At 67.7% G+C, this 113,471-nt stretch carries 103 protein-coding genes (2 of these 103 running past the window's edge); 66 read left to right on the forward strand and 37 right to left on the reverse strand.

Annotated elements, in window-relative coordinates; genetic code table 11:
- A protein-coding gene (locus tag HNQ73_RS01450) for an ABC transporter ATP-binding protein (protein ID WP_183331524.1) crosses the window boundary here: on the forward strand, positions 1-181 show its 3' portion. The gene continues 1,517 nt to the left of window position 1, outside the view; only the last 181 of its 1,698 coding nucleotides appear in the window; its start codon lies beyond the left edge, outside the window; the stop codon is at positions 179-181.
- 18 nt (positions 182-199) lie between these two features.
- Here the strand turns inward: HNQ73_RS01450 and purU are convergent, their stop codons facing one another.
- On the reverse strand, positions 200-1,063 hold the full coding sequence (purU, locus tag HNQ73_RS01455; RefSeq protein WP_183331526.1) for a formyltetrahydrofolate deformylase: 864 nt from the start codon (positions 1,061-1,063) through the stop codon (positions 200-202).
- A 227-nt stretch (positions 1,064-1,290) separates the two neighbouring features.
- Between purU and HNQ73_RS01460 the strand changes: the two genes are divergently transcribed.
- Both HNQ73_RS01460 and HNQ73_RS01465 read left to right on the forward strand, forming a co-directional pair.
- Positions 1,291-2,997, forward strand: coding sequence for an ethylbenzene dehydrogenase-related protein (locus HNQ73_RS01460; protein ID WP_244649814.1), 1,707 nt, complete (start codon positions 1,291-1,293; stop codon positions 2,995-2,997).
- 56 nt (positions 2,998-3,053) lie between these two features.
- Positions 3,054-4,199, forward strand: coding sequence for a 2Fe-2S iron-sulfur cluster-binding protein (locus tag HNQ73_RS01465; protein ID WP_183331530.1), 1,146 nt, complete (start codon positions 3,054-3,056; stop codon positions 4,197-4,199).
- A 100-nt stretch (positions 4,200-4,299) separates the two neighbouring features.
- Here HNQ73_RS01465 and HNQ73_RS01470 read toward each other — a convergent pair whose 3' ends face one another.
- The 3 genes from HNQ73_RS01470 to HNQ73_RS01480 all read right to left on the reverse strand — a co-directional run bounded on the left by HNQ73_RS01470 (position 4,300) and on the right by HNQ73_RS01480 (position 7,992).
- Entirely contained in the window at positions 4,300-6,339 is a 2,040-nt protein-coding gene (locus HNQ73_RS01470; protein WP_183331532.1) for a methyl-accepting chemotaxis protein, read from the reverse strand.
- Positions 6,340-6,346: 7 nt separating this feature from the next.
- Complete coding sequence (locus tag HNQ73_RS01475; protein WP_183331534.1) at positions 6,347-7,144, reverse strand: PstS family phosphate ABC transporter substrate-binding protein; 798 nt, start codon at positions 7,142-7,144, stop codon at positions 6,347-6,349.
- Between the two features lie 191 nt (positions 7,145-7,335).
- Positions 7,336-7,992, reverse strand: coding sequence for a GntR family transcriptional regulator (locus tag HNQ73_RS01480; RefSeq protein WP_183331536.1), 657 nt, complete (start codon positions 7,990-7,992; stop codon positions 7,336-7,338).
- A 137-nt stretch (positions 7,993-8,129) separates the two neighbouring features.
- Between HNQ73_RS01480 and HNQ73_RS01485 the strand changes: the two genes are divergently transcribed.
- The 5 genes from HNQ73_RS01485 (at position 8,130) to HNQ73_RS01505 (ending at position 14,123) form a co-directional block, all read left to right on the forward strand.
- Positions 8,130-9,128: a TRAP transporter substrate-binding protein gene (locus HNQ73_RS01485; protein ID WP_183331538.1), complete on the forward strand. Its 999-nt coding sequence runs from the start codon at positions 8,130-8,132 to the stop codon at positions 9,126-9,128.
- 228 nt (positions 9,129-9,356) lie between these two features.
- Positions 9,357-9,884, forward strand: coding sequence for a TRAP transporter small permease subunit (locus HNQ73_RS01490; protein WP_183331540.1), 528 nt, complete (start codon positions 9,357-9,359; stop codon positions 9,882-9,884).
- Entirely contained in the window at positions 9,881-11,200 is a 1,320-nt protein-coding gene (locus HNQ73_RS01495; RefSeq protein WP_183331542.1) for a TRAP transporter large permease, read from the forward strand. The genes HNQ73_RS01490 and HNQ73_RS01495 overlap by 4 nt, the downstream gene beginning before the upstream one ends.
- A 19-nt stretch (positions 11,201-11,219) precedes the next feature.
- Positions 11,220-12,578, forward strand: coding sequence for a malonyl-CoA decarboxylase (locus HNQ73_RS01500; RefSeq protein ID WP_183331544.1), 1,359 nt, complete (start codon positions 11,220-11,222; stop codon positions 12,576-12,578).
- Positions 12,579-12,608: 30 nt separating this feature from the next.
- A complete protein-coding gene (locus tag HNQ73_RS01505) occupies positions 12,609-14,123 on the forward strand; it encodes a malonate--CoA ligase (protein WP_183331545.1) in 1,515 nt (504 codons plus the stop codon).
- Between the two features lie 30 nt (positions 14,124-14,153).
- On the opposite strand, the gene HNQ73_RS01510 is transcribed toward HNQ73_RS01505, so the two are convergent.
- Entirely contained in the window at positions 14,154-15,554 is a 1,401-nt protein-coding gene (locus tag HNQ73_RS01510; RefSeq protein ID WP_183331547.1) for a peptidoglycan-binding domain-containing protein, read from the reverse strand.
- A 176-nt stretch (positions 15,555-15,730) separates the two neighbouring features.
- On the opposite strand from HNQ73_RS01510, the gene HNQ73_RS01515 reads away from it, so the two are divergent.
- Entirely contained in the window at positions 15,731-20,953 is a 5,223-nt protein-coding gene (locus HNQ73_RS01515; RefSeq protein WP_183331549.1) for an alpha-2-macroglobulin family protein, read from the forward strand.
- Positions 20,954-20,983: 30 nt separating this feature from the next.
- On the forward strand, positions 20,984-23,092 hold the full coding sequence (gene pbpC / locus HNQ73_RS01520) for a penicillin-binding protein 1C (protein ID WP_244649811.1): 2,109 nt from the start codon (positions 20,984-20,986) through the stop codon (positions 23,090-23,092).
- Positions 23,093-23,185: 93 nt separating this feature from the next.
- Here pbpC and HNQ73_RS01525 read toward each other — a convergent pair whose 3' ends face one another.
- Together HNQ73_RS01525 and arfB are read right to left on the reverse strand one after the other, a co-directional pair.
- Positions 23,186-24,628 carry an aldehyde dehydrogenase family protein gene (locus HNQ73_RS01525; protein WP_183331551.1) on the reverse strand — a complete coding sequence of 481 codons (1,443 nt, stop codon included), beginning with the start codon at positions 24,626-24,628 and terminating at the stop codon, positions 23,186-23,188.
- A 135-nt stretch (positions 24,629-24,763) separates the two neighbouring features.
- A complete protein-coding gene (gene arfB, locus HNQ73_RS01530; protein ID WP_183331553.1) occupies positions 24,764-25,186 on the reverse strand; it encodes an alternative ribosome rescue aminoacyl-tRNA hydrolase ArfB in 423 nt (140 codons plus the stop codon).
- Between the two features lie 153 nt (positions 25,187-25,339).
- Here arfB and ettA point away from each other — a divergent pair, with 153 nt between their 5' ends.
- Entirely contained in the window at positions 25,340-26,995 is a 1,656-nt protein-coding gene (gene ettA, locus HNQ73_RS01535; RefSeq protein WP_183331555.1) for an energy-dependent translational throttle protein EttA, read from the forward strand.
- 48 nt (positions 26,996-27,043) lie between these two features.
- On the opposite strand, the gene trhA is transcribed toward ettA, so the two are convergent.
- On the reverse strand, positions 27,044-27,742 hold the full coding sequence (trhA, locus tag HNQ73_RS01540) for a PAQR family membrane homeostasis protein TrhA (protein ID WP_244649809.1): 699 nt from the start codon (positions 27,740-27,742) through the stop codon (positions 27,044-27,046).
- 116 nt (positions 27,743-27,858) lie between these two features.
- Entirely contained in the window at positions 27,859-29,364 is a 1,506-nt protein-coding gene (locus tag HNQ73_RS01545) for a DEAD/DEAH box helicase (RefSeq protein WP_183331557.1), read from the reverse strand.
- A gap of 364 nt (positions 29,365-29,728) precedes the next feature.
- Between HNQ73_RS01545 and HNQ73_RS01550 the strand changes: the two genes are divergently transcribed.
- The 4 genes from HNQ73_RS01550 (at position 29,729) to HNQ73_RS01565 (ending at position 33,177) form a co-directional block, all read left to right on the forward strand.
- Positions 29,729-30,679: an ABC transporter substrate-binding protein gene (locus tag HNQ73_RS01550; RefSeq protein ID WP_183331559.1), complete on the forward strand. Its 951-nt coding sequence runs from the start codon at positions 29,729-29,731 to the stop codon at positions 30,677-30,679.
- A gap of 241 nt (positions 30,680-30,920) precedes the next feature.
- Positions 30,921-31,694: an ABC transporter permease gene (locus tag HNQ73_RS01555; RefSeq protein WP_183332185.1), complete on the forward strand. Its 774-nt coding sequence runs from the start codon at positions 30,921-30,923 to the stop codon at positions 31,692-31,694.
- The gene (locus HNQ73_RS01560) at positions 31,691-32,476 is read left to right on the forward strand and encodes an ABC transporter ATP-binding protein (protein WP_183331561.1); all 786 of its coding nucleotides are present in this window, start codon (positions 31,691-31,693) and stop codon (positions 32,474-32,476) included. Before HNQ73_RS01555 ends, HNQ73_RS01560 begins: the two co-directional genes overlap by 4 nt.
- 134 nt (positions 32,477-32,610) lie before the next feature.
- Complete coding sequence (locus HNQ73_RS01565) at positions 32,611-33,177, forward strand: HdeD family acid-resistance protein (RefSeq protein WP_188658733.1); 567 nt, start codon at positions 32,611-32,613, stop codon at positions 33,175-33,177.
- Positions 33,178-33,180: 3 nt separating this feature from the next.
- Here the strand turns inward: HNQ73_RS01565 and HNQ73_RS01570 are convergent, their stop codons facing one another.
- The 7 genes from HNQ73_RS01570 to hutI are packed head-to-tail and all read right to left on the reverse strand — an operon-like array spanning position 33,181 to position 41,376.
- The gene (locus tag HNQ73_RS01570) at positions 33,181-33,753 is read right to left on the reverse strand and encodes a HutD/Ves family protein (RefSeq protein ID WP_183331565.1); all 573 of its coding nucleotides are present in this window, start codon (positions 33,751-33,753) and stop codon (positions 33,181-33,183) included.
- Between the two features lie 5 nt (positions 33,754-33,758).
- Positions 33,759-34,898 carry an acyl-CoA dehydrogenase family protein gene (locus HNQ73_RS01575; RefSeq protein ID WP_244649807.1) on the reverse strand — a complete coding sequence of 380 codons (1,140 nt, stop codon included), beginning with the start codon at positions 34,896-34,898 and terminating at the stop codon, positions 33,759-33,761.
- Positions 34,895-36,040 carry a CaiB/BaiF CoA transferase family protein gene (locus HNQ73_RS01580; protein ID WP_183331567.1) on the reverse strand — a complete coding sequence of 382 codons (1,146 nt, stop codon included), beginning with the start codon at positions 36,038-36,040 and terminating at the stop codon, positions 34,895-34,897. Before HNQ73_RS01580 ends, HNQ73_RS01575 begins: the two co-directional genes overlap by 4 nt.
- A 31-nt stretch (positions 36,041-36,071) precedes the next feature.
- On the reverse strand, positions 36,072-37,736 hold the full coding sequence (gene hutU, locus HNQ73_RS01585) for a urocanate hydratase (protein WP_183331569.1): 1,665 nt from the start codon (positions 37,734-37,736) through the stop codon (positions 36,072-36,074).
- Positions 37,737-37,750: 14 nt separating this feature from the next.
- Positions 37,751-38,578 (reverse strand): N-formylglutamate deformylase, encoded by an 828-nt coding sequence (hutG, locus tag HNQ73_RS01590; RefSeq protein ID WP_183331571.1) that lies wholly within the window; start codon positions 38,576-38,578, stop codon positions 37,751-37,753.
- On the reverse strand, positions 38,575-40,125 hold the full coding sequence (hutH, locus tag HNQ73_RS01595; protein WP_183331573.1) for a histidine ammonia-lyase: 1,551 nt from the start codon (positions 40,123-40,125) through the stop codon (positions 38,575-38,577). Before hutH ends, hutG begins: the two co-directional genes overlap by 4 nt.
- A gap of 42 nt (positions 40,126-40,167) precedes the next feature.
- Entirely contained in the window at positions 40,168-41,376 is a 1,209-nt protein-coding gene (hutI, locus tag HNQ73_RS01600; protein WP_183331575.1) for an imidazolonepropionase, read from the reverse strand.
- Between the two features lie 242 nt (positions 41,377-41,618).
- Here hutI and HNQ73_RS01605 point away from each other — a divergent pair, with 242 nt between their 5' ends.
- The 5 genes from HNQ73_RS01605 (at position 41,619) to HNQ73_RS01625 (ending at position 46,842) form a co-directional block, all read left to right on the forward strand.
- Positions 41,619-42,980 (forward strand): formimidoylglutamate deiminase, encoded by a 1,362-nt coding sequence (locus HNQ73_RS01605; RefSeq protein WP_183331577.1) that lies wholly within the window; start codon positions 41,619-41,621, stop codon positions 42,978-42,980.
- Positions 42,981-42,989: 9 nt separating this feature from the next.
- Complete coding sequence (gene hutC, locus HNQ73_RS01610) at positions 42,990-43,715, forward strand: histidine utilization repressor (protein WP_183331579.1); 726 nt, start codon at positions 42,990-42,992, stop codon at positions 43,713-43,715.
- A gap of 152 nt (positions 43,716-43,867) precedes the next feature.
- Positions 43,868-45,847, forward strand: coding sequence for an acetyl/propionyl/methylcrotonyl-CoA carboxylase subunit alpha (locus HNQ73_RS01615; RefSeq protein WP_183331581.1), 1,980 nt, complete (start codon positions 43,868-43,870; stop codon positions 45,845-45,847).
- 117 nt (positions 45,848-45,964) lie between these two features.
- Positions 45,965-46,402: a DUF1489 family protein gene (locus HNQ73_RS01620; RefSeq protein WP_183331583.1), complete on the forward strand. Its 438-nt coding sequence runs from the start codon at positions 45,965-45,967 to the stop codon at positions 46,400-46,402.
- Positions 46,403-46,467: 65 nt separating this feature from the next.
- The gene (locus HNQ73_RS01625; RefSeq protein ID WP_183331585.1) at positions 46,468-46,842 is read left to right on the forward strand and encodes a hypothetical protein; all 375 of its coding nucleotides are present in this window, start codon (positions 46,468-46,470) and stop codon (positions 46,840-46,842) included.
- 76 nt (positions 46,843-46,918) lie between these two features.
- On the opposite strand, the gene panC is transcribed toward HNQ73_RS01625, so the two are convergent.
- The gene (gene panC, locus HNQ73_RS01630) at positions 46,919-47,761 is read right to left on the reverse strand and encodes a pantoate--beta-alanine ligase (protein ID WP_183331587.1); all 843 of its coding nucleotides are present in this window, start codon (positions 47,759-47,761) and stop codon (positions 46,919-46,921) included.
- 178 nt (positions 47,762-47,939) lie between these two features.
- On the opposite strand from panC, the gene HNQ73_RS01635 reads away from it, so the two are divergent.
- Together HNQ73_RS01635 and HNQ73_RS01640 are read left to right on the forward strand one after the other, a co-directional pair.
- On the forward strand, positions 47,940-48,686 hold the full coding sequence (locus HNQ73_RS01635) for a vWA domain-containing protein (RefSeq protein ID WP_183331589.1): 747 nt from the start codon (positions 47,940-47,942) through the stop codon (positions 48,684-48,686).
- Positions 48,683-49,429 carry a DnaJ domain-containing protein gene (locus tag HNQ73_RS01640; RefSeq protein WP_183331590.1) on the forward strand — a complete coding sequence of 249 codons (747 nt, stop codon included), beginning with the start codon at positions 48,683-48,685 and terminating at the stop codon, positions 49,427-49,429. The genes HNQ73_RS01635 and HNQ73_RS01640 overlap by 4 nt, the downstream gene beginning before the upstream one ends.
- 74 nt (positions 49,430-49,503) lie before the next feature.
- On the opposite strand, the gene HNQ73_RS01645 is transcribed toward HNQ73_RS01640, so the two are convergent.
- A complete protein-coding gene (locus tag HNQ73_RS01645; RefSeq protein WP_183332189.1) occupies positions 49,504-50,976 on the reverse strand; it encodes a D-alanyl-D-alanine carboxypeptidase in 1,473 nt (490 codons plus the stop codon).
- Positions 50,977-51,254: 278 nt separating this feature from the next.
- Here HNQ73_RS01645 and HNQ73_RS01650 point away from each other — a divergent pair, with 278 nt between their 5' ends.
- The 4 genes from HNQ73_RS01650 (at position 51,255) to HNQ73_RS18050 (ending at position 54,964) form a co-directional block, all read left to right on the forward strand.
- Positions 51,255-51,605: a phasin family protein gene (locus tag HNQ73_RS01650; RefSeq protein WP_183331592.1), complete on the forward strand. Its 351-nt coding sequence runs from the start codon at positions 51,255-51,257 to the stop codon at positions 51,603-51,605.
- A gap of 311 nt (positions 51,606-51,916) precedes the next feature.
- Positions 51,917-52,261 (forward strand): ATP-dependent Clp protease adapter ClpS, encoded by a 345-nt coding sequence (gene clpS / locus HNQ73_RS01655; protein WP_183332191.1) that lies wholly within the window; start codon positions 51,917-51,919, stop codon positions 52,259-52,261.
- A 13-nt stretch (positions 52,262-52,274) separates the two neighbouring features.
- The gene (clpA, locus tag HNQ73_RS01660) at positions 52,275-54,770 is read left to right on the forward strand and encodes an ATP-dependent Clp protease ATP-binding subunit ClpA (protein ID WP_183331594.1); all 2,496 of its coding nucleotides are present in this window, start codon (positions 52,275-52,277) and stop codon (positions 54,768-54,770) included.
- Positions 54,771-54,835: 65 nt separating this feature from the next.
- Positions 54,836-54,964: a hypothetical protein gene (locus tag HNQ73_RS18050; protein WP_276513660.1), complete on the forward strand. Its 129-nt coding sequence runs from the start codon at positions 54,836-54,838 to the stop codon at positions 54,962-54,964.
- Between the two features lie 24 nt (positions 54,965-54,988).
- Here HNQ73_RS18050 and HNQ73_RS01665 read toward each other — a convergent pair whose 3' ends face one another.
- The 5 genes from HNQ73_RS01665 to HNQ73_RS01685 all read right to left on the reverse strand — a co-directional run bounded on the left by HNQ73_RS01665 (position 54,989) and on the right by HNQ73_RS01685 (position 60,185).
- Positions 54,989-56,983: a methyl-accepting chemotaxis protein gene (locus HNQ73_RS01665; protein WP_183331596.1), complete on the reverse strand. Its 1,995-nt coding sequence runs from the start codon at positions 56,981-56,983 to the stop codon at positions 54,989-54,991.
- A gap of 97 nt (positions 56,984-57,080) precedes the next feature.
- The gene (locus HNQ73_RS01670) at positions 57,081-57,509 is read right to left on the reverse strand and encodes an HIT family protein (RefSeq protein ID WP_183331598.1); all 429 of its coding nucleotides are present in this window, start codon (positions 57,507-57,509) and stop codon (positions 57,081-57,083) included.
- Between the two features lie 56 nt (positions 57,510-57,565).
- Complete coding sequence (locus tag HNQ73_RS01675; RefSeq protein ID WP_244649803.1) at positions 57,566-58,891, reverse strand: GNAT family N-acetyltransferase; 1,326 nt, start codon at positions 58,889-58,891, stop codon at positions 57,566-57,568.
- Positions 58,892-58,960: 69 nt separating this feature from the next.
- Positions 58,961-59,704, reverse strand: coding sequence for a glycerophosphodiester phosphodiesterase family protein (locus HNQ73_RS01680; RefSeq protein ID WP_183331600.1), 744 nt, complete (start codon positions 59,702-59,704; stop codon positions 58,961-58,963).
- A 10-nt stretch (positions 59,705-59,714) separates the two neighbouring features.
- Positions 59,715-60,185, reverse strand: coding sequence for a RidA family protein (locus HNQ73_RS01685; RefSeq protein WP_183331602.1), 471 nt, complete (start codon positions 60,183-60,185; stop codon positions 59,715-59,717).
- A 249-nt stretch (positions 60,186-60,434) separates the two neighbouring features.
- Here HNQ73_RS01685 and HNQ73_RS01690 point away from each other — a divergent pair, with 249 nt between their 5' ends.
- Positions 60,435-61,268: a cell envelope integrity EipB family protein gene (locus HNQ73_RS01690; protein ID WP_183331604.1), complete on the forward strand. Its 834-nt coding sequence runs from the start codon at positions 60,435-60,437 to the stop codon at positions 61,266-61,268.
- Between the two features lie 11 nt (positions 61,269-61,279).
- Here HNQ73_RS01690 and HNQ73_RS01695 read toward each other — a convergent pair whose 3' ends face one another.
- Both HNQ73_RS01695 and HNQ73_RS01700 read right to left on the reverse strand, forming a co-directional pair.
- Positions 61,280-62,590, reverse strand: coding sequence for a DNA polymerase IV (locus HNQ73_RS01695; protein ID WP_183331606.1), 1,311 nt, complete (start codon positions 62,588-62,590; stop codon positions 61,280-61,282).
- Positions 62,591-62,678: 88 nt separating this feature from the next.
- Positions 62,679-62,993, reverse strand: coding sequence for a DUF3572 domain-containing protein (locus HNQ73_RS01700; protein WP_183331608.1), 315 nt, complete (start codon positions 62,991-62,993; stop codon positions 62,679-62,681).
- 104 nt (positions 62,994-63,097) lie between these two features.
- Here HNQ73_RS01700 and HNQ73_RS01705 point away from each other — a divergent pair, with 104 nt between their 5' ends.
- Positions 63,098-63,469, forward strand: coding sequence for a response regulator (locus HNQ73_RS01705; RefSeq protein WP_183331609.1), 372 nt, complete (start codon positions 63,098-63,100; stop codon positions 63,467-63,469).
- A gap of 15 nt (positions 63,470-63,484) precedes the next feature.
- Entirely contained in the window at positions 63,485-64,870 is a 1,386-nt protein-coding gene (locus tag HNQ73_RS01710; protein WP_183331611.1) for a PleD family two-component system response regulator, read from the forward strand.
- A gap of 360 nt (positions 64,871-65,230) precedes the next feature.
- Here the strand turns inward: HNQ73_RS01710 and rpmG are convergent, their stop codons facing one another.
- Positions 65,231-65,398, reverse strand: a complete 168-nt coding sequence (gene rpmG, locus HNQ73_RS01715) for a 50S ribosomal protein L33 (RefSeq protein ID WP_183331613.1) — start codon at positions 65,396-65,398, stop codon at positions 65,231-65,233.
- A gap of 201 nt (positions 65,399-65,599) precedes the next feature.
- The gene (locus HNQ73_RS01720; protein WP_183331614.1) at positions 65,600-65,956 is read right to left on the reverse strand and encodes a DUF1236 domain-containing protein; all 357 of its coding nucleotides are present in this window, start codon (positions 65,954-65,956) and stop codon (positions 65,600-65,602) included.
- Positions 65,957-66,104: 148 nt separating this feature from the next.
- Between HNQ73_RS01720 and HNQ73_RS01725 the strand changes: the two genes are divergently transcribed.
- From HNQ73_RS01725 to dprA, 4 genes are all read left to right on the forward strand, one after another.
- The gene (locus HNQ73_RS01725; RefSeq protein ID WP_183331616.1) at positions 66,105-67,058 is read left to right on the forward strand and encodes an aspartate carbamoyltransferase catalytic subunit; all 954 of its coding nucleotides are present in this window, start codon (positions 66,105-66,107) and stop codon (positions 67,056-67,058) included.
- Positions 67,059-67,072: 14 nt separating this feature from the next.
- Positions 67,073-68,395: a dihydroorotase gene (locus HNQ73_RS01730; RefSeq protein WP_183331618.1), complete on the forward strand. Its 1,323-nt coding sequence runs from the start codon at positions 67,073-67,075 to the stop codon at positions 68,393-68,395.
- A gap of 85 nt (positions 68,396-68,480) precedes the next feature.
- On the forward strand, positions 68,481-69,095 hold the full coding sequence (gene plsY, locus HNQ73_RS01735) for a glycerol-3-phosphate 1-O-acyltransferase PlsY (RefSeq protein ID WP_183331620.1): 615 nt from the start codon (positions 68,481-68,483) through the stop codon (positions 69,093-69,095).
- A 103-nt stretch (positions 69,096-69,198) separates the two neighbouring features.
- The gene (gene dprA, locus HNQ73_RS01740; protein WP_183331622.1) at positions 69,199-70,437 is read left to right on the forward strand and encodes a DNA-processing protein DprA; all 1,239 of its coding nucleotides are present in this window, start codon (positions 69,199-69,201) and stop codon (positions 70,435-70,437) included.
- A 7-nt stretch (positions 70,438-70,444) separates the two neighbouring features.
- On the opposite strand, the gene HNQ73_RS01745 is transcribed toward dprA, so the two are convergent.
- Positions 70,445-70,840, reverse strand: a complete 396-nt coding sequence (locus HNQ73_RS01745) for a hypothetical protein (RefSeq protein WP_183331624.1) — start codon at positions 70,838-70,840, stop codon at positions 70,445-70,447.
- A gap of 37 nt (positions 70,841-70,877) precedes the next feature.
- Complete coding sequence (ruvX, locus tag HNQ73_RS01750; protein ID WP_183331626.1) at positions 70,878-71,381, reverse strand: Holliday junction resolvase RuvX; 504 nt, start codon at positions 71,379-71,381, stop codon at positions 70,878-70,880.
- A gap of 213 nt (positions 71,382-71,594) precedes the next feature.
- Here ruvX and HNQ73_RS01755 point away from each other — a divergent pair, with 213 nt between their 5' ends.
- The 8 genes from HNQ73_RS01755 to HNQ73_RS01790 all read left to right on the forward strand — a co-directional run bounded on the left by HNQ73_RS01755 (position 71,595) and on the right by HNQ73_RS01790 (position 78,246).
- The gene (locus HNQ73_RS01755; RefSeq protein WP_183331627.1) at positions 71,595-72,293 is read left to right on the forward strand and encodes a metal-dependent hydrolase; all 699 of its coding nucleotides are present in this window, start codon (positions 71,595-71,597) and stop codon (positions 72,291-72,293) included.
- Between the two features lie 373 nt (positions 72,294-72,666).
- Entirely contained in the window at positions 72,667-72,861 is a 195-nt protein-coding gene (locus HNQ73_RS01760) for a hypothetical protein (protein WP_183331629.1), read from the forward strand.
- A 104-nt stretch (positions 72,862-72,965) separates the two neighbouring features.
- On the forward strand, positions 72,966-73,253 hold the full coding sequence (gene gatC, locus HNQ73_RS01765; protein ID WP_183331631.1) for an Asp-tRNA(Asn)/Glu-tRNA(Gln) amidotransferase subunit GatC: 288 nt from the start codon (positions 72,966-72,968) through the stop codon (positions 73,251-73,253).
- A gap of 61 nt (positions 73,254-73,314) precedes the next feature.
- A complete protein-coding gene (gatA, locus tag HNQ73_RS01770) occupies positions 73,315-74,796 on the forward strand; it encodes an Asp-tRNA(Asn)/Glu-tRNA(Gln) amidotransferase subunit GatA (RefSeq protein WP_183331633.1) in 1,482 nt (493 codons plus the stop codon).
- On the forward strand, positions 74,793-75,098 hold the full coding sequence (locus HNQ73_RS01775) for a chorismate mutase (RefSeq protein ID WP_244649801.1): 306 nt from the start codon (positions 74,793-74,795) through the stop codon (positions 75,096-75,098). The genes gatA and HNQ73_RS01775 overlap by 4 nt, the downstream gene beginning before the upstream one ends.
- 160 nt (positions 75,099-75,258) lie before the next feature.
- On the forward strand, positions 75,259-76,743 hold the full coding sequence (gatB, locus tag HNQ73_RS01780) for an Asp-tRNA(Asn)/Glu-tRNA(Gln) amidotransferase subunit GatB (protein ID WP_183331636.1): 1,485 nt from the start codon (positions 75,259-75,261) through the stop codon (positions 76,741-76,743).
- On the forward strand, positions 76,740-77,714 hold the full coding sequence (locus tag HNQ73_RS01785) for a GNAT family N-acetyltransferase (protein ID WP_183331638.1): 975 nt from the start codon (positions 76,740-76,742) through the stop codon (positions 77,712-77,714). Before gatB ends, HNQ73_RS01785 begins: the two co-directional genes overlap by 4 nt.
- Positions 77,715-77,787: 73 nt before the next feature.
- Positions 77,788-78,246, forward strand: coding sequence for a GNAT family N-acetyltransferase (locus HNQ73_RS01790; RefSeq protein WP_183331640.1), 459 nt, complete (start codon positions 77,788-77,790; stop codon positions 78,244-78,246).
- A 50-nt stretch (positions 78,247-78,296) separates the two neighbouring features.
- On the opposite strand, the gene HNQ73_RS01795 is transcribed toward HNQ73_RS01790, so the two are convergent.
- Positions 78,297-78,581 (reverse strand): hypothetical protein, encoded by a 285-nt coding sequence (locus HNQ73_RS01795; protein ID WP_183331642.1) that lies wholly within the window; start codon positions 78,579-78,581, stop codon positions 78,297-78,299.
- 265 nt (positions 78,582-78,846) lie between these two features.
- On the opposite strand from HNQ73_RS01795, the gene HNQ73_RS01800 reads away from it, so the two are divergent.
- Positions 78,847-79,557 (forward strand): glutathione S-transferase N-terminal domain-containing protein, encoded by a 711-nt coding sequence (locus tag HNQ73_RS01800; RefSeq protein ID WP_183331644.1) that lies wholly within the window; start codon positions 78,847-78,849, stop codon positions 79,555-79,557.
- A 57-nt stretch (positions 79,558-79,614) separates the two neighbouring features.
- On the opposite strand, the gene HNQ73_RS01805 is transcribed toward HNQ73_RS01800, so the two are convergent.
- Entirely contained in the window at positions 79,615-80,055 is a 441-nt protein-coding gene (locus tag HNQ73_RS01805; RefSeq protein WP_183331646.1) for a DUF2147 domain-containing protein, read from the reverse strand.
- A 170-nt stretch (positions 80,056-80,225) separates the two neighbouring features.
- Between HNQ73_RS01805 and ndk the strand changes: the two genes are divergently transcribed.
- The 3 genes from ndk to HNQ73_RS01820 all read left to right on the forward strand — a co-directional run bounded on the left by ndk (position 80,226) and on the right by HNQ73_RS01820 (position 83,271).
- A complete protein-coding gene (ndk, locus tag HNQ73_RS01810; RefSeq protein WP_183331648.1) occupies positions 80,226-80,648 on the forward strand; it encodes a nucleoside-diphosphate kinase in 423 nt (140 codons plus the stop codon).
- A 135-nt stretch (positions 80,649-80,783) separates the two neighbouring features.
- Positions 80,784-82,889 (forward strand): molybdopterin-containing oxidoreductase family protein, encoded by a 2,106-nt coding sequence (locus HNQ73_RS01815; protein ID WP_183331649.1) that lies wholly within the window; start codon positions 80,784-80,786, stop codon positions 82,887-82,889.
- A gap of 22 nt (positions 82,890-82,911) precedes the next feature.
- Complete coding sequence (locus HNQ73_RS01820) at positions 82,912-83,271, forward strand: hypothetical protein (protein ID WP_244649799.1); 360 nt, start codon at positions 82,912-82,914, stop codon at positions 83,269-83,271.
- A 1-nt stretch (position 83,272) separates the two neighbouring features.
- Here HNQ73_RS01820 and purN read toward each other — a convergent pair whose 3' ends face one another.
- Both purN and purM read right to left on the reverse strand, forming a co-directional pair.
- On the reverse strand, positions 83,273-83,956 hold the full coding sequence (purN, locus tag HNQ73_RS01825) for a phosphoribosylglycinamide formyltransferase (RefSeq protein WP_276513659.1): 684 nt from the start codon (positions 83,954-83,956) through the stop codon (positions 83,273-83,275).
- Positions 83,953-85,026 carry a phosphoribosylformylglycinamidine cyclo-ligase gene (purM, locus tag HNQ73_RS01830; RefSeq protein ID WP_183331651.1) on the reverse strand — a complete coding sequence of 358 codons (1,074 nt, stop codon included), beginning with the start codon at positions 85,024-85,026 and terminating at the stop codon, positions 83,953-83,955. Before purM ends, purN begins: the two co-directional genes overlap by 4 nt.
- A gap of 164 nt (positions 85,027-85,190) precedes the next feature.
- On the opposite strand from purM, the gene HNQ73_RS01835 reads away from it, so the two are divergent.
- From HNQ73_RS01835 to ppx, 5 genes are all read left to right on the forward strand, one after another.
- Positions 85,191-85,721: a CDP-alcohol phosphatidyltransferase family protein gene (locus tag HNQ73_RS01835; protein WP_183331653.1), complete on the forward strand. Its 531-nt coding sequence runs from the start codon at positions 85,191-85,193 to the stop codon at positions 85,719-85,721.
- 59 nt (positions 85,722-85,780) lie between these two features.
- A complete protein-coding gene (locus HNQ73_RS01840; protein WP_183331655.1) occupies positions 85,781-86,875 on the forward strand; it encodes an AI-2E family transporter in 1,095 nt (364 codons plus the stop codon).
- Positions 86,876-86,883: 8 nt separating this feature from the next.
- On the forward strand, positions 86,884-87,570 hold the full coding sequence (locus HNQ73_RS01845) for a P-loop NTPase family protein (protein ID WP_183332198.1): 687 nt from the start codon (positions 86,884-86,886) through the stop codon (positions 87,568-87,570).
- Positions 87,571-87,738: 168 nt separating this feature from the next.
- Positions 87,739-89,946, forward strand: a complete 2,208-nt coding sequence (locus tag HNQ73_RS01850; RefSeq protein ID WP_210304917.1) for an RNA degradosome polyphosphate kinase — start codon at positions 87,739-87,741, stop codon at positions 89,944-89,946.
- A 37-nt stretch (positions 89,947-89,983) separates the two neighbouring features.
- Positions 89,984-91,453, forward strand: a complete 1,470-nt coding sequence (ppx, locus tag HNQ73_RS01855) for an exopolyphosphatase (protein WP_306415742.1) — start codon at positions 89,984-89,986, stop codon at positions 91,451-91,453.
- Between the two features lie 167 nt (positions 91,454-91,620).
- Here ppx and rnd read toward each other — a convergent pair whose 3' ends face one another.
- Positions 91,621-92,766 carry a ribonuclease D gene (rnd, locus tag HNQ73_RS01860; RefSeq protein WP_183331659.1) on the reverse strand — a complete coding sequence of 382 codons (1,146 nt, stop codon included), beginning with the start codon at positions 92,764-92,766 and terminating at the stop codon, positions 91,621-91,623.
- 151 nt (positions 92,767-92,917) lie between these two features.
- Here rnd and aspS point away from each other — a divergent pair, with 151 nt between their 5' ends.
- The 9 genes from aspS (at position 92,918) to HNQ73_RS01905 (ending at position 102,974) form a co-directional block, all read left to right on the forward strand.
- Positions 92,918-94,726, forward strand: coding sequence for an aspartate--tRNA ligase (gene aspS, locus HNQ73_RS01865; RefSeq protein ID WP_183331661.1), 1,809 nt, complete (start codon positions 92,918-92,920; stop codon positions 94,724-94,726).
- Positions 94,727-94,992: 266 nt separating this feature from the next.
- Complete coding sequence (locus HNQ73_RS01870; protein WP_183331663.1) at positions 94,993-95,931, forward strand: LysR substrate-binding domain-containing protein; 939 nt, start codon at positions 94,993-94,995, stop codon at positions 95,929-95,931.
- A gap of 257 nt (positions 95,932-96,188) precedes the next feature.
- Entirely contained in the window at positions 96,189-96,569 is a 381-nt protein-coding gene (locus HNQ73_RS01875; protein WP_183331665.1) for a RidA family protein, read from the forward strand.
- 1 nt (position 96,570) lies between these two features.
- Positions 96,571-97,818 carry an NAD(P)/FAD-dependent oxidoreductase gene (locus tag HNQ73_RS01880; RefSeq protein ID WP_183331667.1) on the forward strand — a complete coding sequence of 416 codons (1,248 nt, stop codon included), beginning with the start codon at positions 96,571-96,573 and terminating at the stop codon, positions 97,816-97,818.
- Between the two features lie 70 nt (positions 97,819-97,888).
- Positions 97,889-98,965: an ABC transporter substrate-binding protein gene (locus HNQ73_RS01885; RefSeq protein WP_183331669.1), complete on the forward strand. Its 1,077-nt coding sequence runs from the start codon at positions 97,889-97,891 to the stop codon at positions 98,963-98,965.
- Between the two features lie 7 nt (positions 98,966-98,972).
- Positions 98,973-100,028 (forward strand): ABC transporter ATP-binding protein, encoded by a 1,056-nt coding sequence (locus HNQ73_RS01890; protein WP_183331671.1) that lies wholly within the window; start codon positions 98,973-98,975, stop codon positions 100,026-100,028.
- Between the two features lie 3 nt (positions 100,029-100,031).
- Complete coding sequence (locus tag HNQ73_RS01895; protein WP_183331673.1) at positions 100,032-100,871, forward strand: ABC transporter permease; 840 nt, start codon at positions 100,032-100,034, stop codon at positions 100,869-100,871.
- Positions 100,868-101,677, forward strand: coding sequence for an ABC transporter permease (locus tag HNQ73_RS01900; RefSeq protein WP_183331675.1), 810 nt, complete (start codon positions 100,868-100,870; stop codon positions 101,675-101,677). The genes HNQ73_RS01895 and HNQ73_RS01900 overlap by 4 nt, the downstream gene beginning before the upstream one ends.
- A 40-nt stretch (positions 101,678-101,717) precedes the next feature.
- A complete protein-coding gene (locus HNQ73_RS01905; protein WP_183331677.1) occupies positions 101,718-102,974 on the forward strand; it encodes an NAD(P)/FAD-dependent oxidoreductase in 1,257 nt (418 codons plus the stop codon).
- A gap of 119 nt (positions 102,975-103,093) precedes the next feature.
- Here HNQ73_RS01905 and HNQ73_RS01910 read toward each other — a convergent pair whose 3' ends face one another.
- Entirely contained in the window at positions 103,094-103,780 is a 687-nt protein-coding gene (locus tag HNQ73_RS01910; protein WP_244649798.1) for a TetR/AcrR family transcriptional regulator, read from the reverse strand.
- A gap of 119 nt (positions 103,781-103,899) precedes the next feature.
- On the opposite strand from HNQ73_RS01910, the gene HNQ73_RS01915 reads away from it, so the two are divergent.
- From HNQ73_RS01915 to HNQ73_RS01940, 6 genes are all read left to right on the forward strand, one after another.
- Positions 103,900-104,145, forward strand: a complete 246-nt coding sequence (locus HNQ73_RS01915) for a putative antibiotic biosynthesis monooxygenase (RefSeq protein ID WP_183331679.1) — start codon at positions 103,900-103,902, stop codon at positions 104,143-104,145.
- Between the two features lie 138 nt (positions 104,146-104,283).
- On the forward strand, positions 104,284-105,168 hold the full coding sequence (locus HNQ73_RS01920) for a glycosyltransferase family 2 protein (protein WP_183331681.1): 885 nt from the start codon (positions 104,284-104,286) through the stop codon (positions 105,166-105,168).
- A 20-nt stretch (positions 105,169-105,188) separates the two neighbouring features.
- Entirely contained in the window at positions 105,189-106,280 is a 1,092-nt protein-coding gene (locus HNQ73_RS01925; protein ID WP_244649796.1) for an acyltransferase family protein, read from the forward strand.
- Positions 106,281-106,297: 17 nt separating this feature from the next.
- Entirely contained in the window at positions 106,298-106,927 is a 630-nt protein-coding gene (locus tag HNQ73_RS01930) for a CatB-related O-acetyltransferase (RefSeq protein WP_183331683.1), read from the forward strand.
- A gap of 7 nt (positions 106,928-106,934) precedes the next feature.
- Positions 106,935-107,630, forward strand: coding sequence for a class I SAM-dependent methyltransferase (locus tag HNQ73_RS01935; RefSeq protein WP_183331685.1), 696 nt, complete (start codon positions 106,935-106,937; stop codon positions 107,628-107,630).
- Positions 107,631-107,672: 42 nt separating this feature from the next.
- Positions 107,673-109,973 (forward strand): NADP-dependent malic enzyme, encoded by a 2,301-nt coding sequence (locus tag HNQ73_RS01940; RefSeq protein ID WP_210304891.1) that lies wholly within the window; start codon positions 107,673-107,675, stop codon positions 109,971-109,973.
- 61 nt (positions 109,974-110,034) lie between these two features.
- On the opposite strand, the gene HNQ73_RS01945 is transcribed toward HNQ73_RS01940, so the two are convergent.
- Both HNQ73_RS01945 and erpA read right to left on the reverse strand, forming a co-directional pair.
- Entirely contained in the window at positions 110,035-112,053 is a 2,019-nt protein-coding gene (locus HNQ73_RS01945; RefSeq protein ID WP_183331687.1) for a hypothetical protein, read from the reverse strand.
- Positions 112,054-112,183: 130 nt separating this feature from the next.
- Entirely contained in the window at positions 112,184-112,510 is a 327-nt protein-coding gene (gene erpA / locus HNQ73_RS01950; protein WP_183331689.1) for an iron-sulfur cluster insertion protein ErpA, read from the reverse strand.
- Positions 112,511-112,609: 99 nt separating this feature from the next.
- On the opposite strand from erpA, the gene HNQ73_RS01955 reads away from it, so the two are divergent.
- Positions 112,610-113,471: the 5' portion of a deoxyguanosinetriphosphate triphosphohydrolase gene (locus HNQ73_RS01955; RefSeq protein ID WP_183331691.1), read on the forward strand. 347 nt of this gene lie beyond the right edge of the window; 862 of the gene's 1,209 nt are visible here — the first part of the coding sequence; its start codon is at positions 112,610-112,612; the stop codon falls past the right edge of the window.

Genomic DNA, 113,471 nt, shown 5'->3' on the forward strand with positions numbered 1-113,471 from the left:
GATGCGCGCCGGCCGGATTGTGGAGGAGGGGCCGACGGAGGAGGTGTTCTCGGCGCCGCGGCACGCCTATACGCGCGAGCTTCTCGCTGCCTCGCCCGATCTCTCGCGGGCCCTCGCGGCGCGCGACATGCGCGCACCCACGACAAACCGGGCAGCGGGCGAGGTTCCCCCGGGAGGCTGACGCAGCCGGAGGCTGGCCTCAATCCGTGAACACCACCGTGCGCTGGCCGTTGAGGATGACGCGATCCTCAAGGTGGTAGCGCAGGGCGCGGGCGAGTACGCGCCGCTCGATGTCGCGGCCCTTTCGTATCAGGTCTTCCGGCGTGTCGCGGTGGCTGATGCGCTCCACGTCCTGCTCGATGATCGGCCCCTCGTCGAGGTCTGACGTCACATAGTGGGCCGTGGCGCCAATGAGCTTCACGCCGCGCGCATGCGCCTGGTGGTAGGGCTTGGCGCCCTTGAAGCCCGGCAGGAACGAGTGGTGGATATTGATGCAACGTCCCGCGAGCTTGGCAGCCAGCCCGTCGGACAGGATCTGCATGTAGCGGGCGAGGACGACGACCTCGGTTTCCGTCTCGCGGATCAGCTCCCACAGGCGCGTTTCCTGCTCGAGCTTCGTCTCCTTCGTGACCGGCAGGTGATAGAAGGCGGCCCCCTCAAAGTCGAGCGAGCCATAGGTCTCGCGCGGGTGGTTCGCAACCACCGCCACCAGCTCCATGGGCAGCTCGCCGAGGCGCTTGCGGTAGAGCAGGTCGACGAGGCAGTGGTCGAACTTGGAGACGAGGATCATCACCCGTCTCTTCTCCGCCTTGTCGCGCATGGTCCAGGTCATGCCGAATCGCTCGGCCAGCGTCGCAAAGCTCTTTCTGAGCTCCGCCAGCGTCGGCGCACCGTGCAGCGGGTTGAATACCACGCGCATGAAGAAGCGGTTGCTCTCGGTGTCGTCGAACTGCTGCGCGTCGAGGATGTTGCACCCCGACTCAAATAGGTGCGTCGAGACCGCCGCCACGATGCCCGGGCGGTTGGTGCAGGAAAGGGTGAGGACGTAATGCGGCTGTGACATGCGGCCGTTTTGATCCTTTTTGCAGAATCCGCAAGGGCCTCTGCGAGGCCGCGCCCCGAATTTCACCGCACGATCGGTCTTGGCTATTGGCGATCAGTTTGATTTGATAAAAGATAGATTAAAATTTAAGTCAAATCAGCATTCTCCGATCCGACTTCCTCGACACGGGTGACGGCATGGCCGATATCGGACATCTGCGAGAGGGGATCGACAGACCCCGACAGGCGATGACCAGAGTTGCACGGCAGGCGAGCCGGGAAAAGGAAGGGCCACCCCGTACCGACATAGGCACCATCCTCCTGCACTGGCTCGTGGCCATCGTGATGGTGGTGAGCCTTCTGACGGGGCTGCGCATTTCGGCGGATGCGCCTGATGCCGTCATCTCCAAGGCCTTGGAGCCCATCCTCCCGCAGGGAGAGATCTGGAGCGTCCATTTCATCTCGAGCCTTACCCTCTTCTTCGCCTCGACAGCCTATGCGCTCTATATGCTGCGCAGCGGCCTGCGCCACCGGGTGGCGCTGAAGAAGGCGAGGGCGCTGGTCATGCCGGCCGCCAGCAAGCTGCGCTGGGGCGCTGTCAACGTCATCCTGCACTGGGTGCTCTACGGTCTCGTTACGGTCCTCACGGCGACGGGCATCGCGCTCTATGTCGGTTATGGCGGCTGGGTCGTTGCCGTCCATGCGGCCTGCGCCATCGCGGTGCTGGTCTACATTTTCGTGCACGTTATCGCGCATTTCCTCTACGGCGGCTGGGGGCAGATCCTGCGGCTGTTCCGGCCGACGCCGCTCGTCTCCAACAGCGGTATGAAGGCACGGCCCTTGCTCACGGCGGTGCTCGTTGGCGTGCCGGTCGCCGGCGCGATCGCCGCTTTCGACTGGGGCACGCGCGACAAGCTCACGGTCACCAGGGTGGACGAGGCGCCGAAGCTCGACGGCACGCTCGACGATCCGGTCTGGCGTCGCGCTGCCCCGGTGCGCATCCGCACCCAGCAGGGCGCCAACCTGGGCGGCACCGGCGAATCGGTCGTCGAGGTGCGGGCGGTGAGGGATGCCGACAACATCTACTTTGCCTTCCGCTGGGAGGACCCGACGCGCTCGCTGCGTCGCCTGCCGCTCGTGAAGCGGGAGGACGGTTGGCACCTCGCCCACAACGGCGCCGATATCGCGGACGAGACTGACTTCTACGAGGATAAGCTGTCCGTCATCTTCTCGCGCTCACAGGCTTTCGGTGGCGGCGGGGCCACCCATCTCGGCCCCCAGCCGATGGCCGACAAGCCCGGCGCGCTCAACAGCCGTGGGCTGCATTACACCACGGACGGCAGCTACATCGACATGTGGCAGTGGAAGGCGTCGCGCGGCGGTCTGCTCGGACGTGTCGACGACCAGTTCATCGGTCCGCCGATGGAGCCGAAGGAGGCGGACTGGAACAAGACCGCCCGCTACCAGGGCGGCTATACGGGCGATCCGGGCAATGCCTTCTACGTCTACAACTTCGGTTCCGAGCCCCCCGGCGGATTCCGCGGCCCCGTGACGGTGAAGCGCCTGCCGGTCGACTACCGGCAGACCGTCGCCAAGCTCAAGACCTTCGACCTCAACCCCGAGAGCAGCGACAGCGAAGGGGCGCAGTGGTGGATGACGGAGGCGGAGACGGTTCCCTATTCGCCGGAGCTCGATGCGACCATTCCCGTCGGCACCGTGATCCCCGGCGTGCTCATCATGGGCGAGTACAGCGGCGACCGGGCCGATGTCACCGGGGCCGCCCGCTGGGAGAACGGGTACTGGACGCTGGAGGCTAAACGCGCCCTGGCGACAGGCAGCAAGCACGACGTCGATTTCGTGCCCGGCGAGCCCCTCTACATGTGGGTCGCCGTCTTCGACCACAACCAGACCCGCCACACGCGCCACGTGCGCCCGGTCGAGCTGGTCATCGAGTGATGCGCCTGCTGCGCGGCGGGCTGCGCCTTCTGCAGCGCCGCGCCAGAGGTTGAGACATGGCAAGCAAGTGCAATCTGACAGTCAATGGGCGCACGGTTCGGGCGAATATCGGCGAGACGCTGGTCGATGCGGCGATGGGGGCATGGATCGCGGTGCCGCATGACTGCTGCTCGGGCCAGTGCGAGACCTGCCGCGTGCGGGTCGTCTCGGGATTAGTCGACGCCCGCGGCACGGGGGAGGGTGACACCGTGCTCGCCTGCCAGGCGATGCTCCTGGGCGATGCGGTGATCGCATATGACGAGGTGCCGGAGGCGACGAGGCGCGCCGGCCATGTCGCCGCCATGCGTGCCCTGTCGCGCGACGTGGTGGAAGTGATCGTCGAGCTGCGCACCCCGCTCGAGTATCTGCCTGGACAATATGTGAGCGTGACCTTCGCCGGTTTTCCGGCGCGCGACTACAGCCCCACGCTGCGCTGGGACGGCACGCGGGCCGCGCACGAACTCATCTTCCATATCCGCATGCTGCCGGACGGCATCGTCTCGTCCGAACTGGGGCGGGACATCAGGCCCGGCCACCGTGTGGAGGTGCGCGGGCCCTTCGGCCATGCCTTCTTCCGCCGCGGTGACGGCGTGATGGTGCTCGTTGCCGGCGGCACTGGCTGGGCACCCATTTGGGCCGTTGCGCACGAGGCCGTGCGGGCACGCCCGAGGCGCGACATCATTGTCATCGTCGGCGCGCGAGATCTCGACGGGCTCTATATGCGCGATTCCCTTGACTGGCTGCGCGACCACGGCGCGCGCGAGGTCATCGCCACCTCGCGGCAGGGCGGGGGAGGGCTCGTGCGGACGGGTCGGCCGACAAACTACCTGCCGCTGCTCGGCCCCTCCGACATGGTCTATGTCGCGGGGGCGCCGGGCCTCGTCGACTCCGTCAAACAGAAGGCGCTGGCGGCCGGCGCGTTCTGCTTCGCCGATCCGTTCCTGCCGAGCGAGCAGCGCATGTCCTTCATGGACAGGATGGCGCGGCTGCTGCGCGCACCTGGCCGGGGCTCCGTGCGGGATGTCGGTCTGTTCGCGCCGCAGATGGCGGGCGAGGACGGAGCCGGTCGCTCCGCTGCCGCTAGATCCGTGAACCGCCCCGCGGCCCGGCGGCCGCTGCAGGAAACGCTGTTCGCGGCCCGGCGGCTGATGCGCAGGGAATAAGGCTGCAAATGCAGACGCGCTCTTCGAAGGGTGAATCGAAAAGCGCGTCCATCACATGTTGGAAGAAGGGCTTTTTCCGACCTGATGCAGCGCGTCCGGTCTAAGCTGACACCTCGGCCAGGAAGGCGCGCACGGTCTGGTCGAGGCGGCGCGCCTCCTCGACCATGACGGTCGCCGTGTTGACCACATGCACCGACGTGCTGCGCGCGTCGCCGATCGTCGCCTTGAGACGATCGACGCTGTGCGACAGGTCGACGGTGCCGCTTGAGGCGGCGGAGACGCTGCCGGCGATCTCCTGCGTCGCGACCGTCTGGCGCTCGATGGAGACCTCGATCGCCTTGGTGTGGGCCATGACGTTCTCGAGGGTGCGCGCGATCATCTCGATGGAGCTGACCGCTTCCCCGGTCGCCTCCTGAATGGCGGCGACCTTGCTCGCGATCTCGTCGGTGGCCTTCGCCGTCTGGCCCGCCAGAGCCTTCACTTCGTTGGCGACGATGGCAAAGCCCTTGCCGGCCTCGCCGGCGCGGGCTGCCTCGATGGTGGCATTGAGCGCGAGGAGGTTGGTCTGGGCCGCGATCTCGTCGATGAGGCGCACGACCGCGCCGATCTTGCTCGCCGCTTCGGCCAGGCTGTCGACCTTGGCTGTGGCGGCGCGCGCAACCGCATTGCCGTCGTCCACAACGGTGGCCGTTTCCTGCACCTTGCTGGCAATTTCGGCAATGGAGGTACTGAGCTGCTCCGTGGCGTGCTTGACGAGCGTGACGCTGGAGACGGTGCTCTCCGAAGCGGCAACGGCCTCGACGGCTTCCCTCTCGGCGGCGGCTGACACGTCAGCGAGCTGATGGGCCATGGCGTCCATCGTGTCGATGCCGTTGCCGACACGAGTCAGCACCGAGCGCATTGTCTCGTCGAAGCGGTGGATCGCCTGCTCCAGCGCCTCCCGGCGCTGCTTGACGGTCTCGGCGAAGGCGACGTGCGTGCGCAGCTGGTCGCGTTCCTGCAGCGAGCGCTGGAGGAGCACCACGGCGCGCGCGATGTCGCCCACCTCGTCCTTGCGGTTGGCGCCGGAGACATGGGTGCGCCAGTCGCCCTGCGCCACGGCGCCGACCGCCTCCGTGATGCGTGCCAGCGGCCGCGTGACGTGGCGAGCTGTTGCCAGGGCGATGGCGGCGAAGGCGATGAGCGTAACGCACCCGCCGCCGACGAGCCACGCTACGAGCGCACGCGTCTCGGCCGCGCCGATGCGCACGGTCTCATCCCTGAGCTGGTAAGCCTCCGTGCGCGGGGCGAGGGCGCAGATCTGCAGGTCCGCAGGAAAGCCGGTACACCGGGCGAAGTACATCCCATCGGGAGTCTCGAGCAGGTTGCTCGGCTCGTGCAGGGAGAAGCCACCCGTCAGTGGCGGTGCTCCCGCGCGGGAGACAACCGTTTCGCCGGAGAGGACGACGATGCCGGTATTTGTCAGGCGCGAGAACTCGCTGAGAGAGGGCTCGTTCATGCGCAGCGCCCGGTGGGCGATGAGAGCGGCGACCACGTCACCGAAATCGTCGAAGATGGGCGTGACGACGATGGCGGCAGCCGCCACCGGGGCAGGGGCGCCGACGGCCGTTGCCAGCGCCTCGTCGAGCGGTGTGATCAGTTCCAGGATATGCGGCCGGCGTCGGTCGTTCTCCGCGAGCAGCGGGCGGATGCGCTCGGCGAGCGGGCTCTTCTGCAACGCGGCGTCGGCGCCGAGAATGTCCAGCCACTGATCGTGCGCGCCCATGACGCGCATCTTGTTGTCGATGACGAGAATGCCGTCGAGCTTCGCGATCTCGGCCGCGCGCGACAGCAGCTCGCTCATTGCCACGACGTTTCTGGAAGCGATGGCGCGGCTGACATCGGCCCGCTGCGCGATGGCGTTGATCTGGTAGGTCACCTCGTCGAAGACGTTCTTCAGGCGGGCAGCCGCGAGCTTCGCGTCAGCCTCGAGCCGTTCCGAGAGCTTGGCTTCGGCGAGTGCCTCGAGCTGAAGCGCCTGCCGGTTCAGGCCCCGGTCGAGGCGCATGACCGTCAACGCCACCAACGCCGAGCATGCCGCCAGCGCCGTGGCGACGATCGCGATGGTGAAACGCGTGCCGAGGGACGACAGGCTTTTCACGTCGACCTCACTTTGCGGTGGGGACGCCGCCCATGCGACGCACGATCTCGCGGGCCTCGGGAGAGGAAATGAAAGCGAGGAAGTCGCGCGCCTCGGGCGTCACAGTCTTCTCGTTGTAGATGAGCTCGATGGTGTTTGCGCTGGGGTAGCCCTCGTCCGTGGGGAACAGGCCATCCACGCTCAGCACAACAATCTGTTCGGGCAGGCTGGTGGAATAGGGCCCCCAGCCGATGGCCCCTTCGACATCGCGCACGGACTCGATGCCCTCCTGCGTGGTGAAGGCGGTCTTCGACTTGTCGGTGATGACGAGGTTGTCCCAGCCCGGCATGGTGGCCCGCAGGACAAGCAGCGTGCTGTCACGGTCCTCGCGGCGCACGACGCGCACACGCAGGTCGTTGCCGCCCACCTCGCGCCAGTTCTCGATGTTGCCGGCGAAGATCGCGCGCAGCTGCGCGCCGGTCAGGGAGGAGATGCCGGCGCTACGATGAACATAGAAGGCTGAGGGAAGCTTGAGGAAAGGAACGGCGACGATGCCCTGGGCCTTCTCGGTGTCGGTGAGGGGGCGGGCGATGCGGCCAAGAATTTCCTGGCCCGAACCGACGGCGAGGATGCCACCGCCCGAGCCGACGCTTGGCGGCACGACAATCGTCGTCTGCGGATTGCGCTGCGTGTAGAGTTCACCGACGGCGCGCAGGATGTCGACGCCGTCGCCGGTTCCAACGATGCGCAGTTCTTCCGCCTTCGCGGTGGTGGGGAGACTGAAGCCGACGATGGCGGCACAGATCAGGCCGACGAGCGTGCGCATGCTTTCTCTTGTCCCGCTATTGTCCGAATGTCGGAATGATAGGAGACAGAGGGTAATGAAAGGTGAACTTGTCGAAAGTTGTGGCGTTCAGTGCAGAGCGCCGGCAACTCATCAAAGCGTTGGTTAACTGTCCGCTACTTTCGAAGATTCGCCCAGTATTTGCCGGCGTATGACAAACAGCGCGTGCCGTATCACGCCGAATGCTCAGCGAGATTCGCCACGAGGTCGCCGAAGCGTTCACCCTGGATGATGATGTGGGCCTTGAGCAGGCTGGAGGCGGCTTCCGCATCTCCGCGCTCGATGGCGGCGAGAATGCCGTCGTGCTCGGCGAGCGAGGTCTGCAGGCGGCCCCGGACGCGCAGCTGCAGGCGGCGGTAGGGCTTGAGGCGCCTGTGCATCAGCGTTGCCTGCTCGGCGAGGAAGCCGTTGCGGGAGGCTTGATAGATGGCGTGGTGGAATCGCTCGTTGGCGTAGTAGTAGCCGTCCGTGTCGTTGGCCTCGGCGGCCGCGCGGCATTCGCCCTGCGCCGTTGCCAGTGCGGACAGGTCGCTGCTATCGGCCCGGCGTGCGGCGAGACGGCCGCACATGCCTTCCAGCTCCGCCATCACCTCAAACATCTCCATGAGGCGGGAAGGCCCCACCTGTGCGACAACGGCGCCGCGGTGCGGGCGCAGCTCAACGAGACCCGTGGTGGCGAGCTGTAGCAGGGCCTCGCGGATCGGCGTGCGGGAGACGCCGAAGCGCTGCGCCAGCGATGCCTCGTCCAGCCGCTCGCCAGCCTTGAAGACGCCCATGGCGATGTCGTTCTCGAGGGCGTCTCTCAGGACAAAGCCGCGCTTGCCGCTCATGGAACCGGACCGTCGCATACGAACCAGATCGAATTGTATACGAAATCGTTGACAGCGGATGCAAGTTTGACTTCGATAACTCCAAGGCCCGCAAGAGGCCCGGCTCCTCGACGAGCCATCACTTCGGAGGAAACGACATGCGCAAGACGTTGTTGGCGACGGCCGGTGCCGTGGCCGTCCTTATCGGCGGTTTGCTGCCGGCCGCTGCGGAAATTGTGCTCAAGGCGTCTCATCAGTTTCCGGGCGGCAAGGGCGACCCGCGCGACGAGATGGTGCAGATCATCGCCCGGGAGGTGGAGAAGGCGAACGTCGGGATCAAGATCCAGGTCTTTCCCGGTGCCTCGCTCTACAAGCCCAACGAGCAGTGGGGCGCTGTGACCAAGGGGCAGCTCGACATCACGGCCTTCCCGCTGGATTACGCGGCCGGTCGCCATCCCCAGTTCTCGGCCACGCTCATGCCCGGCCTCGTACGCAACTACGAGAGGGCGCAGCGGCTCAACAAGTCGCCCTTCATGGCCGACATCAAGAAGATCGTCGAGGATGCGGGCGCCATCGTCATTGCCGACGCATGGCTGTCGGGCGGATTCGCCTCCAAGAAGAACTGCATCACCGGCCCCGATTCCATCAAGGGGCAGGTGACGCGCGCTGCCGGCCCGGCCTTCGAGCAGATGCTGGCGGCAGCCGGTGCCTCGATCTCGTCCATGCCTTCGTCGGAAATCTACACCGGCATGCAGACAGGCGTGCTGGACGCGACCAACACCTCCTCGTCGAGCTTCATCTCCTATCGTCTCTACGAGCAGGTGAAGTGCCTGACCGCGCCCGGCAAGAACGCGCTGTGGTTCATGTACGAGCCGGTGCTCATGTCCAAGCGCGTCTTCGAAAAGCTCACGCCCGAGCAGCAGAAGGCCATTCTCGACGCCGGCAAGGTGGCCGAGGAATATTTCAACGAGGAGGCGAAGAAGGGCGACGAGCTCCTCATCGAGACCTTCAAGAAGGCGGGCGTCGAGGTGATCGAGATGTCCGAGGAGGACTACAACGCCTGGCTCAAGGTGGCGCAGGAGTCATCCTACAAGCACTTCGCCGAGGAGGTGAAGGGCGGCCAGGAGCTGATCGAGAAGGCGCTCGCCGTCGAGTGAGCGAAGCGCCTCAGGTAGGCGGAGCCTGTGCCGGGTCGCGCGGACGGCCAGGCTTCACCGACAGCGGGAGGAGGGGGGGCTCCGCTTCCCGCCTTCGGGAAGACACCGCGAAAGGGTGCCGGGCGCCGCAAGGGTGCTGCAGGTGCATCCGGAACGCCGGCCGTGTCGTCCGAATGGTCCCGACGGGACCCGCCGGCACGAGCGTTTCTCTGGGAACGGAACAAGGAAATGGTTCGAGCCTTCGTTGCCGGTGTCGACAGCGTATCGCGCCTGTTCGGCATTATTGCCGGCATCCTCATTGCGGCCGCCATGGTCGTCGTCTGCCAGATGATCTTCATGCGCTACGTCTTTCGCGCGCCGACCATCTGGCAGAGTGATTTCGTCGTTTTCAGCGCCACGGCGGCCGTCTTCCTCGGCGCTCCCTACGTCCTCATGCGCAAGGGCCATGTCGGGGTCGACGTCATCGAGACCATGGTGAGTGCGCCGGTGCGGCGGCGGCTCGCCATCATCGGCGCCTTTCTGGGCCTTGCCTTCTGCGTCGCGATGTTCGTTGCCTCGGTGATCTATTTTCACGAGGCGTGGGAGGGCGGCTGGACGACGCCGACCGTCTGGGCGCCGCCGCTGTGGATCCCGCTCCTGGCGCTGCCTGTCGGCTTCGGCCTGCTCACCCTGCAGTACGTGTCCGAGATCCTGAAACTCTTCATGGCGGCTGAGACGGCCCAGTCCGTGCCGCACACTGCAGGAGCCGGTGCATGACGCTCTCGATCGCCACCTACGTCATCGTCGGCTCGCTCTTCGCCTTCCTTGCGACGGGCATGCCGATCGCCTTCGCTCTCGGCCTCGCCGCGATTGCCGGACTCCTCGTCGAGGAGGGATTCGGCATCTTTGAGGTTCTCGGCGAGACGATGTACGCCGGCATCGCCAACCTCGCCTATGTCTCGATCCCGATGTTCGTCCTCATGGGCGCTGCGGTCGCGGCCTCGCCGGCCGGCAAGGATCTCTACGAGGCGCTTGACCGCTGGCTCAACCGGGTGCCGGGCGGGCTGGTCCTCTCCAATCTCGGCGCCTGCGCCATCTTCTCGGGCATGACCGGCTCCAGCCCGGCGACCTGCGCCGCCATCGGCAAGATGGGCATCCCCGAGATGATGGGGCGGGGCTATCCCGCATCCGTCGCGACCGGCTCGATCTGTGCCGGGGGCACGCTGGGCATCCTCATCCCGCCGTCGGTGACGATGATCGTCTACGGCATCGCCACGGAGACCTCCATCGGCCGGCTGTTCCTTGCCGGCGTGATGCCCGGGCTGATGCTGACAGTGATGTTCATGGCCTGGGCGCTGATTGATGCCAAGCGAAAGGGCTACCGCTTCTCCGACGGGGGACAGCGCCGCTTTACCCTAGCGGAGAAGTTCTCCGCGCTACCGCGCGTCCTGCCATTCCTCGCCATCATCGTCGGGGTGCTCTACGTGCTCTACGGGGGCGTCGCGACACCGTCCGAGGCCGCCGGGGCGGGGGCCTTCCTGACGCTCGCCGTCGTCCTGATCGTCTACAGGCTGTTCCGCGCCGGGCCGGTGATCGAGATCTTCGGCACGGCCATGCGCGAGAGCATCATGATCATGATGATCATGGCTGCGGCGGAGCTTTTCGCCTTTGCGCTCTCCTCGCTCTTCATCACGCAGACCATCGCCGGCGCCATCGCCTCGCTGGAGATCAACCGCTGGCTGTTGATGCTCGTCATCAACATCTTCCTGCTGGTGGCGGGCATGTTTCTGCCGCCGGTGGCGGTCATCGTCATGGCGGCGCCGCTGCTGTTCCCCATCGTGACGCAGGCGGGCTTCGATCCCTACTGGTTCGCGGTGGTGCTGACGATCAACATGGAGGTCGGCCTCATCACGCCGCCGGTCGGACTCAACCTCTTCGTCATCAATGCCATCGCGCCGCAGGTGCCGACGCGGGAGATCCTTTGGGGCTCGCTGCCATATGTCGTGGTGATGTTCATCGGTATCATCCTCCTGTGCATCTTCCCGCAGATCGCCACCTGGTTGCCCGATGCGGTGATGGGGCCTGCGGTCTGACAGGATGGAGGAGAGGCGGATGGCGAACTCGTTCTTCAACGAACTGCTGCAGCAGCTCAGCGAGCGGGGGCGGGCGATGCTCGGGCTCGCCCGCGACGCGGCGGCGCGCGGCGACATCGTAGAGCTGTCGGAACACCTGCTTTCCGGCCGCGGCGAGGCCTCGGGCGTCGCGCTCGCCAAGGCTGTGCTCGACAGCTATGCCAACGCGCCGACCGCCACCCGTCTCGCCTTCCTCACGGCGCTCGCCGAGCGTTTCGGCGCCGATCCGCAGAAGGTCGAGGAGGCGATCCAGGCCTATCGCGAGAAGCCGAGCGCGGCGACGCTGCACCGCCTGCATACCGCGGCGGAGGCGCGCCGGCAGGAGCTGATGCGCCGGCTCAACCTGGCGCCGGGCGGCACCGCCGCGCTCGTCAAGATGCGGGAGGAGCTCATCGAGCATCTGCCGAACCGCCCGGATCTCAAGGCGGTCGACGCCGACTTCGTGCATCTCTTCTCGTCTTGGTTCAACAGGGGGTTCCTGGTGCTGCGCCCCATCGACTGGACGACGCCTGCCAACATCCTGGAGAAGATCATCCGCTACGAGGCGGTTCACGAGATCCATGACTGGGACGACCTGCGCCGGCGCCTCGAGCCGCCGGACAGGCGCTGCTTCGCCTTCTTCCATCCCCAGCTTGTGGACGAGCCGCTGATCTTCGTGGAGGTGGCGCTGACGCAGGACATTCCTGACGCCATCGCGCCGCTGCTCGCCAAGGACCGCAAGCCCATCGCCGCCGAGACGGCGACGACGGCCGTCTTCTACTCCATCTCCAACACCCAGCGCGGGCTCGCCGGGGTTTCCTTCGGCAACTTCCTGATCAAGCAGGTGGTGGACGACCTCAAACGCGAGCTGCCCAACCTGAAGACCTTCGTCACGCTGTCGCCGGTGCCGGGCTTTGCCAGATGGCTGGCGCGGGAGCGCGCCGCAGAGGCCTCGCAGGTGCTCGACGGCGAGGCGAAGGCGGTGCTGGCCGCGCTCGACGAGGAAGGGTGGCATGAGGACGCCGCGACGGCGCAGAAGGTGCGCAAGGTGCTGCTGCCCGCCGCCGCGTGGTACTTCCTGAAGGCCAAGACGCCCAACGGGCGGCCGCTCGACCCGGTGGCGCGCTTCCACCTCGGCAACGGAGCGCGGCTGGAGCGGCTCAACTTCCTCGGCGACACGAGCCCCAAGGGCCTCGTCCAGGCGCACGGCCTGATGGTCAACTATCTCTACGCGCTTGAAGACATCGAGAAGAATCACGAAGCCTTCGTCGGCTCGGGAGAGGTCATCGCCGCCGCGGCGGTGAGAAAGCAGCTGAAGGGCGAGCGGGCCTCACGCACGCTCGTGCCCATCAGCGACTGAACACAAGAAGACAGAACGCAGACAAAGCTCATGCCATCCTATCTTTTCGCAAAGCTCGCCGCCCGCATGCCCTCCGCCGACCGGACGTTCATCGAGACGCCGACGGGGCGGATCATCACCTATGGCGATCTCGTCGAGGGCACAGGCCGAATTGCGCGTGCGCTCGTGGCACGAGGCGTCCGGCCGGGGGACCGTGTCGCGGTCCAGGTGGAGAAGAGCCCGGAGGCGGTGATGCTGTATCTCGCCTGCGTGCGGGCGGGTGCTGTCTTCCTGCCGCTCAACACGGCCTATACGCTCGCCGAGCTTGACTATTTCCTGGGCGATGCGGAGCCGGCGCTCGTCGTCTGCGATCCGAAAAGCCGGGATGGCCTGACGCCCGTCGCCGAGCGCTACGGGGCCCGCATCGACACGCTGGACGCGGAGGGCAAGGGCAGCCTGATGGAACGCGCGGCCGCGGAGGCGCCGGACTTTGCCGACGTGGAGCGCGGGCCGGACGACCTTGCCGCAATCCTCTACACCTCCGGCACCACCGGGCGCTCCAAGGGCGCCATGCTCAGCCACGACAACCTCTGGTCCAACGCGCTCACGCTCGTCGACTACTGGCGTTTCACCAGTGAAGACGTGCTGCTGCACGCGCTGCCGATCTTCCACACGCACGGGCTCTTCGTGGCGACCAACGTCATCCTCGCGGCAGGGGCGTCCATGATCTTCCTGCCGAAGTTTGACGCCGACGAGGTGATGCGCCTGATGCCCAAGGCGACCACGATGATGGGCGTGCCGACCTTCTACGTGCGCCTTCTGCAGCACGAGGGCCTGACGCGCGAAGCGACCGCCCACATGCGGTTGTTCATATCCGGCTCGGCGCCGCTGCTGGCCGACACCCATCGCGCATGGCGCGAGCGCACGGGGCACGCCATCCTCGAGCGCTACGGCATGACCGAGACGAACATGAACACCTCCAATCCCTACGACGGGGATCGTGTTGCCGGCACCGTTGGCTTCCCGCTGCCCGGGGTGTCGCTGCGAGTCGTCGACCCCGAAAGCGGCAAGGAGCTGCCGCAGGGCGAGATCGGCATGATCGAGGTCAAGGGGCCCAACGTCTTCAAGGGTTACTGGCGCAATCCCGAGAAGACCAAGGCCGAGTTCCGCGAGGACGGCTTCTTCATCACCGGCGACCTCGGCAGGATTGACGAGCGCGGCTATGTCCACATCGTCGGCCGCGGCAAGGATCTCATCATCACCGGCGGCTACAACGTCTATCCCAAGGAAGTGGAGACCGAGATCGACGCCATGCCCGGCGTGGCCGAGAGCGCCGTCTTTGGCGTGCCGCACCCCGACTTCGGCGAGGGGGTGACCGCAGCCGTCGTGCCCGAGAAGGGGGCGAGCCTCGATGCCGCCGCCATCGTGAAGGCCCTCGAGGGACGCCTCGCCAAGTTCAAGCAGCCCAAGCAGGTGGTGGTGGTGCCCGAGCTGCCGCGCAACACCATGGGCAAGGTCCAGAAGAACGTGTTGCGGGAGACCTACAAGGATCTCTACATGCGCTGACGGCCTCCGGCGCCGGCGGCCTGGCGGACCCTAGCCGCCGGTGCAATCCACCGCCACGATGCGAGCCTGCCACGCGGCGGCTGCGGCGCCGAGGCCGGTCGCGTCGTCGGTCGCCGTGGCTTCGGGCAGACCGACGCCTTCGGCAAAGCGCTCCGCCAACGTCGCCGGAACGCCTGGGCTCAGAGCGATGCCGGCCACGCGCGCCATCGTCTGCGGCAATGGCCCGGTGAGGGCGACAAGCGCGCCCGATCTGTCGATGACCGGGGCCCCCGCCATGCCGGGCTGCACCGGGGCCGCAAGGCGGGCGGTGCCATCGCTCGCCACCTTCAGCCGTCCGGGCGTGGCGATGAGGCGGCGCTCGCCCCCGACGGTGGCATGGCCGAGGACGAAGACCTCGACATCCGCCCCCGCCGGACGGTGCCAGGCGACGGGCGCTCCCTGCATCCGGAACGAGCCTTCGGTGAGGGCCGTCTCGCCGCGCGCCGTGAACGTCACCGGCCTGCCGGCGACCGTGGGAGCCTTGCAGGCCGTTGCGGCTGCGCTCGTCAGCGCCTTGCCGCTGTCGAGGATGACGGCGGTGAAGGCGTTGTCGCCCGGGACGGTGGGAGCGGCCGGTGCCGCACCGACTGCGTCGGCCGTTGCGGGCGCCGCAGTCCCGGGCTCCGGGTCGAAGCTGTTCGTGATGGCGATGGCAAGGCGGTCGAAGGTTGCGGCAGCGGCCGGCGGGTAGGTCACCGTAAAGCCGCTGAGGCCGTCACGGGTTGCGGCGAAGCGGGTGAAGAAGCGCATGCCTCCCTGTTCGCCGCTAACGACGAACCACGTGTCCCGCAGCACCTTGTAGGTGATGCGGCGGCCGGGCAGGGCGGCGATGAGATCGGCGTAGAGATCCTCGAGTCTGGCGCCGGTCGAGGCGGGGATGGTGTCCGTCATCAGGGAGCCGCCGCCGCGCTTGGCGCGAAAGATGGCGCCGCGCGCCGTGTCGCTGCGTTCGGTGAGCATCTTCCGGGGCACGCCGATGCGGATCCCGCTGCGCGGCTCGTCGATGACGGCGAAGCCGGCCGCGTCTCGCTCGCGGCGCGCCGCTGCGAGGAGCGCGTCACGCTCTGCCGGGGTGAGGATGCCGTCTGCGGCCAGGCCGCTGCGCGTCTCGAAGGCGCGGATGGCGTCGAAGGTGCGCTTGCCGAACGTGCCGTCGACCGTGCCGTTGTAGTCGCCGGTCCAGACGAGCGCGTCCTGGATGGCCTTGCGCTCGGCTTCCGGCAGAGCCTCGAAGACCGCGCGGGCGGCATCGAGCGCGTCGCTCGCCACCGGCTTCTGCTGCGCGATGGCCGGGACGGCCGGCACGGTGAGTGCGCCGGCCAGGGCGAGGATCGTGGCCCCTATCCGCGCCTTGCTGCGTGGCTGCCTGCGGTCGCGTCCCGTCTGCGTCATCGCGCGCTCCCCGTTTGTCCCTCGCGCGACTATGGCAAAACGGCATGGTGTCGTCACGACATGCAGTGCAGCCGTGGATTGCAGGCCCGAACCGGGGCGCTTAGTCTCGCCTTCGTCGTCGGGGCGGTGCTGCTTTTTCCCGGACGCTGCCGGCAGACCCGCTCAGGGAGGGGAGCATGATTCGTGCTGCGCAACTGCTTGCCGTCGCTGTCGCAACCCTCTTGATGCTTGCAGCGGCGCCGCCCGCATCGGCGCAGAAGTCTTTCGAGCGGAGCGATCTCGCCAGCGCCGCCGTCAGGCTGCAGGCGGACCTGAAGGCGGAGGCAGGGCCGGCGGCGGGGCGCCCGGCCGAGGAGCTGCGCCGCGAAAGCGCCCGCGCGCTCGCCCGGGGCAACGCGCGGCAGGCGCTCGCCTCTGCCGCTGCCGCTGTTGCGGCCGACCCGGCGAATGCCGCCGGCTGGACGGCCTATGCGCGGGCCGCCATGGCGGTGGCGCCGACGAACTACAGCGAGCGCTACCAGCTCGCCGAACGGGCGACGAGCGCGGCCTATGCGGCCTATGTGAACGCGCGAGGCGCGGCAGCCGAGGCCTCGGCACTGGCGCTCCTCGGCGATGTCTTCGCCTGGCGGCAGTTCTGGCGCCCGTCGCTCGATGCCTACAGGACGAGCCTCGCGCTCGCAGACAATCCGCGGGTTCGGTCGGTCTACGAGGATCTGCGCGAGAAGTACGGTTTCCGCATTCTCGACTATCGGGTCGATTCCGACTCGGCCTCGCCGCGCGTTTGCTTCACCTTCTCCGAGCCGCTGGCGCGCGGCAGGGTCGATTTCTCGCCCTTCGTCGCCGTTGCGGGCAACGGGACGCCCGCGGTCACGGCGGAGGACCGCCAGCTGTGCGTCGACGGGCTGAAGCACGGCGAGCGCTATGCAGTCGTGCTGCGGCAAGGCCTGCCCTCCGCCGTCGAGGAGACGCTATTGCGCAACGCGGATTACGAGGTCTACGTGCGCGACCGCTCCCCGCAGGCCCGTTTCACCGGCCGCAACTACATCCTGCCGCGCACGGGGCAGGAGGGCATCCCCGTCGTGACCGTGAACACGGACAAGGTGGATGTGGAGCTCTACCGCATCGGTGACCGCAACCTGCTGCCGACGCTGCGCTCTGACGAGTTCCTTTCGCAGATCGCCCGCTGGACGGCCGACAACATCGCCTCCGACCAGGGGCAGAAGGTCTGGACGGGTACGCTCGATGTGGAGCGGCGGCTCAACGAGGACGTAATCACCGCCTTTCCGGTGCTGGAGGCCACGGGCGGCAAGCTGGAGCCCGGCGTCTACGTGATGACGGCGCGCCCTGCGGGCGGGCCGCCGCCGGATGAGGACTACAACCCCGTCGCGACGCAGTGGTTCATCGTCTCCGACATCGGCCTCACGGCCCTGTCCGGCGAGGACGGCGTGCATGTCGTCGCCCGTTCGCTCGCCTCGGCTGCGCCGCTGCAGGGCGCTACCATCAGGCTCATCGCGCGCAACAACGAGGTGCTGGGCGAGGCAAAGAGCGACGGCAACGGTCGTGCCGTCTTCCCGCCGGGGCTCTCGCGCGGCAAGGGCGGCCTCGCTCCTGGGCTCGTGGTGGCGACGACGGAGGCGGGGGACTACGCCTTTCTCGATCTGTCGCAGACGCCCTTCGACCTCACGGACCGCGGCGTCGCCGGCCGGCAGACGCCGGGGCCTCTCGATGCGCTGGTGTTCACGGAGCGGGGCGTCTACCGCACGGGCGAGACGGTCCAGGTCACGGCGCTGCTGCGCGATGCGCGCGGCGATGCCGCCGCAGGGTTGCCGCTCACGCTCGTCGTGCGCCGGCCGGATGGCGTCGAATACCGGCGCGCGACGGTCGACGACCAGGGGCTCGGCGGGCGCGCCTGGTCGCTGGCCATCCTGCCGGGGGCCATGCGCGGCACCTGGCGGCTCGCCGCCTATGCCGATCCGAAGGGCGCGCCCATCGGCGAGACGACCTTCCTCGTCGAGGATTACGTGCCGGAGCGGCTGGAGCTGACGCTGGCCCCGCAGGCGCCAACGGTCGTTGCCGGCGGCGTGGCGAATGTCGACGTCGCTGCCCGTTATCTCTACGGCGCCCCGGGTGCCAGGCTCGATGTCAGCGGCACCGTGACGGTTGAGGCCGCGCCTGACAACGCGATGCAGGGGCTCGAAGGCTATGTCGTCGGCCTCGACGACGAGCCTTTCGAGGCGGTGATGCAGGAGGTCGAGGAAAGGACCGAGACCGACGCCACCGGCAAGGCGACCTTCGCCGTGCCGCTGCCGGAGGTGACGGCGCCGCGGCCGCTGCGCGCCACCATCGCCGTGACCGTGGCCGAGCCGGGTGGGCGCGGCGTGACGCGCTCACTCAGCCTGCCCATCGCGCAGGAAGGCAACGTCATCGGCGTGCGCAAGCTGTTCTCGGACCTGTCCGACGGAGCCACCGCGACATTTGACGTGGTTGCCGCCACGGCCGGCGGCGAGCGCATCGCCATGCCGCTGCGCTGGAGCCTCTACCGCATCGACCAGCGCTATCAATGGTTCAATCAGGGGGGCGCCTGGTCCTACGAGCCGGTCAGGACGACGCGGCGCGTCGCCGATGGCCGGGTCGAGCCGGGCGCCGACGCGCCCGCGCGCATCGCGGCGCCCGTCGGCTGGGGGCAGTACCGCCTCGACATCGAGGCCGAGCGCGGCGATGCGGCGCCGACGAGCCTGTCCTTCTCCGTCGGCTACACGGGAACAGTGAGCGCCGACACGCCGGACGTGCTCGAGATGCGTCTCGACAAGGCCGCCTACGCGGCCGGCGAGCGGATGGAGATCAGCCTCAGGCCGCGCGCGGCGGGGAAGGGCACTGTGCTCGTCGTCGGCGACAAGGTGCACGAGGAACGGCTCGTCGATCTCGACCCGGCGGGAACCACCGTCGCGCTCGAAGCGAAGGCCGAGTGGGGGCCGGGGGCCTATGTGGTGGCGCTGGCGCACCGGCCGCTCGATGTCGGCGCCAAGCGCATGCCCGGCCGGGCGCTCGGCGTCGCCTGGTTCTCCGTGGCGCGCGATCAGCGCGACATCGACGTGTCGCTCGAGGTGCCGCAGGCGATGCTGCCGCGGCAGACGCTCGCCGTGCCGGTGAGGCTCGGCGGGCTCGCGGCGGGGGAGGAGGCCTACGTGACGGTGGCCGCTGTCGATGTCGGCATCCTCAACCTCACGCGCTACGAGGCGCCGCGTCCCGGCGACTACTTCTTCGGCCAGCGGCGTCTCGGCACGGAGATCCGCGACGTCTACGGCTACCTCATCGACGGCATGCAGGGCACGCGCGGCGCCATCCGCTCGGGCGGCGACGCGGGCGCGCCCCAGCTCGACGGCGCGCCGCCCACGCAGGAGCCGCTCGCGCTCTATTCCGGCGTCGTGCGCGCCGGCGTGGACGGTGTCGCCCATGTCTCGTTCGACATTCCGGCTTTCAACGGCACCGTGCGCGTCATGGCCGTCGCTTGGTCGAAGACGCGGGCGGGATCGGCCACGGCCGACGTGGTGGTGCGCGACCCCGTTGTCGTCGCCGGCACGCTGCCCCGCTTCCTCAACGTGGGCGACACCTCCCGCATCCACCTCGCCATCGACAATGTCGAGGGGCCGGCCGGTGACTACGTGGTCGAGGTCGATGCCTCCGGGCCGGTCATCCTGCCGCTCGAGTCGACGCATCGCACGCTGAAGCTCGACAAGGGCGCACGCACGGCCCTGTCGCTGCCGGTCACGGCCGGCGGGATCGGCACCGCGCGGCTGACCGTGCGGCTGAGAGGACAGGGAATCGACGTGGCGCAGGACTTTGCCCTCGGCATCGCTCCCGGCACGCCGGCGCTCACCCATCGCACGGTGCGGCCGTTGCCGGCGGGCGGCAGCGTCTCGATCAGCAATGACGTGGTGGCCGACCTGATGCCGGGCTCGGGTGTCGTGTCCGTTTCAGTGACGACGCTTGGCGCGCTCGACGTGCCGGGCCTGCTGCAGGCGCTCGACCGCTATCCTTACGGCTGCTCGGAGCAGGTTGTTAGCCGGGCGCTGCCGCTGCTCTACGTCAACGAGCTCGCCGGTGCCGAGGCGCTGCCGATCGACCTGCAGCGCGAGGAGCGCGTGCGCAATGCCATCGAGCGGGTGCTGTCGCGACAGGATTCCAACGGCAGTTTCGGCCTGTGGTCCGTCGGCGGCGACGACATCTGGCTCGACGCCTACGTGACCGACTTCCTCACGCGGGCGCGGGAGAAGGGCTTCGCCGTGCCGCAGACGGCCTTCGACCTCGCGCTCGAGCGGCTGCGCAACTACGTGGCCAACACGACGGAATTCGAGCGAGGCAAGGGGCAGGAGCTGGCCTATGCCATCTACGTGCTGGCGCGCAACGGCCGCCCGGTGATGGGCGACCTGCGCTATCTCGCCGACGTCCGCCTGTCGCAGTTCGGCAGCGCCATGGCGCAGGCGCAGATCGCGGCCGCGCTCGCTCTGCTGGGCGACAGGCGCCGGGCCGAGACCGCCTTCGCGACCGCCATGGCGACGCTGCGCGGCGAGAGGGACACGCCCGCCTCGCGGCCCGACTATGGCTCGCGTCTGCGTGACGGGGCCGCCCTCCTTGCCCTGCTGGGCGAGGCTGGCACGGGCGGCGCCGAGATCCAGCAGGCGTCTCTCGTCGTCGACGAGGCGCGCGCTGACAGTCGTTACACCAGCACTCAGGAACAGGCCTGGATGGTGCTCGCCGCCGGCGCCCTGCAGCAGGAGAACGCGCGACTCAGGCTCACCGTGGACGGGCGCGGGATTGACGGTCCCTTCTACCGCAACTATCGCGCCGCCACCTTGGACGAGGGGGCGGTGACGATCGCCAACACGGGGTCTGTCGATGCGCGCGTCGTCGTTACCGTCTCCGGCAATCCGATGGCGCGGGAGGGGGCCCTGTCCCGCGGTTACACGGTGCAGCGCAGCTACCACCGGCTCGACGGAACGGAGGTCGATCCCTCATCGGTGCGGCAGAACGAGCGGCTCGTCACCGTGCTTAAGGTGACAGAGGACCAGGCGCGCTTCGCCCGCCTGCTGCTCGTCGACCATCTGCCGGCCGGGTTCGAGATCGACAATCCGAGCCTCGTCGATGCCTCGTCGGCGGCGGGGCTGTCGTGGCTGCAAGGCACGGTCCAGCCGGCGCATGTCGACTATCGTGACGACCGTTTCGTCGCCGCCTTCGATCGCGACAGCAACCAGTCGGCCTTCATCACCGTCGCATACATGGTCCGCGCCGTGGCGCCGGGCCGCTATGTCCACCCGCCGGCGACGGTCGAGGACATGTATCGCCCCGAGCGCTTTGGTCGCACGGGCTTCGGCACGGTGGAGGTGACGGAGGCGAAGTAGCCGCGGCCGAGGAGAGGCGGAGGTCGCAGGATGCCGGCCGCATCGAGACGAGGAATCGTCGCCCTGGTCTGCTCCCGCGCATTGCGCGGGGCGGTGGGGGTCTGTGTCGTGCTACTCGTCGCGGCCGGCATCGGCCTTGCGCATTTCATCGCCTCGCTGGGGCCGCTCGACCTGGCGCAGGTCGAGGAGCGCTCCATCGTCGTCTCGGACAGGGAGGGCCGGCTGCTGCGCGCCTTCACCACGCCGCAGGGGCGCTGGCGCCTGCCCGTTGGCGTCGACGATGTCGACCCTCGCTTCATCACGCTGCTCACGGCTTACGAGGACCGACGCTTCCGCTCGCATTTCGGCATCGACGTGCTCGCCATGATGCGTGCCGCCGCCCAGGTCGTGCTTAACGGGCGCGTCGTTTCGGGGGGCTCCACGCTGACCATGCAGGTGGCGCGTCTGCTCGAGCCGCGCGAGGAGCGCGACCTCGCCGCCAAGCTGCGCCAGGCGGTGCGTGCCGTGCAGCTTGAGCGGCGCTTCGACAAGGACACGATCCTTGGCTTCTATCTCACCATGGCGCCCTATGGCGGCAATCTCGAAGGCATCCGGGCGGCGAGTCTCGCCTATTTCGGCAAGGAGCCGAAGCGCCTGTCGCTGGCCGAGGCGGCACTGCTCGTTGCCCTGCCGCAATCGCCCGAGACGCGGCGACCGGACCGTTTCCCCGAGGCCGCCCGTGCGGCGCGTGACCGGGTGCTGGCGCGGGCACTCGTCCAGGGCGAGATCACGGACGCGGAGGCGCAGGCGGCGAGGGAAGCGCCGGTGCCGACGGGGCGCCAGCGGGTGCCTGTGCTGGCGCCGCATCTCGCCGAGGCGGTGGTGCGCGCGGCGCCCGGCCGGCGCGAGCATCGCCTGACGCTCGATGCGCGCCTGCAGGCCCGGCTTGAGGATCTGGCGCGGGAGACGGCCGAGCGGGTCGATCCGCGCGCCTCGGCCGCCATCATCGCCATCGACAACTCCAGCGGCGCCGTGCGCGCCTATGTCGGCGCGGCGGACTATTTCTCCGCCGAGCGGGCCGGGGCCGTCGATGCCGTGCTCGCTGTGCGCTCTCCCGGCTCGGCGCTGAAGCCGTTCATCTATGCGCTCGCCTTCGAGAGCGGCCTCGCCCATCCCGAGACCGTTCTGGACGACCGGCCCTCGCGCTACGGCATCTATCAGCCGAAGAACTTCGACCTCACTTTCCAGGGCACGGTGACGGCGCGGCATGCGCTGCAGCTCTCGCTCAACGTGCCGGCGGTGGAGCTGCTCTCCGAGATCGGGCCGGTGCGGCTTCTGGCGCGGCTGCGCGCGGCCGGCGCCGATATCGTCCTGCCGAAGGATTCTGCGCCAGGCCTTGCCATCGGCCTCGGCGGCGTCGGCGTACGCCTCTTCGACCTGGCGCGTCTCTATGCTGCCTTCGCGCGCGGCGGCGTCGTGCCGACGCTGTGGTGGCAGGACGGCGCGGCGCCCGCGGGCGAGGGGCCGCGCCTGACGGAGCCGGTCGCCGCCTGGTACGTGGCGGACGTGCTGCGGGGCGCGCCGGCGCCGCAGAATGGACTGCCGGGGCTCATCGCCTACAAGACGGGTACCTCCTACGGCTATCGCGATGCCTGGGCCATCGGCTTCGACCGTCGCACCACCATCGCTGTGTGGGTCGGCCGGCCCGATGGCGCAGCGGTGCCCGGCCTCGTCGCGCGGCAGGTGGCAGCGCCGATGCTGTTCGAGGCCTTTGCCCGCCGGGGCGGGGTGAGCGAGCCCGTGCCCGAGCCCCCGGGCGTCATCCACGCGACGACGGCGAGCCTGCCACCGCCGCTGCGCCACCTGCGCAAGGACGTGCCGAAGACCGTCGCCGCCGTGGCGCAGGCGCCCCTGCGCATCGCGTTCCCGCCCGACGGGGCGCGGGTTGATCTCGGCCTTTCGGAGGGAGGCGGTGCGCCGCTCGCGCTCAAGGCGAGCGGCGGCAGCCCGCCCTTCCTGTGGTACGTCAACGGTGCGCCGCTTGGCCCGCACAGCCCCCGGCGCGAAGCGACGTGGGAGGCGGATGGGCGCGGCTTCGCGCGCGTGACCGTGGTGGACGGCCGCGGCGCGACGGACAGCGTGACGGTGCGGGTGGAATAGCGCGCCCGAAAGCGGCCCTTGCCCAAAAGGAAAGAGGCGGGCACCAGCCCGACTCCTCACGTCCTCTTATCCGCCGCGGCGGGAATGGAGCCGTCAGACCGGCAGGGTGTAGGCCGTCTTGACCGTGGTGTAGAACTCGATGGCGTAGCGACCCTGTTCGCGCGCGCCGTAGGACGAGCCCTTCGTGCCGCCGAAGGGCACGTGATAGTCGACGCCCGCGGTCGGCAGGTTGACCATGACCATGCCGGCCTCGACGTTGCGCTTGAAGTGGCTGGCGTACTTCAGGCTCGACGTGCAGATGCCGGCCGACAGGCCGAACTCGGTGTCGTTGGCAAGGGCGAGCGCCTCCTCGTAGTCCTTGGCGCGGATGACGCTGGCGACCGGGCCGAAGATCTCCTCGCGTGCGATGCGCATGGAGTTGGTGCACTCGGTAAAGAGCGCCGGCGCCATGTAGAAGCCAGGGGTCTCGCGGTTCAGCACCTCGCCGCCGATGACGAGCCGGGCGCCCTCGTCCTGGCCGATCTTGACGTAGGAGAGGTCCTGGTCGAGCTGGTTCTGGTCCACCACCGGGCCGATGTGCGTACCGGCCTTCAGGGCGTCGTCCACGACGAGGCCCTTCATGCGCTCGGTTACGGCGTCGACGAAGCGGTCATGGATGCCGGCCGTCACAATGATGCGCGAGGAAGCCGTGCAGCGCTGGCCGGTGGAGAAGAAGGCGCCGTTGACCGCGCATTCCACGGCCGTCTTGAGGTCGGCGTCGTCCAGCACCACGAGCGGGTTCTTGCCGCCCATTTCGAGCTGGAACTTCTTCATCGTGCCGACGCAGGCCTCGGCCACCTTTCGGCCGGTGGCGACCGAGCCGGTGAAGGTGATCGCGTTCACGTCACGCGACTTCAGCAACGCCTCGCCGACGACGGAGCCGCGGCCCATGACGAGGTTGAAGACGCCGGAGGGAACGCCCGCCCGCACGATGATCTCGGCCAGCGCGTGGGCGGAGCCGGGCACCAGGTCGGCCGGCTTGAAGACCACCGTGTTGCCGTAGCAGAGCGCCGGGGCAATCTTCCACGCGGGAATCGCGATGGGGAAGTTCCACGGGGCGATGACGCCGACGACGCCCACCGGCTCGCGCGTGATCTCAATGTCGACGCCGGGGCGGACGGAGGCAATCTTGTCGCCTGCGAGGCGCAGGGCCTCCTGCGCGAAGAAGAGGAAGATCTGTCCCGCGCGCACCACTTCGCCGATGCCTTCGGGCAGCGTCTTGCCCTCCTCGCGCGACAGCAGGCGGCCGAGCTCGTCCTTGCGGGCGAGAATCTCGTCGCCGACTTTCTTGAGGATGTCGTGACGCTCCTGGGGCGTCGTGCGGGCCCAGGCAGGGAAGGCCGCCTTAGCGGCCGCGATGGCACGCTCGGCGTCGGCGGCGCTCGCGCGGGCGTATTCGCCGATGACGTCGTTGGTGTTGGACGGGTTGATGTTCTTCGTCGTGTCGTGTCCGGCGACCCACTCACCGGCGATGAAGTTCTGGAAATGTGCGGTCATGCCTCTTCCCTGTCGTTCGTCTGGGGTTGCCGTGCGGCGCTGGGCGCCGATGGATGTGGGCGCACCATAAGCTCCCGGGCGCATATTGCAAAAGCGTGAGCATTGCATGGCGGTCGCGCCTGCCACGCGCCGAGCTCACTCCACGGCTGGCTTCTCCCGGCGCAGCGACTTCACGCTCGCGCGGCGCTGCTTGCTTTCAAGACGTCGCTCGCGGGAGGCTTTCGTCGGCTTCGTCGGCCGGCGTCGCCTGGGGCGCAGGCTCGCCTGCCGAATGAGGTCCACCAGTCGCTGCAGTGCCTCCTCGCGGTTGCGCAGCCGGCTGCGGTGTGACTGGGCGGTGATGATGATGACGCCGTCCTGCGTCAGGCGGCTGCCGGCGAGCTTCATGAGGCGAATGGCCACGTCGTTCGGCAGGGAGGGGGAGCGGCGGGCGTCGAAGCGCAGCTGCACGGCGCTCGCCGTCTTGTTGACGTGCTGGCCGCCGGGGCCGGAGGCGCGGATCGCGCTCTCCTCGATTTCGCTTTCGTCGATTCCTATATGGCCGGTGATGTGCAGCATGGCGTATCCGTCAGGTCGCGTGCAGGGCGCGCGGCTTGAACCGGCCTCGCCCGCCTGATAACTCGTGGCTCGAATTTCCCCGGTGCAGTCGGCGGTCCCCGCATGCGTGGTACACGCCGGGACCATGTGACCCTTCCGTTTGAGAGAGATCGAATGGCCTCCTATCAGTACGTCTACCACATGCGCGGCCTGTCGAAGACCTATCCGGGCGGCAAGAAGGTCCTCGACAACGTGAATCTGTCCTTCTACCCGGGCGCCAAGATCGGCGTGCTCGGCGTCAACGGCGCCGGCAAGTCGACGCTGCTCAGGGTGATGGCCGGGCTCGACAAGGAGTTCACGGGCGAGGCCTGGGCGGCCGAAGGCGTGCGCATCGGCTACCTGCCGCAGGAGCCGCAGCTCGACCCGACCAAGAGCGTGCGCGAGAACGTAATGGAGGGCGTGGCCGAGCAGAAGGCGGTGCTCGACCGCTACAACGAGCTCGCCATGAACTACTCGGACGAGACGGCTGACGAGATGACGCGGCTGCAGGACGAGATCGAGGCCAAGGGCCTGTGGGATCTCGATTCGAAGGTCGACCAGGCGATGGACGCCTTGCGCTGCCCGCCGGACGACGCCGACGTCACGTCGCTCTCGGGCGGCGAGAAGCGCCGCGTGGCGCTGTGCAAGCTGCTGCTCTCGCAGCCGGACCTGCTGCTGCTCGACGAGCCGACCAACCACCTCGACGCGGAGACGGTGGCCTGGCTCGAAGGACACCTGCGGACCTATCCGGGCGCGATCCTGATCGTCACCCACGACCGCTACTTCCTCGACAACGTCACGGGCTGGATTCTGGAACTGGACCGCGGCCGCGGCATCCCCTACGAGGGCAACTATTCCTCGTGGCTGGAGCAGAAGCAGAAGCGCCTCGCGCAGGAGGGGCGCGAGGAGGAAGCACGCCAGCGCACGCTCGAGCGTGAGCGGGAATGGATCGCGGCCTCGCCCAAGGCGCGCCAGGCCAAGAACAAGGCCCGCATCCAGCGCTATGAGGAGCTGGTGCAGAAGGCCGCCGAGAAGGCGCCGACCACTGCCCAGATCATCATCCCGATCGCAGAGCGCCTCGGCAACAACGTCATCGAGTTCAACGGCCTCACCAAGGGCTTTGGCGACAGGCTGCTCATCGACAACCTGTCGTTCAAGCTGCCGCCCGGCGGAATCGTCGGCGTCATCGGCCCGAACGGCGCCGGCAAGACCACCCTGTTCCGCATGATCACCGGGCAGGAGAAGCCGGATGCGGGCACGATCACCATTGGTGAATCGGTGCGCCTCGGCTACGTGGACCAGTCGCGCGATGCGCTCGACCCCAACAAGACCGTGTGGGAAGAGATCTCCGACGGCAGCGACGTCATCTATCTCGGCAAGCGCGAGATCAACTCGCGCGCCTACTGCTCGGCCTTCAACTTCAAGGGCGCCGACCAGCAGAAGAAGGTCGGCATGCTCTCCGGTGGCGAGCGCAACCGCGTGCATCTCGCCAAGATGCTGAAGTCGGGGGCCAATGTGCTGTTGCTCGACGAGCCGACCAACGACCTCGACGTCGACACGCTGCGTGCGCTTGAGGAGGCGCTGGAGGATTACGCCGGTTGCGCGGTCATCATCAGCCACGACCGCATGTTCCTCGACCGCATCGCCACCCACATCCTCGCCTTCGAGGGCGACAGCCACGTGGAGTGGTTCGAGGGCAACTTCCAGGATTACGAGGAAGACAAGAAGCGCCGCCTCGGCATCGACTCCACCATTCCGAAGCGCATCCAGTACAAGAAGTTCTCGCGCTGAGCGGAACCGTCTTGCGAGCGCCCGCGGATCCCTCCCGCGGGCGCTTTTCTATGCGTTGAGGACGGTTTTCAGGGTGCGCAGCACCGCCGCGTAGTGAACGCCGGCCGCGGCGACGACGAAGCCGTGCCAGATGGCGGCTTGGAAGGGCAGCCGGTCAGCGAGGTGGAAGACCACCCCTACCGAATACAGCACACCGCCGACAGCGATAAGCATGAGCGTAGTCAGGCCGAGCGCATCCGTCAGCGGGGCGAGGGCGACGCCGCCTGCCCAGCCGAGGATGAGGTAGGCCGCAATCGTCAGCCGGTCGAACCGGCGCGGGAACAGCAGTTTGAGAGCGGCGCCGGCGAGAGCAGCCAGCCAGACGAAGCCCGTCAGGCCAATGGCCCAGGGGCCGCCGAGGCTGAGAGTCGTGAAGGGCGTGTAGGTGCCCGCGATCATCAGGAAGATGCCGGCCTGGTCGAACTGGCGCAGCCGCTCCTTTCGCGGCGACTCCGGCGCTAGGTTGTAGGCGCAGGAACAGCCCAGCATGACGAAGAGGCCGAGCGTGTAGAGTGCGAGGGCGGGCAGGGCGCCGTAGGCGCCTCCGTGCAGCGCGAAGGCGACGAGCACGACGGCACCGATGCCGGCAGCAACGAGGCCGATGGCATGGACGATCGCATCGGCGACGATCTCGCCGCGCGAGCGCGGACGACAGGCGCAGGTGGAGAAGCGCCCTTCCTTTGGGGGGCTGTCGGACGCTCGCATCATTCCCCCGGTCGTGCAGTTCGTTTCTGTCTCACGGCGCAGGATGAATGCGGATCGTGGCAGCATGCTGGCGGCACGCGCCGGGGCGCCACAGACGCCGCGACGCATGCAGGCCCACGTCAGTGATGGCGTCCGGGCGTCGGGGCGTCGCCGCGACGACGAGCCGGACGCATGAAGTCCATGCTTTCCAGCCGGTCGGCTCCGCCAGAGGCATGCCGCCTGTCCGGGCTGCGCTGCTGGTCACGCTGCTGCGGCTTGCCGCTGCCCTGCGAGGCCGGCCGCGCCCCGCTCCGCCGGGGCGCGCTGTCTTGCTGATGCGAGCGGCTGACCTGGCCGTGACCGTTGCCGGCGTTGTGGTGGCCGGGCTGGGAGGCGTTGCGCCCGCCGTTGGGCGAGTGCCTGCCCTTGGCTGCGGCAGGCTTGCCGGCTCTGTTCCTGCTGCCGCCGTTGCGGCCGCGCGGGCGCGCCTCGGCGGGCTCCTCCGGCTCGGCGCCGGGATCGGCGCGGCGGTCGATGGCGGGGATCTTCTGGCGCGTCAGCTTCTCGATAGCCCGCAGATAGGCGCGCTCCTCGCCGTCACAGAAGGAGATGGCGCTGCCGTCGGCGCCGGCACGCGCCGTGCGGCCGATGCGGTGGACATAGGATTCCGGCACGTTCGGCAGATCGAAGTTGATGACGTGGGTGACGCCCTCCACGTCGATGCCGCGGGCGGCGATGTCCGTGGCCACGAGAATCGGTGTCTCGCCGGTGCGGAAGCTGCCGAGCGCCCGCTCGCGCTGCGACTGGCTCTTGTTTCCGTGGATCGCGGCCGCGCGGATGCCGTCCTGCTCGAGGTGGAGCACCACGCGGTCGGCGCCGTGCTTGGTCCGGGTGAAGACGAGCGTGCGGCCGAGCTTCTCGTCCTTCAGGATCTCCGCGAGAAGGGCGCGCTTGCGCGCGGCCTCGACGAAGATGACGCGCTGGTCGATGCGCTCGGCCGTCGTGGCGACGGGCGCCACCGACACCTCGACCGGATCGCGCAGCAGATCCGACGCCAGCGCGGCAATCTCCCTGGGCATGGTCGCGGAGAAGAAGAGGTTCTGCCGCTCCTTCGGCAGGCGCGGCACGATCTTCTTGATGGCGTGGATGAAGCCCATGTCGAGCATCTGGTCAGCCTCGTCGAGGACGACGACCTCCGTCTCGGCGAAGCTCACGGCACCCGTCTGCATGTGGTCGATCAGCCGGCCGGGCGTGGCGACGAGCACGTCGAGCCCGCGCGCCAGCGCCTCGGATTGCGGGCGGTGGCCCACGCCGCCGAAGATCACGGCGATGCGCAGGTTGAGATGGCGGCCGTAGGCGCGGAAGCTCTCGCCGATCTGGCTGGCGAGTTCGCGCGTGGGACTCAGCACCAGGACGCGACAGCGGCCGCGGACGGGGCGCTTCGGCGCATTGGCGAGGCGGTGGAGGATGGGAAGGGCGAAAGCCGCCGTCTTGCCCGTGCCCGTCTGGGCAATGCCGAGCAGGTCGCGGCCGGCAATGACGTGGGGAATGGCCTGGGCCTGGATCGGAGTCGGTCGCTCGTAGCCCTCGCTCTCCAGCGCCTTGAGCAGCGGTTGGGCGAGGCCGAGATCGGAAAATGAAGTCACTGAGTGTCTTTCATGGTAGCGCCGGACCCACCGCCGGCCACGGGCCGGGCGGGCGCACGAACGCGGGGAAACGAACGCCCCGCGTGAATTGGGCTGTTCCGGAAGATCGGTCGCAGGACGAACGGCTCATCGACGAGAGATCGTCGCTCACGCAGCCGGACGTGAAGGGAAATCGATGCGACCCGCGCCACTTGTGTCTCCTGGCGCCCGTTTTGTCAAGGCGCGGACTGACACTGCCGCTCAAACAGGCAGATGCACAGTGCGGGTGGGAAAGTCTATGCAGTTATGTCTAGACAATTGACAGCGGGGCTGCGGCGTGCTGCCATCCGGTGAGAAGAGGGGTCAACGGACCGGTAGACACGTCATGAAGCGCACTTCGGTTTTCGGGCTCGCTGCGGCGATCCTCATCGGCGCGGCGGGCGCCGCCTCGGCCGCCAACACGAAGGTGGCCATCGGCATCAGCGGGTGGACGGGCTTTGCGCCGCTTACGCTCGCCAAGGAGGCCGGCATCTTCGAGAAGAACGGCCTCGACGTCACGCTCAAGAAGATCCCGCAGGCGAGCCGCCACCTCGCCATTGCCTCCGGCGACATCCAGTGCGCGGCCACCACCGTCGAGACTTGGGTGGTGTGGAATGCCAATGGCATCGCCACCAAGCAGATCTTCCAGATGGACAAGTCCTACGGCGCCGACGGCATGGTGGTGCGCAACGACATTCAGTCCATCAAGGACCTTAAGGGCAAGACGGTGGCCGCCTCCGCGCCTGGCACGTCGCCCTATTTCGTCCTCGCCTGGATGCTGAAGAAGAACGGCCTGTCGGTGAAGGACGTGCAGGTCGTCAATCTCGAGCCTGGCCCTGCGGCCCAGGCCTTCGTCGCCGGCCAAAACGACGCGGCGATGAGCTACGAGCCCTATCTGTCGACGGTGCGCGACAAGCCGGAGGCCGGCAAGATCATCGCCACGACGCTCGACTATCCGGTCGTGATGGATACGGTCGGCTGCACGCCGAAGTTCCTCGAGGAGAACCCGAAGGCGGCCAAGGCGCTCGCCGACAGCTACTTCGAGGCGCTCGATATGATCAAGGCCGACGAGAAGAAGGCTTTCGAGATCATGGGGGCCGACGTGAAGCAGACGGGCGAGCAGTTCGCCAAGTCGGCCCAGTACCTGCGCTGGCAGGACCGTGAGGCCAACAAGGCCTTCTTCTCCGGCGAGCTTCAGAAGTTCTCCGAGGAAGCGGCCGACCTGCTTCTGGAGGTCGGAATCATCAAGGCGAAGCCGGACATCTCGACGATCATCGATCCCAGCTTCATCAACTGAGGGCGATGCGGCCCCGGTGAGGGCCGCAGTTTCCGGCGAAGCCGAACGCACCGGAATGAGAGACATCGGTTCCCCTTCGTCCGCGGAGGGAGGGGAACACAACGGACGGGGGCAGGGCGGTGGTCCGGGCTCGACCACCGCCTGCTCGGTTCTTGACTCGTGACGCGGGAAAGGTTGCACAGCGCCCTTCCTCGCTTCCTGGCCGCGAGTCCTCACGAGACGGCACGAACGGAATGTCATGCTGAGACCACTGGAACCGATCGGGCAGGGGGCACGCATCGCCCTCGGCATCTCCTTCTTCATCCTCTTCGTGCTGGGCTGGGCCTTCGCCACGTTCGGCGGTTATGTGTCGCCCACCTTCCTGGCCGACCCGCTGACAATGCTGGCGGATGGTTGGTCGCTCCTCGTGGACCACGGTTTCCTGTTCGACATCTTCGTGACCATCTGGCGCGTGCTCGGCGGTTTCGTGCTGGCGGCCATCGTCGCCGTGCCGCTTGGGATCCTTATGGGTGCCTACAAGCCCATCGAGGCGTTCTTCGAGCCCTTTGTCTCCTTCGCCCGCTACCTGCCGGCCTCCGCCTTCATTCCGCTGCTCATCCTGTGGGCCGGCATCGGCGAGGTGCAGAAGCTGCTCGTCATCTTCATCGGCTCGGTGTTCCAGATCATCCTGATGGTGGCGGTCTCGGTTGGTTCCACCCGGCGTGATCTTGTCGAGGCAGCCTACACGCTCGGTGCGCGCGACACGGGCATCGTGCGCCGCGTCATGATCCCGGCCAATGCGCCTGAAATTGCCGAGATCCTGCGCCTCGTCCTCGGCTGGGCCTGGACCTACGTCATCGTCGCCGAGCTCATCGGCTCCTCGTCCGGTATCGGCCACATGATCATCGACAGCCAGGCGCTGCTTGCAACCGGTCAGATCATCTTCGGCATCATCATCATCGGCCTCATCGGCCTCATCTCCGACTTCCTGTTCAAGGCGGCCAACCGCTGGCTCTTCCCCTGGAGGTTCGCGTGACCAAGCTCGTCATCGACAACGTTTCGCGCACCTTCCCCGGCGTGCGCGGAGGGGCGCCGGTGATGGCGCTGACGCCGACGAACCTGACCGTCGCGGCGAACGACTTCATCACCATTCTCGGGCCATCCGGCTGCGGCAAGTCCACGCTGCTGCGCATCGTGGCCGGTCTCGACAGGCCGAGCACAGGCGAGGTGCGCCTTGATGGACGCCGCATCACCGGCCCCGGCGCCGACCGTGGCATGGTGTTCCAGTCCTACACCCTCTTTCCCTGGCTCACCGTGGCACAGAACATCGCCTTCGGCCTCAGGGAGCAGGGGCGGCCGGAGGCCGAGATCCGCGAGATCGTCGCCTCCTACATCGAGAAGGTCGGTCTGCGCGGCTTCGAGAACCACTGGCCCAAGCAGCTCTCGGGCGGCATGCAGCAGCGCACCGCGATTGCGCGCGCTCTTGCCAACGATCCCGAGATTCTGCTGCTCGACGAGCCTTTCGGCGCCCTCGACAACCAGACGCGCTCGCTGATGCAGGAGCTGCTGCTCGGCATCTGGGAGCGCGAGCGCAAGACGGTGCTGTTCGTCACCCACGATATTGAGGAAGCGATCTTTCTCGCCTCGCGCGTCATCGTCATGTCGGCGCGGCCGGGCCGCATCAAGGCGGACCTCGCCGTCGACCTGCCGCACCCGCGCGACTACAAGATGAAGACGAGCCCCGAATTCTCCGCGCTGAAGGCGAGACTGACGGAGGAAATCCGCGTCGAGGCCGTGCTCGCCGCAGCGGAACATTAAGAATACCTTCCGGAAAGCGGCCCCGTTTCTTTGCTTCGCCCGGCGCGCGCGCTATTGTCGCCGGGCATTTGGGGAGACGGGTCATGCTGTCCGGGCCCCTCTTCGCCCGTGTTCGGGCAGCGTTCGGGGGTGCAATGGTCAACATGCTAAATCAGAGTTCGCTCGGTGCCGCTGCCAGCGGGATCAAGGGCAAGTGGGGCTGGTTCGTCGCGCTCGGCGTCGGTCTGCTCATCTTCGGCGGCATTGCCTTCGCCCATCTGTTCGTCGCGACGGTGGCCACGGTCTACTACGTCGGAGCGCTCATGCTCGTCGGCGGCATCATCGAGATCGTGCATGCCTTCGGCGTGAAGACGTGGGGCCGTTTCTTCTTCTGGCTGGTGAGCGGCATCATCTACGCCGTGGCAGGGTTCATCGCCTTCTATAACCCGCTGCTGGCGTCGAGCGCGTTGACACTTCTTCTGGCGGTGTCCCTCATCGTCGCCGGGCTCATGCGCATCTGGGTCGGTATCGGTACCAGGCCCGAGAAGGGCTGGGGCTGGATCGTGGCTGCGGGCGTGCTGACGCTCGTCACCGGCCTCATCATCGCTGCCGGCTGGCCGGTGAACAGCCTCTGGGTGCTCGGCCTGCTGATGGCGATTGACCTCATTTTCCAGGGCTGGGCTTTCATTGCCTTTGGCCTTGCCCTCAAGGCGGCGCGCTGAGCCTCACAGGCGCCAGAGATCGACCGTGTAGACGACGGCAGGGCCGTCCGCCGCGAGGTGGACGGCCTTTTCATCGACGATGGCCGTGTCTCGCGCCATCAGCGTCTCTGTGCCGGCATCGCCGGTTACGGCGACACCGTCCTGGGCTGCAATGACGAGCATCAGGTCGCCGAGGCGTGGCAGCGGATGCGGGTTCTCGAGCGTGACGCGTTGCACATGATGGCGCCAGCGGCCGCGCCGCGTCATGACGTTGAGATCGACGACGGAGCCGTCTGTCAGCAGGCCGCTGACGGCGACATCGCCCGGAAAGGCATAGGGCGGCGTCGCGGCAGCGATCACGACGCTGCTCCGCCCCTCGAAGGAGAGCGTCAGGGCTTCGCCTTCCAGGAGCGACAGGGTGCGGTCGATGCCCGGAAACAGCGAGAACGGCCCGTCCGTCGCCACGCGCGCCATGCTCACGCGCCAGTCGAAGGCATCGAGCCCGGCCCCATCGGGGAAGGCGGCGATCTCGGTGGTCTCGCCGCCGCCGTTCTTCCATGGCATCACGCGATAGTCGGCCGCCCGGAGAATGCGCATGGGCCTTACCCCAGAAGATGGCGCGCGATGATGTTGCGCTGGATTTCGGACGAGCCCTCGTAGATGCGGAAGATGCGGCAGTCGCGCACGTAGCGCTCCAGCGGCAACGCCGTGGTGAAGCCATAGCCGCCGTGGATCTGCAGGGCCTTGTCGGTGACGCGGCCCGCCATCTCCGAGGCGAAGAGCTTGGCCATCGAGGCTTCCATGGAGAAGCGCTCGCCCTGCTCGCGCTTGCGCGCGGCGGCGAGGCCGAGCTGGCGCGCCGCGGCAATGTCGGTCGCCATGTCGGCGAGCATCCACTGCAGGCCCTGGAAGTGGGCGATGGGCTCGCCGCCGACCTTGCGCTCCTTCGCCCAGTCGAGGGCCGCGGCGAGAGCGGCTTCCGCGATGCCGACGGCGCAGGCGGCGATCTCGAGCCGGCCAGCGTCGAGCACCTTGAGGGCGGTGCGGAAGCCTTTGCCTTCCTCGCCGAGGCGGTTTTCCGCCGGCACGAAGCAGTCGAGCGACACCTCGAAGACATGGCCGCCACGCAGACCCATGGTCGGCTCGGGTGGCGAGCAGCGCACGCCGCCAGCCTTCGGCTCAACGATGAAGGCCGAGATGCCGCGCGCGCCCGCTGCCATGTCCGTCTTGGCATAGACGACGATGAAGTCGGCTTCGCCGGCATTGGAGATGAAATGCTTGGTGCCGGTGATGCGGTAGCCGTCGCCCTCGCGCACGGCACGCGTCGTCATGTCGGCCGGGTTTGAGCCGGCGCCAGGTTCGGTGAGGCCGAAGGCGCCGAGCGTCTTGCCGGCGGCTGCGTCCGGCAGGTAGCGCTGCTGCTGCTCGGGCGAGCCGCCGATGAGGATGGAGTCGGTGGCCAGCCAGTGGGCCGTGACCATGGAGGCGGTGGAGCCACAGGCTCCCGCGATGGCCGCCACGGCCTCGAACAGGGCCGTGGCCGGCAGGCCGATGCCGCCGCAGGACTCCGGCAGGTTGAGGCCCATGATGCCCATCTGCGCGAGCCGCGGCAGATGCATGGTGGCCGAACGCCCCGTGCGATCGATTGCGGCGGCAGCCGGCGCCAGCACGTTGCGGCTGAAGTCGCGCACCGCCTCGACGAGCGCGGCGGCATCCTCGGAAGTCATGGTGGGGGCGTTCACGTCCGGTCTTCCTCCAGATCGGCCAGGATGGAGGCGCGGTCGCCGTCAAGGCGAGGGGCAGCCGTCAGGCCGCCGCGCGGTGCGCCGGAAAAGCGGGCGGGTTGCTCGGGCACCCGGTTGAGGCCGGCGCGCGCATCGGCCAAGTCCTGCAGCAGCCCGCGGGCCCGGGCGTGTGGGGAGGCGAGTGCCTCGGCCATGTCGTTGATCTCGGCTGCGGGCACGCCGTGTGCGACGAGCGCCGCCACGGCCTCGCGCGCGCTGTATTGCCGCGACCAGCCCTCGATGATGGCGCGCAGGGCGGCCTCGTTGGCGAGCCTGTCGCTGTCGGTCGCAAAACGCGGATAGGATGCGATCTCGGGCGCGCCGATGCACTCGGCCAGCCGCTGGAACAGCTTGTCGTTGAGCACCGCGAGCACGAAGCTGCCGTCGCGGGCCGCGAAGGCGCCGAACGGGGCCGACAGCGGATGGCGGTTGCCGACGCGCTTTGGCGCCTCGCCGGTTGCCAGATAGCGGGCGACGACGAGCGGCTGCAGCGCCACCATGGCGTCGAACATGGCAAGGTCGATGTGGCGGCCGCGCCCGGTGGTGTGCCGCTCGTAAAGGGCGGCGAGGATGGCCCAGGAGGCGAATAGGCCCGCTGCAACATCGGCGATGGACTCGCCGACGAGGGTAGGCGGCCCGTCCGGCTCGCCAGTGACCGCCATGATGCCGCTCATTGCCTGCAGGATCACGTCATAGGCCGGGCGCCTGGCGAGCTCGCCCTCCTGCCCGAAGCCCGAGATCGAGGCGTAGACGAGGCGCGGGTTGAGGGATGAAAGCTGCGCCCAGCCGATGCCGAGCTTGTCGGCGACGCCCGGACGGAAGTTCTCCACCACCACGTCGGCACGGGCAGCGAGCGCGTGGGCGATGGCGAGATCGTCCGCCCTGGCGAGGTCAAGGACGATCGAGCGCTTGCCGCGGTTCACCGTGGCGAAGAGCACGCTCTCGCCGTCCACGAAAGGACCGATGTGGCGGTAGTCGTCGCCGCCGGGCGGCTCGACCTTGATGACCTCCGCGCCGAGGTCGGCGAGGAGGGCGGTGCAGTAGGGGCCCGCCAGCACGCGGCTGAAATCGAGCACCCTGAGATTGGCCAGCGGCTTCATGGCGACAACCCGTCACGTTCCTGCCGGCGGTTCAGCGAAGGCTCGGCAGGTTGAGACCGTGCTCCCTGGCGCATTCGATGGCGATCTCGTAGCCGGCGTCGGCATGGCGCATGACGCCCGTGGCCGGGTCGTTCCACAACACACGCTCGATGCGCCGTGCCGCCTCGGGCGTACCGTCGCAGACGATGACCATGCCGGCGTGCTGGGAGAAGCCCATGCCGACGCCGCCGCCGTGGTGCAGCGACACCCAGGTGGCGCCAGAGGCGCAGTTCAGCAGCGCATTGAGAAGCGGCCAGTCGGACACGGCGTCGGAGCCGTCGCGCATCGCCTCGGTCTCGCGGTTCGGCGATGCGACGGAACCAGAGTCGAGATGGTCGCGGCCGATGACGATGGGGGCCTTGAGCTCACCCTTGGCGACCATCTCGTTGAAGGCGAGGCCGAGCCGGTGGCGATCGCCGAGGCCCACCCAGCAGATGCGCGCCGGCAGGCCCTGGAACCGGATGCGCTTCTGCGCCATGTCGAGCCAGTTGTGCAGGTGCTTGTTGTCGGGCAGCAGCTCCTTCACCTTGGCGTCGGTCTTGTAGATGTCCTCCGGGTCGCCGGACAGCGCCGCCCAGCGGAAGGGGCCGATACCGCGGCAGAACAGCGGGCGGATGTAGGCCGGCACGAAGCCGGGGAAGTCGAAGGCGTCGGCGACGCCTTCCTCAAACGCCATCTGGCGGATGTTGTTGCCATAATCGACGGTGGGCACGCCCATCTTGTGGAAGGCGAGCATCGCTCGCACGTGCTCGGCCATGGAGGCCTTGGCGGCCTTCACCACGGCCTTCGGGTCGCTCTCGCGCTTCGCCTCCCATTCGGCGATCGTCCAGCCCTTGGGCAGGTAGCCGTTGACAGGGTCGTGCGCGGAGGTCTGGTCGGTCACGCAGTCCGGCCGCACGCCGCGCCTCACGAGCTCCGGCAGGATCTCGGCCGCGTTGCCGAGGAGGGCGACGGAGATGGGCTTCTTGTTGCGGGTAGATTCCTCGATGATGGCGAGCGCCTCGTCGAGATCCTTGGCCTGCACGTCCACATAGCCGGTGCGCAGGCGGAACTCGATGCTGGAGGGGCGGCATTCGATGGCCATGCAGGAGGCGCCGGCCATGACCGCGGCGAGCGGCTGGGCGCCGCCCATGCCGCCGAGGCCGGCAGTCAGGATCCACTTGCCCGACAGATCACCCCCATAGTGGCGGCGCCCCATCTCCACGAACGTCTCGTAGGTGCCCTGCACGATGCCCTGCGAGCCGATGTAGATCCACGAGCCGGCCGTCATCTGGCCGTACATCATGAGGCCCTTGCGGTCGAGCTCGTTGAAGTGCTCCCAGTTGGCCCAGCGCGGTACGAGGTTGGAGTTTGCGATGAGCACGCGCGGCGCGTCGGTGTGAGTGCGGAACACGCCCACCGGCTTGCCCGACTGGACGAGCAGCGTCTCGTCGGCCTCCAGACTCTTGAGCGCGGCGACGATGCGGTCGAAGCTCTCCCAGTCGCGCGCGGCGCGGCCGATGCCGCCGTAGACCACGAGCTCGCCGGGCTTCTCGGCCACGTCCGGATCGAGGTTGTTCATCAGCATGCGCAGGGGCGCTTCAGTCAGCCAGCTCTTGGCATTCAGCTCGGTGCCGCGCGGGGCGCGAATGACGCGGGCGTTGTCGATGCGGGTCATGGCGAGGTCCTCGATCAGGATTTCGAGCGGGCGAAGCCGATGCAGGCTTCGAGAATGCGGGTGAGGGTGGCGCGCATGGGCGCGGCATGGGCCTCGTCGTAGGCGACGGGCCAGGAAGCCTCGTCTACGGGGCCGACCGGCTCGCGCATGTAGCCGCGGCAGGCGAGCTCCATCTGGATGGCATGGACCCCGTCCGCGGGCCGGCCGTTGTGGCGGGTGATGAACCCGCCCCGGAAGCGGCCGTTGACCACGGTGCTGCGGCCGCTCGCCCGGCAGAGCTCGGCCACTGCGGACTCGAGAGCCGGGTCGCAGGTGACGCCGCCGTTGGTGCCGATGTTGAACTCCGGCAGCGTGCCCTCGAACAGCCGCGGGATCACTGAGCGGATCGAGTGGCAGTCGTAGACGACGATGTGGGGATGGAGCGCACGCAGGCGTGCGATCTCGTCCGCGAGCGCCCTGTGATAGGGCTCGAAGAACAGCGCCTTGCGCCTTGAGATGGAATCGGAATCCGGCTCCCGGCCGGGCGCGTAGAGCGGCTCGCCGTCGAAGGTCGTCGTCGGGACGAGCTCGGTGGTCGCCTGGCCGGGATAGAGCGAGGCGCCAGAGGGATCGCGGTTGACGTCGATCACCGTGCGAGAGATCGACGTGTGGATGACAGTCGCGCCAAGGCCGGCGGCGAAGTCGTAGAGCCGCTCGACCCACCAGTCGCAGTCCTTGCGGGCGAGCCAGGGCGAGACGAGGCCGGCCACGTATTCCTCCGGAATTTCCGTGCCCGTGTGCGGCAGGCTGACGAGCAGCGGCGCCTCGCCGCGGGTAATGGTGAGGAAGGAGGGGAGGCTCATGGTTGGGTCTCCGTCACCGCCGGCAGCGTCGCCGCCCCCACCGCCGCCACGAGGGCGCCGGAGCGAACGAGATCGGTCGCCGCGGCCATGTCAGGGGCGAAATGCCGGTCGTCGGCGAGCGTCGGCACACGGCCGCGCAGCAGGGCGCGGGCCTTTTCCAGCGCCTCGCTTGAGCGAAGCGGCGCGTGGAAGTCGCAGCCCTGCGCCGCCGCCAGATACTCGATACCGATGACGGCGGCGGTGTTCTCGGCCATAGGCAGCAGCCGTCGCGCCCCGTGGGTCGCCATCGACACGTGGTCTTCCTGGTTCGCCGAGGTCGGAATGGAATCGACGCTGGCCGGATAGGCCCGCTGCTTGTTTTCCGAGACGAGCGCGGCGGCCGTGACCTGCGGGATCATGAAACCGGAGTTGAGACCGGGCTTCGGCGTGAGGAAGGCCGGCAGGCCAGAGAGCGCCGGATCGACGAGCATGGCAATGCGCCGCTCGGCCAGCGAGCCGATCTCGCACAGGGCCATGGCGATCATGTCCGCCGCGAAGGCGACCGGCTCGGCGTGGAAGTTGCCACCGGAGATGACCTCGCCCGCCTCGGAGAAGACGAGCGGGTTGTCCGAGACGCCGTTCGCCTCCGTGGCGAGGAAATCGGCGGCCTTGCGCAACAGGTCGAGGCAGGCGCCCATCACCTGCGGCTGGCAGCGCAGGCAGTAGGGGTCCTGCACCCGGTCGTCGTTTGTGAGATGCGAGGCGCGGATGGCCGAACCGGCCATGAGGGCGCGCAGGGCGGTGGCGGTGTCGGCCTGGCCGCGGTGACGCCTGAGCTGCTGGATGCGTTCGTCGAAGGGGCCGTCCGAACCCTTGGCGGCGTCAGTGGCAAGCGCTCCGGTAACGAGGGCGGACTGGAACACCAGCTCGGCCTCGAACAGGCCCGCGAGTGCCAGCGCCGTTGAGACCTGCGTGCCGTTGAGCAGGGCGAGGCCCTCCTTGGGGCCGAGCGCCAGCGGTGCGAGCCCCGCTTCGGCCAGCGCCCTGTCCGCCGGCACGCGGGCTCTGCCGACGAAGAACTCGCCGACGCCCATGAGCGCCGCCGTGAGGTGGGCGAGGGGCGCGAGGTCGCCAGAGGCGCCGACTGAGCCCTGGCCGGGCACCACGGGCACGAGCCCCCGGTCGAGGCAGGCGAGGAGGTGGCCGATCGTCTCCCAGCGCACGCCCGAGGCTCCCTGGGCGAGGCTCGCGAGCTTCAGCGCCATGGCGAGCCGCACGACCGGCACGGGCAGCGGCTCGCCGACGCCGGCGGCGTGCGAGAGCACGATGTTGCGCTGGAGCGTGGCGAGGTCGCCGGCGTCGATGCGCACGCTCGCCAGCTTCCCGAAGCCGGTGTTGATGCCGTAGACCGGCTCGCCCTTGGCGATGATGGCGTCGATGGTGCGGGCGCCGGCCTCCACGGCCGGGCGGCACGAATCATCGAGAGCGACTCGGGCGCCGCGATAGACGCGGCGCCAGTCGGCGAGGATGACGTCCCCGGGGCGAAGGGTGATCGTCTGGTCGGTCATGTCAGGACACCCGATGGCAGCGGCGGCGATGGCTGGCGATCTTCACTTTCCCCTCCACACGCGGGCGTGAAGCGGGTTGAAGCCGATGCGGTAGACGAGCTCGGCCGGGCGCTCGATGTCCCAGATGGCGAGGTCGCACCATTTGCCGGCTTCGAGCGTGCCGACACAGTCGAGGCGGCCGAGGGCGCGTGCGGCTTCGCGCGTCACGCCGGCGATGCACTCCTCGACCGTCAGGCGGAACAGCGTTGCGCCCATGTTCATCGTGAGAAGCAGCGACGTCAGCGGTGAGGTGCCGGGGTTGCAGTCGGTCGCGAGGGCGATGCGTGTTCCGGCCGCGCGGAAGGCCGCGACCGGCGGCTTCTGCGTCTCCCGGATGAAGTAGAAGGCGCCGGGCAGCAGCACGGCGACCGTGCCGGCGGCTGCCATGGCGGCGGCGCCTTCCTCGTCCGTATGTTCGAGATGGTCGGCCGACAGGGCGCCGAAGCGGGCGGCGAGGGCCGCGCCGTGGAGGTTGGAGAGCTGGTCGGCGTGCAGCTTTACCGGCAGGCCACGCGCCTTTGCTGCCTCGAAGACCCGAGCGGTTTCCTCGGGCGAGAAGGCGATGCCCTCGCAGAAGGCGTCGGCGGCATCGGCGAGGCCTTCGGCCGCGACAGCGGGCAGCATCTCGTCGACGACCTTCGCGATATAGGCCGCCTTGTCGCCGTTCGCCTCGGGCGGCAGGGCGTGCGCGCCGAGGAAGGTGGTGGTGACGGTGACGGGCCGGACTTCGCCCAGGCGGCGGGCGGCGCGCAGGCAACGCAGCTCCGGCTCGGTGTCGAGGCCGTAGCCCGACTTGATCTCGATGGTGGTGACGCCTTCGGCCATGAGGTGGTCAAGTCTGGGCAGGGCGCTGGCGACGAGCTTATCCTCGCTCGCGGCGCGCGTGGCCTTCACGGTCGAGACGATGCCGCCGCCTGCGCGGGCGATCTCCTCATAGCTTGCACCCGCCAGACGCATCTCGAATTCCTGCGCGCGATCGCCGCCGAACACGAGGTGGGTGTGACAATCGACGAGGCCGGGCGTGATCCAGCGGCCGCCGCAGTCGATGCGCTCGGCGGCCTCCAGCGAAGCGGGCAGGTCCGCCATCGGGCCGGCGTAGACGATGCGCCCGTCCTTGCAGGCGATGGCGCCATGCTCGACGATGCCGAGCCCCGGCGAACCTTCGGCGAGAGTCGCCAGTCGCGCGTTGATCCACAACCTGTCGACGTCCATGCGGCCTGCTCCCCTGTCATTCTTATTGTCTATACATAATCAGCGGCCAGATTTATTGTCTAGACAAAATTGCGCCCGGTCACGCACACTGGTTGCGGCACGAACGGCCTTGCTCCGTTGTCGGCGCTGGGCATTTCGCGGCCGTTTCCGCCATTGTGCTCGGGCGCAGCAGGTGGGCGCGAAGCGCGGCAGGTGCGGGTGCGCCGTTCGGCGGAGCGGAGCCGTTGCCACGGGGAGAGATCATGCAGAAGCTGTTCTTCGATCATGCCCTCATCGGCGATGGCTGGGCTGACAATGTCACGATCACCCACGAAGCGGGCACGATCACGGCCGTCGAGCGCGACAGCACGCGGGGGGATGCGGCCTATGGCGGCTCCATCGCGCTGCCGGGCCTGCCCAACCTGCACAGCCACACCTTCCAGCGCGGCATGGCCGGGCTCGCGGAGACGCGCGGCCCGTCCGGCGACAGCTTCTGGACCTGGCGGCAGGTGATGTACGGCTTCCTCGGTGCCCTGACGCCGGAGGACGTGGAGGCCATCGCCGCCTATGCCTTCCTCGAGATGCTGGAAGGCGGCTTCACGGCCGTGGCCGAGTTCCACTATCTCCATCACGCCATCGGCGGCGTGCCCTATGCCAATCTGGCCGAGCACTGCGAGCGCATTGCCGCGGCCGCGGAAGCCACGGGCATCGGGCTGACGCTGCTGCCGGTGTTCTACGCCCAGGGCGGCTTCGGCGGGCAGCCGGCGGGCGAGGGGCAGCGGCGTTTCCTCAATGATCCCGACCGTTTCGCGGCGCTGCTTGAGGGCGCACGCAAGGCAGTGGCCCGGCTGCCCGATGCGCGCATCGGCATCGCGCCGCATTCGCTGCGGGCGGTGACGCCGGAGAGCCTCGCCGCAGTCCTGCCGCTCGCCGGCGATGCACCCATCCACATCCATGTCGCCGAGCAGACCAAGGAGGTGGAGGACTGCCTCGCCTGGTGCGGCCGTCGGCCGGTCGAATGGCTCCTGGACAACGCGCCGGTGGACGGGCGCTGGTGCCTCATCCACGCCACGCACCTGACCGACGCGGAAGTCGCCGGCATCGCGGGCTCAGGCGCCGTCGCGGGTCTGTGCCCGATCACCGAGGCCAACCTAGGTGACGGCATCTTCGCTGGCGTCGACTTTGTCCGCCACGGCGGGGTCTATGGCGTCGGCAGCGATTCCAACATCGAGATCACGGCGCCGGGCGAGCTCCGGCAGCTCGAATACAGCCAGCGCCTGGCGCTGCGCGGGCGCAACCTCATGGCGCGGCATCAGGGCGAATCGACGGCCCGCCGACTTTATGACGAGGCCTGCCGTGGCGGGGCGCGTGCGCTCGGCCGCGCCGTCGGCGCGCTCGCCCCCGGCCACCGGGCGGACATCGTGGTACTCGACGGGGCCCATGTCGACCTTGCACCGATGCGCGGCGATCGCTGGCTCGACGCCTATCTCTTTGTTGCCGGCAAGGCAGTGCTCGACCGGGTCTACGTGGGCGGCCGGCAGGTCGTCTCGGGCGGCCGCCACGAGGCGCGCGAGACGGTCGAGGCGGCCTATCGGCGCACGCTTGCCCGGCTCGTGACGACATAGGAGCGGAGCGTGAGCATCGCCGAACCCCTGCCGCGCTACGCCGAGATCCGCCGGGCGCTCGAGGAGAAGATCCTTTCCGGCGAGTGGCCGCCCGGCCACCGTGTCCCCTCCGAGCATGATCTTGTCGCGCAGTTCGGCTGCTCGCGCATGACGGTGAACAAGGCCCTCTCGGCCCTTGCGGCGGCGGGGCTTGTGGTGCGCCGGCGCCGCTCCGGCTCCTTCGTGGCGGCGCCGAAGTCGCAAGAGACCGTGCTCGAGGTCCACGATATCAAGGCGGAGATCACCGGCTCCGGCCGCACCTACCGCTACGTGATCCTGGACCGCGAACGTCGCCGAGCCCGGCCGGAAGATCTTGCGCGGCTCGGCGTGGCCAGGGGCGTCATCGAAGTGGAAGCGATCACGGTGCTGCACTTCGCCGACGAGTGCCCCTTCGTCCACGAGAAGCGGCTCATCAACCTCGCCGTGGTGCCGGCCGCGGCGCGCGAGCCCTTCGCCGTCTCGCCGCCGGGCACCTGGCTGCTCGAGCAGATCCCCTGGACGGAGGCGGAGCACACCATCCGGGCCGAAAATGCCGCGGCGGACGTCGCGCACCATCTCGCCATCGCCCGCGGGGCCGCCTGCCTCGTGGTGGCGAGGCGGACCTTCCAGGCAGGCACGCCGATCACGGCGGTCACCCTGACCTATCCGGGCGAGCGTCACCAGCTCGTTGCGCGCTTCAGCCCCGCGACGCGGTGAGGGCGAGGGCGCCGCCCCCGCACGGATGCCAAGGCCGGATGCCGCGCTTTGCGGCATGGCGCCCTCGGGCAGGCTATGGTCTGTTGGCTGCGACAGCGACAAGATCTGCCGCCGGGCGCACCGGCGCGCTCCGTGACCGAGAGAGGTGACTCGTGCTCGACAGCGTCCTCATCGCCAACCGCGGCGAGATCGCCTGCCGCATCATCCGCACGGCGCGACGGCTCGGCATGCGCACCATCGCCGTCTATTCCGACGCGGACGCCGATGCCATGTTCGTGCACATGGCGGACGAGGCGCATCGCATCGGCCCCGCTCCGGCGGCGGAGAGCTACCTCCTCGTCGACCGCATCATCGCCGTGGCCAGGAAGACCGGCGCCGCCGCCATCCATCCGGGCTACGGCTTCCTCTCCGAGCGGGCGGAGTTCGCCGAGGCCTGTGCGGCGAACGGCATCGTCTTCGTCGGCCCGCCGGCATCCGCCATCCGCGCCATGGGGCTGAAGGACGCGGCCAAGGCGCTCGTGGAGAAGGCGGGCGTGCCGGTGGTGCCCGGGTACCACGGCAGCCGGCAGGAGCCTGATTTCCTGCGCCAGAAGGCCTACGAGATCGGCTATCCGGTGCTCATCAAGGCCGTAGCCGGCGGTGGCGGCAAGGGCATGAAGCGCGTTGACAAGGTGGCCGACTTCGATGCGGCGCTTGCGAGCGCCCAGCGCGAGGCCCAGAGCGCCTTCGGCGATCCGCGCGTGCTCGTCGAAAAATACGTACTGTCGCCCCGGCACATTGAAATCCAGATCTTTGCCGACACGCATGGCAACGTCGTGCATCTCTTCGAGCGCGACTGCTCCCTGCAGCGCCGCCACCAGAAGGTGATCGAGGAGGCGCCGGCGCCGGGCATGACGGAGGAGATGCGCGCTGCCATGGGGCGGGCAGCGACCGAGGCAGCGCGGGCCGTGGGCTATGTCGGGGCCGGCACGGTGGAATTCATCGCCGACGGCCGCGAGGGCCTGCGGCCCGACCGCTTCTACTTCATGGAGATGAACACGCGGCTGCAGGTGGAGCATCCCGTGACGGAGGCGATCACCGGCCTCGACCTCGTCGAGCTGCAATTCCGCGTGGCCGCCGGCGAGGCGCTGCCTTTCACCCAGGAGGATCTCGCCATAGACGGCCATGCGGTCGAGGCCCGGCTCTATGCCGAGGATCCCGAAAAGGGCTTCCTTCCCTCGACCGGCAAGCTCTGGGCGCTCGATTTCGGTGAGGGCGAGGGCATCCGCATCGACACCGGCGTTGCCGCGGGGGACACGGTGACACCGTTCTACGACCCGATGATTGCCAAGGTCATTGCCCACGCCCCGACGCGCGCCGAGGCGCTCGACAGGCTGGCCGGGGCGCTCGGCGCCACGACGGTCGCGGGCCCGAAGACCAACCTCGCTTTCCTCAAGGCATTGTGCGGGGCGTCGGAGTTCCGCGAGGGGCGTTTCGACACCGGCTTCATCGATCGCAACATCGAGGCGCTGGGCGCCGTGCCGCGCGGCTTCGACCCGGCGGCCGCGGCGGCTGGCGCGCTCGCCCTCGTCAACCGCGAGAGCGAGCGCATCGCCTTCTCCTCCTCGTCGTCCCTGCGGGACGAGGAGGCGGGCGGCTGGTGGGTGGACGACGGCTTCCAGCTCGTCGGGAAGCGGCGCACTGGCCTGCCGCTCATTGTCGAGGGCGAGCGGGTGGAGGCGGTGCTGGAATACGGCCCGGAAGGGCCGGCCGTTTCCTTCCCCGGCCATCCGGTGCCGGAGGGTGAGCACGATCTGACGCTCGTGGAGGCGGAGGATGCGATGCTCGTCCTCGCCAGTGGGCGGCAGACGAGCGTGCGCCTCTACGATCCCTTCGCCGTCGATCTCGAGCACATGGACGGCGACGGGCTCGTCAAAGCTCCGATGCACGGCAAGCTCGTCGCTGTCTTCGTCGCGGTTGGCGATGCGGTGGAGAAGGGCGACCGGCTCGCCGTGGTCGAGGCGATGAAGATGGAGCACGTGCTCGTCGCGCCCTGCGCCGGCACCGTGACGGAGATTGCGGCGGAGCCCGGCGCCCAGGTGGGCGAAGGGGCGCGGCTGATCGTCATCGCGGCAGAGGAGGCGGCGACATAGCGTCCCGGCGCCTGGTAGGGCCTGTGCGCATGGACCGGCCTTCGCTCCCTCCCGTTATCCCCCGTCCCGTGCGCCGTGCCCGTTGCCTCGTGCCGTGGCGGCGCTAGATAGTGGGCCATGGCCCTCCATCTCATCAAGCTCTGCGTCGGGGCAGAATCCATCCGCGACCTCGAGGAGTGGATCGAGGAGCGCATGCGCGAGCGCCGGCGGCAGAACCTGCCGCAGGAGCAACTCCACACGACGCGCATGGTGCCCAAGCGCATCGACGAGATCCTCGATGGCGGATCGCTCTACTGGGTCATCAAGGGACAGGTCTGCTGCCGCCAGCGGCTGCTCGATATTCGTCCCTTCACCGACGGCGAGGGCATCTCACGCTGCCATCTCGTCATGGAGCCGGTGGTGGTGCCTGTCGTGCCGCGGCCCTTCCGTCCCTTCCAGGGCTGGCGTTATCTCGCCGCCAAGGATGCGCCGCCCGATCTCGGGGGCGGCAGCGAGACTGGGGCCGAGATGCCCGAGGAACTCAGGCGGGAGCTTGCCTCGCTCGGTCTTTTGTGAACCGGTGCGCGCCCGCACCGCTTTGGCACGACCCATCTGGCATCGTTGATGCATGAGATTGGCCGATGGAGGCGCTCATGCTGATCGGTGTCGCAGAAGGGGCCGTGCGGTCCTTTGAAATTGACGAGCGGGCGGAAGGCTATCTCGTGCGTCCGCGCCAGCGCGATACAGGCCAGGTCGAGATTGAGGCGGGCCGCGTTTTCCGCACGGTCGTCGCCGCCTTTGCCTTTGCCGAGCGCGAGGCGCTGCTGGAGCACTATGCCGCGGCGCGGCTCGAAGGAGGACCTGAAGGGGCGATGCCGTTCGCCCGCGACTGGTCGAGGGCCGAAACGCTCTTTACCACCATCAGTCGCAACCTTGCCGACGAAGGCGTCGGCGGCGACCTCCTCCTCGCGTGGGCGGCCTATGAGGACGCTCAAGAACGCCGCAGGCTGCACTGACACTGTTCCGAAAATGATTCCGCTGATGGGTTCAAGTTCCTGATCAGGAACGGCTTTTACGTGCGCGTGGTGGCTGTCAGACGGCAATGTTGTCAATGAGCCGGGTTACCCCGAGCCGCGCGGCAACAAGCAGGCGGGCGGGTGCGGCAAGTCCACTGACGGGGGCGAGCGTCTCGGCATCGCGCAGGGCGAGATAGTCCACCGCAAAGCCGGCTGTAGCCAGGGCCGCCTCGCCGGCCGCCATGACGGTCGCGGCATCCTCGCCGGCGCGCAGGCGCGCGGCGCAATCCTGCAGCGTGCGATACAGCGTGGGCGCGAGGGCCCGTTCCTCCTGCGAGAGGTAACGGTTGCGTGAGGAGAGGGCGAGGCCGTCGGCCTCGCGCACCGTCGGCGCGCCGACGATCTCGGCCGTAAGGTCCAGATCGCGCGCCATGCGGGCAACGACCTTGAGCTGCTGGTAGTCCTTCTCGCCGAAGACGGCGACGTCGGGCAGGGCCTGCAGGAGCAGCTTGGCGACGACGGTGGCGACGCCCGCAAAGTGGGTGGGGCGGAAGGCATCCTCGAGGCCCACGGCGGCCGGGCCGGCAAGGCTCACGGTGGTGGCGAAGCCGGCCGGATACATCTCCTCCAGAAGCGGCGTATACGCGAGGTCGGCGCGGCCGGCGAGCTTCGCACAATCCTCGTCCAGCGTTCGGGGATACTTCGAGAAGTCCTCGTTCGGGGCGAACTGGGTCGGGTTGACGAAGATGGAGACGACGACCCGGTCGGCCAGCTCGCGCGCGCGGTCGACCAGCGATAGGTGCCCCTCATGCAGCGCCCCCATGGTCGGCACCAGCGCCACGCGCTTGCCCGCCGCGCGCCAGGATGCGACCGCCTCGCGCAATCCCCTGACCGTATCGACCGTTGCGACCCTGTCCATGCCCTCGTTCCCTCCTTGCCCGGTCTTGGCCGCCGTGCATAGCTTCTGCCTGTAGCAAAGCGACGCTGCGCCGCCAACGGCCATGTTGCGGCGCACAGAAGCTCGCGGGAGCGCCCCGCTTGCAAGGACGCGGGTGCGCGCCACATGAAGACCGAATAAGAAGGGAGGCAGCCCGGCCATGGGCGACGACAAGCGGGACGGCCGCGACAGGACCCTGGCGCAGTGCGGGTCATCTGTGCCGGGCGTCAGCACCTCGCGCGATGTTGACGCGTTCCTCGAAAAGGCGAGGGCGGTCGCCACGCCTGCCCAGCCGGCCGGCCGCCTCATCTTCGCGCTCGACGCCACCATGAGCCGGCAGCCGACGTGGGACCTTGCCTGCCGGCTGCAGGCAGAGATGTTCGACACGGCACTCTCCGGTGGTGGCCTTGGCGTGCAGCTCGTCTACTTCCGTGGATACGGCGAGTGCCGGGCGTCGCGCTGGGTATCCGATCCGGATGCGCTGACCGCGCTCATGACACGCATCGAGTGCCGCGGTGGACTGACACAGATCGGCCGCGTGCTCGCACATGCGCGCAAGGAGGTATCGCGCAGTGGGGCGAAGGTACTTGTGCTGGTTGGCGATGCCGTGGAGGAGGATGCGGATGCCCTCTGCGCCCTTGCCGGAGAGCTTGGCCTGCTCGGCGTGCGCATCTTCGCTTTCCAGGAGGGGCATGACGCGGTGGTAACGCAGGTGTTCAAGGAACTGTCCCGCCTTACCGGCGGGGCCTATGCACGCTTCGACAGCGGCGCGGCCGCAACGCTCGGGGCTCTGCTGCGCGGCGCGGCAGCCTATGCCTCGGGCGGCCTGCCGGCGCTGCAGCGGCTAGCCGAGCGTGATGGCGGCGTGGTGAAGGGACTGCTGACCGCGATGGGTGGCAAGCGGTGATTGCACTTGCTCTGGGACTTCTGGCGCTCGTGTTCCTGTGGTGGCTCGGGCACAGCTATGCGAACGCGGACGCCAAGACACTGGCCAAGGTGTTGCGCAAGGCCGGCGGCTGGGGGGCGCTGGCGCTGGCGGCCGTTCTGCTCATTCGCGGCCGCTTCGACATGGCGTTGGGGCTCGCCGGCCTCGGCTGGTGGCTGCTCGGCCTGCCCGGCGGCAGCTATGCCAACCCACGGACCTGGCCGGGATCCTGGCCGGGGTCTCGGTCTGGCTCTGCCGGCGGCGGGGCGCCCCGCGTGTCGCGGGTGCGTTCGGTGATGGTCGAAATGGAGCTCGATCACGCGAGCGGCGAAATGGAGGGGACGGTCCTCGCCGGCCCGCTGGAAGGCCGCGCCCTGTCAGGGCTGGGGCAGGAGGAGCTGCTGGCGCTGCGTCGCGAGTGCCTCGCCCGCGACATGGACGGTGCGCGCCTCCTAGAGGCTTATCTCGACCGCCGGTTTCCCGCCTGGCGTGTAGACGCTGATGGCGATGCTCACGCGCGGAGCCGCAGCGAGGCGGGCACGGGAACGATGACGGAAGAGGAGGCTCGTGAGGTGCTCGGCCTTCCGCCGGGTGCCGGAGAGGCCGACATTCGTCGAGCGCACCGCACGCTCATGAAGAAACTCCATCCCGATCAAGGGGGCTCGACCTATCTGGCCGCGCGGGTAAATCAGGCCAAGGACATCCTCTTGAGCCGACATCGCTGATACTCCGACCGAATGCGGCGTTTGACGTTGGGGACTGGCGGACCTGCGAGCGGGCCCGCCCATTCTCGCGCGGCTCAGCCGCGCGTGGCGAAGCAGGAGAAGCCGCGCTTCTTGAGGGTCTTGCAGGCGGCCTGGGCGCTGTCCGGGTCGAAGCCCGAGAAGCGAGCGCGGTAGTAGGTGGTGCCGTCCTTGACGAACTTCTCGGTGAAGGGCGAGGCCTTCGACAGGAGGTCGCGGGACTTGCGGCGGGCCTCGCTCAGGATGTCGCGGGCGCGCGCCTCGTCTCCGGTCGCGGCAAGCTGGATCACCCAACCGGCCGAGCGGGAGGGAGTAGAATCCTTCGTCTCTTCCGCGGCCTGCTTCTTTGGCTCCTCCACCGCCTGCTTCTTTTCCAGATCGGCGATGGCCGAGACGGCGACCGGCGCTGCCGAGGCCACCTGGGTGCCGGCGCGTGGTACAGGCTGCGGGCCCGTGGACCACTGGCCGGACGAGGGCGTGGCGGCGGAGCCCGCAGCGGAGGCGACGACCGGCCGGATGCTGGTGAGGTCGAGCGGGGCGCCGGCGGGCTCCGGCCGCCGTGCGGGATGCGGGATCGACGCCGTGCTGTTCACTTCCTCGGCGCTGGCGACACTGACCGGCTTCGGCGCCGGTGCCCGGTCGGTGATGGGCGCCGTCCGCCGGGCGCCGGCATAGGCACGCGGCAGATTGTTTTCGACGAGGCTGGCCATGATCTGGTCGCGGTGCGGGCCCGAGCGGCCGCCGAGCACGACGGCGACGATGTGGCGGGTGCTCGTCTTGGCCGAGGTGAGCAGGTTGAAGCCGGAGGCGCGGGTGAAGCCGGTCTTGATGCCGTCGACGCCATCGACGCGGCCGAGCAGCCTGTTGTGGTTGGCATGGGTGCGGCCCGCGAAGGTGAAGCTGCGCCGCTGGAAATAGCTGTAGTAGCGCGGGAAACGGTCCTGGATGGCCTGGCCGAGGATGGCGAGGTCGCGCGCCGTCGTGATGTTGGAGGGCGACGAGGGCAGGCCGTGCGGGTTGTAGAAGGTGGTGCGGTTCATGCCCAGCGCGCGGGCCTTGCGCGTCATCATCTGCGCGAAGGCGCGCTCGGAGCCGCCGATGTTCTCGGCCACGACCATGGCGACGTCATTGGCCGATTTCGTCACCATGGCGAGGATGGCATCCTCCACCGAGATGGTGGAGCCGGGCTTGAGTCCGAGCTTGGAGGGAGCCTGGGCGGCGGCGTACGCAGAGACCCTGAGCGGCGTGTCAAGACGCAGCCGCCCGGCCTCGAGTTGCTCGAAAAGCAGATAAAGCGTCATCACCTTGGTGATGGACGCGGGAATGCGCGGGGCGTCGGCATTGACGGCGTGCAGCGTCTTGCCGGTCTTGACGTCGACGACGATGGCCGCATACGGCGGGCTATATTGCTCGGGAGCCCGCTTCTTGGCCATGGCCGGAGCCGATGGCAGGAGGCCGAGCGACGCAGCAAGCCCGACTACGCCCAGGGCGGCGCCCCATCGCCGCCACCGGGCCGATACGCAACGCATGTTCATCTGTCCGTCCCCGACATCAGACGCCTAACTTTTCCTTCCTCGCCGGATCGTCGAGCCAGTCACCGGCGGGTCACTGTCAACAACGCTAGGTCGACGCGGTTACGGATGCGTTAAATCGGCCATCATGCCCATGTTGCACCGCAACAAGGCGGTTGACATTCATTGTGCAATGCACATATATGAAGCTGACCGGCTTCAGCAGGCGGTTTCCAGTCACGCCGGACGTGTCTCCGGCCAGCTCAGGGGCGGCGTCGGGTGACGCCGAAGAGGACATGTTCGCTCAGTTTGACGATCTGCAGAAACTCGGTAAGGAACAGATGGACGTCGCCATGAAGGCTTTCGGCGCCGTCTCCAAGGGGGCCCAGGCGATCGCCGTGGAGCTTGCCGACTATTCGAAGAAGAGCTTCGAGCAGGGAACTGCCGCGGTTGAGAAGCTCGCCGGTGCCAAGACGCTCGACAAGGCCTTCGAGATCCAGTCGGCCTATCTCAAGAGCACCTACGAGAATCTGGTCGCCCAGACGACCAAGCTCGGTGAGCTCTATGCCGACCTCGCCAAGGAGGCGGTGAAGCCCTACGAGAGCCTCTACGCTCGCGCGCAGACGGGCGCGAGCGCCGGCAAGTGAGACCGGCGGCAGCGTTTGCTGCCGGTTGAGATTTCTATCCTCCCGACTGGCCCGGCTCGATGCCGGGCCTTTTCATGTCCGCTTTCCGTTTTTCCGTTGGCTGTGCCGCCGCAGTCGGCCGTGTGTCGCCAGCGTCGATGCTTTTTGATCTCCGTACGGTACGCCATGCACTGGCGAAGCAGCACGGTGGGCATTAGATTAGTCGGGCGCCCGATCTTGGGCGTGAGGGATCAAGCGCGGGATCAGTTGCGGACACGATGCCGACAGGGACTGTGAAGCTGGACGAGCGGACCGTGGGGCAGACGACGGGCATGACGGAGCGCCGGCGTGGTGGATTGCGTCCCTCGCAGGGGAACGATGGTCCGGGTTCGGCGCTTCTTACGAAGACCAAGCCGCGTACCAAGCGGCCCAACATGTACCGCGTGCTGCTGCTGAACGACGACTACACGCCGATGGAGTTCGTGGTGCACGTGCTGGAGCGCTTCTTCAACAAGCCCCGGGAAGACGCCACCCGGATCATGCTCCACGTGCACCAGAACGGCGTCGGTGAATGCGGCGTCTTCACCTATGAAGTCGCCGAGACCAAAGTCACCCAGGTCATGGATTTCGCACGGCAGCATCAGCATCCGCTGCAGTGCGTGATGGAAAAGAAATAGGGGAGAGACCCTTTTGCCCACTTTCTCCCGCAGTCTCGAACAGGCGCTGCATCGGGCCTTGGCCTTTGCCAACGAGCGTCGCCACGAATACGCGACTCTCGAGCATCTGTTGCTCGCCCTTGTCGACGATCAGGACGCGGCTGCCGTCATGCGCGCCTGCAACGTCGACCTCGAGTTGCTGCGCCGCAATCTCATCGAGTATGTCGACACTGAGCTGACCAATCTCATCGCCGACGGTCGGGAGGAATCGAAGCCGACCGCCGGTTTCCAGCGCGTCATCCAGCGGGCGGTGATCCATGTGCAGTCCTCCGGCCGCGAGGAGGTGACGGGCGCCAACGTGCTCGTCGCTATCTTCGCCGAGCGCGAGAGTCATGCCGCCTACTTCCTGCAAGAGCAGGACATGACGCGCTACGACGCCGTCAACTACATCAGCCACGGTATCGCCAAGCGGGCCGGGCTGTCCGAGCCGCGCACGCCGCGCGGGGTGGACGAGGAGAGCGAGGGGCGTTCGTCGAGCACCGACGAGACCGAGGGCCAGCGCAAGAAGAAGGGCGACGCGCTTGAGGCCTATTGCGTCAACCTGAACAGAAAGGCACGCGAGGGGCGGATCGATCCGCTCATCGGCCGCGATGCCGAGATCCAGCGCACCATCCAGGTGCTGTGCCGCCGCCACAAGAACAATCCGCTGCTCGTCGGCGACCCCGGTGTCGGCAAGACGGCCATCGCCGAGGGGCTCGCCCGCAAGATCGTGATGGGCGAGGTGCCGGAGGTGCTGGCCGATGCGACGGTCTTCGCCCTCGACATGGGAACCCTGCTCGCGGGCACCCGTTATCGCGGCGATTTCGAGGAACGCCTCAAGCAGGTGATGAAGGAGATCGAGCAGCACCCTGACGCGATCCTCTTCATCGACGAGATCCACACGGTGATCGGCGCCGGCGCGACCTCCGGCGGGGCGATGGACGCGTCCAATCTCCTCAAGCCAGCGCTCGCCTCCGGCACTCTGCGCTGCATCGGCTCGACCACCTATAAGGAGTACCGCCAGTACTTCGAGAAGGACCGGGCCCTTGTGCGCCGGTTCCAGAAGATCGACGTCAACGAGCCGAGCATCCCGGACGCCATCGCCATCCTCAAGGGGCTGAAGCCCTATTTCGAGGAGTTCCACAAGCTCCGCTACACCAACGATGCCATCAAGGCGGCGGTGGAGCTCTCGAGCCGCTACATCCACGACCGCAAGCTGCCGGACAAGGCGATCGACGTCATCGACGAGACCGGCGCGTCGCAGATGCTGTTGCCCGAGAGCAGGCGCAAGAAGACGATCGGCGTCAAGGAGATCGAGGCGACGATCGCCACCATGGCGCGCATCCCGCCCAAGACGGTGTCGAAGGACGACGCCGAGGTGCTCAAGAACCTCGAGGAAACGCTGAAGCGCGTCGTCTACGGGCAGGATCGTGCCATCGAGGCGCTCGCGGCCTCCATCAAGCTCGCCCGCGCCGGCCTGCGCGATGCCGAGAAGCCCATCGGCTGCTATCTCTTCGCCGGCCCGACGGGTGTTGGCAAGACGGAGGTGGCGCGTCAGCTGGCCACGACGCTGGGGGTCGAGCTGCTGCGCTTCGACATGTCGGAGTACATGGAGCGGCACACGGTATCGCGCCTCATCGGCGCGCCGCCCGGCTATGTCGGTTTCGACCAGGGCGGCCTGCTGACTGACGGCGTCGACCAGCACCCGCACTGCGTGCTGCTGCTCGACGAGATCGAGAAGGCCCATCCGGACCTGTTCAACATCCTGTTGCAGGTCATGGATCACGGCAAGCTGACCGACCACAATGGCAAGCAGGTCGATTTCCGGAACGTCATCCTCATCATGACGACAAACGCCGGTGCGGCCGACCTTGCCCGGCCGGCCTACGGCTTTACGCGCACCAAGCGCGAGGGCGACGATCAGGAGGCAGTCAACCGTCTCTTCGCGCCGGAGTTCCGCAACCGTCTCGACGCAATCATCTCCTTCGGGCACCTGCCGAAGGAGGTGGTGGCGAAGGTGGTCGACAAGTTCGTCCTTCAGCTCGAGGCCCAGCTTGCCGACCGCAACGTCACCATCGAGCTCAGTGACGAGGCGCGCGAGTGGCTGGTGGACAATGGCTATGACGAGGCGCTGGGGGCCCGGCCGATGGCGCGGCTCATCCAGAGCACGATCAAGACGCCGCTCGCCGACGAGGTGCTGTTTGGCCGGCTGCGGAACGGCGGTGCCGTGCGTGTGGTCGTCGTCACGGACGAGACAGGCACGCGCAGCCTCGGCTTCGAATATCCGGAAGGGCCAGTGACGCCGAAGCCGGAGAAGGACGTGGCCGATGCCGCCAAACGCCGCCGCGTGACGCGCGCCTCGACAAAGCCTGCCAAAAAGGTGCAGAAAGGCCGCAAGTCGGGCGGCGGTGAAACCGGCGGGCGGGGCGGCAAGGGCAACCTGCCTGCGCCGGTCAGCACCGTGCCCAAGGTCCCGCTCGTCAGGGGTTGAAGGTGGCAAGCTGGTTTCAGCGTAGACGGGAGCGCCGGCGTCGCCGCCAGCGCGCCGAAGAAGTGATGTCTTGGTTCTTCCTGCCGATCATCGTGCTGATCAGCTTTTTCCTCGGGTCGCTCGTCTGGGACCAGGTGAGTGACCCCGCCCGGACTCTGATCAAGGCCGTGGCGAGCGGCGACCTCCTGCGCTGAGGCCGCCGCGCCGCTCAGGCAGCGTCAGGCGGCGCGCACGTCCGCCAGGAAGGCCGAGATCGCGCGCTCGATTGTTTCCGTCTGGTCGGCCAGGCGGTCGGCGAGGGCGTCGACATCGCGGGCAGCTGCCCGGGTCGCCTCTGCGGCCTCGGCGACGCTTTTCATCGCGCCGGCGCCGTTGGCGGCCTCGCCCGACGCCCTGTCGACATTGTCGGCGAGGGCGCGCACGACACGCTCCTGTTCGCGCACGGCATCCGACACCGTCCCTGCCATCGCCGCCATCTTCACGATGATCTCGTTGACATTGCTGATGGCGTCGACGGCCATGTCGGATACGGACTGGATGGCGCCGATCTGGCTGCGGATCTCCTCCGTTGCAGAGGCGGTCTGGCTGGCGAGGGTCTTCACCTCGGAGGCGACCACAGCGAACCCCTTGCCTGCCTCGCCGGCCCGCGCGGCCTCGATCGTCGCGTTGAGCGCGAGCAGGTTTGTCTGGTTGGCGATGGAGAGGATCAGCTGCACCACCTCGCCGATGCGGTCAGCGGCCGTGGCAAGGTTCTGGACAGTCTCCACTGTCTCTGCCACCCGGTCGCGGGCCTGGCCGGCGATGGAGGTCGAGCGGTTCGCCTCCTCGATGATGCGGTCGATCGATTCGGCAAGGGTGCTTGTCGCCGCGGCGGCCGAAGACACGTTGTCGGATGCGACGGCGACGGCACCGTCGGCCTGCGTGATGCGCCCCGCGGCCTCGCGTGACATGGCATCGAGAGCGTCCGAGGCCGAGCGCAGCTCAGCCGCCGCCTTCCGCACCTCTACGAGGCCGGCCTTCGCCGTGGCCTCGAAACGGGCGATCATCGCCTCGATCTGGGCGGCGCGCTCGTCCCGCCGCGCCTGCTCCTCCGCCTCGCGTGCGCTCAGGGCGTCGCGCTCGACGGCGTTGTCACGGAAGACGGCGACCGCCGCCGCCATGCGGGCGATCTCGTTGCGCCCGGGCACGGCGGGAATGTCGATACTCGTGTCCCCGGCTGCAAGGCGCTGCATGGTCTGCGCCAGGCCGTCAAGCGGGCGGCTGATGCTGCGGCCGATGATCCACGACAGGGCAAGGCCAACCACTGCGGACGCGGCAATCGTCACCAGCACGATATTGGTCGTCTTGCTCGCGATGCGCTGGAGGCGCTGCGTCGCGGCGCTCGAACCGTCGGCCGCAGCCTGCACGATGGTGGAGACGGCCGGATCGATGACGTCGGCGGAGAGGGCGAGCTGGTCGCCAACACGCACGAGGCGGTCGCGCTTCTCTTGCCAGCTGTCCATCTTGGCGCGGTAGTCCGAGAGCTTCTCCTGCACGAGAGTGCGCACCTCGGGCGTCAGCGTCTCGGCCCGGGCGACGAGGCGCTCGATGCGGCCGAGGGCGATCTCGAGGCGGCCTCGCTCGGTGTCGCCGCTCGTCAGCAGGAACTCGCGTTCCGCCCGGCGCAGCTGGTCCACCGCGATGAGCAGCCTGTTGACCTCGGGATCGGGATTGTCGCGGGCGAATTCGCTGAGCGACCGTTCCATGGCCTTCGCGGTGGCGTCGATCTCGCCGCCCAGCCCATCCTCGGCGGTGGCGCCGAGCTCCTGCACCAGCTCGGCGACTGTGTTGAAGGAGGACTGCACCGAGGCGAGCGTCTTGCCGAGCTCCTCGATACTCGCGGCGAGATCGCCGGCTGTTGGCTGGGCACGTAGGGCCGCCAGGGCCTCGCCGGCCCGTTTAGCGTCGTCGTGAAACTTACGCGCCGCGACGTCGGTACGCACACGCAGATAGTCCTTGACGTCGCCCTCGACCCGCAGCGTCGCCGCGCGGAACTGCTCGGCGGCCTGGGCGAGGGCGGCGTAGGCGTCCTTGTCGGCGAGCGCGGCCTCGATCTGGGCGTTGCTCGCAGTATAGATGGTGCCGATCACAGCATAGCCGACCAGAGCGGCAAGACTCAGGGCGGCGATCCGTACCCGAATGGAAAAGCGGTGGAGCCAAACTCGAGGCAGCACGTGTCACCTCGTCGAGAAAAATGGCACGGAACAATGCCATCATTCTCGCGCGGCAGGCTGACGCGGGGCTTGCCCCGAAAGGCGGGCGCGAGAAGGATCAGCCTTCCGCCAGGGCGCGGCGGATACGCTCGGCGTGGGCCTTGAGCGTCTCGGCTGGCGCCATCTCGCCGGTGTGCGGCCGCAGGGGCACATCCTTCCAGCGCGGCAGGATGTGGACATGGAGGTGGAACACCACCTGGCCGCCGGCGCTCTCGTTGAACTGCTGGATGGTGAGACCCTCGGCAGCCATGCCCTTCTTCACCGCTCGCGCCACCTTCTGCACGCTCACGGCCAGCCGGGCGAGATCCTCCGCGGGGATGTCGAGGATGTTGCGGGCAGGGGTTTTCGGGATGACGAGCACATGGCCGTCGGCTCGCGGCATGATGTCCATGAAGGCGAGCGTATGTTCGTCCTCGTAGACGCGCTCGCAGGGCAGTTCGCCGCGCAGGATCTTGGCGAAGACGTTGTTGGAATCGTAGCTGCTCATGCCATCCTCGTGGATCACCGGTTGGGGGGAAGGTTTGGCGGGCGGGTTCTTCGCCGTCAAGCGTCGCCGGTGCCGCTGTGCCGATACGGCAGCTCCTCGGCGAGGACCTCGACCTCGGCGGCGATGGCGGCGCGCTCGCGCTCCAGATAGTCCGCTACCGCCCGGCGCAGGCCGGGATGGGCGATGTCGTGGGCCGAATAGGTGAGGGTGGGCCGGTAGCCGCGGGCCAGCTTGTGCTCGCCCTGCGCCCCCGCCTCCACGCGGGCGAGGCCGTGGCGAATGGCGAAGTCGATCGCTTGGTAGTAGCAGAGCTCGAAGTGCAGGAAAGGGTGATGCTCGATGGCGCCCCAGTTGCGGCCATAGAGCGTGCTCTCGCCGATGAAGTTGAGGGCGCCGGCGATGTAGCGGCCGTCACGCCGGGCCATGACGAGCAGGATCCTGTCCGCCATGCGTTCGCCGACTAGGGAGAAGAAGGCCCGCGGCAGGTAGGGGCGGCCCCATTTGCGCGAGCCCGTGTCCTGATAGAAGGCGAAGAAGGCGTCCCAGTGGGCTTCGGTGAGGTCGCTGCCGGTCAGCAGCTCGACGGTGATGCCGGCGGCGAGGGCATCCCGCCGCTCGCGGCGGATCGCCTTGCGCTTGCGGGCCGACAGGGCAGCGAGAAAGTCCTCGAATGTCTGGTAGCCCTCGTTCGCCCAGTGGAACTGCCGGTCGGTGCGCAGGAGGAAGCCCTCTTCGGCCAGGAAGTGCCATTCCTCCTGCGGCAGGAAGGTGACATGGACTGAGGAGGCGTCGATTTCCCGCCGCAGCGCCCTGAGGCCGGCGACGAGGCCGCGCCGCGCCGTCTCCGCGCCGGGGCCCGGGCGCACGAGCAGGCGCCGGCCTGTTGCCGGCGTGAAGGGGACGGCCACCTGCAGCTTCGGATAATAGCGTCCGCCGGCGCGCTCGAAGGCCTCGGCCCAGCCGTGGTCGAAGACATATTCGCCGAGCGAATGGGACTTGCCGTAGCAGGGCGCCACCGCCCGTACGGTGCCGTCAGCGCCTTCGACGACAAGGTGCAGGGGCGTCCATCCCGTCCGCCCGCCGACCGCCCCAGAATCTTCAAGTGATGACAGAAATGCGTGTGAAATGAATGGGTTATACGGATCTTGCTGAGGCGGAGAGTCAACGTTTCCGCTGTCGCTGGCAGCACAGGCGGCTTGGCCTGAAATCAGGAAAGCTGAGTCTGGTGAGTCGCTTGCCGGCGTTTGCTCATTTCTTGCGTAAGGCGTGCCGGCGAGGGGGCGCGGATTGGCGCAGGCATCCCAGTCCGCAGCGACGATGGCGGAAATGGAGGGGGCGACACGGACGGTGAGGCCCGCGTCGTCGTCGGCTTGCGTCGTCATCGGCTGCGGCATCTCGCGGAAGGGCTCATGCCGCTAAGTTATGCGCGCCGGCTGCCAGCCGGTAGGGCCTCAGGGCACGAAACCCTCGAAGATCATCTGATCGGCGTATTTCGCGGCCGCTTCGCGATCCTCGGGCGTACGCACGGTCCAGGTCAGCACGGGCATGCCAAAATAGCGCGCCATGTTGGGCGCCGCGTGCGGCAGGTCCTTGACGTGCCAGGCGATGAAATCGGGTCGCGTGCGCTCCATGTGCAGGAGGTGGCCGAGGCTCCTCTGCGTCTCGGCTGGCAGCCGCGCCCATTCGCCGTGGTCGTAGTTAGCTTCCGCCGTAATGCCGCGCGGGCGCCCGGGCGCGAGCTCGGCCAGCGCCTCGACGATGGCCGGGTCGAAGGACATCAGCGCGATCGGATCATCACGACCCGCGATCACCTGCGCGACGCGTCGGGTGAGGGCGAGGTTGCCGTCGAAGCCGCTCTTGATCTCCACCACCACGGGCACGCGGCCGCCGACGAGGTCGAGGAATTCTCCAAGTGTGGGGATGCGGTCATCGCTGTCCCGGAAGGGGATGGATGCCAGCGCGGAGGCCGTGCGGGCGTCGACGCGCCCGCTCTCGCCGGTGAGGCGGTCAAGCGTGAAGTCGTGGAACACGACGGCCTCGCCGTCGGCCGTGAGCTGCACATCGCATTCGATGGCGAAGCCGCGCGCGATGGCAGCGCGGGCCGCGCCGGGCGTGTTCTCGAGCACGCGGTCGGCGACCACGTGGAGCCCACGATGTGCCACGGGCTGGGCGGTAAGCCAGGAGGGGGCGGGCATGTGTCGATCCTCAGGCGACTTCGAACATGGCCTCGACCTCGACACAGGCGTCGAGCGGAAGTTCGGCAACGCCGACCGTAGAGCGGGCGTGACGCCCCGTCTCGCCGAGCACCTGGACCATGAAGTCGGAGGCCCCGTTCATCACGCCGGCGAGGCCGGCGAAATCGGGCGTGACATTGATGAAGCCGCCGAGGCGCACGCAGCGCTTGATCTGCGACAGGTCGCCGAGCGCCGCACGGGCCTGGGCGAGCACGTTGATGGCGCACAGCCGGGCGGCTTCCTTGCCCGTCTCGGGCGAGACCTCGGCGCCGAGCTTGCCCTTGTGGGCGTCGGCGAGCTTGCCGTCGGGGCCGAGGCAGAGCTGGCCGGAAATGACGAGGAGATTGCCCGTGCGCACATAGGGCAGGTAGTTCGCGACGGGGGCAGCCGGCGTCGGCAGTGTGACGCCGAGCTCGGCGAGGACGGCTTCGATGTTGCTCATCATTTGTCTCCGAGTGTGGATGCATCGCCCGGCCCGGGCGCGTCTACCGGCCAAGGTTGTTGCCGATCCTCCCTCCCGCCGCAAGTCTCCCGCGGTCGAGGCCCCCTGCGCGCGGCTGTCCATGCCATTCGTGAGCCTGATGTTACGGCATACGCGATCTCAGTTGCCTTGACCGGCAGGGGCGGTCAGCCGTCTAATCGGAACGCTGCGACGCAGCGATGTCGGCGGGTCGTGTCAGTGGAGAGTAGCATGAAGGTTTGTCTCGGCACGCTGCTGGCCATCGGCTTGAGCCTCGGATCCGCCGCGGCGGGCTCGTCCACGATGCCGCTTGCGCCGCATCGGGTCGTCTACGACCTCTCCCTGCTCTCGAGCAGCAGCTCGCGCGGCGTGGAGGCGGCGCGCGGGCGCGTGGCCTTCTCCTTCACCGGCAACAGCTGCGAGGGCTACGCCCTGACCTATCGCCAGGTGACGGTGCTCGAAGGTGGCGACATCGGCCAGCGCACGTCCGACCTGCGCACCACCACCTTCGAGGACGGCAAGGGCGCCAGTTTCACCTTCAAGACCGAATCGACCTTCAGCGGCGCGCCGTCCAAGCTCGTTGACGGCCAGGCGGAGCGCGGGACGGGGGACAGTCTCGTTGTGCGCACCCGCGCTCCCAGGCGCGACCACTTTTCCCTCGACGGCGACGTGCTTTTTCCGACCGAGCACCTGAAGCGCATCATCGCTGCGGCCAAGGCCGGCGAAAGGCTGGTCGAGGCGCGGGTGTTCGACGGCTCTGACGACGGCCGGCAAATATACGACACGCTCGCCATCATCGGCCGGCAGAGGGGAGCGGACAGCGTGGACGGCCTCGAGGAGGCGGCCCGCCAGGAGGCGCTGAGGAACGTGCCGCGCTGGCCGGTGAAGATCAGCTATTTCACCAGGGAGGGAGAGGGCGAGCGCACGCCGCGCTACCAGCTCTCCTTCGAGCTTTACGAGAACGGAATCAGCCGCGACCTCGTGCTGGACTACGGCGACTTCTCGCTGAAGGGCGAGATGAAGAAGCTCGAAATGCTGGAAACGCACCCTTGTGACACGCCCTGAGCGGGCCGCTGTCAGCGACGGCTGTCGTCCTTCTTGTCCGCCGGCCGCATCGCGTCGGCGGCAAAGCCGATGCCGCGCACGACGGCCGCCTTGCCGAAACGCTCGCGCAGATTGTCGACGGCCCGCTCCATCCGCGCAAGGCGCACCGATTCTGTGTCGGCGAGGTCGCCGGTGTCGGCGAGCGCGGCATCGCACAGGTCCGAGGCGCCGATGCCGATGAGGCGAAAGGCGGTGCCGTCGCATTCGCTCGCCAGCATGGGCGCTGCGATGTCGAAGAGGCGGCGGGCGAGCTGCGTCGGCGGGAAGCCGGAGCGCGAGCGCGTCCGCGTGCGGAAGTCGGCGGTCTTGAGCTTCAGCGTCACGCTGCGGCCTGCGAAGCCTGCCTTCTTCAGGCGGAACGACAGCTTCTCCGTGAGGCGCCAGAGGATCGGCGTCAGCGTCTCCACATCCCTGATATCGTGGTTGAAGGTTGTCTCGGCGGAGATGCTCTTTGTCTCGCGCACCGGGTCGACCTTGCGGGTGTCGATGCCGTGCGCGAGGCGGTGCAGCCTCAGGCCGTCCTTGCCGACGAGCGCGACGATCTCGCCCGGGTCGCGCGCCCGGATGTCGTCGATGGTCCTGAGGCCCGCGCGCGCCAGACGCTCCTGCGTCGCCGCACCGATGCCGTGGATGATGGACACGGGCTTGCCGGCGAGGAAGGAATCCACGCCTGCCTCGCCGATGATGGAAAAGCCGCGCGGCTTGTCGAGGTCCGACGCAATCTTGGCGAGGAACTTGTTGACCGACAGGCCGACGGAGATGGTGATGCCGAGCTCCTTTTCCACCCGCTGTGCGAAGCGGGCGAGCGTGATGGCCGGGCTTGCCTTGTGCAGGCGCTCGGTACCCGTCAGGTCGAGGAAGGCCTCGTCGATCGACAGCGGCTCAACGAGCGGCGTCAGCTCCAGCATCATGCGGCGGACCTCGCGCCCCACGCGGGCGTATTTCTCCATGTCCGGCTTGATCACCACCGCATGGGGGCAGGCCTGCAGGGCCTTGAACATCGGCATGGCCGAGCGCACGCCGTAGGTACGGGCTATATAGCAGGCCGTGGAGACGACGCCGCGCTTGCCGCCGCCGACGATGACCGGCTTGTCGCGCAGCTCCGGTGCATCGCGCTTCTCGATGGTGGCGTAGAAGGCGTCGCAGTCCACATGGGCGATGGAGAGCCTGTCCCGCTCCGGATGGGAGAGCACACGCGGGCTGCCGCAGGCGGGACAGCGTGGGCGCACCGGCGCCGTCAGGGTCAGGCAGTCGCGGCAGAAGATGTTCGACGCGCCGGCCATGGTCGAAATTCCCTATCCGCCCCGTATCCGACGGAACAGCATCATCAGACGGCCCCGGGCGTTCGGCAATCGGCGGCCGCGGGCCTCGTCATGGCCGGGGAGCCGTGTGCGGATCAAGCACAGCCCTTGCAAGGGCCACATGCTCGGGGGCGAGGGCGTTGTTGGCGGCAAAGGCGAGCAGAAGGGATTCGTCAGCCAGCAGATGATCCAGCACCGAGGCGAGGAAATGCGGCTCGGCCGCCGCCGCGCGGATATTTTCAGGGCTGAGGCCGGTCAGGGCGAGGAAGCGGCCGAGCCGCTCTGGATCCGCCGCCAGAAAGGAGAGGGCGGCAATGGCGCAATTTTCCGCTTGGGCTGCGGACAGAGACTTGTTCGGCCGCATTTCGTGGATCAGATTTGCCATTCATCAACGGGTGGGCTGCTATCTCTAGCATTGATCGACAAGGAAGTGAGAGCCCGCCTGTCCCCCGCGGATGGAGCGGGCCCGCCGCGCAAGAGGCGTCGCATATGCCGAAGACCGTTCTCATCGTCGAAGACAACGACCTGAACATGAAGCTGTTCAGCGACCTCCTCGAGGCGCACGGCTATGCGACGCTGAAGACCGCCAGCGGCGTCGAGGCGATGGAAATCGCCCGCGCGCACCGGCCCGACCTGATCCTCATGGACATCCAGCTGCCCGAGGTCTCCGGCCTCGAGGTGACGAAATGGCTGAAGCAGGACGAGGAGCTGAAGACGATTCCCGTCATCGCGGTCACGGCCTTCGCCATGAAGGGCGATGAGGAACGTATTCGCGAAGGCGGCTGTGAGGCCTATCTCTCCAAACCAATTTCGGTCGCGAAGTTTCTCGAGACCGTAAGAAACTACCTCGACGCCGCCTGAACTCCTTCTGCCGTCATGACCGCTCGGATTCTCGTCGTTGACGACACGCCAACCAATGTGAAGCTGCTCGAGGCGCGGCTGACGGCGGAGTATTTTGAGGTTCTCACCGCCTCGAACGGCCCACAGGCGCTGGCGCTCTGCGCCGAGAGCCTGTGCGACATCGTGTTGCTCGACGTCATGATGCCGGGCATGGACGGCCTGGAGGTGTGCCGGCGGCTCAAGAGCGATCCGGCCACGGCCCACATCCCCGTCATCATGGTGACGGCACTCGACGAGCCGAGCGACCGGCTGCGCGGGCTCGAGGCTGGGGCGGACGACTTTCTGACGAAGCCGGTGGACGACCTTGCGCTCATCGCGCGCGTGCGCAGCCTCGTGCGCCTCAAGACGCTCACGGACGAGCTGCGCAACCGGGTGCTGGCCTCGCGCGGGCTCGGCATCGTCGAGGATCCACTGGCGGGCGCCACGAACGAGACGGGGCGCGACGCGCAGATTCTCATCGTGGAGGATCGGCCGGAAGCAGCGGCGCAGATGCAGCAGGCGCTCGCCGTCGATCATGCCGTCCATGTGGTCCAGACCCCGGCGGAGGCGCTGGCGCGGGTCGGGGACGAGGATTTTGATGTCTTCATCGTCAGCCTCGGTCTCGCCGGGGCTGACGGGCTGCGCCTGTGCAGCAACCTGCGCGTGATGGAGCGGTCACGCAACGCAGTCGTGCTGATGGTGGCGGACGAGAGCCAGCGCCCTGCGATCCTGCGCGGGCTCGACATTGGCGTGCACGACTATCTGCTGCGGCCGGTGGAGCACAGCGAGCTTGTGGCGCGCGTGCGCACACAGGTGCGGCGCAAGCGCTATGCCGACAGCCTGCGGGCCAGCGTACAGGCGTCTCTCGCCCTTGCGGTGCTCGATCCGCTGACGGGCCTCTACAACCGCCGCTATTTCGACGGGAAGCTGCGCACTGCCTTCACCCAGGCTCGGGAGAGGGGCGAGAAGCTGTCGCTGCTGATCCTCGATATCGACCGCTTCAAGCTGATCAACGACACCTACGGCCACGATGTGGGCGACGAGGTGCTGCGCGAGTTTGCCCGCCGCGTGCAGACCCATACGCGTGGCATCGACACCGTCTGCCGCTACGGTGGCGAGGAGATCGTCGTCATCGTGCCGGGTACGCCGCTTGAAGCCGCCGAGGCGGTCGCCGAGCGGGTCAGGACACGCATCGAGGAAGAGCCCTTCGTTGTTCCGCGATGCAAGATTTCGCTTGACGTGACCGCGTCCATCGGGGTCGCCAGCCTCCTGCCCAGTGACAACTCGGTGCATGCGCTCTTCAAGCGGGCGGACAGGGCGCTCTACCAGGCGAAGACGGAGGGCCGCAACCGCGTGGTGGTCGCCGCGGGAGAGTCGGCATGACGGGCAGGGAGGCGTCCTTAACCGTGCACGCAGGTTTGCACTCGTCGCGCGATTTCCACGATTGCATTCTGGCGCCGCGGATGTAGGTTGTGGGCGAGCGAGGGTTGTGACCTCGCAAGACAGTTTCCCTACGGATGCTCAGGTCCGCCGCATCTCCTGGGTCCCGTGGGGTTCGGCCGGCACGGAAGCGGTTACGTGGCCTCCTCGAATCCGCTTCCGGCCGGCCACCTGCTTTCAGGCCAGAGCGGTCTTTACATCCAGCCGGAATCGAAAAAGGCGCCCGATGGGCGCCTTTTTTGTTGGTGCCCAGGACCGCGGCCGGCGGGCGCATCCGCCTTCGGCCGCCGGTCCCGGCCCAGATCACTTGATCTTGGCTTCCTTGAACTCGACGTGCTTGCGCGCGATGGGGTCGTACTTCTTGATGGCGAACTTGTCCGTCATCGTGCGCGTGTTCTTCTTCGTCACGTAGAAATAGCCCGTGTCGGCGGTCGAGACGAGCTTGATCTTGATCGTCGTAGCCTTGGCCATGGCGGCACCTCTTCAGGCGGGGCTGCTGCGGCAAGCCCGTCGCGAAAACCAAAAGGGCCGGAGTCGTCCGGCCGTTCGGCCCGGGAGATGCAGCATTCCGCGGCGGAAGTCAAGGCGCCAGCCTTGCAAACGGCAGGACCGGCGACAGGGCCGCCGGTCCTCCGCGAGCCACGGGACCCCCGTGTCGGGAGGGCTGTGATGTCAGTCGACCGCCTCGAGAACGCGCACAACCCGGCGCGTCGACGGGTCGACCACCAGGATCTCGTTCTCGGTGGTCACATACTCATAGTCCCGCAGGCCCGGAGACGCCTCAACGATCTCGGGGGAAAAGTCGTGGAGCACCACATCCGGCGGCAGTTGGGCGCCCACCGTGACCTCGCGCTCCAGCACGATCGGTGCTTGGCGACGCTCGATCACGTAACGGCGAACGACGGTCTCCTGCTCCGGCGCGATCTCGATCGTCGGCCGCGTCGTTTCGATCACGGTCGTCTGCGCCGCGGCGCCCGTAATGCCCGCGATGAGGAAAGCGGACGCGAGCAGATAAGGTAGGCGGGTCATTCTTGATCTCCTTTTCGCCCCGGAAACAAACGTCTCGGGTGGCGGCTGGTTCCCCCTTTGGCCTGCCGGGGGCCAGGGGCGAATGTGCATGGGGCGTGGCGGGCGTGTTGCCGAAGGACGCGACTCCGCCTATAGCGGTGGCTTCAAGATGACAGCCACCATCGCTCCCCGCCCGAGCTTTCCCCATCGCCACCTGCTGGGGATCGAGGGACTTTCGCCGCTCGACATCACCGCGTTGCTCGACATGGCCGACGAGGCCGTCGAGGTGAGCCGGCAGGTCGAGAAAAAGCGCACCACGCTGCGTGGCCGCACGCAGATCAATCTCTTCTTCGAGCCGTCGACGCGCACCCAGTCCTCCTTCGAGATCGCGGGCAAGCGCCTGGGCGCCGATGTGATGAACATGTCGGTCGCCTCCTCCTCGGTGAAGAAGGGCGAGACGCTGATCGATACCGCGGCGACGCTCAATGCGATGCGGCCGGACATCATCGTCGTGCGTCATCACGCCGCCGGGGCGGTGCATCTGCTCGCCCGCAAGGTCGATTGTGCCGTCATCAATGCGGGCGATGGCGCCCACGAGCATCCGACGCAGGCCCTGCTCGACGCGCTGACTATCCGCCGCAACAAGGGGCGGATCGAGGGGCTCATCGTCGCCATCTGCGGAGATGTGCTGCACTCGCGCGTGGCGCGCTCCAACATCATTCTGTTGCAGGCCCTCGGAGCGCGCGTGCGCTGCGTGGGACCCTCGACACTGCTGCCTGCGGGGATCGAGCGTTTCGGCGTCGAGGTTTACACCGACATGCGCCGGGGACTCGCGGACGCCGACATCGTCATGATGCTGCGCCTGCAGCGCGAGCGCATGAACGGCTCCTTCGTGCCGTCGGTGAAGGAGTATTTCCGCTACTTTGGCCTTGACCGCGAAAAGCTGAGCTATGCCAAGCCCGACGCGCTCGTCATGCATCCCGGCCCTATGAACCGGGGCGTGGAGATCGATTCGGAGGTTGCCGACGGCGCCCAGTCCCTCATCCGCGAGCAGGTCGAGATGGGGGTTGCCGTGCGTATGGCGACGCTCGAGGCTCTGGCGCGCAACCTTCCGAACGGATGAGGGGGCCAGGAACGATGAATAGCCCCACCACCAGCGAGGCCCGGCCCCTCGTCTTCACCAACGCGCGCCTCGTCGATCCGGCGAGCGGACGCGAGGCGCCGGGGGCGATGCTCGTTCAGAACGGCGCGATCGCCGACATCGCTTGGGACGAGCCCGTCCGGCCAGGGCCGGCCGAGGCCGAGGTCGTCGACTGCGGTGGCCTCGTGCTGGCGCCTGGCCTCGTCGACATGCGCGCCTTTGTTGGCGAGCCGGGGGCGGAGCATCGCGAGACGCTGAAGACGGCGAGCGAGGCGGCGGCAGCGGGTGGCGTCACCACCGTGGTCTGCATGCCCGACACGGACCCCGTGGTGGACGAGCCGTCGATCGTCGATTTCCTGCTGCGCCGCGCCCGCGACACGGCCATCGTCAACATCCACCCGGCGGCGGCCCTGACGAAGGGGCTCGAAGGCCGGGAGATGACGGAGTTCGGCCTCCTCATGGAGGCGGGGGCCGTGGCCTTCACGGACGGCGCCCGCTCCGTAACCAACGCCCAGGTTATGCGCCGGGCGCTCACCTATGCGCGCGATTTCGGCGCCCTCATCCTGCACCACACGGAGGATCCCGACCTCGTCGGCAGCGGTGTGATGAACGAGGGCGAGCTCGCCACCCGCCTCGGCCTGCCGGGCGTGCCGCGCGAGGCCGAGATCATCATGCTGGAGCGGGACCTCAGGCTCGTGCGACTGACGGGCGCGCGCTACCACGCCGCCATGGTGTCCTGCGCGACCTCGGTGGCCCTCATTGAACGGGCCAAGGCCGAGGGGCTGCCGGTCACCTGCGGCGTCTCGATCAACAATCTCACCCTCAACGAGACCGACATCGGCGACTACCGCACCTTTCTCAAGCTCTCGCCGCCGCTGCGCTCGGAGGAGGACAGGCTGGCCGTGGTCGACGCGCTGGCGCGTGGTGTGATCGACGTCGTCGTCTCCGACCACAACCCGCAGGACGTGGAGACGAAGCGGCTGCCCTTTGCAGAGGCGGCGGACGGGGCGGTCGGCCTCGAGACCATGCTGTCGGCTGGATTGAGGCTGGTCCACGCCGGCCACATCAGCCTTGCGGGCCTCTTCGCCGCCATGGCGAGCAGGCCCGCCGCGCTGCTCGGCCTGCCTGCCGGTCGTCTGGCCGTCGGCGCCCCAGCCGATCTCATCCTGCTTGATCCGGATGAGCCCTACGTGCTCGACAAGGCGAACCTGCACTCGCGCTCCAAGAACACGCCCTTCGACGAGGCGAGGCTCGAGGGGCGCGTGCTGAAGACTTTCGTTGCCGGGCGCAAGGTCCACGACATCTCGCTCGCCTCCTGATGTTCGCGAAGGGGTCGGCGGCCTTTTCGTGTCCGCCGGCCGCGTGCAACATCGGCTTCGATCGAACCACAACCGAGGCTCTTCCATGCCCGAAGCGATGAACTGGTCGCTCGCCTGGCCCTATTTTCTGGCTGCGCTCGTCTTCGGCTATCTGCTGGGGTCGATCCCGTTCGGCGTGCTTCTCACGCGCCTCACCGGGGCCGGGGACCTGCGCAGCATCGGCTCCGGCAACATCGGTGCGACCAACGTACTGCGCACGGGGCGCAAGGGCCTCGCTGCGGCGACGCTGCTTGGCGACATGCTGAAAGGCACCGTGGCCGTGGCGGTGGCCGCGCAATGGGGGCCGAACACGGCGCTGCTGGCCGCGCTCGGCGCCTTCCTCGGCCATCTCTATCCGGTCTGGCTGCGCTTTCGCGGCGGCAAGGGGGTGGCGACCTTCCTCGGCTGCGCGCTCGGCCTGAAGCCGCTCGTGGCGCTCGTCTTCGCGATCGTATGGCTGGCGACCGCCTTTCTGACCCGCTACTCGTCTCTGTCCGCTCTCGTGGCGAGCGTGGCGACGGTGGCCGCATTCTTCGTCGTCGGCGAGCGGCAGATGGGCGAGCTGTCCATCATTCTCGTGGTGCTGCTGTGGTGGGCGCACCGCGCCAACATTACCCGCCTTCTCAAGGGCACCGAGGGCAAGATCGGCCAGAAGGGCTGACCGCTGCATCGCTCCAGTGATGCAACCATCGCTTGCATCCTGCGCCGCTGCCGGGCACTCTCATCCGCTGGGCCGTCTGGCGTGCCGCTGCGGCCTCGCGGAGATGGGCATGAGCGGTTTGCGCCTCGACGACGAGCAACGCCTCGACTGGCTGCAATTGTCGCGCAGCGAGGGCATCGGACCGCGCACGTTCCGCACGCTCATCGGCCGCTACGGCAGCGCGGCCGCCGCTCTCGAGGCATTGCCTGAGCTGGGCCGTCGCCTCGGTCGCCCCATTCGCGTGGCGTCGCGCGCCGACGCCGAGCGCGAGATGGCGCAGGCGTCGCGTCTCGGCGTGCGCTTCGTCGTGCCAGCCGAACCGGATTATCCGCCTCTCCTGCGGGCCATCGATGCGGCGCCGCCACTCCTCGGCCTGCGCGGCGATGCGACGCTGTTTGCCCGGCCGATGGTGTCCATCGTGGGCTCCCGCAATGCCTCCGCCGCGGGGCTCAAGTTCACCCAGCGCCTCGCGCGCGAGCTGGGCGAGGCGGGCTTCGTGGTCGTGTCCGGGCTCGCCCGGGGCATCGACACGAGCGCGCACAGTGCGAGCCTCGCCACCGGCACGGTCGCCGTCCTCGCCGGTGGGCATGACCGGCTCTACCCGGCCGAAAACGCGCCCTTGCTTGAGGAGATCGCCGCGCGCGGCATCGTTGTGTCGGAAATGCCGATGGGCTGGGAGCCGCGGGGCCGGGACTTTCCGCGCCGCAACCGCATCGTCTCCGGCCTGTCGCTCGGCGTGGTCGTGGTGGAGGCGGCGCGACGTTCCGGCTCGCTCATCACTGCGCGCTTCGCGTTGGAGCAGGGGCGGGAGGTGTTCGCCGTTCCCGGCTCGCCGCTTGATCTGCGGGCCGAGGGCACCAACGACCTCATCCGTGACGGGGCGACATTGTGCGCGAGCGCCGAGGATGTCGTGCGCGGGCTCGCCCCGCTCGTCTCCCGGCCGCCATCGGCTCCCCCGGGGCTGATGGACGCCGTGCGCGAGCGGGCCGTCGAGGAGCCGCTGTGGGAAGATCTGGATCTTGATGCGTTGGAAGGCAACGCGGCCGGATCGGTTCAGGCGGAGATCGCGGGAACAGAAGATTGGCAGGCTGTCGGCATCTGCGCGGCGTCGTTCGACGCCGGAGAGACGGTCACGGACGATATGAGCCGCATTGTCGGGTTGCTGGGCGCCGCGCCCGTTTCGGTGGACGACCTGGTGCGAGCCTCCGGGCTGCCAATCCAGTCGATACAGCTCGTGCTGTTTGAGCTCGAGCTTGCCGGCAAGCTCGTGCGTCATGGCGGCAATGCCGTTTCGCTCGCCTGACAGTCGCTCAGTCCTGCGGTTCCAGGCGACTCAACACCCCGAGTGCTTCGATTCGTGCCATTTCGAGAAAATAGGCGAGGGCATCGAATCGGGCTGAGCTTGCCATCGTGGCCAGCTCACCGCTGAGCTGCGCCACATAGCTCAAGAGCTCGTGGCGCTCGTCTTCAAGCGGTTGATCGAGGGAGGTTCCCGGCGTGTGTTTGGCGAAGGAAGAACGCTGCGGGCGACGCCGGCCACCGGGCTGAACGGGCGCTCTGTCCCCGTCACGTTTGAAGTGGCTGATCATATGCCTCTGTGGCCGGAAAAAATGCTGTGAAAAATTATCTGCAATGAATAAACACATACTTACCACGGTCATTTTTTCAAAGCTATAGTGTATTATCTGTGTCGGCTCGTCTTTCATGCATCGGGCCGGGCGATTGCTGCAGATGCAAGAAGGTTTACGCGTCGCTGTCGCGGTCCAGCGCCGCGGCGCGCCGGGCCGTCGCCAGGCGGTCGAGTGCGCCTTGCAGGATGTAGCTGGCTGCCATCTTGTCCACGAGATCGGAGCGGCGGGCCCGCGAGGCATCGGCCTCGAGCAGGGTGCGGGTGACGGCTGCCGTCGTCAGCCGTTCGTCCCAGAAGGCGACGGGCAGGGGAAGATGCGTGGCGAGATTGCGGACGAAGGCGCGCGTTGCCTGGGCGCGCGGGCCCTCGGAGCCGTCCATGTTCAGTGGCAGGCCGACGACAAGGCCGCCGACGCCGTGCCTGGCGGCGAGTTCCGCGAGCCTCTTCACATCCGCTGAGAACTTGGTGCGCCTGATGGTCTCCAGCGGCGAGGCGATGCTGCGGCTGACATCGGAAAGCGCAAGGCCGATCGTCTTGGTGCCGAGGTCGATGCCGATGAGGCGTTTCCCGACGGGCAGGGCGTCGAGGTCGGCCAGGGAAACGATGAGGGTGCTCATTATCGTTCTGGTAGCACGGCACGGACCCAAGGTCATCAGGCCGACGTGTCCGCGCCCGCGCTGGCGTCGCAATGAAGATGGCGACATCATAGGCTGCTGGATATCGCATCGGATTCTCCCGTCCGGTGCCTGGTTGTCCTTCACAACCGGGCCGGGAGGCGCATGCTCTGCCGGCGCCCCCGCAGGACGGGAAGAACGGCAAGGGAGCAGACAATGAAGATCACCTGGTTCGGGCACTCGGCCTTTCGCCTCGATTTCGGCGGCAAGGCCGTGCTCATCGATCCCTTCTTCACGGGCAATCCCGCTTTCACCGGCAAGATCGACGAGGCTATTGCCGGCGTGTCACACATCCTCATCACGCACGGCCATGGCGACCACGTGGGCGACACGCTCGAGATCGCCAAGCGCACGGGTGCGACGGTCGTGACCAACTACGACCTGTGCATGTGGCTCGCCTCACAGGGGCTTGAGAAGTTCGATCCGATGAACACCGGTGGCACCACGCAGCAGCCAGGCTTCACTGTCACCCTGGTGCGCGCGGACCATTCCGCGGGCATGGGAGAGGCCGGTGCCAGCGTGCCCCTCGGCAATCCCAACGGCATCATCGTGAAGCCGGAGGGGGGCCCCGTCGTCTATCACATGGGCGATACCGATATCTTCGGCGACATGCAGCTCATAGCCGAGATCCACGAACCCAAGATCGCCATGGTGCCGATCGGAGACCGCTTCACTATGTCGCCGGTGACAGCGGCGCTCGCCGTGCGCCGGTTTTTCAAGCTCGACGCCGTCATTCCCTGCCACTACGGCTCGTTCCCCATCATCGAGCAAACGGCGGACAAGTTCGTCGCGGCGATGCAGGGCCACGAGACGCGCGTCATTGTGCCCGAGCGCAACGTTCCGGTAGAGGTGTAAGAGTTCCGGCTGGTGCTGCATTCGGCTATGGTGGCAGCGCGGTCGCGCTGCCCGCCATGGTTGGGGGCCGGCGCAGCGATGGAGAGGCTGGGAAGCGATGCCGGATGATCGTGAGACGAGCGGTCCGGAGCCCATTCCGGCAGAGGCGGTGGTGAGGCTGCCGCGCAGTCTTCTGCAGCCAGACGCGTCTGCGCGTCCGCCGGAACCGCCCAGGTCCGAGCTGTCGAGCCCCAAGCTGCCGATGGCCGAGGCGCCCGCGCAGGAGCCCGCAAAACCCGGGTCGTCCGTGGCCGTGTCTGGCCCGGTCGAGGCTCCGTCCGCCGGGCCGGCTCCTGTGCCCCCAAAGGCCCCCGCGCCATCCGGGACGGTGGAGGTGCCGAGCGACAGGGAGAAGCGGGATGACAACGTCACCCGTCTCGAGCCGCGGCGGCGGCCACCCTATTTCGGACGGCGCGACTGGACGAGCCTCGCCATCGCCGTCATCGCGGTCCTTGGCGTGGGTGCCCTGGTGGCGCGTCTCCACGCCGCCGGCTGGTCGGACTTCGCGGAGATGTTTGCGAGGCCCTGAGGCCGCGGTCCGGCGGGTTGCCGGGGCGAAGGGCAGGGTGCTATAGCCCGGCGCAACGGCGGTGTTCTGCACCGCCCTCCCGTAATCCATCCAGGTTCGGTTCCATGTCCGTCGACGAGAAGACCGTGCGCCGCATTGCGCACCTCGCACGCATCGCCGTTACCGACGAGGAGGTGCCTCATCTGCAGGGCGAGCTCAACGCCATCCTCGATTTCGTCGAGCAGCTGCGCGAGGTCGACGTGGAGGGCGTGGAGCCGATGACCTCGGTGATGCCGATGGTCATGAAGAAGCGGCAGGATGCCGTGACTGACGGCGGCTATCCGGAGAAGATCGTGGCCAACGCGCCCATGAGCGAGGACAACTTCTTCGTGGTGCCGAAGGTGGTCGAATAGGCCGCAGCCGAATGTTGAGCGTGTGGCCGCCGTGCGGCCGCGACGACGAGAGAGCGACAACGTGACCGATCTCACCGATCTTTCCCTCGCCGAGGCGCGCGAGGGGCTCAAGGCCAGGCGCTTTTCCGCCACCGAGCTGACCCGGGCCCATCTCGAGGCCATGGAGAAGGCCAGGGCCCTCAACGCCTATGTGCTGGAGACGCCCGAGAGGGCGCTCGCCATGGCGGCCGAGAGCGACAAGCGCATCGCTGCCGGGGAGGCCCGGCCCCTCGAGGGTATCCCGCTCGGCGTGAAGGATCTTTTCGCCACCGAGGGCGTGCGCACGACGGCCTGCAGCGCCATCCTCGACGACTTCCGCCCGCCCTACGAATCGACGGTGACGAGCCAGCTCTGGCGCGACGGCGCGGTGATGCTCGGCAAGCTCAACAACGACGAGTTCGCCATGGGCTCGTCCAACGAGACCTCGGTCTTTGGCCCGGTGGTGAACCCCTGGCGCCGCAAGGGATCGGACGCCAAGCTCGTGCCCGGCGGCTCCTCAGGCGGCTCGGCGGCGGCCGTGGCGGCGCGCCTGTGCCTCGGCGCCACAGCGACGGATACCGGCGGCTCCATCCGCCAGCCGGCGGCCTTCACGGGCACGGTTGGCATCAAGCCGACCTACGGGCGCTGCTCGCGCTGGGGCATCGTCGCCTTCGCCTCGTCGCTCGACCAGGCCGGCCCCATCGCCAGAACCGTGCGCGACAGCGCCATCCTGCTGCGCTCGATGGCAGGGCATGACCCGAAGGACACGACCTCGGTCGACCTGCCGGTGCCGGACTACGAGGCTGCCGTGACGCGTGGCGTGAAGGGCCTCAAGATCGGCATTCCGAAGGAATATCGCCTCGACGGCATGCCGGCCGAGATCGAGGCCCTGTGGCAGAAGGGCGCCGAGTGGCTGAAGGCGGCCGGCGCCGAAATCGTCGAGGTGTCGCTGCCGCACACGAAATACGCACTGCCGGCCTATTACATCGTTGCGCCGGCGGAAGCCTCGTCGAACCTCGCCCGCTACGACGGCGTGCGCTACGGCCTGCGCGTGCCGGGCAAGGACATCGTCGAGATGTACGAGAAGACCCGCGCCGCCGGCTTTGGCCGCGAGGTCAAGCGCCGCATCATGATCGGCACCTACGTGCTCTCGGCCGGCTACTATGACGCCTATTACCTGCGCGCGCAGAAGGTGCGCACGCTGATCAAGCGCGACTTCGAGCACGTCTATGCGAGTGGCGTCGACGCCATCCTCGCGCCGGCCACGCCTTCTTCCGCCTTTGGGCTGGGCGAGAAGGCCAACGCCTCGCCGGTGGAGATGTATCTCAACGACGTCTTCACCGTGACGGTGAACATGGCCGGCCTGCCGGGCATCGCCGTGCCCGCCGGGCTCGACTCCCAGGGCCTGCCGCTCGGGCTGCAGCTCATCGGCCGGCCCTTCGACGAGGAGACGCTTTTTGCTGCCGGCCAGGTGATCGAGGATGCGGCCGGTCGCATGGTCCTTCCGGAGGCTTGGTGGGCGTGAGCAGGACGGCTGTCGAGGCGCGGGCCGCGGAGGTACTTGCTCCGCTCAGGGCAGAGATCGATGCCATCGACGCCGAGATCGTGGCGCTGATAGCCAAGCGGATGGCGGTGGTCGAGCGTGTCATCGCCGTCAAGCGCGCTGCGGGCATCCCGGCCCTGCTGCATGACCGGGTGGAGGAGGTGGCCAGCAACGTGCGCCGCAAGGCCGAGTCACTCGGGGCTCCGCCCGATCTCGCCGAGGCCGTGTGGCGCGCGATGATGGCTTGGGTCATCGCCTACGAGGACGAGAAGCTCCGGCAATGAGTCCGCCCCGGGATGGCGAAACCGTCCCGGGGTCTCTTCATCTGCTTCCTGCGGCCGTGTCGCCGCGAGAGCCGGGGACCCGATCAGGCATCGCCACTTGACGTGGCGGCTGCGGCGGGTCAAGCGAAGAGCTGGAATTCAGGACGAGGTTTACGACGCGATGAACGCGCATGCGCGACCGGTAGATGCGAAGAAGCTGATCAAGGGCGCCACCGGCGACTGGGAAGTCATCATCGGCATGGAGATCCACGCCCAGGTGACGTCGCGGTCCAAGCTGTTCTCTGGTGCGTCGACCGAGTTCGGCGGCGAGCCCAACGATCACGTCTCGCTCGTCGACGCGGCGATGCCGGGCATGCTGCCGGTCATCAATGAGGAATGCGTCAAGCAGGCGATCCGCACCGGCCTCGGCCTCAAGGCGCAGATCAACCTGACCTCCGTCTTCGACCGCAAGAACTACTTCTATCCGGACCTGCCGCAGGGCTACCAGATCAGCCAGTACAAGAGCCCCATCGTGGGTGAGGGCGAGGTTCTGGTGGACATGCCCGATGGCGAGCAGATTAGCGTCGGCATCGAGCGCCTGCACCTCGAACAGGATGCCGGCAAATCGCTGCACGACCAGCACCCGAGCATGAGCTACGTTGATCTCAACCGCTCGGGCGTGGCGCTGATGGAGATCGTGACCAAGCCGGACCTGCGCTCGTCAGAGGAGGCCAAGGCCTTCATGACGAAGCTCAGGACCATCCTGCGCTATCTCGGCACCTGCGACGGCGACATGGAGAAGGGCTCGCTCCGGGCTGACGTCAATGTCTCCGTGCGCCGGCCGGGTGAGCCCTTTGGCACGCGCTGCGAGATCAAGAACGTCAACTCCATCCGCTTCATCGGCCAGGCCATCGACTACGAGGCGCGCCGGCAGATCGCGATCCTCGAGGATGGCGGCACCATCGACCAGGAGACGCGCCTGTTCGACGCGAACAAGGGCGAGACGCGGTCCATGCGCTCCAAGGAGGAGGCGCATGACTACCGCTATTTCCCCGATCCGGACCTGCTGCCGCTGACCTTCGATCAGGCCTATGTCGACGAGCTCGCCAGGCACCTGCCGGAACTGCCGGACGAGAAGAAGGCCCGTTTCATGAAGGAGTACGGCCTGTCCGCCTATGACGCGGGCGTGCTCGTGGCCGAGCGCGAGACGGCCGATTTCTTCGAGGCGGTGGCCAGGGGGCGCGACGGCAAGACGGCCGCCAATTGGGTGATCAACGAGCTTTTCGGTCGCCTCAACAAGGAGGGGCTGGACATCACGCGCTCGCCCGTCTCGGCCGAGCAGCTCGGCGCCATCGTGGACCTCCTCGGCGAGGGTGTCATCTCGGGCAAGATCGCCAAGGATCTCTTCGAGATCGTGTGGAGCGAGGGGGGTGACCCGCGCCGTATCGTCGAGGAGCGCGGCATGAAGCAGGTGACCGATACTGGCGCCATCGAGGCGGCGGTCGACTCGGTCATCGCGGCCAATCCCGACAAGGTGGAACAGGTGAAGGCCAAACCCACCATGCTCGGCTGGTTCGTCGGCCAGGTGATGCGCGCCACCGGCGGCAAGGCCAACCCCCAGGCCGTGAACGACATTCTCAAGAGCAAGCTTGGGATTGCCGAGTGATCCTGATCCGTCCTGCCTGCCGTGACGACATCTCGGCCGTCTGCGCGCTCTTGGCGCGGACGTGGCACGACACCTACAATTCCATTCTCGGCGCCGATCGCGTCGCCTCGCTGAACCACGCCTGGCATGCGCCCGACCGTCTGGCGGATGAGCTCGGACAGCCCGGTCGTGCCTTCCTCGTCGCGGAGGTGGAGGGGACGCTCGTCGGCACCGTGAGCGTGACGGAGCGTGGCGACGGCATCGTCTGGCTCGACCGGCTCTATGTCACGCCGGAGGCGCAGGGCAAGGGCATCGGTCGAGCGCTCTTCGGCGCGGCCGCGAGGGCCTTCCCCGAGGCCTCCGTCATTCGGCTGGAGGTTGAGGAAAAGAACACAAGGGCCTGCCGCTTCTACGAAAAGCGGGGCATGGTGGCGCCCCCCCAGCGCAGCAGTTGCGGCGGTTGCAACAATGCGGTCGTCTACGAGGGACGGGGCCTTTCGGCGCTTCGTGGCGGCCTTGTGTTGCGGCCGGCCCGTGATGCAGACGCACAGGATCTTTTCGGGCTCCTCTCGCTGTGCTTTGCCGAGTATCCGGGCTGTTTCGTCGATCCGCACGGCGACCTGCCGGACCTCGTCCACCCGGCCCGGAGCTTTGCCGACCGGGGCGGGGCCCTCTGGGTGGTCGAGGACAGCGCCGGGCGCGTCGGTGCCTGCATCGGCGTCGATTTCCCGGCGGAGGGAACGGCCGAGCTGCACCGGCTCTATGTGCGTCCCGACCTGCGTGGCAGCGGCCTGGGCAGCCGGCTCGTCCGGCACGTCGAGGCGCATGCGGCCATGCTCGGTGCGGGGCGGATGCTGCTTTGGTCCGACACACGCTTCACCAACGCGCACCGGCTCTACGAGCGGCTCGGCTACCGGCGGACCGGTGAGACACGCCAGCTCGGGGACATCTCCAACACCAGCGAATTTTTCTTCGAAAAGCCTCTTGTATGAAACCGGGGCTGTTCCTTCTTCTTGCGCGGAGCGGAAGGACTGTTGCCGCTCGCCTCAATGCGGAGACGCAAGCGTGTCTGAGATCCTGATTCGTCGGGCTTCGGAGGCCGACCTCGAGGCGATCGTGAGCCTGCACGCTGCTGACGAACTCGGCGGCCACGGCGACGTGTGGACGCCGGAGACGGAGCCTGCCTATCGCGAGGCGCTGCGGCGCATTTCCGACAGCCCCGACAACGAACTCTACGTGACCGTGAGCGACGCGGAGGTCATCGGGTCGTTCCAGCTCACCTTCGTGCCGGCCATTACCAACCGCGGTACGCTGCGCTGCGTGCTGGAGGCCGTGCAGGTGAGGAGCGACCAGCGCTCGCGCGGCGTCGGCGCCATGATGGTTGCCTTCGCCGAGGGGCGGGCGCGGGCGCGCGGCGCCGGCATCGTGCAGCTCACCTCCAACAAGCGGCGGCTCGACGCCCACCGCTTCTACGAGCGGCTCGGCTACGAGCGCAGCCACGAGGGCTTCAAGAAGGTCCTGTAGGCGCGTCTGCCGGCGGCATCGCCAGCCGGCCCATCCTGCGGTGGTGCCCGTCAGCGTTTCGCCTGCTTCATGCAGGTGCTGGAGAACTCCCGCCACGTGCGGCCGGCGGCCTTTCCGGCCTCCTTCAGCGCGCGCCACTCTGCGCCGCAGGCCTTCATGCGCTCCCGCGCCGCGAGCTGGCCAGGCGTGGGCGGACGTCTTGCCTTCGTTGCCGGCGTCGTCTCCTTCGCCTCGGTGGCGCCGGCGGGCGAGGGGGCGGCCGCTATGACGAGGACTGGCAGGGCGAGGCAGGCGGCGGCGAGGCAGGCCCGGGCGCGGCGGACGAATGTCGCCATGGCAATCATCTCCTGAAAAAAAATCGCAAACAAACGGGGACAGGTAAAATGGCCGCCAGAACGGCCACGTTGCCGATTGCGCACCAGAGCTGCAATTTATGCAAGTCCTCAATGGGCCCGGACCGATAGATTGCGAGGGGCCATGGGCCGAGGGCTGGGCCCGCACGGGCGTGCCGGCGCGGATGTGCGTCAACGCACTTGAGCCTCGGGGCATCGCCGGCCTAGACAATATGGAACGCTCGTTCACGAAAGGAGCAAGGGGCCGATGACCACCGCGCAGCAGAAGCCGATCGATCTCTACTACTGGCCGACGCCGAACGGCTGGAAGATCTCGATCATGCTCGAGGAATGCGGGCTGCCCTACACGGTGCATCCCGTGAACATCGGCAAGGGGGACCAGTTCAAGCCGGAGTTCCTCGCCATTTCGCCCAACAACAAGATGCCGGCCATCGTCGATCCCGAGGGGCCGGACGGCGAGCCCATCTCGGTCTTCGAATCCGGCGCGATCCTGCAATATCTCGGCCGCAAGACCGGCAAGTTCTATCCCACCGACGAGCGCAAGCGCGTCGAGGTGGAGCAGTGGCTGTTCTGGCAGATGGCCGGCCTGGGGCCGATGGCCGGGCAGACGCACCATTTCCGCATCTATGCGCCGGAGAAGATTCCCTATGCCATCGAGCGCTACACCAACGAGACCAACCGTCTCTACGGCGTCATGAACAAGCGCCTGGCCGATCGCGAGTTCCTGGCCGGCGAATACTCCATTGCTGACATCGCCTGCGTAGGCTGGGTAAAGCTGTGGGACAGGCAGGGGCAGGACATTACCGAGTTCCCGCACTTGAAGCGCTGGCTCGACACGGTGCTCGCCCGTCCAGCCGTGCAGCGGGGCCTCGCCGTCAACTCTGAGGATCGCGGCAAGGTGGACCTCGCAAAGGACAAGGAGGCGCAGGCCATTCTCTTCGGCCAGCGCGCCCGCTGACAACATCATGGGCGCGGCCGGGGCCCGGAAGGTGCTTGGGCCGCCCCGAAATCCCTCTCAGCGCGCCCGCGTCCAGCGCTGCTCTTTGCAGACGAGGCCACCCATCACGCAGCCTTCCACCTTGACCTCGTCGGCACTGACGGGGGTGAGGAAGGCGGTGTAAGTCTTTCCATCCTCGGCGTTGTAGATCTCGCCCTTCCAGCGGCCCGGGCCGTCGCGCTCCATGCCGAGCAGGATCGGCACGCCGATGAGCGGTCGGTTGCGCTTGCCCGTGTCGGCATTGCGCACGTCGCGCTTGGGTTGACCATCTGCGTCGTTTGGCTCGCTCAGCCAGACCAGGGTGCCGCATAGCTTGGCGCCGCAGCTGGCGATGTTGACCCGCGCCTTGCCTCCCTGGGTCAGCCACTGGCCGCTGACATCCTGCGCCGAGGCGCCGGTGGCGGCGAGGCAGAGGCCGGCAAGGAGGGCAACCGTCCTGCGTCCTGTTGCGTTTGTCATCGTAGCTCCTCCCTGGAAGAGGGGAGCTTAGCGGACGCTCCGCTCTCTCGGCCAGCGTGCCTCTTGCCGGACAATGCGCAAACGCAGCGCCGTGTGGCTTGTGCCCTGCAGCATCGGCGGCTATAAGCCCCGCACTTCAATTCAACTCCCGTAAGCGAGACGAGCGACCGATGGCCCTCGAGCGTACCTTTTCCATCATCAAGCCCGATGCGACCGCCCGTAACCTGACCGGCGCCATTAACGCCGTCATCGAGAAGGCGGGTCTGCGCATCGTCGCCCAGAAGCGCATCCGCATGACGCGCGAGCAGGCCGAGACCTTCTACGCCGTCCACAAGGACCGTCCCTTCTTCGGCGAACTGGTCGAGTTCATGACCTCGGGGCCGGTCGTCGTGCAGGTGCTCGAGGGTGAGAACGCCATCGCCAAGTACCGCGAGGTGATGGGCGCGACGAACCCGGCCGATGCGGCCGAGGGCACCATCCGCAAGCTCTTCGCCAAGTCCATCGGCGAGAACTCGGTGCATGGCTCCGACTCCCCGGAGGCGGCGGCTGTCGAGATCGCCCAGTTCTTCTCGGGCAACGAGATCGTCGGCTGAATGCCCACGGCATTGGCACTGACCTGTGTCATGACGAAAAGGCGAGCCCGGGCTCGCCTTTTTTATGGGCATGCCCTCGACAGAGCAGGGGGGCTCCCTCATGATCGCGGGCTGTAACGCAACGTCCGTGGAACGATGACCGTCCAGCCGAAGATCACCCGCGGGTTTTCCGCGTGCCCGCACGACTGTCCCTCCACCTGTGCGCTCGACGTGGAGGTGATCGACGACAAGACCATCGGCCGCATCCACGGTTCCCGCGACAACAGCTACACGGCTGGCGTCATCTGCGCCAAGGTCGCCCGCTACGCCGAGCGCATCCACCATCCGGACCGGCTGCTCTATCCCCTCAAGCGCACCGGCCCGAAGGGGTCCGGCCAGTTCGCCCGCATCTCCTGGGACGAGGCGCTCGACACGGTGGCGGAGCGCTTCCGGGCCATCGAGGCCGAATACGGACCGGAAGCCATCTGGCCCTACTACTATGCCGGAACCATGGGCCTCGTGATGCGTGACGGCATCAACCGGCTGCGCCACGTCAAGAAGTATTCCGGCCAGTTCTCCACCATCTGCACGACTTCCGCCTGGACCGGCTACATCGCCGGCACGGGGCTGCTCGCCGGGGCCGATCCGCGCGAGATGTCGAAGTCCGATTGCGTCGTCCTTTGGGGCACCAATGCGGTGCACACCCAGGTCAACGTGATGACCCATGCCCTGCGCGCACGCAAGGAGCGCGGGGCGAAGATCGTCGCCATCGACATCTACATGAACGCGACGATGAAGCAGGCCGACATGGCGCTGCTCGTCAAGCCGGGCACGGACGGCGCGCTCGCTTGTGCGGTCATGCACGTGCTCTTCCGCGACGGCTACGCGGACCGGGCGTATCTTGCGCAATATACCGATTGCCCTGACGAGCTCGAGGCGCATCTGTCGACGCGCACGCCCGAGTGGGCCGCCACCATCACGGGTCTTTCTGTCGAGGAGATCGAGGCCTTCGCGCGCCTGCTTGGCGAGCGGCCGCGGAGCTTCTTCCGCCTCGGTTACGGCTTCGCACGGCAGCGCAACGGCGCGGTCAACATGCACGCGGCGCTCTCGGTGCCCGCGGTGCTCGGCGCCTGGCAGTACGAGGGCGGGGGAGCCTTCCACAGCAACAGCGGCATCTATGGCTGGCGCAAGACGATGATCGAGGGGCTGGACGCTCTCGACCGCTCGGTGCGCCAGCTCGACCAGTCGCAGATCGGGCGCGTGCTGACGGGCGATCCCGAGGCGCTTCGCGACGGCGGGCCGGTGAAGGCACTCCTCATCCAGAACACCAATCCCGTCTCGGTGGCTCCCGAGCAGGAGCTGGTGAAGCGCGGCTTCGCCCGCGAGGACCTGTTCGTGTGTGTGCATGAGCAGTTCATGACCGAGACGGCCCTGATGGCCGACATCATGCTTCCGGCGACGATGTTCCTCGAGCACGACGATCTCTACCAGGCCGGCGGCCAGCAGCACATTCTCCTCGGCCCCAAGCTTGTCGAGCCGCCGGGCGAGTGCCGCTCCAACCATGAGGTGATCGTGGCCCTGGCCGAGCGGCTCGGCGCCGAGCATCCGGGCTTCAGGATGAGCCCGCGCGAGCTGATCGACTGGACGCTGCGGCACTCGAACCGTGGCAGCCTGGCCGAGCTGGAAGAGAAGCGGTGGATCGACATCCAGCCGCCCTTCCGGTGCGCGCACTTCCTCGACGGCTTCAACTGGCCGGACGGCAAGTTCCGTTTCAAGCCGGACTGGACGAAGGTGCCGGCGCCGCGCAGCGGCCTCTTTGGCCCGCACGACCGCCTGCCGGCGCTGCCGGACCACTGGACGGTGATCGAGACGCCCGACGAGCGCCATCCCTTCCGCCTCGCCACCAGCCCGGCGCGCAACTTCCTCAATTCCTCCTTCACGGAGACGCCCACCTCGATCCAGAAGGAGGGAGGACGGCCGGAGCTGTTCATCCATTCCGAGGATGCGGCCGCGAACGGCATCGAGGACGGCGCGCTCGTCGCCATCGGCAACGAGCGCGGCATTGTGCGGCTGCATGCGCGCCTCTATGACGGGGTGCGGCGGGGCGTGCTGATCGCGGAATCAATCTGGCCCAATGCCAGTTTCGTCGACGGCAAGGGCATCAACACGCTGACCGGAGCCGACCAGGTGGCGCCCTACGGTGGCGCGGCCTTCCACGACAATCGCGTCTGGCTGCGGCCAGCAGAGCAGGCCTCGGCATGACGTCTTGACCAGGAGGTGCATCGTGCGTCTTGCGACTGTTTCGGGTGCATTCGTGTTCGTGGCGATGATGGCCGCCGCCTTGCCGGCGCTTGCTTCCGGAACGACGGCGCCCCTGCCGCCGCCGGACCCGACGGCCGCCAACCTCTCGCCGGCGCAGATTCGCGATCGGGCCTACAACGCCTGCCTCATCACCCAGGCGAAGCTCATGGCAGCGCCGCGCGAGACGTTGCGCGAGCCGTGCCGCTGCTATGCGCGCCGAACGATCGCGGCGATGACGAAGGACGAGATCAACGCCTTCCGCCAGACCGGCTATTTCAACGACAGCGCCCGTGCCAAGGCGCTGGAGGCGCTCGACGCGTGCAAGCTGAGAAGACCGATCTGATCTAGCGGCCAACCGGCGGGTTGACGAGCACCGCGCCGTCGGCCTGCGCCTGCGGCAGGCCGGCGATGCGACCGTCGGCGCCGAGGGTGACGGCGCCCGAGGCGACGAGGGCGAGGGCGGCCGGATAGATGCGGTGCTCCTGCGTGAGCACGCGCGCGGCGAGGCTCTCCGGCGTGTCGTCCGGCATCACCGGCACCGCGGCCTGGATGACGGCGGGGCCGGCGTCGAGCTCCGGCACTACGAAATGCACCGTGCAGCCGTGCAGCCGCACGCCCTCAGCCAGCGCGCGGGCGTGGGTGTCGAGGCCCCGGAATGCGGGCAGGAGGGACGGGTGGATGTTGAGCATTCGCCCGGTCCAGCGCTCCACGAACCAGGGCGTCAGCACGCGCATGAAGCCGGCGAGGCAGACGATATCAATGTCGGCTGCCCGCAGGGTCTCGTCCAACACGCGCTCGAAGGCCTCGCGATCCTTGCCAAAGGGCTTGTGGTCGACGACGGCAGTGGCAATGCCCGCCTCGGCGGCAGCGGCGAGTCCGGCTGCATCCGGCCGGTTGGACACGACGAGCGCAATCGTCGCCGGAAAGGCGGGATCGGCGGCGGCGGCGATCAGCGCCGTCATGTTGGAGCCGCGGCCGGAGATGAGCACGGCCACGCGCTTCCGGGGCTGGATCGGGCAGGTGGTCACAGCGCGAGATGTCCCTTCGTCGTCACCCGCTCGGCACCCTCGGCCGCCGGGACGACCTCGCCGAGCCGGCAGACCGTCTCGCCGGCATCGGAGAGATGCCGGGCGACCGTGTCGGCGTCCTTCGCGGCGGCGATGACGACCATGCCGATGCCGCAGTTGAAGGTGCGCAGCATCTCTGCCTCGGCGATGCCGCCCGTGCGCGCCAGCCAGCCAAAGACCGGCGGGACGGCGATTGCGGAAAGGTTGAGCTTGACGCCGAGCCCCCTGGGCAGGACGCGCGGGATGTTGTCCGGAAAGCCGCCGCCCGTGATGTGGGCGAGGCCCTTGATAGCGGCACCGGCCTTGAGCGCTGCGAGAATGGCGCGCACGTAGATGCGCGTCGGCGTCAGCAGCGCCGGGCCGAGGGGGGTGCCCGGCTGGAAGGGGGCGTCGTCTTCCCAGCCGAGGCCCGCGGTCTCGACCACCTTGCGCACCAGCGAGAAGCCGTTCGAATGCACGCCGGAGGAGGCGAGGCCCAACACCACGTCGCCTGCGCCGATGTCCGGCCGCGGCAGCAGCGTGCCGCGCTCGGCGGCGCCGACGGCGAAGCCGGCGAGGTCATAGTCGCCCTTTGCGTAGAGGCCGGGCATCTCCGCCGTCTCGCCGCCGATCAGAGCGCAGCCCGCGATGCGGCAGCCCTCGGCGATGCCCTTGACGATGGCGACGCCCGCCTCTGGCTCGAGCTTTCCGGTGGCGTAGTAGTCGAGGAAGAAGAGCGGCTCCGCGCCCTGCACCACGAGGTCGTTGACGCACATGGCGACGAGGTCGATGCCGACCGTGTCGTGGATGCCGGTGTCGATGGCGATCTTCACCTTGGTGCCGACGCCGTCATTGGCCGCGACGAGGATGGGGTCGGTGAAGCCTGCCGCTTTCAGGTCGAACAGGCCGCCGAAGCCGCCGATCTCCGTGTCGGCGCCGGGGCGTCGCGTCGCACGCACCAGCGGCTTGATGGCCTCGACCATGGCGTTGCCGGCATCGATGTCGACGCCGGACTGGGCATAGGTGAGACCGTTCTTCGGGGGCTTCTGCATCGTGACCTGACTCCGGGGCGGCGCCGCACGCTCTTGACGCGGGGCAGTACGATGCCGGGCGCCGCTGTGCAAGACCCGACACGACGGCTGCGCGTTTTCGCGGGCTCGTCCGGAGCGGTGATGCTGCCTAGATTGAGTGCATCGTCGTTTACGTGGCGACCTTCATGACCCTGCCCAACCTCATCACGATCGCCCGCCTCATCCTCGTGCCCGTGGTCATTGCCATGATCGTCGCGGGGCAATGGTTCGCGGCCTTCGTGCTCTTCGCCATCGCCGGCGTGTCGGATGCGGTGGACGGCTTTCTCGCGCGGCGCTTCGGCATGAAGAGCGAGCTCGGCGCCTATCTCGACCCGCTCGCCGACAAGGCGCTGCTCGTCTCGATCTATGCCGGCCTTGCCGTCGCCGGCGTCCTGCCGGCCTGGCTCGCGATCCTCGTCATCTTCCGCGACATCATGATCCTGATGGCGGTCGTCCTGTCATGGCTGATGGCGCGGCCGCTCGCCATCAGGCCGCTGTGCATCAGCAAGATGACGACCGTGGCGCAAATCGGCTTTGCAGGCCTCGTGCTGGGCGCACGCGCCTTCGGGCTCGATCTCCCCATTGTCCACGATCTTGCGCTCGCGGCCGTCGCGCTCTTGACGCTTATGTCGGCAGGCGCCTATCTCGCTCTGTGGCTGCGGCATATGGCCACGTGAATGCGCCCGGCGGGCTGCAGAGAAAACAGGCGCTGCCGCCGGCAGCGCGGGATATCGTCATGATCGCGCAGCGGCAGGTGGTCTTCTGGTTGGTGGCGCTCGTCCTTCTCGTGGCCGGGCTCTACGTGCTGCGCGACATGCTGCTGCCCTTCGTGGCGGGCCTCGCGCTCGCCTATCTGCTCGATCCGCTGGCGGACCGGCTGGAGCGGCTCGGCTTCAACCGGCTGTGGGCGACGCTCGTCATCCTCGGCATCTTCATTCTCATCTTCATCATTGCCCTCGTCCTGCTCGTCCCCATCGTGGTCAACCAGCTCGCCGCCTTCATCGGCAAGCTGCCGGAGACCGTGTCGCGCCTGCAGCAGCTGGCGGCCGAGCAGGGCGGCACGCTCCTGGAGAAGCTGGGAGGCCCGGAGGTGCTGCAGGACGTGCAGCAGTCGCTCGGCAACGTCGTGTCGGAGGGCGCGCGCTGGCTCGGCACCTTCCTGCAGTCGCTGTGGTCGGGCGGGCAGGCCATCGTCAACGTGTTCGCGCTGCTCGTTGTCACGCCTGTTGTCGCCTTCTATCTCCTCGTCGACTGGGACCGGATGATCGCGACCTTGGACAGTTGGCTGCCGCGCCGGCATGCGCCGACCATCCGCCAGCTCGCCCGCGAGATGGATGGGGCGATCGCCGGCTTCATTCGCGGCCAGGCGCTGGTGTGCATCATTCTCGGCACGTTCTATGCCGCCGGGCTCACGCTGGTCGGCCTCAACTTCGGGGCGCTGATCGGCTTCTCGGCTGGGCTCATCAGCTTCATTCCCTACGTCGGCTCGCTGACCGGCCTTGTGCTGTCCGTCGGCGTGGCGATCGTCCAGTTCTGGCCCGACTACATCATGGTCGGCGCGACGCTCGCCATCTTCTTCGCCGGCCAGTTCCTCGAGGGCAACATCCTCTCGCCCAAGCTCGTCGGCCATGCGGTCGGGCTGCACCCGGTCTGGCTGATGTTCGCGCTCTTTGCATTCGGCTCGCTGTTCGGCTTCGTCGGCCTTCTCCTGGCCGTGCCAATCGCTGCGGCACTTGGCGTCCTGGCGCGCTTCGCGGTGCGGCAGTATCTGGCAAGCTCACTCTATGACGAAGGCATGCCGCCGCCTCCGAGGCCGGAGACGGACGCGTGAGCCGCGCCGTGATGGACATGCCCCGACAGCTACCCCTCGACCTGCCGCTGACGCCACGCTACGGAGCCGAGGATTTCCTCGTCAGCCCCTGCAACGAGGCAGCCTATGCCATGATCGAGCGCTGGCCGGACTGGCCGCATCCGGTGCTGCGCCTCGTCGGGCCGGAGGGGGCGGGCAAGACGCACCTTGCAGCCATCTGGGCCGAGCGCGCCCGCGCCACGACCGCCACGGCAGCGGAGGTGACGCTCGCGGCTGTGCCCGATCTTGCCGATGCGCCGGCACTCGTTGTGGAGGACTGCGACCGGGGCGGGCTCGACGAGCACGCCTTCTTCCACCTTCTCAACGCGATGCGCAGCAGTGGCCGCAGCCTCCTGCTGACGGCCCGGTCGGTGCCGGAGGTGTGGGGGCTCGCCACGCCGGATCTGCTGTCGCGCTTGCGCCAGTCGCCGGCGGTTGACATCGGCGCCCCGGACGAGGCGCTGCTGCGGGCTGTCCTTGTCAAGCTCTTTGTGGACCGGCAGCTCGTCGTGGACACCAGCGTGGTCGAGGCCGTCTTGCCGCGCATGGAGCGTTCGCTCGCCGCCGCCCAGCGCCTTGTCGCTACGCTCGACAGGGAGGCCCTGAGTCGCGGCCGGCGCATCACGCGCCCGCTCGCGCTCCAGGTGCTGGAGACGCTCGCCCAGGGCGAGGGCTGAGACCGCGAGACGGTTGCATCCCGGCCGCACCGATGGGAGGCTGGAGCGCGGCGCCGGAAGCGGCGGGGGCGCTGCTGCGCCTGTCATGCGTCCATCTTGGAATCGGCGCACAAGGACAGGACAAGCGGCTGTGACTTTGCAAGGGAGAGGACGGTGAACCTCGAGGCGATGAAGCCGGTGGGTGGGAAAGGCGAGGCGGTGAAGATCGACCAGAATGCCGCCACGCCCGAGGCGGTTGACGTCGAGGCGTTGCGCCACTCGCCCGAGCGTTTCATCAACCGGGAACTTTCCTGGCTCCAGTTCAACCGCCGGGTGCTGGAGGAAGCGTCCAACAAACGCCACCCGCTTCTGGAGCAGCTGCGCTTCCTGTCCATCTCGGCCAATAATCTCGACGAGTTCTTCATGGTGCGTGTCGCCGGCCTGCGCGGCCAGGTGCGCTCCGGTGTCATGACGCTGTCGCAGGACGGCCTGACGCCGGCCGAGCAGCTCACGCGCATCAGCGCCGAGGTCTCCAAGCTCGCCAGCGACCAGCAGCGCCGCTGGCGCGAGCTGAGGGATGAGCTGCTCGAGAACGGCATCGTCCTCGTCGATGCCCCGCAGCTGACGAAGGCCGAGCGCGAGTGGCTCGATGACTACTTCCTGCACCACGTCTTCCCGGTGCTCACGCCACTTGCCATCGATCCCGCCCATCCGTTCCCGTTCATCTCCAACCTGGGCTTCACTGTGGCGCTGGCGCTCTTCCGCCAGAGCGACAACCGCTCGCTCAATGCGCTGATCCGGGTGCCGAACCGGGTGGAGCGCTTCGTGCGCCTGCCGGACTTCGCCGAGACGGGGGCGCAGCGCTTCATCGCTCTCGAGCAGCTCATCGTCCTGTTCACGTCGAAGCTCTTTCCAGGCTACACGGTAAAGGGGCAGGGCTGCTTCCGCGTCATCCGCGACAGCGATCTCGAAATCGAGGAAGAGGCGGAGGATCTGGTGCGCCTCTTCGAATCGGCGCTCAAGCAGCGCCGGCGCGGCAGCGTCATCCGCCTCGAGGTCGAGGCCGCGATGCCCGAGGGGCTGCGCAGCTTCGTCGCCGACGAGCTCAACGTGACGAGCGACGAGATCTTCGTGGTCGAGGGCATGCTGGCGCTCAACGAGCTCAGCCAGCTGGTCGCGCTCGACCGGCCGGACCTCAAGTTCAAGCCTTACAATCCGCGTTTCCCGGAGCGCATCCGCGAGCACGGGGGCGACTGCTTCGCCGCCATCCGCCAGAAGGACATCGTCGTCCACCACCCCTACGAGTCCTTCGACGTCGTGGTGCAGTTCCTGCAACAGGCGGCGCGTGACCCGAACGTGGTGGCCATCAAGCAGACGCTCTACCGCACCTCGTCGAACTCGCCGATCGTCAAGGCGCTGGCGGAGGCGGCCGAGGCCGGCAAGTCCGTAACGGCGCTCGTCGAGCTCAAGGCGCGGTTCGACGAGGAGGCTAACATCCGCTGGGCGCGCGACCTGGAGCGGGCCGGGGCGCAGGTGGTCTTCGGCTTCATCGAGCTCAAGACCCACGCCAAACTTTCGTCGGTCGTGCGCCGCGAGGGCGGGCAGCTTGTCACCTATTGCCATGTGGGCACCGGCAACTACCACCCCATCACGGCGCGCATCTACACCGACCTGTCGTTCTTCACGGCGGATCCCGTGATCGCACGGGACGTGGCGCGCATCTTCAACTTCATCACCGGCTATGCCGAGCCGGCGGAGCTTGAGCGCATGGCCGTCTCGCCCGTGACGCTAAAATCACGTCTCCTCAAGCACATCGAGGAGGAGATTGCCCACGCCAGGGCGGGGCGTCCCGCGCAGATCTGGGGCAAGTGCAACTCGCTCGTCGATCCCACCATCATCGATGCGCTCTATGAGGCGAGCCGGGCGGGCGTGCAGGTGGACTTCATCGTGCGCGGCATCTGCTGCCTGCGGCCGGGCATTCCGGGCCTGTCGGAGAACATCCGCGTCAAGTCCATCGTCGGCCGCTTCCTCGAGCACAGCCGCATCTACGCCTTTGGCAACGGGCACGGGCTGCCGCACGCGAAGGCGCATCTCTACATCTCCTCGGCCGACCTCATGCCGAGGAACCTCGACAGGCGGGTGGAGGTGCTGCTGCCGATCTCGAACCCCACGGTCCACGAGCAGATCCTCGAGCAGATCATGCTCGCCAATCTGCTGGACAACGAGCAGAGCTGGACTGTATTGCCCGATGGGACGAGCAAGCGCATCATCCCGGGCAAGGGGGAGCAGTCCTTCAACGCTCATCAGTACTTCATGACGAACCCGAGTCTGTCTGGACGTGGAAAGTCTCTCAAGGATTCGCGCCCCAGGACCCTCGCCAAAGGATCCTCAGTCTGACCTGCGCGCCCCGGGCCGGCTCGATGTCGGCGCGCCGGTGGCGATCGTCGATATCGGTTCCAACTCGGTCCGCCTCGTCGCCTACGAGGGTCTGACGCGTGCGCCGACGCCGATCTTCAACGAGAAGGTGCTTTGCGGCCTCGGCCGCAGCGTGACCACGACGAGGCGGCTGCGCGACGACGCGGTCGAGAAGGCGTTGCGGGCACTCGCGCGCTTCCGCGTGCTGTGCGGGCTCATGAGGGTCGGCTCGATCCATGTGCTCGCGACCGCGGCAGCCCGCGATGCCGAGAACGGGCCCGACTTTATCGCCCGGGCGGAGGCGGCCATCGGCCAGCCCATTGAGGTCATCTCGGGCGGGCGCGAGGCCCAGCTCTCTGCGCTCGGCGTCATGTCCGGCTTCCATGATCCCGACGGCGTCGTGGGCGATATGGGGGGCGGCAGCCTCGAGCTGATCGACGTGCGCGGCTTCGAGCTGGGCAAGGGCGTCTCGCTGCCGCTCGGCGGCCTTGCCCTGCAGGACGCGACCGGTGGCAGCATCCGCAAGGCCGCCAAGGTGGTGCGCGAGGCGCTGCGCAAGGCGGAGCCGCTGGAACACCTGAAGGGGCGCACTTTCTATGCCGTCGGCGGCACCTGGCGTGCCCTGGCGCGCCTGCACATGACGCAGAAGGGCTATCCGCTGCACGTGATGCACGGCTACACCATTTCCTCCAAGGACGTCACGGACTTCGCCAAGATCGTCGAGCGCGTCGATGCCGATACGCTCGAATCGATCGAGGCCGTGTCGGCCGCCCGCCGGCCGCTGCTCGGCTACGGGGCCCTTGTACTCGAGGAGATCATCCGCAAGGGCAAGCCGAAGAAAGTCGTCATCTCGGCCCAGGGCGTGCGCGAGGGGCTGCTTTACGAGAAGCTTTCCCACGAGGAGCGGCGCACCGACCCGCTGCTCTCCGCGGCGCGCGAGCTCAACCTGCTGCGCTCACGCGCGCCGAGGCACGGTGAGGAGCTGATCGGCTGGACCGACAAGCTCGTCGCCTCGCTCCACCTGGTCGAGACCGCGGAAGAACGCCGCCTGCGTCATGCCGCGTGCCTCCTTGCCGACATCGGCTGGCGCGCGCATCCTGACTATCGCGGCGAGCAGGGGCTCAACATCATCGCCCATGCGGCCTTCGTCGGCGTCGACCATCCAGGGCGCGCCTTCCTTGCCCTGTCGGTTTTCTTCCGCCATGTCGGGCTGTCGGTGGACGACATCAGCCCGCGCATCCGCGAGCTGGTGACGACGCGCATGATCGACCGGGCGCGCATCCTCGGCGGCGCGATGCGTGTCGCCTATCTCGTCTCGGCGTCGATGCCGGGTGTGCTGCCGCGGGCGCAGATCGCCGGCCAGGGCAGCAAGCTGGTGCTGACGCTGCCGCCCGATCTCGCCGCCCTCGCGAGCGACCGCCTCTTCAACCGCATGAAGCAGCTCGCCCGCCTGGTCGGGCGCGAGCCCGTCATCCAGACGGCGAAGTAGAATCTGAATGGATCAGGAAAACTGTTCCAGTTCAGATGGTTGTGTGAAGAATTGCATGTGCCGTCGCCGGCGTTTCGGCTGCCGCGGTACCGTCCGCGCGTGATAAAAGGTGGCCGCCGACAAGGGGCGGCCGTCACGATGTGAGCTGTCTCGCGCAGGCTGGCCTGTCAGTATTCGATAATGCGCACGCGCCCGCGGTCGACGGTGAGCGCCAGGCGGCCGGCCTTCAGGGCGAGCGCCTTCTCCCCGAAGAGCTGGCGCCGCCAGCCGGAGAGGGCCGGCACATCCGCCTCGTCGTCGAGGGCGATGGCCTCGAGGTCGTCGACCGTGGCGAGGATCTTGGGCGCGACCCGCTCGTTCTCCGCCACGGCCTTCAGCAGCACCTTGAGCATCTCGATGGTGGCGCCGTTGGAACCGGCCTTGCGGCTGCGCTCGCCGAGGTTGATGGACTTCGGGTCACGCGCCAGACCGCGCGCGACGGCCGCAAGAATCTCGCTGGCCGGGCGCGAGCGCTCGAAGCCGTTGGGGATGGAGCGCAGCGCGCCGAGCGCTTCCGGCGTCGTTGGGGCATGCACGGCGATGTCGATGAGGGCGTCGTCCTTCATCACGCGCGAGCGCGGCACGTTGCGGCTGCGCGCCTCGCGCTCGCGCCAGGCGGCGACCTCCATCAGCACGAGGGCTTCCCTCGGCTTCTTGATGCGGCCCTTGAGGCGCAGCCACGCATCCTCGGGGCGGGTGTCGTAGGTGGAGGGCGCGGTGAGCACTGCCATCTCCTCGTCGAGCCAGCGCTCGCGCCCGCTCTCGGCCAGGTCCGCGCGCAGGGCGGTATAGACGGTGCGCAGGTGCGTCACGTCGGAGAGGGCATAGGCGAGCTGCTGCTCGCTGAGCGGGCGGCGCGACCAGTCCGTGAAGCGGGAGGACTTGTCGATGCGCGCCTTGGCGAGGTCGTTGACGAGCTGCTCGTAGGACACCGAGTCGCCGTAGCCGCAGACCATGGCGGCAACCTGTGTGTCGAACAGGGGGGTGGGGATGACGCCGCCGCCCTGCCAGATGATCTCAATGTCCTGCCGCGCGGAGTGGAAGACCTTCACTACGTTGGTGTCGGCCATCAGCGCGTAGAAGGGGGCAAGGTCCATGCCCTCCGCCAGCGGATCGACGAGCACAGCCTCCGCTGGGCTCGCCATCTGGATCAGGCAGAGCTTGGCATAATACGTCGTTTCCCGCAGAAACTCGGTATCCACGGTAACGAACGGAAATTTGGCGAGGCGTGCACAGGCGGCGGCGAGGGCGTCGGTAGTGGCAATCAGGTCCATGGCTCCCGCGCTATAACTCAGACTTTGACGCTTGTCGCGCCCTATCCTTGACATTCGGGCCCACTCGTGGGCTTCTCCCGCGGCCGCCCCGTTGCCGTGCGCGGGCGCTCACACACCCTTCGTCCGATCGAAGAGCCGGAACACCGTGCCCATGCATCGCTACCGTACACATACCTGCGGCGCACTCCGCGAAACCCATGTCGGCGAAACCGTTCGCCTTTCGGGCTGGTGCCATCGCATTCGCGATCACGGCGGCGTGTTGTTCATCGACCTGCGTGATCACTACGGCCTGACGCAGTGCGTCGTCGATCCGGATTCGCCGGCCTTCAAGGTGGCCGAGACGCTGCGCTCGGAGTGGGTGGTGCGCGTCGACGGCAAGGTGCGCAACCGCCCGGCCGGTACCGAGAACCCGGAGCTGCCGACGGGCAACATCGAGCTGTACATCACCGAGATCGAGGTGCTGGGCCCGGCGGCCGAGCTGCCGATGCAGGTCTTCGGCGACCAAAGCTATCCCGAGGAAACACGCCTCAAGTACCGCTTCCTCGACCTGCGGCGCGAGAAGCTGCACCGGAACATCATCAAGCGCGGCCTGATCATCGATTCGCTGCGCCGGCGCATGAAGGAGCAGGGCTTCTTCGAGTTCCAGACGCCGATCCTCACGGCCTCCTCGCCTGAAGGTGCGCGCGACTTCCTGGTGCCGAGCCGCCTGCATCCGGGCAAGTTCTACGCGCTGCCGCAGGCGCCGCAGCAGTTCAAGCAGCTCACGATGATCGCGGGCTTCGACCGCTACTTCCAGATCGCGCCCTGCTTCCGCGACGAGGATGCGCGTGCCGACCGCTCGCCCGGCGAGTTCTATCAGCTCGACATCGAGATGAGCTTCGTCACGCAGGAGGACGTGTTCCAGGCGGTGGAGCCGGTGCTGCGCGGCGTTTTCGAGGAGTTCGGCGAGGGCCGGCCGGTGACGCAGGTCTTCCCGCGCATCCCCTATGCCGAGGCCATGCTCAAATATGGCTCCGACAAGCCGGACCTGCGCAACCCCATCGTTATTGCCGATGTCACCGCCGAGTTTTCCCGCGACGACGTGACGTTCAACGCCTTCAAGAACGTCATCAAGGCCGGCGGCGTGGTGCGCGCAATTCCAGCGCCGGGGGCGGCGGCGCAGCCGCGCTCCTTCTTCGACAAGCTCAATGACTGGGCGCGCAGCGAGGGGGCTCCGGGGCTCGGCTACATCGTCTTTGAGGACGAGGGTGGCGAGCTCGTGGGTAAGGGACCCATTGCCAAGTTCGTTCCCTCCGAGGCGCAGGCAGCCATTGCACTCACGGCCGGAGTGCGGGCGGGCGACGCCGTCTTCTTCTCGGCGGGCGAGGAGGCCAAGGCCGCCGCGCTCGCCGGCAAGGCGCGCACGCGCATCGGCGACGAGCTCGGCCTCGTCGACCGCGAGCGCTTCGACCTGTGCTGGATCACCGACTTCCCGATGTTCGAGTGGAACGAGGAGGAGAAGAAGATCGACTTCTCCCACAACCCGTTCTCCATGCCGAACTTCGACCACGACGCCTTCCTGGCGCTCGACCCGGCGGACGAGAAGACCATCCTCGGTATCACAGCCTTCCAGTATGACATCGTCTGCAACGGCGTGGAGCTGTCGTCCGGCGCCATCCGCAACCACCGGCCGGACATCATGCGCAAGGCCTTCGCCATCGCCGGCTACGGAGAGGATGTGCTGGAGGCGAAGTTCGGCGGCATGCTGCGAGCGCTCTCCTACGGCGCGCCGCCCCACGGCGGTATCGCGCCGGGCGTCGACCGCATCGTCATGCTGCTCTGCAACGAGCAGAACCTGCGCGAGGTCGTGCTCTTTCCCATGAACCAGCGGGCGGAAGACCTGATGATGGGCGCCCCGTCTGAGGTCTCGATGAAGCAGCTGAGGGAGCTGCACATACGGCTCAACCTGCCGGAGAAGTGAGAGAGCTTGAAGGGCGCCTCCGGCGCCCTTTTTTCTGAAGTTGCCTCCCGCTCGTGCTGTCCGGCACGCGGGGTCAGTGTCGGCGGCAGGTGGCTCCCATCCATTTCCCGCTGGGCCGAACCTGCTCTATACCGGAGGCTATCGGGGCAAGCTGCTCCTTAAGGGGGTGACGCTCACGGGCAGGGCAGGCGGGCTCCTCGCGGTCTTGCCGGCGGGCGTGGCGTTTCCGGTGCCGGGACGCCCGCAGTTCGAGAGGTTGCGGATTCATGCCCGCGGGTCTGAAGCACAAGCATCTGGAAGCGTTTCGGGCGGTGATGAAGGCCGGGAGCATCACCGGGGCGGCGAAGCTGCTGCGGATGACCCAGCCGGGCGTCAGCAAGCTCCTGACGCAGGCCGAGCAGCTGTGCGAGTTTCCGCTCTTCGAGCGCCGCCAGGGACGGATCGCCCCGACCTCCCGCGCGCTCCTGCTCTTCGAGGAGACGGAACGGCTCTTCGTTGGCCTCGACGACATCTCCCGCATCGTGGACCGGCTGCGCGAGAACGAGCCCCACCGCGCCATCATTGCCTCCATTCCCATGCTCGCACAGGAAGTCCTGCCCGATGCGGTGAGCGAGTGGCTGCGCAATCCCGCCAACAGCCGCATCCATGTCACGACGCGCGACGCGGGCGGGGTCATGGCGGTGGTGTCGGCCCGCAGGGCGGATCTCGGCGTGGCCAAGGCGATGGACAAGGTGCCTGGCATCCGCTCGCTGCAGCTGGTCCGGTGCCGTGTGCTGTGCGCTCTGCCGCCCGGACATCCGCTGTGCGAGAAGGAGGTCATCACGCCAGCGGACCTCGACGGCCAGCCCTACATCGCCCTGTCACGCCACGAAGGGCTCCAGACGGAACTCGACTTCCTCTTCGAGCGCTACAAGGTCCGCCCGGTGGAAGTGGTGGAATGTCCGCTCATCGTGGGAGCTGGGGCCATGGCGCTCGCCGGCGTCGGCATCACCTTCCAGGATGCCCTGTCCGCGCGCAGCCTCGTGCCGCGCGGTCTGGTGCTGCGTCCTTTCGAGCCGACGGTGACCTTCGACTATCGCGCCTTCTGGGTCGAGGAGGTGCAGACACGTTTCGACCGGGCGCAGTTCCTCTATCTCCTGCGCGAGACCGCACAGAGAATTCTCGCTGAAACGGATCCGCAGAGTCCGGTGAGCCAGACCGGCTGACTTGCGCACGCGGCGTCTGGCGCGCGTATTGCTGCGGCGCGCCATAACAAAACCTACATCACTATAACGGGAATAGCAGGTGACAGCGGCCGTCCTTCCATTGCACCTTTCCAAGAAGTTGGTCGCTAGCCGGTAGTCGATCCGAAGCTGCGGATTTCCAAGCACTGGGACCCATGAGCAGCGCGGGAGCTGTCTCCCGCGCACGGTCTGGCTGCGCGTTGCGGATCGGAAAACGGCACACCGCCTGAGAGGTGCATATGTTCGAGGTCGTTAACACTGGCATCATTCCCTCCAAGGGGCCGATTTCCGGCACGGTCCGCAAGGGGCCGCTGGTTCTCACTGCGCAGATTCCGAAGGACCCGGTGACGGGCGCCGTCGTCGAGGGGGACATCACGGTGCAGACGCGCCGCACCCTCGAGAACCTGAAGATGGCGATGGAAGGGGCCGGCGGCTCGCTCGCCGACGTGATGATGGTGCAGGTTTTCCTCGTCGATTCCGCCGATTCCGCCGGCATGAACGCGGTGTATCGCGAGTTCTTCACCGAGCCCTATCCGTGCCGCGCCACCGTGGTCGTCAAGGAGCTGCTGTCGCCGGGCATGCGCGTCGAGATCATCGCCACGGCCCACATCGAGGGTTGAGATGTCGGCGGCGCGATCTGCTCTGGTCCTGGGGGGAGGCGTCGTCGGCCTGTCCGTCGCGCTCAGCCTGATCCGCAAGAACTGGCGGGTCAGCATCATCGACCCGTTCCCGTCGCCGGGCGGCGCTTCCTATGGCAATGCGGGGCTTCTGTCGCCGGATACGGCGACGCCGATCGCCCTGCCGGGCATGCTGCCCAAGGTGCCGAAGTGGCTGATGGACCCCCTCGGACCGCTGACGGTGCGTGTCAGCTACCTGCCAAAGGCGACGCCCTGGCTGTTGAAGTGGATCGCGGCCGGCCGCATCGAGCGGGTGCGGGAAATCTCCCGCGCCATGCGCGCCCTGCACAAGGACAGTCTGCAGGAGTGGCGCACTCTTCTGGGTGGCGAGTCCTTTGCGGACCTCATCCGCACGGTCGGCACCGTCCAGCTGTGGGATGACGACGCACCCAACGCCACGGCGCAGATCGAGGAAGAGCTGCGCCGTAGTCATGGTGTCGAGACGCAGCCGCTGAGCCGGGAGGAGATTTTCGCGCTCTTCCCCGGCATCACGAAGGAGACCCGCCGCGGGCTCCTGATCAAGAACAACGCCTACACGGTGAACCCGCAGCGCCTGGTGCAGACGCTTGCCCGCCAGTTCGAGGCAGAGGGCGGCACGTTCATCCGCGAAAAGGTCTACAAGCTCATTCCCGAAGGCGACGGGAAGTGGCTGGTCATGACCAACGTGGGCAACCACCGCACCGGCCATGTCGTCGTCGCCATGGGGGCCTTCTCGAAGGAGGTTCTCGCTCCGCTCGGCGTCAAGGTGGCGCTCGAGACGGAGCGCGGCTACCACGCGACGCTTCCCAACCCGAGCATCACGCTGCCGCTGCCCATCCTGCACAAGTCGCGCTCGATGGCGGTGACGCCGATGGAGGGCGGGCTGCGCGTGGCCGGAACTGTGGAAATCGGGGGCCTGCACGCGGCGCCGAACGAGGAGAGGGCCAAGGTGCTGTACAAGCGGCTGCAGCAGCTCTTCCCCGACCTCAAGTCGGACCCGCCGCAGTACTGGATGGGCTTCCGGCCCTCGACGCCGGACAGCTTGCCTGTTCTCGGCCCGATTCCGGGGAAGACGGGGCTCTACGCGTGCTTCGGCCACAGCCATTTCGGCATGACGACGTCCGCGCCCAGCGGACGGCTGCTGGCCGAGATCATCAACGGCGAGAAACCGCATCTGGATGTGACGCCGTATGCGATTACCCGCTTCGCCTGAGGGCCGCATGTGACGGTCGGCATCGAGGCGAGGGGCTTTCTGTAACCGGCACACGCCTGGGGAGGCAGAGATGAAAGGCACTATCGGTCAAAGCAAGGTTTCCCGGCGGAACTTTCTCGTCGGCGCGGGCACGCTGCTCGCGGCGCCGTATGTTCTGAAGGGCAAGGCCCTCGCGGCGGGGCAGGTGGTCGTCCGCACGCCCGGCGGCGCGTATGACGACATCATGCGCAAGTTCGTCTACGACCCCTTCACCGCGGAGACGGGCATTCAGGTCGTCCCCGTCGCAGCGACGGTGTCGAAGCTGCTGGCCATGTTCAAGGCCAACAACGTGGAGATCGACCTGATCGACACGGGCGAGGGGCCGCTCATCACGCTGTCGCGCATGGGTGCGCTTGCGCCGATCGAGTACGACAAGTGGACCTGGTCGCGCCCCGAGGACGTGGCGCCCGAGTATCGCCGCCCTGACACGGTGGCCAACTTCGTCTATTCGTCGGTTCTCGCCTTCAACACCGAGACCTTTCCCGGCGACAACCACCCCAAGAACTGGGTTGATTTCTGGGACGCCGAGAAGTTCCCCGGGCCGCGCATGCTGACCGACATGGCTGCCGGTTCGCCGAGCCTCGAGTTTGCGCTCCTCGCGGCGGGTGTGAAGAAGGAGGATCTGTACCCGATCGACATCGACCGGGCATTCAAGATGCTCACCGAGCTGCGTCCGCACATCCGCAAGTTCTGGGATAGCGGAGCGGTGTCCGCCCAGCTCCTGTCCGACAAGGAAGTCGTGATGGGCTGCATCTGGAACGGCCGCCTGCAGACGATCATCGAGAAGGGCGCCCCGCTGAACTACGTGTGGGACGGCAACATGATCCAGGTGCAGGCGCTCGGCATCTTCAAGGATTCGCCGAACCGCGCTGCGGCCCAGCGGCTCGTGGACTTCATGACCCAGCCCGATGTGCAGGCCAAGTACGTCGCGGCGCTGCGCTACGGCCCGACGAACCTGAAGGCGTTCGACCACATCAGCGCGGACCTGCTCGAGATGATGCCGGGCGGCCCGAAGTCGCGCGAGCTGGGCTTTGTCCAGAACACCGAGTGGTGGGAAGACAACCGCGACAAGGTCAACCGCGTGTGGTCGCGGTGGATCCTCGGGTAAGAAAAATATGTCCGGTATCCGTCTAGAGAACGTTTTCAAGGCGTACGGTGATGCGACGGTGGTCAGGGATCTTTCCCTGACCATTCCGCAGGGTGAGTTTTTCACGCTGCTCGGGCCTTCCGGCAGTGGAAAGACCACCACCTTGTCGATCATCGCCGGTTTCACGATGGCCGACAGGGGCAGGGTCTTCATCAACGGCCGGGATGCAACCCGTGCCGAGCCGCGGGAACGCGGCCTCGGAATGGTGTTTCAGAACTACGCCATCTTCCCGCATCTCAACGTCTTCGAGAACGTGGCCTTTCCGCTCACGGTCAAGAAGGTGCCAAAGGTGGAGATCGCCAAGCGCGTGGCCGACGCCCTCGAGATGGTCAAGCTGACCGGTTTCGAGCGGCGTTATGCCCGCCAGCTCTCGGGCGGCCAGCAGCAGCGCGTGGCGCTGGCACGTGCAATCGTCGCCCATCCGCCGATCGTGCTCATGGACGAGCCGCTCGGGGCGCTGGACAAGAATCTGCGCTACCACATGCAGATGGAAATCAAGGAGATTTCCACGCGCCTCGGCATGACGGTCGTCTATGTGACGCATGACCAGGAAGAGGCGCTGACCATGTCCGATCGCATCGCCATCATGAATGGCGGCGTGATCGCGCAGATGGGCCCGCCGCGCGAGGTTTACGAGCGGCCGCAGAGCGCGTTCGTGGCGAAGTTCCTGGGCGAGGCAGACCTCATCCGTGTGGAGCGTCAGTCCGGCTGTCTCGTCGGTCCCGGCAGCCTGCCCGTCAGGGCAGGGGAGGACAACGGCAGCCTGCAGAAAGGCCAGCTGTTCCTGCGTCCGGAAAAGGTCACACTGTGCGATCCTGGGACGGGGGAAGCCGGCTGCACCCTGCGCGGCAAGGTGCATCAGGTGGCATTTCTCGGCAACGTCATCCGCTTCGAGGTTGAGCTCGAGGACGGCACGATCATCCTGAGCGACGTTGCCAACGCCGCCGGCATCAAGAACTTCCCGGTTGGGGCCGCCGTCGACGTGACGTGGCTGCCTGAGCACGCGAGGCTTCTGGAGGACTAAGGGATGCCCCTCGGCCCACTGGCCAAATGGCTGCTTCTGGCGCCCGCCGTTGCCCTGCTGCTCGTCCTTTTCCTGACGCCCGTCGGCTGGTTCATCTCGGCTTCACTGATGGAGCTGGGCAGCTGGCAGGACATCTGGGACGAGGTCGCCGCCGTGATGGGAACGGGCGTGATCGTGCGTTCCATCATCAACACCAACGGCATCTCGCTCGCCGTCACGCTGCTGACCCTCGTGATCGGCTATCCCGTTGCCTATGCGATGACGCGCGCCAGGGGGCTCACGTTCACGCTCATCCTCGTGTGTGTCGTGCTGCCCTACTTCACCAGCACGATCGTGCGCACCTATGCGTGGATGGTGATCCTCGGCCGCAACGGCATCATCAACCAGCTCCTGCTGGGCATGGGCCTCGTCGATGAGCCGCTCCAGCTCATGTACAACCGCCTGGGCGTGCTGATCGGCATGACGTACGTGCTGCTGCCCTACATGGTCCTGACCCTGTTCGCGACCATGAAGAGCGTGGACGGGCGGCTGCTGCAGGCGGCGGCCGGGATGGGCGCGAGGCCCATGACAATCTTCACCCGCGTGTTCTTTCCGCTCACCTTCCACGGTGTCATGGCCGGCTCGCTGATCGTCTACATCCTGGCGATGGGCTTCTTCATCACCCCGGCGCTCATGGGCGGACCGGACGACCTGATGATGGCCATGCTGATCGAGCGCGAGGTCGAGCTGTCGCACAACTGGCCGGTGGCGGCGATCATGACCATCATCCTTCTGGTCATCACCCTGTCGCTCTACGCCGTTTACACCCGGTTCTCCGACTCCTCCGAGGAGAGGCTCGCATGATGGCCGGAAGCTTCCTTCGCGCCGCGCTGCTGCGCTCGGTGGTGTTCGTTATCTGCGCCACCATGCTGGCGCCGATCCTCATCGTGATGATCGTGTCCTTCTCCGGCGACGGCTATCTGAAGTTCCCGCCGCAGACCTTCTCGGACCAGTGGTATCTGCGCTTCCTCACCAACGCGCGGTGGGTCGGCTCGCTGTGGAACTCGCTGCTCATCGCGCTGATGAGCTGCGTGGTCGCCACGGCCATGGGCTTTCTTGCCGCCTATGCGATGGTGCGGGGCGCGTTCTCGATGCGCAAGGCCGTCATGGCCCTGCTGCTGATGCCGCTGATCGTGCCGCACGTCGTCACGGCCATCGCGATCTACTTCATGTCGGCTCGCTTCAACCTTATTGGTTTCAAGCCGTGGATTGCCTTGGCCCATGCGGTGGTGGCGCTGCCCGTCGTGCTGATCATTCTCCAGTCAGCGCTGAAGGCGGTGGATCCGAACCTCGAGCGGGCGGCGATGATCTTCGGCTGCGGCCGGGCGGGCGTCTTCCGCCGCGTGATCCTGCCGCTCGTCACGCCAAGCGTGGTGTCGGCGCTGCTGTTCTCGTTCCTGATCTCCTTCGACGAGCTGGTCATCTCGCTGTTCCTGGCGGGTATCCGCTCCGAGACCCTTCCGGTCAGGATCTGGAACTCGCTGATGCTCGAGGTGGAGCCTACCATCGCGGCGGTGTCCACGCTGCTCATCGCGGCGACCTGCCTGGCGCTCGTCATCGAGTGGGGCATGCGACGCTACCAGGAGCACCGGTTCGGCGCGAAGGCATAACGGCGCCGGCCGGTTCCCCAACCCTTCCAGTGGGACCCAAATGCAATCGAACTATCCAAACCGCAGCGCCGACGTCGCTGTGATCGGCGCCGGCATCGTCGGGCTGTGCTCGGCGCTCTTTCTCCAGAAGCAGGGCCAGAAGGTCCTGCTCATTGATGCCCAGCCGCCTGGCACCGGTGCCTCCTACGGCAATGGCGGCATGCTTTCGGGCATGGCCTTCGCGCCCATGTCGATGCCCGGCATGGTGTGGCACGTGCCGCGGTGGCTGAGGGATCCGCTCGGGCCGCTCGCCGTCAGCCCGGGCTACTTGCCGAAGGCCCTGCCGTGGCTGGTGAAGTGGCTGCTGGCCTCGCAGATGGGCACCGTGCGCCAGGCGAGCCGCGCCAACCTGGCCCTCAATGAGCCGTGCCTCTCGCTCTATCGGGAGCTGTTGGGCGAGGAGCTCTTCGCCCGCTACATCCGCGTGAAGGGTTCTCTGCAGATCTGGGAGAGCGACACCATCACGGTCGGCCAGAAGATTGCCGCCGAGCTGCGCCGCGAGCTCGGCCAGGAAGCCGAGGAGATGACCGGCGACCAGCTGCGCGAGTTCATCCCCGCGCTCTCCCCGAAGGTGAGGCGTGGTCTCTATTTTCCGCGCAATGGCCACACCGTTGATCCCATCGGCCTGACGACGAGCCTCGCCGGGCTGTTCGTTGCCGCAGGCGGCACGATCCTGCACGAGAAGGTCATGAAGATCCTGCCTCAGGAGGGCGGGGGCGGTATCCTGATGACGAACGTGGCCAACCACACTGCGCCGCGCATCGTCATTGCCGGCGGTGCATGGAGCAAGGCCCTTGTCGAGCCGCTTGGCACGCGGCTGCCGCTCGAGACCGAGCGTGGCTACCACATGATCATGGAGGCGGATGCGGACATTGCCTGTCCGATCATCCACCAGGATCTCGGCTGCGGCGTGACGCCCATGAACGAGGGGCTGCGCTTCGGCGGCACCGTCGAGATCGCCGGGCTCGAGCGCGCGCCCAACGAGCAGCGGGCGAAGCTGTTCGCCGACAAGGCGCGGCGCTTCTTCCCCGACGTGGTGATGCGCGAGAAGCGGATCTGGATGGGCTTCCGCCCCTCGACGCCGAAGTCTGTGCCCATCATCGACGCCTTGCCCAACTGCCCCGGCATCTTCGTCGCGGTCGGCCACGGCCACTACGGCATGATCGGCGGGCCGGCGACGGGCCGCCTCGTGGCCGATCTCGTCCTGGGTCGCATACCCTTTGTCGATCGCGAGCCCTACAGGCTCGCCAACGCCTGAATGGCGCAAGACGTCAGGGGAGGGCCGGGGCGCATGCTCCGGCCCTTCTGTTTTGCGCTGGCGCTTTCGCGCCGTTTCGAGCCACCCCTTTCGGCATGGCCTTCGTCATGCCGCGGTAACTATCTGCGCGCGCCTTCCACCATCATTTGCACGGCCCGCGCCACGTGGTCGGGGTCGTCGTCGATGCGGTTCATCAGCAGGCGGAACCAGTTGAAGCCGAAATAGAGCTCGACGAGCGCCTCGACATTGTCGGGTGCGATCTCACCGCGCTCAACGGCCCGGTCGAAGACGATCTGCAGGCGGCACATGTGCTGGGCGACGAAGCGGTCTCGCAAGGCCGCGAGCGATGCAGGGTTGGTTTGCGCCTCGGCGATGAGGGCGCGGAAAGCGCCGCCGGAGGGCGTCGTGCGCCAGAAGGCCCAGAGGGCGTTGACGAGCGTGCGCAGGTCCCGCGCCAGCGAGCCCGTGTCGGGTATAGCGATGGTGGCGGCCTTGTCCGCCTGGTAGACGGCGATGAAGAGATCGGCCTTCGTCGGCCACCAGCGATAGATCGTCGGCTTGCCGGCCCCTGCGCGCCGCGCCACCTCGTCGATGGAAAAGCCGGCGTAACCTTTTTCCTGCAGAAGCGAGCGCGCGGCGGCGATTACCGCCGCCGCGCTCGCCGGGTTGCGCCTGGCGCCGATCGAGGTGCGGCGACCACTCGCGCCCATCGCGCTGGCCGGGGAGGGGACATTGCCGTCTTGCACAACGTCCGGTGTCGCCTCGTTCGGCGCGATGCCCGGCGGCGGATGAGGGGGGCGGGACATGCAGCTCCTCCGACGTTCTTCGACACTTCTTCCACACCCTCTTAACATAACGAAACGGATCGTTTATATCTACGGACAAAACGATACGGATCGTTTTGTTTCCAATGGAGACGGTGCCGATGCCCACCGCTGCTTCTTCCTCCGTTGCTGCGCCCAGGCGGCCGTCGCGCCTCAGCTTCTCGCTCGCTCTCATTCCGGGGGCCTATGTGCTCATCACCGCCATCCTCTACGGCCTCGGCCCGCTGATGGAGGGGTGGCCCATCTTCCTGCGCACGGCTGTCATCGTGCCGCTGATGGTCTTCGGCATGGTCTATGGCGTCATCCCGCTCGTGCAGCAGCTGATGGCCAGCCGGCGCGGCGTCTGAGGGCTGCGGCCCTACGCGGGCCGGCGGCTGGCCTGCGCGACTTGTCTTGCCGCGCGATTTGCGTCAAAGCCACGACGGGCCTGCGCCCGCAGGCCTTCGTGTCCTCCGGGCCAAAGGCCCTTATCGACGGGATCTGTCTTGCCGCTCGATGCCTCGTCCGTCACGGCGGTCGTCGTTTCCCACGATTCGGCCCATTGCCTGCCCGCCTGCCTGGCGGCCGTCGCGGCCTCGGGGGTGCAGGCCATCGTCGTCGACAATGCGAGCCGCGACGGTTCCGCAGATCTCGCAGAGCGTCTCGGCGCACGGGTGATCCGCAACGCCCGCAACGAGGGCTATGGCCGCGCCAACAACATCGGCGTGCGGGCCGCAACGAGCGAGTTCGTCCTCATCATCAATCCCGATCTGGTGCTCGATGCCGGCGCGGTCGATGCGCTTCTGGCCGCGGCGCAGCGCTATCCCGATGCCGGGCTCTACGCGCCGCGCATAGAGGAGCCTGACGGGCGCTTCTTCTTCCAGGCGCGCTCGCTCCTCTCGCCCTACCTGCACAATCCGTCCGGGCGCCTCGTCCTGCCGGAGGGGGACTGCTGTACACCCTTCCTGTCCGGGGCGGCACTGTTCTGCCGAAGGGAGACATTCCTTGCGCTCGGCGGCTTCGACGAGGCGATTTTCCTCTTTTACGAGGACGACGACCTGTGCCGGCGCATGGCCGATTCCGGCCGGGCACTGGTCCATGTCCATAACGCGCGGGCCATGCACGGGCGCGGCCGCTCCAGCGCGCCGCAGCCCGGCCGTATCTTCCGGTCCCGCTGGCACCAGGCCTGGTCGCGGGCCTATGTGTCGCGAAAGTACGGCCTGCCAGACCCCGCGCCCGGCATGTTTCTCGTCAACGCGCTCAAGGCAGCGGGCGCGTGCCTCACCTTCAACCGCCGCCTCATCGAGCGCTATGGCGGCTCGGCGGCCGGTGCGCTGGCGTGGCTCAGGGGCCGCTGCGCAACGACGAAACGGGAGGTTAGTCTGGAATAGTTGCATGGGGAGGGGGGCTCATGTCTCATTCCACCGCTTGGCTGCGGGCCGGCCCGACTATCGGCGCCGCCATGGCGCGGCCTTTCGACAATATCGGCGTCATCCGGCTCGCGCTCGCCCTGGCGGTTGTGGTCTCGCATGCCTTCGGCGTCAGCACCGGCAGTATCGCCAGCGAGCCGCTCATCAGGACGACGGGATTCACGCTTGGCGGGCATGCGGTCAACGGCTTCTTCGCCCTGTCGGGCTTTCTCGTGACCCTGAGCTTCATCCGCAACGGCGTCGCTGACTATGTCATCGCCCGCTTCTTGCGGATCGCGCCTGGCTTGGTGGCGGCGACGCTGTTCGTGGCGCTCGTCCTCGGCCCGGCGCTGACGAAGCTGCCGCTTGCCGACTATTTTGGCGGCGGCGGTGTTGGGCGCTTCGTCATGACAACGCTGACGGCCTTCAAGAGCAGCAACAGCCTGCCGGGTGTGTTTACGGACAATCCGTTGCCCTTTCCGCTGGCGACCGTGTGGACCCTCAAATACGAGACGCTCTGCTACGCGGCCGTCCTGCTGTTCGGCTTCGCCGGCGCCATCCGCTACCGCGCTGTGGTGCTGGGGCTTGTCGGCGGCCTCTTCGCCGCCACCGTCGGCCTTGAGATACTTGATCCCGACGCGCCCCAGGGCGTGCAGACGGCGCTGCGGCTGCCGCTGATCTTCGCCACGGGTGCGGCCCTCTGCCTCTACCGCGATGCTGTGCCGCTGTCGGCGCCGATTCTCGTCGTCCTTGCTGGGCTGACGTGGCTTTCTGCCGGCACCGGCTCCTACAAGGCGCTGCTGTTCGTCACCACCGCCTATGCCGTCATCTGGCTCGGCTTCGCGCCCGGCCTGTCGCATCCGGCCCTGACGCTGAAATGGGACCTCTCCTACGGCGTCTATCTCTACGGCTGGCCGGTGCAGCAGACGGTCTACAGCCTCTTTCCCACCATGCCCCTTGCCGGACAGCTCGGTGCCTCCATCGTGCTGGCGATGTTGCTGGCCGGGCTTTCCTGGCTATTCATCGAGAAGCCGGCCCTGACGCTCAAGGCCCGGCTGCGGGCCCGGCGCGTGCGTTCGGCGCTGGCCTCCTGACCCGGAAAGGACCTTGCATGTGGATCGAGAAGCTGTGGCGGCGCTGGACCAATCCCCACAACCTCACGCGGATTTTCCACGCGCGTGAGGCCGCCCGCTACGGCTGGCAGATCGGCGACTACAGCTACGGCCGGCTGCGCGTACGGCGCTGGAGCGAGGGCGGACGCCTCGTCATCGGTCCCTACTGCTCCTTTGCCGACAACGTCACCATCTTCCTCGGCGGGAATCATCGCACGGACTGGGTCACGACCTATCCCTTCTCGGCCCTGCCGGAGCTGTGGCCGGAGGCCAGGGGCCTGCCGGCGGCAGAGACGACGCGCGGCGACGTCATCATCGGTGCCGACGTCTGGGTGGGCTCGGGCGCCACGATCCTCTCGGGCGTCACCGTCGGGCCCGGCGCAGTCATCGGCGCGCGGGCGGTGGTGGCCCGCGATGTGCCGGCTTATGCGGTCGTCGTCGGCAATCCAGCGCGCGTCGTGCGCCTCCGCTTCGACGAGGCGACCGTCGAGGCGCTGATTGCCGCCCGCTGGTGGGAGCGTCCGCGGGGGGAGCTGGTGCCGTTGCTGCCGCTTCTTCTCTCCGGCGATGCGGCCGGGCTGCTCGCCGCCCTTTCCGGGACGGGGAAAGGCGCCGCAGCTGGCAATTGAGGCTGGCTTGCGGCGGCGCGACCTGCTAGGCCGAATCCCCCCGTTCGGCCTGCTGACGATGCTTGACCGCTACTACGACACTGCCCGCACCGAAGTGCTGCCCTTCCTGCCTGCACGTGTCACGCGCCTGCTCGATGTCGGCTGCGGCACAGGAGCCACGACGCGGGCCGTGGCGAGCCGTCACGCCGTGGTGTGGAAGGGAGGCATCGAATATATGGATGCCGTCGCGACCCGGGCCGAGCCGCACTTCGACCGGCTGTGGCGGGGCGACGCCCAGGCGGTGGCCCTGGAGGCGGAGATCGCGCCGGGTTCGCTCGACCTCGTGCTATGCCTCGACGTGCTCGAGCACATGGCTGATCCTTGGACGATGGTGAAACGCCTGTCGGCCCTCGTCGCGCCGGGGGGGCGGCTTATCGTCTCGGTTCCCAATATCCGGCACTGGAGGTTCATCTGGCGGTTGCTGGCGAAAGGCGATTTCCGGTATCGCGATTCGGGGTTGCTGGACCGCACGCATCTGCGCTTCTTCGTCAAGGAGACGGCGGCGGAGCTGGCAACCGTGGGCGGTCTGCAACTCGTCGGCGTGCATTCGGTGCAGCGCTTTCGCTTTCCCGATGTGCGCTGGTTCCTGCTGATGCTCAGCTTCGGCCGGCTGGAGACCCTGCTCGCCAAGCAATGGCTCGTGGTGGCCGAGCGAAAACCGTGACTGGAGCTGGGCCGCAGGCGGCAGGCCCTAGGAGAGGATGGTATGGCGGACAATATCTCGCAGGATCTGAAATCTGGCGCGCTGTTCTACCACCGCAACCCGCGGCCCGGTAAGCTCGAGATCCAGCCTACCAAGCCCCTCGGCAACCAGCGCGACCTTGCGCTCGCCTATTCGCCCGGTGTGGCCGCCGCCTGTCTCGAGATCGTCGCCGATCCGGCCGAGGCCGCAACTGTCACTGCGCGGCAGAACCTCGTCGCCGTCGTCTCCAATGGCACGGCCGTGCTCGGCCTCGGCAACATCGGGCCGCTCGCCTCAAAGCCGGTGATGGAGGGCAAGGCCGTCCTCTTCAAGAAGTTCGCCGGCATCGATGTGTTCGACATCGAGATCGCGGAGACCGATGTCGACCGGCTGGTCGATGTGGTGGCGGCACTTGAGCCCACCTTCGGCGGCATCAACCTCGAGGACATCAAGGGGCCCGAGTGCTTCGAGGTCGAGGAGCGGCTGAAGGCCCGCATGAACATTCCCGTCTTCCACGACGATCAGCACGGGACGGCCATCATCGTCGGCGCGGCCGTGACCAACGCGCTCGAGCTCGCCGGCAAGAAGATCGGCGACGTCAAGATCGTCGCCTCCGGCGCGGGCGCGGCGGCCCTGGCCTGCCTCAACCTGCTCGTCTCGCTGGGGGCCAAGCGCGAGAACATCTGGGTCACCGATATCGAAGGCGTCGTCTATGAAGGTCGCGAGGTCCTGATGGACCGCTGGAAGGCGGTCTACGCGCAGAAGACCGACGCGCGCACGCTCGATGACGTGATCGGCGGTGCCGATGTGTTCCTCGGCCTGTCCGCCGGCGGCGTGCTGAAGCCTGAGATGGTGGCGAAGATGGCGGACAAGCCGCTCATCCTCGCGCTGGCCAACCCGGTGCCGGAGATCATGCCCGAGGAGGCGGTCGCGGTGCGCCCCGACGCCATGATCTGCACCGGCCGCTCGGACTATCCGAACCAGGTCAACAACGTCCTGTGCTTCCCCTATATCTTTCGCGGGGCGCTCGACGTGCATGCCTCCACCATCAACGAGGCCATGAAGGCCGCGGCAGTGGAGGCGATCGCGGCCCTTGCGCGCGAGACGCCCTCGGAGGTCGTCGCCCGCGCCTATGGCGGGGAGGCGCGCACCTTCGGCGCGGACTCGCTCATCCCCAGCCCGTTCGACCCGCGGCTCATCCTGCGCATCGCGCCTGCCGTGGCGAAGGCCGCGATGGATACGGGCGTCGCGCGCAAGCCGATTGAGGATCTCGAGGCCTACCGGGAATCGCTTGGCCGCTTCGTATTCCGTTCCGGCTTCATCATGAAGCCCGTGGTGGCGCAGGCGAAGACAGCCCCCAAGCGCGTCATCTATGCCGAGGGCGAGGACGAGCGCGTGCTGAGGGCGGCCCAGGCGGTGATCGAGGACGGCATCGCGCAGCCCATCCTCATCGGCCGTCCGGCCGTCGTCGAGACGCGGCTCAAGCGCTTCGGCCTTTCGATCCGCCCCGGCAAGGATTTCGAGCTCATCAACCCCGAGGACGATCCGCGCTACCGCGACTACGTCGCGACCTATCTCGACGTCGCCGGGCGCAAGGGTATCACGCCCGATGCGGCCAAGACGCTGGTGCGCACCAACACCACGGTCATCGCGGCGATCGCGGTGGTGCGGGGCGACGCGGACGCCATGTTGTGCGGGCTCGAGGGGCGCTTCCAGTCGCGCCTCAAACACATCCGCGACATCATCGGCCTCGCGCCCGGCGTGGGCGAGTTCTCGGCCATGAGCCTCGTCATCTCGTCGAAGGGGCACTATTTCCTCGCCGACACGCACGTGCGGCCGGACCCGAGCGCCGAGGAGATCGCCGAAATGACGATGCTCTGCGCCGAGCATGTGGCGCGCTTCGGCATCGAGCCGCACATCGCCCTGCTGTCGCATTCCGATTTCGGCTCGGCGGACACGCGCTCGGCCATCAAGATGCGCGAGGCACTGGCCCTGCTGCGCGACAGGGCGCCGCATCTGGAGGTTGACGGCGAGATGCAGGCCGACACGGCCATCTCGCAGGAGATCCGGGACCGCAAGCTGCCGTCGTCGCGGCTGAAGGGCGAGGCCAACGTGCTCATCATGCCCAATCTCGACGCCGCCAACATTGCCTTCCAGTTCACCAAGGTGCTGGCGGATGCGCTGCCGGTCGGGCCCATCCTGCTCGGGCCGGCGAAACCTGCGCATGTGCTGACGCCGACGGTGACGGCGCGCGGCATCGTCAACATGACGGCTGTTGCCGTTGTCGAGGCCCAGGCGGCGCAGCGCGAGCAGGCGACGGGCTGAAAACGAATGGAGCCGCGCCGGTCCCCGGCGCGGCTCGCTGTCCTTTCGGGCGCGTGCCCGGCTATTCGGCCTTCGCCTCGATGGTAACCTGCTGGAAGAGCGTCGCCGGCTCGCCGCCGGCGGCGGCGAAGTCGGCCAGGCCGAGGCCGGCTTCGTTGTTGGCGGTCGCCGTGATGCTGAGCGCGCCGGGCTTGGCGACGAAGCGCGATATCGCGTTGGCGAGCGTTCTGGCTCCTTCCGAATTGCCGAGCAGGGCCGGCACGATGACGGCGGCGCCCATGCCGTATTCCTTGCGCAGGTCGTCCGCCTTGCGCTTCGCCTTCTTCGCCTCCTGCTCGATGAAGCGCTCGAAGATGCCGGCGTTCTCGACGGCGAGTGACAGGCGCTTGGCCGTCGCAGCCATGAGGGCGACCTGCTGGACTGCCTCGTCGGACGAGAAGACGTCCTTCGTGATGTTGCCGAGGAGGCCCGAAACCGTCACGGTGCCCATGTCCTTGCCGCGCAGCGACAGGGTCTTGATGTCGAACTCCTGCCGGTCCGGCGACCAGGCGCCATCGAAGGCGAAGGACAGGTCCAGCGCCTCGTAGCCCATGGCGCGCAGCTCCTTGAACCCGTCCTTGTCGGTACCGGAGGGCAGCGCCATGGCGAAGCTGTCGACGCGCGCGCCGAACTCGGTGGGGATGTCGTCGACGAGATTGGCGGCCCTGAGGTCGATGGCGCCGACATTTATTCTGATCCGCTCGTCGGTCTTGGCGGTGCGCTGCTTCTTGCCGCCCTCCGCCTCATCGCCGGTGGCCGGCACGTCAATGTCGATGGCCTCCAGGCGGGCGTGACCGATCAGGGGAACGAACTTCTGGATGTCGAGGTCATCGAGATCCGTGTCGGGCGCGGCGAGGGCCTCCTTCAGCCGCTCGACCATCGGCCGCCAGACCACTTCGGAGAAGCTCATGCCGCCGAAGCGCACGTTGGCATCGGGCGTGAGGAACCGCATGCCCGCGATGGAGAAGGCCGGGCCGGTCGCTTCAGCGCCCATGGCGATGCGCTCGATCTCGCCTTCAACCGGTTTGTCCTTCTCCTCGTCCTTGCCCCTGAAGGTGAAGCCGGACGCCTCGAAGCCGCCGATCTCGAAGGCCGTCATCATGTCCACGAGGCGCGTGAAGAACACCTTCCATTCCGCCAGCGACAGTTTCTCGAAGTCCTCGACCTTGCCCAGGGCCTCGATGGTGCCGAGCCAGGAATCGGCCGTGGGGCGCGCCTTGAAGTCGCGGCCGGTGATGCGCGCGATGCTGGCCTCGTTGCCCTTGGCGTCGCGTATGGTGAAGTTCTCGATGCTGAATGCGCCGTAGAGGCGCTTCGGCTCAGTGTCGTCAGGGCCGGCCTTCTCCCCGTAGACCCGGGCGACCTGCACCGTGTCGAAATCGTCGACGGTGATGGGCCCCATCGTGCCGGTGCTGAGCTCTTCCTTCTTGCCGTCGATGCGCATTGTCACGCGCGGGATGGCGATGGCCGAGATGACGCCGGCCTTGATGTCGCGCATCTCCACGTCGTGATAGGTGACCGTCTGCTCGACCCCGCCGAGGGACTGCTCCATCGTCAGCTCGGGAATGCGCACCGTGCTCGCGGTCAGAGCCGCAAGGCGCTGAGACAGCGGCTGCGCTGCCGTCTTGTCGAAGATGCGGGCGATCGTCGCCTCGTCGAGATCCGTGCCCGAAACGAGAAGGCGGGGGATGCGGATGGTCAGGCTGTCGAAGGCGACGGTGATGCCTTCCAGCGTCACATCGCCGGCGGCGAGGGCCGACGTCCCGAGAAAGCCGTGTCCCGGCAGCGAGATCCGGTCGACCGACAGCGTCGCTCCCGACGCAGAAAGGTGCAGCCCCTTGACGGTAAGGGGGCCTGCGAGCGCTCCCGAGACGGCCTCGACCGTCCCGGCCGGTGCAAGCGTGCGCGAGAGCCGCCACGCCGCGATCTCATCTGCTACGGGCGAAGCGCCGACGAGAGCGATCGTCGCAGCGCCGGCAAGAAGAGTGCTTCTGTGCCTGCGGGCGCTGAGAACGGACCGGGCGGGTCGGAATGCGGACATCTTTGCATGCTCCTCATCAACGATGGCCCGTTCATCTAGAGGAGCAAGATTACCATCCGATGTGCGCCAGCGCAGCGCCGAGCACGCTCGCCTGCCGGCGCTGGCTGAACGGGCAGCTCCGCCCCGGGGATCAGAGCGAGAAGGACGTGCCGCAGCCGCACGAGGAGGTGGCGTGCGGGTTGTTGATCTTGAACGACTGGCCGATGAGATCGTCGACGAAATCGACGACCGAGCCGTCGATATATTGCAGGGAGATGGAATCGACCACGACGGTCGCCCCGTCCCGTTCCACGACCACGTCGTCCTCGTTGCGGTCGTGTGCGATGTCGAAGGCATACTGGAAGCCCGAGCAGCCGCCGCCGTTGACGCTGATGCGCAGCATGCTGCCCGGCGGCTCGCTCTTCAGCACCTCATTGATGCGCTTGGCGGCCCGTTCCGTCACCGTGATTGCCGACATGTCAGGCAAGATCCGTTCATATTTCGTGCCGCGAGGCTTGCCTCGCCATTCACTGAAAAGGTAAGTGCGGTGCGCGTCCGCCGCAACAGGGAGCCAGACATGCATGCGCACGGCGAGCGTTGGCGCGCACCCTACGCTTGCGATCCGGCGGCGAGCCGTGGCCGGCTGATCCGGGAGGAGGCTTCGCCGACGCGCAGCGAGTTCCAGCGCGACCGCGACCGCATCATCCATTCCACCGCCTTCCGCCGTCTCAAGCACAAGACGCAGGTCTTCGTCTATCACGAGGGCGACCACTACCGCACGCGGCTGACTCATTCCCTCGAGGTCAGCCAGATCGCCCGCGCCATCGCCCGCTCACTCGGGCTCGACGAGGACCTCGCCGAGGCGCTCGCGCTGTCGCACGACCTCGGCCACACGCCCTTCGGCCACACGGGCGAGGATGCGCTCGATGCCTGCATGGCGTCCTTCGGCGGCTTCGATCACAACGCCCAGGCGCTGCGCATCGTCACCAGGCTTGAGCGGCGCTACGCCACCTTCGACGGCCTCAACCTGACGTGGGAGACGCTGGAGGGGCTTGTCAAGCACAACGGCCCCCTCGTGGATGCTGAGGGCCGGCCCTTCGGCCGCTACGGCGAGCGCGGCGTGCCGGGAGCCATCGTGGAATACGACGAGCGCCACGACCTGTGGCTCTCGTCCCATGCGAGCGGCGAGGCGCAGGCGGCGGCCATTGCCGACGACATCGCCTACGATGCGCATGATATCGACGACGGCCTCCGGGCGGAGCTCTTCACGCTCGAGGATCTGCGGGAGGTGCCCTTCCTTGCCGAGCTGCTCGACGAGATCGCCGACCGTTATCCGGGCCTCGAGCGGCCGCGGGTCATCCACGAGCTAGTGCGGCGGGTCATTACCCGCTTCGTCGAGGACGTGATCATCGAGAGCAGCCGGCGCCTTGCGGACCTCG

Source organism: Chelatococcus composti, assembly GCF_014201415.1.
In the GTDB taxonomy this organism is placed as follows: domain Bacteria; phylum Pseudomonadota; class Alphaproteobacteria; order Rhizobiales; family Beijerinckiaceae; genus Chelatococcus_A; species Chelatococcus_A composti.

Excerpts from the sequence above, each read along its gene's own strand:
- purU (WP_183331526.1), bottom strand. The coding sequence starts at position 1,063 with ATGTCACAGCCGCATTACGTCCTCACCCTTTCCTGCACCAACCGCCCG.
- HNQ73_RS01460 (WP_244649814.1), top strand. The coding sequence starts at position 1,291 with ATGACCAGAGTTGCACGGCAGGCGAGCCGGGAAAAGGAAGGGCCACCC.
- HNQ73_RS01465 (WP_183331530.1), top strand. The coding sequence starts at position 3,054 with ATGGCAAGCAAGTGCAATCTGACAGTCAATGGGCGCACGGTTCGGGCG.
- HNQ73_RS01475 (WP_183331534.1), bottom strand. The coding sequence starts at position 7,144 with ATGCGCACGCTCGTCGGCCTGATCTGTGCCGCCATCGTCGGCTTCAGT.
- HNQ73_RS01480 (WP_183331536.1), bottom strand. The coding sequence starts at position 7,992 with ATGAGCGGCAAGCGCGGCTTTGTCCTGAGAGACGCCCTCGAGAACGAC.
- HNQ73_RS01485 (WP_183331538.1), top strand. The coding sequence starts at position 8,130 with ATGCGCAAGACGTTGTTGGCGACGGCCGGTGCCGTGGCCGTCCTTATC.
- HNQ73_RS01490 (WP_183331540.1), top strand. The coding sequence starts at position 9,357 with ATGGTTCGAGCCTTCGTTGCCGGTGTCGACAGCGTATCGCGCCTGTTC.
- HNQ73_RS01495 (WP_183331542.1), top strand. The coding sequence starts at position 9,881 with ATGACGCTCTCGATCGCCACCTACGTCATCGTCGGCTCGCTCTTCGCC.
- HNQ73_RS01500 (WP_183331544.1), top strand. The coding sequence starts at position 11,220 with ATGGCGAACTCGTTCTTCAACGAACTGCTGCAGCAGCTCAGCGAGCGG.
- HNQ73_RS01505 (WP_183331545.1), top strand. The coding sequence starts at position 12,609 with ATGCCATCCTATCTTTTCGCAAAGCTCGCCGCCCGCATGCCCTCCGCC.
- HNQ73_RS01510 (WP_183331547.1), bottom strand. The coding sequence starts at position 15,554 with ATGACGCAGACGGGACGCGACCGCAGGCAGCCACGCAGCAAGGCGCGG.
- HNQ73_RS01515 (WP_183331549.1), top strand. The coding sequence starts at position 15,731 with ATGATTCGTGCTGCGCAACTGCTTGCCGTCGCTGTCGCAACCCTCTTG.
- pbpC (WP_244649811.1), top strand. The coding sequence starts at position 20,984 with ATGCCGGCCGCATCGAGACGAGGAATCGTCGCCCTGGTCTGCTCCCGC.
- HNQ73_RS01525 (WP_183331551.1), bottom strand. The coding sequence starts at position 24,628 with ATGACCGCACATTTCCAGAACTTCATCGCCGGTGAGTGGGTCGCCGGA.
- arfB (WP_183331553.1), bottom strand. The coding sequence starts at position 25,186 with ATGCTGCACATCACCGGCCATATAGGAATCGACGAAAGCGAAATCGAG.
- ettA (WP_183331555.1), top strand. The coding sequence starts at position 25,340 with ATGGCCTCCTATCAGTACGTCTACCACATGCGCGGCCTGTCGAAGACC.
- trhA (WP_244649809.1), bottom strand. The coding sequence starts at position 27,742 with ATGATGCGAGCGTCCGACAGCCCCCCAAAGGAAGGGCGCTTCTCCACC.
- HNQ73_RS01550 (WP_183331559.1), top strand. The coding sequence starts at position 29,729 with ATGAAGCGCACTTCGGTTTTCGGGCTCGCTGCGGCGATCCTCATCGGC.
- HNQ73_RS01565 (WP_188658733.1), top strand. The coding sequence starts at position 32,611 with ATGGTCAACATGCTAAATCAGAGTTCGCTCGGTGCCGCTGCCAGCGGG.
- HNQ73_RS01570 (WP_183331565.1), bottom strand. The coding sequence starts at position 33,753 with ATGCGCATTCTCCGGGCGGCCGACTATCGCGTGATGCCATGGAAGAAC.
- HNQ73_RS01580 (WP_183331567.1), bottom strand. The coding sequence starts at position 36,040 with ATGAAGCCGCTGGCCAATCTCAGGGTGCTCGATTTCAGCCGCGTGCTG.
- hutU (WP_183331569.1), bottom strand. The coding sequence starts at position 37,736 with ATGACCCGCATCGACAACGCCCGCGTCATTCGCGCCCCGCGCGGCACC.
- hutG (WP_183331571.1), bottom strand. The coding sequence starts at position 38,578 with ATGAGCCTCCCCTCCTTCCTCACCATTACCCGCGGCGAGGCGCCGCTG.
- hutH (WP_183331573.1), bottom strand. The coding sequence starts at position 40,125 with ATGACCGACCAGACGATCACCCTTCGCCCCGGGGACGTCATCCTCGCC.
- hutI (WP_183331575.1), bottom strand. The coding sequence starts at position 41,376 with ATGGACGTCGACAGGTTGTGGATCAACGCGCGACTGGCGACTCTCGCC.
- HNQ73_RS01605 (WP_183331577.1), top strand. The coding sequence starts at position 41,619 with ATGCAGAAGCTGTTCTTCGATCATGCCCTCATCGGCGATGGCTGGGCT.
- HNQ73_RS01620 (WP_183331583.1), top strand. The coding sequence starts at position 45,965 with ATGGCCCTCCATCTCATCAAGCTCTGCGTCGGGGCAGAATCCATCCGC.
- HNQ73_RS01625 (WP_183331585.1), top strand. The coding sequence starts at position 46,468 with ATGGAGGCGCTCATGCTGATCGGTGTCGCAGAAGGGGCCGTGCGGTCC.
- panC (WP_183331587.1), bottom strand. The coding sequence starts at position 47,761 with ATGGACAGGGTCGCAACGGTCGATACGGTCAGGGGATTGCGCGAGGCG.
- HNQ73_RS01635 (WP_183331589.1), top strand. The coding sequence starts at position 47,940 with ATGGGCGACGACAAGCGGGACGGCCGCGACAGGACCCTGGCGCAGTGC.
- HNQ73_RS01645 (WP_183332189.1), bottom strand. The coding sequence starts at position 50,976 with ATGCGTTGCGTATCGGCCCGGTGGCGGCGATGGGGCGCCGCCCTGGGC.
- HNQ73_RS01650 (WP_183331592.1), top strand. The coding sequence starts at position 51,255 with ATGTTCGCTCAGTTTGACGATCTGCAGAAACTCGGTAAGGAACAGATG.
- clpS (WP_183332191.1), top strand. The coding sequence starts at position 51,917 with ATGACGGAGCGCCGGCGTGGTGGATTGCGTCCCTCGCAGGGGAACGAT.
- HNQ73_RS18050 (WP_276513660.1), top strand. The coding sequence starts at position 54,836 with ATGTCTTGGTTCTTCCTGCCGATCATCGTGCTGATCAGCTTTTTCCTC.
- HNQ73_RS01670 (WP_183331598.1), bottom strand. The coding sequence starts at position 57,509 with ATGAGCAGCTACGATTCCAACAACGTCTTCGCCAAGATCCTGCGCGGC.
- HNQ73_RS01675 (WP_244649803.1), bottom strand. The coding sequence starts at position 58,891 with ATGACGACGCAAGCCGACGACGACGCGGGCCTCACCGTCCGTGTCGCC.
- HNQ73_RS01680 (WP_183331600.1), bottom strand. The coding sequence starts at position 59,704 with ATGCCCGCCCCCTCCTGGCTTACCGCCCAGCCCGTGGCACATCGTGGG.
- HNQ73_RS01685 (WP_183331602.1), bottom strand. The coding sequence starts at position 60,185 with ATGAGCAACATCGAAGCCGTCCTCGCCGAGCTCGGCGTCACACTGCCG.
- HNQ73_RS01690 (WP_183331604.1), top strand. The coding sequence starts at position 60,435 with ATGAAGGTTTGTCTCGGCACGCTGCTGGCCATCGGCTTGAGCCTCGGA.
- HNQ73_RS01695 (WP_183331606.1), bottom strand. The coding sequence starts at position 62,590 with ATGGCCGGCGCGTCGAACATCTTCTGCCGCGACTGCCTGACCCTGACG.
- HNQ73_RS01700 (WP_183331608.1), bottom strand. The coding sequence starts at position 62,993 with ATGGCAAATCTGATCCACGAAATGCGGCCGAACAAGTCTCTGTCCGCA.
- HNQ73_RS01705 (WP_183331609.1), top strand. The coding sequence starts at position 63,098 with ATGCCGAAGACCGTTCTCATCGTCGAAGACAACGACCTGAACATGAAG.
- HNQ73_RS01710 (WP_183331611.1), top strand. The coding sequence starts at position 63,485 with ATGACCGCTCGGATTCTCGTCGTTGACGACACGCCAACCAATGTGAAG.
- rpmG (WP_183331613.1), bottom strand. The coding sequence starts at position 65,398 with ATGGCCAAGGCTACGACGATCAAGATCAAGCTCGTCTCGACCGCCGAC.
- HNQ73_RS01720 (WP_183331614.1), bottom strand. The coding sequence starts at position 65,956 with ATGACCCGCCTACCTTATCTGCTCGCGTCCGCTTTCCTCATCGCGGGC.
- HNQ73_RS01725 (WP_183331616.1), top strand. The coding sequence starts at position 66,105 with ATGACAGCCACCATCGCTCCCCGCCCGAGCTTTCCCCATCGCCACCTG.
- HNQ73_RS01730 (WP_183331618.1), top strand. The coding sequence starts at position 67,073 with ATGAATAGCCCCACCACCAGCGAGGCCCGGCCCCTCGTCTTCACCAAC.
- plsY (WP_183331620.1), top strand. The coding sequence starts at position 68,481 with ATGCCCGAAGCGATGAACTGGTCGCTCGCCTGGCCCTATTTTCTGGCT.
- dprA (WP_183331622.1), top strand. The coding sequence starts at position 69,199 with ATGGGCATGAGCGGTTTGCGCCTCGACGACGAGCAACGCCTCGACTGG.
- HNQ73_RS01745 (WP_183331624.1), bottom strand. The coding sequence starts at position 70,840 with ATGAAAGACGAGCCGACACAGATAATACACTATAGCTTTGAAAAAATG.
- ruvX (WP_183331626.1), bottom strand. The coding sequence starts at position 71,381 with ATGAGCACCCTCATCGTTTCCCTGGCCGACCTCGACGCCCTGCCCGTC.
- HNQ73_RS01755 (WP_183331627.1), top strand. The coding sequence starts at position 71,595 with ATGAAGATCACCTGGTTCGGGCACTCGGCCTTTCGCCTCGATTTCGGC.
- gatC (WP_183331631.1), top strand. The coding sequence starts at position 72,966 with ATGTCCGTCGACGAGAAGACCGTGCGCCGCATTGCGCACCTCGCACGC.
- gatB (WP_183331636.1), top strand. The coding sequence starts at position 75,259 with ATGAACGCGCATGCGCGACCGGTAGATGCGAAGAAGCTGATCAAGGGC.
- HNQ73_RS01795 (WP_183331642.1), bottom strand. The coding sequence starts at position 78,581 with ATGGCGACATTCGTCCGCCGCGCCCGGGCCTGCCTCGCCGCCGCCTGC.
- HNQ73_RS01800 (WP_183331644.1), top strand. The coding sequence starts at position 78,847 with ATGACCACCGCGCAGCAGAAGCCGATCGATCTCTACTACTGGCCGACG.
- HNQ73_RS01805 (WP_183331646.1), bottom strand. The coding sequence starts at position 80,055 with ATGACAAACGCAACAGGACGCAGGACGGTTGCCCTCCTTGCCGGCCTC.
- ndk (WP_183331648.1), top strand. The coding sequence starts at position 80,226 with ATGGCCCTCGAGCGTACCTTTTCCATCATCAAGCCCGATGCGACCGCC.
- HNQ73_RS01815 (WP_183331649.1), top strand. The coding sequence starts at position 80,784 with ATGACCGTCCAGCCGAAGATCACCCGCGGGTTTTCCGCGTGCCCGCAC.
- purM (WP_183331651.1), bottom strand. The coding sequence starts at position 85,026 with ATGCAGAAGCCCCCGAAGAACGGTCTCACCTATGCCCAGTCCGGCGTC.
- HNQ73_RS01835 (WP_183331653.1), top strand. The coding sequence starts at position 85,191 with ATGACCCTGCCCAACCTCATCACGATCGCCCGCCTCATCCTCGTGCCC.
- HNQ73_RS01840 (WP_183331655.1), top strand. The coding sequence starts at position 85,781 with ATGATCGCGCAGCGGCAGGTGGTCTTCTGGTTGGTGGCGCTCGTCCTT.
- HNQ73_RS01850 (WP_210304917.1), top strand. The coding sequence starts at position 87,739 with ATGAAGCCGGTGGGTGGGAAAGGCGAGGCGGTGAAGATCGACCAGAAT.
- rnd (WP_183331659.1), bottom strand. The coding sequence starts at position 92,766 with ATGGACCTGATTGCCACTACCGACGCCCTCGCCGCCGCCTGTGCACGC.
- aspS (WP_183331661.1), top strand. The coding sequence starts at position 92,918 with ATGCATCGCTACCGTACACATACCTGCGGCGCACTCCGCGAAACCCAT.
- HNQ73_RS01870 (WP_183331663.1), top strand. The coding sequence starts at position 94,993 with ATGCCCGCGGGTCTGAAGCACAAGCATCTGGAAGCGTTTCGGGCGGTG.
- HNQ73_RS01875 (WP_183331665.1), top strand. The coding sequence starts at position 96,189 with ATGTTCGAGGTCGTTAACACTGGCATCATTCCCTCCAAGGGGCCGATT.
- HNQ73_RS01880 (WP_183331667.1), top strand. The coding sequence starts at position 96,571 with ATGTCGGCGGCGCGATCTGCTCTGGTCCTGGGGGGAGGCGTCGTCGGC.
- HNQ73_RS01885 (WP_183331669.1), top strand. The coding sequence starts at position 97,889 with ATGAAAGGCACTATCGGTCAAAGCAAGGTTTCCCGGCGGAACTTTCTC.
- HNQ73_RS01890 (WP_183331671.1), top strand. The coding sequence starts at position 98,973 with ATGTCCGGTATCCGTCTAGAGAACGTTTTCAAGGCGTACGGTGATGCG.
- HNQ73_RS01895 (WP_183331673.1), top strand. The coding sequence starts at position 100,032 with ATGCCCCTCGGCCCACTGGCCAAATGGCTGCTTCTGGCGCCCGCCGTT.
- HNQ73_RS01900 (WP_183331675.1), top strand. The coding sequence starts at position 100,868 with ATGATGGCCGGAAGCTTCCTTCGCGCCGCGCTGCTGCGCTCGGTGGTG.
- HNQ73_RS01905 (WP_183331677.1), top strand. The coding sequence starts at position 101,718 with ATGCAATCGAACTATCCAAACCGCAGCGCCGACGTCGCTGTGATCGGC.
- HNQ73_RS01910 (WP_244649798.1), bottom strand. The coding sequence starts at position 103,780 with ATGTCCCGCCCCCCTCATCCGCCGCCGGGCATCGCGCCGAACGAGGCG.
- HNQ73_RS01915 (WP_183331679.1), top strand. The coding sequence starts at position 103,900 with ATGCCCACCGCTGCTTCTTCCTCCGTTGCTGCGCCCAGGCGGCCGTCG.
- HNQ73_RS01925 (WP_244649796.1), top strand. The coding sequence starts at position 105,189 with ATGTCTCATTCCACCGCTTGGCTGCGGGCCGGCCCGACTATCGGCGCC.
- HNQ73_RS01930 (WP_183331683.1), top strand. The coding sequence starts at position 106,298 with ATGTGGATCGAGAAGCTGTGGCGGCGCTGGACCAATCCCCACAACCTC.
- HNQ73_RS01940 (WP_210304891.1), top strand. The coding sequence starts at position 107,673 with ATGGCGGACAATATCTCGCAGGATCTGAAATCTGGCGCGCTGTTCTAC.
- HNQ73_RS01945 (WP_183331687.1), bottom strand. The coding sequence starts at position 112,053 with ATGTCCGCATTCCGACCCGCCCGGTCCGTTCTCAGCGCCCGCAGGCAC.
- erpA (WP_183331689.1), bottom strand. The coding sequence starts at position 112,510 with ATGTCGGCAATCACGGTGACGGAACGGGCCGCCAAGCGCATCAATGAG.